The 108,535-nt window shown below is 68.1% G+C and carries 109 protein-coding genes and 3 tRNA genes (1 of these 112 running past the window's edge); 53 read left to right on the top strand and 59 right to left on the bottom strand.

Annotated features, from left to right (window positions below; genetic code table 11):
• The 7 genes from purF to Q0632_RS03545 form a co-directional block, all read left to right on the top strand.
• The coding region (gene purF, locus Q0632_RS03575) for an amidophosphoribosyltransferase (protein WP_298924409.1) at window positions 1-1,162 on the top strand (1,162 nt) is incomplete at its 5' end.
• Complete coding sequence (locus Q0632_RS03570; RefSeq protein ID WP_298924407.1) at window positions 1,159-2,370, top strand: O-succinylhomoserine sulfhydrylase; 1,212 nt, start codon at window positions 1,159-1,161, stop codon at window positions 2,368-2,370. The genes purF and Q0632_RS03570, both read left to right, overlap by 4 nt.
• Window positions 2,367-3,749, top strand: a complete 1,383-nt coding sequence (gene gltX, locus Q0632_RS03565) for a glutamate--tRNA ligase (protein WP_298924405.1) — start codon at window positions 2,367-2,369, stop codon at window positions 3,747-3,749. Before Q0632_RS03570 ends, gltX begins: the two co-directional genes overlap by 4 nt.
• A gap of 68 nt (window positions 3,750-3,817) precedes the next feature.
• A tRNA-Ala gene (locus Q0632_RS03560) sits at window positions 3,818-3,893 on the top strand.
• Window positions 3,894-3,914: 21 nt separating this feature from the next.
• Window positions 3,915-3,990, top strand: a tRNA-Glu gene (locus Q0632_RS03555).
• A 70-nt stretch (window positions 3,991-4,060) separates the two neighbouring features.
• Window positions 4,061-4,137, top strand: a tRNA-Asp gene (locus Q0632_RS03550).
• A gap of 254 nt (window positions 4,138-4,391) precedes the next feature.
• Window positions 4,392-5,168 carry a helix-turn-helix domain-containing protein gene (locus Q0632_RS03545; RefSeq protein WP_298924403.1) on the top strand — a complete coding sequence of 259 codons (777 nt, stop codon included), beginning with the start codon at window positions 4,392-4,394 and terminating at the stop codon, window positions 5,166-5,168.
• A 29-nt stretch (window positions 5,169-5,197) separates the two neighbouring features.
• On the opposite strand, the gene Q0632_RS03540 is transcribed toward Q0632_RS03545, so the two are convergent.
• The 10 genes from Q0632_RS03540 to Q0632_RS03495 form a co-directional block, all read right to left on the bottom strand.
• Complete coding sequence (locus Q0632_RS03540) at window positions 5,198-5,905, bottom strand: ABC transporter ATP-binding protein (RefSeq protein WP_298924401.1); 708 nt, start codon at window positions 5,903-5,905, stop codon at window positions 5,198-5,200.
• Window positions 5,892-6,677, bottom strand: a complete 786-nt coding sequence (locus Q0632_RS03535; RefSeq protein WP_298924399.1) for an ABC transporter ATP-binding protein — start codon at window positions 6,675-6,677, stop codon at window positions 5,892-5,894. Before Q0632_RS03535 ends, Q0632_RS03540 begins: the two co-directional genes overlap by 14 nt.
• Entirely contained in the window at window positions 6,670-7,626 is a 957-nt protein-coding gene (locus Q0632_RS03530) for a branched-chain amino acid ABC transporter permease (protein ID WP_298924395.1), read from the bottom strand. The genes Q0632_RS03535 and Q0632_RS03530 overlap by 8 nt, the downstream gene beginning before the upstream one ends.
• Window positions 7,627-7,632: 6 nt before the next feature.
• Window positions 7,633-8,508, bottom strand: coding sequence for a branched-chain amino acid ABC transporter permease (locus Q0632_RS03525; protein WP_298924393.1), 876 nt, complete (start codon window positions 8,506-8,508; stop codon window positions 7,633-7,635).
• A gap of 40 nt (window positions 8,509-8,548) precedes the next feature.
• Window positions 8,549-9,706, bottom strand: coding sequence for an ABC transporter substrate-binding protein (locus Q0632_RS03520; protein ID WP_298924391.1), 1,158 nt, complete (start codon window positions 9,704-9,706; stop codon window positions 8,549-8,551).
• A 101-nt stretch (window positions 9,707-9,807) separates the two neighbouring features.
• Window positions 9,808-10,593, bottom strand: a complete 786-nt coding sequence (locus tag Q0632_RS03515) for an enoyl-CoA hydratase/isomerase family protein (protein ID WP_298924389.1) — start codon at window positions 10,591-10,593, stop codon at window positions 9,808-9,810.
• A gap of 16 nt (window positions 10,594-10,609) precedes the next feature.
• The gene (locus Q0632_RS03510) at window positions 10,610-12,481 is read right to left on the bottom strand and encodes a hydantoinase B/oxoprolinase family protein (protein ID WP_298924387.1); all 1,872 of its coding nucleotides are present in this window, start codon (window positions 12,479-12,481) and stop codon (window positions 10,610-10,612) included.
• 11 nt (window positions 12,482-12,492) lie between these two features.
• A complete protein-coding gene (locus Q0632_RS03505; RefSeq protein ID WP_298924385.1) occupies window positions 12,493-14,544 on the bottom strand; it encodes a hydantoinase/oxoprolinase family protein in 2,052 nt (683 codons plus the stop codon).
• 49 nt (window positions 14,545-14,593) lie between these two features.
• Window positions 14,594-16,165 carry a class I adenylate-forming enzyme family protein gene (locus Q0632_RS03500; RefSeq protein ID WP_298924383.1) on the bottom strand — a complete coding sequence of 524 codons (1,572 nt, stop codon included), beginning with the start codon at window positions 16,163-16,165 and terminating at the stop codon, window positions 14,594-14,596.
• Entirely contained in the window at window positions 16,162-17,013 is an 852-nt protein-coding gene (locus tag Q0632_RS03495) for an amidohydrolase family protein (RefSeq protein WP_298924381.1), read from the bottom strand. Before Q0632_RS03495 ends, Q0632_RS03500 begins: the two co-directional genes overlap by 4 nt.
• A gap of 187 nt (window positions 17,014-17,200) precedes the next feature.
• On the opposite strand from Q0632_RS03495, the gene Q0632_RS03490 reads away from it, so the two are divergent.
• Both Q0632_RS03490 and Q0632_RS03485 read left to right on the top strand, forming a co-directional pair.
• Window positions 17,201-17,479, top strand: a complete 279-nt coding sequence (locus tag Q0632_RS03490; protein ID WP_298924380.1) for a hypothetical protein — start codon at window positions 17,201-17,203, stop codon at window positions 17,477-17,479.
• Between the two features lie 90 nt (window positions 17,480-17,569).
• Entirely contained in the window at window positions 17,570-17,833 is a 264-nt protein-coding gene (locus tag Q0632_RS03485; protein ID WP_298924377.1) for a hypothetical protein, read from the top strand.
• Window positions 17,834-18,006: 173 nt separating this feature from the next.
• Here Q0632_RS03485 and Q0632_RS03480 read toward each other — a convergent pair whose 3' ends face one another.
• Complete coding sequence (locus tag Q0632_RS03480) at window positions 18,007-18,753, bottom strand: hypothetical protein (RefSeq protein WP_298924375.1); 747 nt, start codon at window positions 18,751-18,753, stop codon at window positions 18,007-18,009.
• A gap of 107 nt (window positions 18,754-18,860) precedes the next feature.
• Here Q0632_RS03480 and Q0632_RS03475 point away from each other — a divergent pair, with 107 nt between their 5' ends.
• Window positions 18,861-19,169: a hypothetical protein gene (locus Q0632_RS03475; protein WP_298924373.1), complete on the top strand. Its 309-nt coding sequence runs from the start codon at window positions 18,861-18,863 to the stop codon at window positions 19,167-19,169.
• Window positions 19,170-19,175: 6 nt separating this feature from the next.
• On the opposite strand, the gene Q0632_RS03470 is transcribed toward Q0632_RS03475, so the two are convergent.
• The 3 genes from Q0632_RS03470 to Q0632_RS03460 form a co-directional block, all read right to left on the bottom strand.
• Window positions 19,176-20,078, bottom strand: coding sequence for a DMT family transporter (locus tag Q0632_RS03470; protein ID WP_298924371.1), 903 nt, complete (start codon window positions 20,076-20,078; stop codon window positions 19,176-19,178).
• A gap of 76 nt (window positions 20,079-20,154) precedes the next feature.
• Window positions 20,155-20,652 (bottom strand): methylated-DNA--[protein]-cysteine S-methyltransferase, encoded by a 498-nt coding sequence (locus Q0632_RS03465; RefSeq protein ID WP_298924369.1) that lies wholly within the window; start codon window positions 20,650-20,652, stop codon window positions 20,155-20,157.
• Window positions 20,653-20,658: 6 nt separating this feature from the next.
• Window positions 20,659-22,197, bottom strand: a complete 1,539-nt coding sequence (locus Q0632_RS03460) for a DNA-3-methyladenine glycosylase 2 family protein (RefSeq protein WP_298924367.1) — start codon at window positions 22,195-22,197, stop codon at window positions 20,659-20,661.
• 113 nt (window positions 22,198-22,310) lie between these two features.
• On the opposite strand from Q0632_RS03460, the gene Q0632_RS03455 reads away from it, so the two are divergent.
• The 3 genes from Q0632_RS03455 to Q0632_RS03445 are packed head-to-tail and all read left to right on the top strand — an operon-like array spanning window position 22,311 to window position 25,947.
• Window positions 22,311-23,693, top strand: a complete 1,383-nt coding sequence (locus tag Q0632_RS03455; RefSeq protein ID WP_298924365.1) for a phosphomannomutase/phosphoglucomutase — start codon at window positions 22,311-22,313, stop codon at window positions 23,691-23,693.
• The gene (gene waaC / locus Q0632_RS03450) at window positions 23,690-24,670 is read left to right on the top strand and encodes a lipopolysaccharide heptosyltransferase I (RefSeq protein WP_298924363.1); all 981 of its coding nucleotides are present in this window, start codon (window positions 23,690-23,692) and stop codon (window positions 24,668-24,670) included. The genes Q0632_RS03455 and waaC overlap by 4 nt, the downstream gene beginning before the upstream one ends.
• Window positions 24,671-24,693: 23 nt before the next feature.
• Window positions 24,694-25,947 (top strand): 3-deoxy-D-manno-octulosonic acid transferase, encoded by a 1,254-nt coding sequence (locus tag Q0632_RS03445; protein ID WP_298924432.1) that lies wholly within the window; start codon window positions 24,694-24,696, stop codon window positions 25,945-25,947.
• Here the strand turns inward: Q0632_RS03445 and Q0632_RS03440 are convergent.
• The 7 genes from Q0632_RS03440 to Q0632_RS03410 all read right to left on the bottom strand — a co-directional run bounded on the left by Q0632_RS03440 (window position 25,922) and on the right by Q0632_RS03410 (window position 34,267).
• Window positions 25,922-27,253 carry a TolC family outer membrane protein gene (locus Q0632_RS03440; RefSeq protein WP_298924360.1) on the bottom strand — a complete coding sequence of 444 codons (1,332 nt, stop codon included), beginning with the start codon at window positions 27,251-27,253 and terminating at the stop codon, window positions 25,922-25,924. The genes Q0632_RS03445 and Q0632_RS03440 overlap by 26 nt on opposite strands.
• 48 nt (window positions 27,254-27,301) lie before the next feature.
• Window positions 27,302-27,637: a rhodanese-like domain-containing protein gene (locus tag Q0632_RS03435; RefSeq protein ID WP_298924358.1), complete on the bottom strand. Its 336-nt coding sequence runs from the start codon at window positions 27,635-27,637 to the stop codon at window positions 27,302-27,304.
• A 19-nt stretch (window positions 27,638-27,656) separates the two neighbouring features.
• The gene (locus Q0632_RS03430; RefSeq protein ID WP_298924356.1) at window positions 27,657-28,346 is read right to left on the bottom strand and encodes a protein-L-isoaspartate O-methyltransferase; all 690 of its coding nucleotides are present in this window, start codon (window positions 28,344-28,346) and stop codon (window positions 27,657-27,659) included.
• A gap of 21 nt (window positions 28,347-28,367) precedes the next feature.
• Window positions 28,368-31,553 carry an efflux RND transporter permease subunit gene (locus Q0632_RS03425; RefSeq protein ID WP_298924354.1) on the bottom strand — a complete coding sequence of 1,062 codons (3,186 nt, stop codon included), beginning with the start codon at window positions 31,551-31,553 and terminating at the stop codon, window positions 28,368-28,370.
• Window positions 31,554-31,563: 10 nt separating this feature from the next.
• On the bottom strand, window positions 31,564-32,745 hold the full coding sequence (locus tag Q0632_RS03420) for an efflux RND transporter periplasmic adaptor subunit (RefSeq protein ID WP_298924352.1): 1,182 nt from the start codon (window positions 32,743-32,745) through the stop codon (window positions 31,564-31,566).
• On the bottom strand, window positions 32,742-33,431 hold the full coding sequence (locus Q0632_RS03415) for a TetR/AcrR family transcriptional regulator (RefSeq protein WP_298924350.1): 690 nt from the start codon (window positions 33,429-33,431) through the stop codon (window positions 32,742-32,744). Before Q0632_RS03415 ends, Q0632_RS03420 begins: the two co-directional genes overlap by 4 nt.
• A 65-nt stretch (window positions 33,432-33,496) precedes the next feature.
• Window positions 33,497-34,267, bottom strand: a complete 771-nt coding sequence (locus Q0632_RS03410) for a YdcF family protein (RefSeq protein ID WP_298924348.1) — start codon at window positions 34,265-34,267, stop codon at window positions 33,497-33,499.
• 76 nt (window positions 34,268-34,343) lie between these two features.
• On the opposite strand from Q0632_RS03410, the gene msrA reads away from it, so the two are divergent.
• The 6 genes from msrA to Q0632_RS03380 all read left to right on the top strand — a co-directional run bounded on the left by msrA (window position 34,344) and on the right by Q0632_RS03380 (window position 39,686).
• A complete protein-coding gene (gene msrA, locus Q0632_RS03405; RefSeq protein ID WP_298924345.1) occupies window positions 34,344-34,883 on the top strand; it encodes a peptide-methionine (S)-S-oxide reductase MsrA in 540 nt (179 codons plus the stop codon).
• Window positions 34,884-34,889: 6 nt separating this feature from the next.
• Window positions 34,890-35,558 carry an ABC transporter ATP-binding protein gene (locus Q0632_RS03400; RefSeq protein WP_298924343.1) on the top strand — a complete coding sequence of 223 codons (669 nt, stop codon included), beginning with the start codon at window positions 34,890-34,892 and terminating at the stop codon, window positions 35,556-35,558.
• Window positions 35,555-36,748, top strand: a complete 1,194-nt coding sequence (locus Q0632_RS03395) for an FtsX-like permease family protein (RefSeq protein ID WP_298924341.1) — start codon at window positions 35,555-35,557, stop codon at window positions 36,746-36,748. Before Q0632_RS03400 ends, Q0632_RS03395 begins: the two co-directional genes overlap by 4 nt.
• Before the next feature lie 3 nt (window positions 36,749-36,751).
• Window positions 36,752-37,243, top strand: coding sequence for a DUF3299 domain-containing protein (locus tag Q0632_RS03390; RefSeq protein WP_298924339.1), 492 nt, complete (start codon window positions 36,752-36,754; stop codon window positions 37,241-37,243).
• A gap of 6 nt (window positions 37,244-37,249) precedes the next feature.
• Window positions 37,250-37,606, top strand: coding sequence for a hypothetical protein (locus Q0632_RS03385; RefSeq protein ID WP_298924337.1), 357 nt, complete (start codon window positions 37,250-37,252; stop codon window positions 37,604-37,606).
• A gap of 76 nt (window positions 37,607-37,682) precedes the next feature.
• Window positions 37,683-39,686 (top strand): TonB-dependent receptor, encoded by a 2,004-nt coding sequence (locus Q0632_RS03380; protein ID WP_298924335.1) that lies wholly within the window; start codon window positions 37,683-37,685, stop codon window positions 39,684-39,686.
• Here Q0632_RS03380 and Q0632_RS03375 read toward each other — a convergent pair.
• A complete protein-coding gene (locus Q0632_RS03375; protein ID WP_298924333.1) occupies window positions 39,683-40,024 on the bottom strand; it encodes a hydroxyisourate hydrolase in 342 nt (113 codons plus the stop codon). The two genes, Q0632_RS03380 and Q0632_RS03375, sit on opposite strands and share 4 nt — an antisense overlap.
• Before the next feature lie 78 nt (window positions 40,025-40,102).
• Between Q0632_RS03375 and Q0632_RS03370 the strand changes: the two genes are divergently transcribed.
• Together Q0632_RS03370 and Q0632_RS03365 are read left to right on the top strand one after the other, a co-directional pair.
• Window positions 40,103-41,050, top strand: a complete 948-nt coding sequence (locus tag Q0632_RS03370; protein WP_298924331.1) for an AEC family transporter — start codon at window positions 40,103-40,105, stop codon at window positions 41,048-41,050.
• A gap of 187 nt (window positions 41,051-41,237) precedes the next feature.
• Entirely contained in the window at window positions 41,238-42,452 is a 1,215-nt protein-coding gene (locus Q0632_RS03365; RefSeq protein ID WP_298924329.1) for an alpha/beta fold hydrolase, read from the top strand.
• Window positions 42,453-42,468: 16 nt separating this feature from the next.
• Here Q0632_RS03365 and Q0632_RS03360 read toward each other — a convergent pair whose 3' ends face one another.
• A complete protein-coding gene (locus tag Q0632_RS03360) occupies window positions 42,469-44,049 on the bottom strand; it encodes a multicopper oxidase family protein (RefSeq protein ID WP_298924327.1) in 1,581 nt (526 codons plus the stop codon).
• Window positions 44,050-44,178: 129 nt separating this feature from the next.
• Window positions 44,179-44,547, bottom strand: a complete 369-nt coding sequence (locus tag Q0632_RS03355) for a DUF2917 domain-containing protein (RefSeq protein WP_298924324.1) — start codon at window positions 44,545-44,547, stop codon at window positions 44,179-44,181.
• 140 nt (window positions 44,548-44,687) lie between these two features.
• Between Q0632_RS03355 and Q0632_RS03350 the strand changes: the two genes are divergently transcribed.
• On the top strand, window positions 44,688-45,776 hold the full coding sequence (locus Q0632_RS03350) for an alpha/beta fold hydrolase (RefSeq protein ID WP_298924322.1): 1,089 nt from the start codon (window positions 44,688-44,690) through the stop codon (window positions 45,774-45,776).
• A 7-nt stretch (window positions 45,777-45,783) separates the two neighbouring features.
• On the opposite strand, the gene Q0632_RS03345 is transcribed toward Q0632_RS03350, so the two are convergent.
• The 3 genes from Q0632_RS03345 to pdxH all read right to left on the bottom strand — a co-directional run bounded on the left by Q0632_RS03345 (window position 45,784) and on the right by pdxH (window position 47,626).
• Window positions 45,784-46,251, bottom strand: a complete 468-nt coding sequence (locus tag Q0632_RS03345; protein ID WP_298924321.1) for a hypothetical protein — start codon at window positions 46,249-46,251, stop codon at window positions 45,784-45,786.
• Window positions 46,252-46,302: 51 nt separating this feature from the next.
• On the bottom strand, window positions 46,303-46,860 hold the full coding sequence (locus tag Q0632_RS03340; RefSeq protein ID WP_298924319.1) for a dihydrofolate reductase family protein: 558 nt from the start codon (window positions 46,858-46,860) through the stop codon (window positions 46,303-46,305).
• 121 nt (window positions 46,861-46,981) lie between these two features.
• The gene (gene pdxH, locus Q0632_RS03335) at window positions 46,982-47,626 is read right to left on the bottom strand and encodes a pyridoxamine 5'-phosphate oxidase (protein WP_298924317.1); all 645 of its coding nucleotides are present in this window, start codon (window positions 47,624-47,626) and stop codon (window positions 46,982-46,984) included.
• Between the two features lie 119 nt (window positions 47,627-47,745).
• On the opposite strand from pdxH, the gene Q0632_RS03330 reads away from it, so the two are divergent.
• Genes Q0632_RS03330 through Q0632_RS03320 form a run of 3 tightly spaced genes read left to right on the top strand, consistent with a single transcriptional unit; the run spans window position 47,746 to window position 50,931 of the window.
• Window positions 47,746-48,213, top strand: a complete 468-nt coding sequence (locus Q0632_RS03330; RefSeq protein WP_298924315.1) for a (2Fe-2S)-binding protein — start codon at window positions 47,746-47,748, stop codon at window positions 48,211-48,213.
• Window positions 48,214-48,226: 13 nt separating this feature from the next.
• The gene (locus Q0632_RS03325) at window positions 48,227-50,386 is read left to right on the top strand and encodes a xanthine dehydrogenase family protein molybdopterin-binding subunit (protein ID WP_298924313.1); all 2,160 of its coding nucleotides are present in this window, start codon (window positions 48,227-48,229) and stop codon (window positions 50,384-50,386) included.
• Window positions 50,383-50,931, top strand: a complete 549-nt coding sequence (locus Q0632_RS03320) for a nucleotidyltransferase family protein (RefSeq protein WP_298924310.1) — start codon at window positions 50,383-50,385, stop codon at window positions 50,929-50,931. The genes Q0632_RS03325 and Q0632_RS03320 overlap by 4 nt, the downstream gene beginning before the upstream one ends.
• Before the next feature lie 8 nt (window positions 50,932-50,939).
• Here Q0632_RS03320 and Q0632_RS03315 read toward each other — a convergent pair whose 3' ends face one another.
• Both Q0632_RS03315 and Q0632_RS03310 read right to left on the bottom strand, forming a co-directional pair.
• Window positions 50,940-51,464: a superoxide dismutase family protein gene (locus Q0632_RS03315; RefSeq protein ID WP_298924309.1), complete on the bottom strand. Its 525-nt coding sequence runs from the start codon at window positions 51,462-51,464 to the stop codon at window positions 50,940-50,942.
• A gap of 55 nt (window positions 51,465-51,519) precedes the next feature.
• A complete protein-coding gene (locus Q0632_RS03310; protein WP_298924307.1) occupies window positions 51,520-52,107 on the bottom strand; it encodes a gamma-glutamylcyclotransferase in 588 nt (195 codons plus the stop codon).
• Window positions 52,108-52,217: 110 nt separating this feature from the next.
• Here Q0632_RS03310 and edd point away from each other — a divergent pair, with 110 nt between their 5' ends.
• Complete coding sequence (gene edd / locus Q0632_RS03305; RefSeq protein WP_298924305.1) at window positions 52,218-54,035, top strand: phosphogluconate dehydratase; 1,818 nt, start codon at window positions 52,218-52,220, stop codon at window positions 54,033-54,035.
• Complete coding sequence (gene eda, locus Q0632_RS03300) at window positions 54,026-54,664, top strand: bifunctional 4-hydroxy-2-oxoglutarate aldolase/2-dehydro-3-deoxy-phosphogluconate aldolase (protein WP_298924303.1); 639 nt, start codon at window positions 54,026-54,028, stop codon at window positions 54,662-54,664. The genes edd and eda overlap by 10 nt, the downstream gene beginning before the upstream one ends.
• A 37-nt stretch (window positions 54,665-54,701) precedes the next feature.
• Here eda and Q0632_RS03295 read toward each other — a convergent pair whose 3' ends face one another.
• From Q0632_RS03295 to Q0632_RS03260, 8 genes are all read right to left on the bottom strand, one after another.
• Complete coding sequence (locus tag Q0632_RS03295; RefSeq protein ID WP_298924301.1) at window positions 54,702-55,040, bottom strand: hypothetical protein; 339 nt, start codon at window positions 55,038-55,040, stop codon at window positions 54,702-54,704.
• 135 nt (window positions 55,041-55,175) lie between these two features.
• On the bottom strand, window positions 55,176-57,017 hold the full coding sequence (locus tag Q0632_RS03290; protein ID WP_298924299.1) for an amidohydrolase: 1,842 nt from the start codon (window positions 57,015-57,017) through the stop codon (window positions 55,176-55,178).
• 91 nt (window positions 57,018-57,108) lie between these two features.
• On the bottom strand, window positions 57,109-58,701 hold the full coding sequence (locus Q0632_RS03285; protein WP_298924297.1) for an MFS transporter: 1,593 nt from the start codon (window positions 58,699-58,701) through the stop codon (window positions 57,109-57,111).
• 2 nt (window positions 58,702-58,703) lie between these two features.
• Complete coding sequence (locus Q0632_RS03280; protein ID WP_298924295.1) at window positions 58,704-58,985, bottom strand: DUF1427 family protein; 282 nt, start codon at window positions 58,983-58,985, stop codon at window positions 58,704-58,706.
• Window positions 58,982-59,635, bottom strand: coding sequence for a hydrolase (locus tag Q0632_RS03275; protein ID WP_298924293.1), 654 nt, complete (start codon window positions 59,633-59,635; stop codon window positions 58,982-58,984). Before Q0632_RS03275 ends, Q0632_RS03280 begins: the two co-directional genes overlap by 4 nt.
• A gap of 91 nt (window positions 59,636-59,726) precedes the next feature.
• On the bottom strand, window positions 59,727-61,289 hold the full coding sequence (locus tag Q0632_RS03270; RefSeq protein WP_298924290.1) for a phosphatidylserine/phosphatidylglycerophosphate/cardiolipin synthase family protein: 1,563 nt from the start codon (window positions 61,287-61,289) through the stop codon (window positions 59,727-59,729).
• 151 nt (window positions 61,290-61,440) lie between these two features.
• Complete coding sequence (locus tag Q0632_RS03265) at window positions 61,441-61,863, bottom strand: universal stress protein (RefSeq protein WP_298924289.1); 423 nt, start codon at window positions 61,861-61,863, stop codon at window positions 61,441-61,443.
• Between the two features lie 26 nt (window positions 61,864-61,889).
• The gene (locus Q0632_RS03260) at window positions 61,890-62,336 is read right to left on the bottom strand and encodes a universal stress protein (protein WP_298924287.1); all 447 of its coding nucleotides are present in this window, start codon (window positions 62,334-62,336) and stop codon (window positions 61,890-61,892) included.
• Between the two features lie 104 nt (window positions 62,337-62,440).
• Here Q0632_RS03260 and Q0632_RS03255 point away from each other — a divergent pair, with 104 nt between their 5' ends.
• The 11 genes from Q0632_RS03255 (at window position 62,441) to Q0632_RS03205 (ending at window position 72,141) form a co-directional block, all read left to right on the top strand.
• Window positions 62,441-64,726 (top strand): cation-translocating P-type ATPase, encoded by a 2,286-nt coding sequence (locus Q0632_RS03255; RefSeq protein ID WP_298924286.1) that lies wholly within the window; start codon window positions 62,441-62,443, stop codon window positions 64,724-64,726.
• A 5-nt stretch (window positions 64,727-64,731) separates the two neighbouring features.
• Window positions 64,732-64,869: a cbb3-type cytochrome oxidase assembly protein CcoS gene (ccoS, locus tag Q0632_RS03250; protein WP_298924285.1), complete on the top strand. Its 138-nt coding sequence runs from the start codon at window positions 64,732-64,734 to the stop codon at window positions 64,867-64,869.
• A 64-nt stretch (window positions 64,870-64,933) separates the two neighbouring features.
• On the top strand, window positions 64,934-66,367 hold the full coding sequence (gene ccoN, locus Q0632_RS03245) for a cytochrome-c oxidase, cbb3-type subunit I (protein ID WP_298924284.1): 1,434 nt from the start codon (window positions 64,934-64,936) through the stop codon (window positions 66,365-66,367).
• Between the two features lie 13 nt (window positions 66,368-66,380).
• Window positions 66,381-67,013, top strand: coding sequence for a cytochrome-c oxidase, cbb3-type subunit II (gene ccoO, locus Q0632_RS03240; RefSeq protein WP_298924281.1), 633 nt, complete (start codon window positions 66,381-66,383; stop codon window positions 67,011-67,013).
• A 22-nt stretch (window positions 67,014-67,035) separates the two neighbouring features.
• Window positions 67,036-67,173 carry a CcoQ/FixQ family Cbb3-type cytochrome c oxidase assembly chaperone gene (locus Q0632_RS03235; RefSeq protein WP_298924279.1) on the top strand — a complete coding sequence of 46 codons (138 nt, stop codon included), beginning with the start codon at window positions 67,036-67,038 and terminating at the stop codon, window positions 67,171-67,173.
• Between the two features lie 10 nt (window positions 67,174-67,183).
• Window positions 67,184-68,101, top strand: coding sequence for a cytochrome-c oxidase, cbb3-type subunit III (gene ccoP / locus Q0632_RS03230; RefSeq protein ID WP_298924277.1), 918 nt, complete (start codon window positions 67,184-67,186; stop codon window positions 68,099-68,101).
• A 23-nt stretch (window positions 68,102-68,124) separates the two neighbouring features.
• Window positions 68,125-69,531 (top strand): cytochrome c oxidase accessory protein CcoG, encoded by a 1,407-nt coding sequence (gene ccoG / locus Q0632_RS03225; protein WP_298924274.1) that lies wholly within the window; start codon window positions 68,125-68,127, stop codon window positions 69,529-69,531.
• An 11-nt stretch (window positions 69,532-69,542) separates the two neighbouring features.
• The gene (locus Q0632_RS03220) at window positions 69,543-69,788 is read left to right on the top strand and encodes a nitrogen fixation protein FixH (RefSeq protein ID WP_298924273.1); all 246 of its coding nucleotides are present in this window, start codon (window positions 69,543-69,545) and stop codon (window positions 69,786-69,788) included.
• Window positions 69,789-69,790: 2 nt separating this feature from the next.
• A complete protein-coding gene (locus Q0632_RS03215; protein ID WP_298924271.1) occupies window positions 69,791-70,045 on the top strand; it encodes a hypothetical protein in 255 nt (84 codons plus the stop codon).
• A 15-nt stretch (window positions 70,046-70,060) separates the two neighbouring features.
• Window positions 70,061-70,657, top strand: a complete 597-nt coding sequence (locus tag Q0632_RS03210) for a hemerythrin domain-containing protein (protein WP_298924269.1) — start codon at window positions 70,061-70,063, stop codon at window positions 70,655-70,657.
• Between the two features lie 74 nt (window positions 70,658-70,731).
• Entirely contained in the window at window positions 70,732-72,141 is a 1,410-nt protein-coding gene (locus tag Q0632_RS03205) for a DUF2130 domain-containing protein (protein ID WP_298924267.1), read from the top strand.
• Between the two features lie 33 nt (window positions 72,142-72,174).
• On the opposite strand, the gene Q0632_RS03200 is transcribed toward Q0632_RS03205, so the two are convergent.
• Both Q0632_RS03200 and fnr read right to left on the bottom strand, forming a co-directional pair.
• Window positions 72,175-73,266: a fatty acid desaturase gene (locus Q0632_RS03200; protein ID WP_298924265.1), complete on the bottom strand. Its 1,092-nt coding sequence runs from the start codon at window positions 73,264-73,266 to the stop codon at window positions 72,175-72,177.
• A 126-nt stretch (window positions 73,267-73,392) separates the two neighbouring features.
• Complete coding sequence (fnr, locus tag Q0632_RS03195; RefSeq protein ID WP_298924263.1) at window positions 73,393-74,100, bottom strand: fumarate/nitrate reduction transcriptional regulator Fnr; 708 nt, start codon at window positions 74,098-74,100, stop codon at window positions 73,393-73,395.
• Between the two features lie 204 nt (window positions 74,101-74,304).
• Here fnr and hemN point away from each other — a divergent pair, with 204 nt between their 5' ends.
• Both hemN and Q0632_RS03185 read left to right on the top strand, forming a co-directional pair.
• Window positions 74,305-75,687 carry an oxygen-independent coproporphyrinogen III oxidase gene (gene hemN / locus Q0632_RS03190; RefSeq protein WP_298924261.1) on the top strand — a complete coding sequence of 461 codons (1,383 nt, stop codon included), beginning with the start codon at window positions 74,305-74,307 and terminating at the stop codon, window positions 75,685-75,687.
• A gap of 12 nt (window positions 75,688-75,699) precedes the next feature.
• Entirely contained in the window at window positions 75,700-76,353 is a 654-nt protein-coding gene (locus Q0632_RS03185; protein ID WP_298924258.1) for a sulfite exporter TauE/SafE family protein, read from the top strand.
• 44 nt (window positions 76,354-76,397) lie between these two features.
• On the opposite strand, the gene gloA is transcribed toward Q0632_RS03185, so the two are convergent.
• Window positions 76,398-76,814, bottom strand: coding sequence for a lactoylglutathione lyase (gene gloA / locus Q0632_RS03180; RefSeq protein WP_298924256.1), 417 nt, complete (start codon window positions 76,812-76,814; stop codon window positions 76,398-76,400).
• Between the two features lie 66 nt (window positions 76,815-76,880).
• Here gloA and Q0632_RS03175 point away from each other — a divergent pair, with 66 nt between their 5' ends.
• The 4 genes from Q0632_RS03175 (at window position 76,881) to Q0632_RS03160 (ending at window position 80,570) form a co-directional block, all read left to right on the top strand.
• The gene (locus Q0632_RS03175; protein ID WP_298924254.1) at window positions 76,881-77,243 is read left to right on the top strand and encodes a DUF1304 domain-containing protein; all 363 of its coding nucleotides are present in this window, start codon (window positions 76,881-76,883) and stop codon (window positions 77,241-77,243) included.
• 68 nt (window positions 77,244-77,311) lie between these two features.
• Window positions 77,312-77,680 (top strand): chorismate mutase, encoded by a 369-nt coding sequence (locus Q0632_RS03170; protein ID WP_298924252.1) that lies wholly within the window; start codon window positions 77,312-77,314, stop codon window positions 77,678-77,680.
• A complete protein-coding gene (locus Q0632_RS03165) occupies window positions 77,677-78,651 on the top strand; it encodes a tripartite tricarboxylate transporter substrate binding protein (protein ID WP_298924250.1) in 975 nt (324 codons plus the stop codon). Before Q0632_RS03170 ends, Q0632_RS03165 begins: the two co-directional genes overlap by 4 nt.
• The gene (locus Q0632_RS03160) at window positions 78,648-80,570 is read left to right on the top strand and encodes a chorismate-binding protein (protein ID WP_298924248.1); all 1,923 of its coding nucleotides are present in this window, start codon (window positions 78,648-78,650) and stop codon (window positions 80,568-80,570) included. Before Q0632_RS03165 ends, Q0632_RS03160 begins: the two co-directional genes overlap by 4 nt.
• Here the strand turns inward: Q0632_RS03160 and Q0632_RS03155 are convergent.
• The 13 genes from Q0632_RS03155 to Q0632_RS03095 form a co-directional block, all read right to left on the bottom strand.
• The gene (locus Q0632_RS03155; protein ID WP_298924247.1) at window positions 80,567-81,985 is read right to left on the bottom strand and encodes an amidohydrolase family protein; all 1,419 of its coding nucleotides are present in this window, start codon (window positions 81,983-81,985) and stop codon (window positions 80,567-80,569) included. The genes Q0632_RS03160 and Q0632_RS03155 overlap by 4 nt on opposite strands.
• The gene (locus Q0632_RS03150; protein ID WP_298924245.1) at window positions 81,982-83,037 is read right to left on the bottom strand and encodes an aromatic ring-hydroxylating dioxygenase subunit alpha; all 1,056 of its coding nucleotides are present in this window, start codon (window positions 83,035-83,037) and stop codon (window positions 81,982-81,984) included. The genes Q0632_RS03155 and Q0632_RS03150 overlap by 4 nt, the downstream gene beginning before the upstream one ends.
• The gene (locus Q0632_RS03145) at window positions 83,031-84,083 is read right to left on the bottom strand and encodes a Rieske 2Fe-2S domain-containing protein (RefSeq protein ID WP_298924243.1); all 1,053 of its coding nucleotides are present in this window, start codon (window positions 84,081-84,083) and stop codon (window positions 83,031-83,033) included. The genes Q0632_RS03150 and Q0632_RS03145 overlap by 7 nt, the downstream gene beginning before the upstream one ends.
• 15 nt (window positions 84,084-84,098) lie before the next feature.
• Window positions 84,099-85,055, bottom strand: a complete 957-nt coding sequence (locus Q0632_RS03140) for an ABC transporter substrate-binding protein (RefSeq protein WP_298924241.1) — start codon at window positions 85,053-85,055, stop codon at window positions 84,099-84,101.
• Window positions 85,056-85,196: 141 nt separating this feature from the next.
• Window positions 85,197-85,655, bottom strand: a complete 459-nt coding sequence (locus tag Q0632_RS03135) for a RidA family protein (protein ID WP_298924239.1) — start codon at window positions 85,653-85,655, stop codon at window positions 85,197-85,199.
• The gene (locus tag Q0632_RS03130) at window positions 85,652-87,016 is read right to left on the bottom strand and encodes an FAD-binding oxidoreductase (protein WP_298924238.1); all 1,365 of its coding nucleotides are present in this window, start codon (window positions 87,014-87,016) and stop codon (window positions 85,652-85,654) included. Before Q0632_RS03130 ends, Q0632_RS03135 begins: the two co-directional genes overlap by 4 nt.
• Window positions 87,017-87,029: 13 nt before the next feature.
• Entirely contained in the window at window positions 87,030-87,833 is an 804-nt protein-coding gene (locus Q0632_RS03125) for an ABC transporter permease (protein WP_298924236.1), read from the bottom strand.
• Window positions 87,830-88,648 (bottom strand): ABC transporter ATP-binding protein, encoded by an 819-nt coding sequence (locus Q0632_RS03120; protein WP_298924234.1) that lies wholly within the window; start codon window positions 88,646-88,648, stop codon window positions 87,830-87,832. The genes Q0632_RS03125 and Q0632_RS03120 overlap by 4 nt, the downstream gene beginning before the upstream one ends.
• Window positions 88,648-89,634, bottom strand: a complete 987-nt coding sequence (locus Q0632_RS03115; RefSeq protein WP_298924232.1) for an ABC transporter substrate-binding protein — start codon at window positions 89,632-89,634, stop codon at window positions 88,648-88,650. Before Q0632_RS03115 ends, Q0632_RS03120 begins: the two co-directional genes overlap by 1 nt.
• A 60-nt stretch (window positions 89,635-89,694) precedes the next feature.
• Window positions 89,695-90,549, bottom strand: a complete 855-nt coding sequence (locus Q0632_RS03110) for a creatininase family protein (protein WP_298924230.1) — start codon at window positions 90,547-90,549, stop codon at window positions 89,695-89,697.
• A gap of 12 nt (window positions 90,550-90,561) precedes the next feature.
• The gene (locus Q0632_RS03105; RefSeq protein ID WP_298924228.1) at window positions 90,562-91,815 is read right to left on the bottom strand and encodes an amidohydrolase family protein; all 1,254 of its coding nucleotides are present in this window, start codon (window positions 91,813-91,815) and stop codon (window positions 90,562-90,564) included.
• A complete protein-coding gene (locus tag Q0632_RS03100; RefSeq protein WP_298924226.1) occupies window positions 91,812-92,399 on the bottom strand; it encodes an NAD(P)H-dependent oxidoreductase in 588 nt (195 codons plus the stop codon). The genes Q0632_RS03105 and Q0632_RS03100 overlap by 4 nt, the downstream gene beginning before the upstream one ends.
• Window positions 92,400-92,629: 230 nt before the next feature.
• Window positions 92,630-93,211 carry a TetR/AcrR family transcriptional regulator gene (locus Q0632_RS03095; protein WP_298924430.1) on the bottom strand — a complete coding sequence of 194 codons (582 nt, stop codon included), beginning with the start codon at window positions 93,209-93,211 and terminating at the stop codon, window positions 92,630-92,632.
• A gap of 130 nt (window positions 93,212-93,341) precedes the next feature.
• Between Q0632_RS03095 and Q0632_RS03090 the strand changes: the two genes are divergently transcribed.
• Together Q0632_RS03090 and fghA are read left to right on the top strand one after the other, a co-directional pair.
• Window positions 93,342-94,448 carry an S-(hydroxymethyl)glutathione dehydrogenase/class III alcohol dehydrogenase gene (locus tag Q0632_RS03090; RefSeq protein ID WP_298924224.1) on the top strand — a complete coding sequence of 369 codons (1,107 nt, stop codon included), beginning with the start codon at window positions 93,342-93,344 and terminating at the stop codon, window positions 94,446-94,448.
• 5 nt (window positions 94,449-94,453) lie between these two features.
• Window positions 94,454-95,320 (top strand): S-formylglutathione hydrolase, encoded by an 867-nt coding sequence (gene fghA, locus Q0632_RS03085; RefSeq protein ID WP_298924222.1) that lies wholly within the window; start codon window positions 94,454-94,456, stop codon window positions 95,318-95,320.
• Between the two features lies 1 nt (window position 95,321).
• Here the strand turns inward: fghA and Q0632_RS03080 are convergent, their stop codons facing one another.
• The gene (locus tag Q0632_RS03080; protein WP_298924220.1) at window positions 95,322-96,179 is read right to left on the bottom strand and encodes an SDR family oxidoreductase; all 858 of its coding nucleotides are present in this window, start codon (window positions 96,177-96,179) and stop codon (window positions 95,322-95,324) included.
• Window positions 96,180-96,288: 109 nt separating this feature from the next.
• Here Q0632_RS03080 and Q0632_RS03075 point away from each other — a divergent pair, with 109 nt between their 5' ends.
• Both Q0632_RS03075 and Q0632_RS03070 read left to right on the top strand, forming a co-directional pair.
• Window positions 96,289-97,236, top strand: coding sequence for an AraC family transcriptional regulator (locus tag Q0632_RS03075; protein WP_298924217.1), 948 nt, complete (start codon window positions 96,289-96,291; stop codon window positions 97,234-97,236).
• Between the two features lie 76 nt (window positions 97,237-97,312).
• Window positions 97,313-98,542, top strand: coding sequence for an MFS transporter (locus tag Q0632_RS03070; RefSeq protein WP_298924215.1), 1,230 nt, complete (start codon window positions 97,313-97,315; stop codon window positions 98,540-98,542).
• A gap of 128 nt (window positions 98,543-98,670) precedes the next feature.
• Here the strand turns inward: Q0632_RS03070 and Q0632_RS03065 are convergent, their stop codons facing one another.
• Window positions 98,671-98,976 (bottom strand): NIPSNAP family protein, encoded by a 306-nt coding sequence (locus Q0632_RS03065; RefSeq protein WP_298924213.1) that lies wholly within the window; start codon window positions 98,974-98,976, stop codon window positions 98,671-98,673.
• A gap of 147 nt (window positions 98,977-99,123) precedes the next feature.
• Entirely contained in the window at window positions 99,124-99,666 is a 543-nt protein-coding gene (locus tag Q0632_RS03060) for a PaaI family thioesterase (protein WP_298924210.1), read from the bottom strand.
• A gap of 51 nt (window positions 99,667-99,717) precedes the next feature.
• Between Q0632_RS03060 and Q0632_RS03055 the strand changes: the two genes are divergently transcribed.
• The 5 genes from Q0632_RS03055 (at window position 99,718) to Q0632_RS03035 (ending at window position 105,755) form a co-directional block, all read left to right on the top strand.
• Window positions 99,718-100,170 (top strand): MarR family winged helix-turn-helix transcriptional regulator, encoded by a 453-nt coding sequence (locus Q0632_RS03055; RefSeq protein ID WP_298924209.1) that lies wholly within the window; start codon window positions 99,718-99,720, stop codon window positions 100,168-100,170.
• Window positions 100,167-101,390: an MFS transporter gene (locus tag Q0632_RS03050; protein ID WP_298924206.1), complete on the top strand. Its 1,224-nt coding sequence runs from the start codon at window positions 100,167-100,169 to the stop codon at window positions 101,388-101,390. Before Q0632_RS03055 ends, Q0632_RS03050 begins: the two co-directional genes overlap by 4 nt.
• A complete protein-coding gene (locus Q0632_RS03045) occupies window positions 101,387-102,784 on the top strand; it encodes an MATE family efflux transporter (protein ID WP_298924204.1) in 1,398 nt (465 codons plus the stop codon). The genes Q0632_RS03050 and Q0632_RS03045 overlap by 4 nt, the downstream gene beginning before the upstream one ends.
• 89 nt (window positions 102,785-102,873) lie before the next feature.
• Window positions 102,874-104,313 (top strand): NAD-dependent succinate-semialdehyde dehydrogenase, encoded by a 1,440-nt coding sequence (locus Q0632_RS03040; RefSeq protein WP_298924201.1) that lies wholly within the window; start codon window positions 102,874-102,876, stop codon window positions 104,311-104,313.
• Window positions 104,314-105,479: 1,166 nt separating this feature from the next.
• Window positions 105,480-105,755, top strand: a complete 276-nt coding sequence (locus Q0632_RS03035; RefSeq protein ID WP_298924199.1) for a hypothetical protein — start codon at window positions 105,480-105,482, stop codon at window positions 105,753-105,755.
• Window positions 105,756-106,219: 464 nt separating this feature from the next.
• On the opposite strand, the gene Q0632_RS03030 is transcribed toward Q0632_RS03035, so the two are convergent.
• The 3 genes in view from Q0632_RS03030 to Q0632_RS03020 are tightly spaced (each overlapping or abutting the next) and all read right to left on the bottom strand, a layout consistent with a single transcriptional unit that may run on beyond the window.
• A complete protein-coding gene (locus Q0632_RS03030; RefSeq protein ID WP_298924197.1) occupies window positions 106,220-107,002 on the bottom strand; it encodes an SDR family NAD(P)-dependent oxidoreductase in 783 nt (260 codons plus the stop codon).
• On the bottom strand, window positions 106,999-107,637 hold the full coding sequence (locus Q0632_RS03025; RefSeq protein ID WP_298924196.1) for a 2-dehydro-3-deoxy-6-phosphogalactonate aldolase: 639 nt from the start codon (window positions 107,635-107,637) through the stop codon (window positions 106,999-107,001). Before Q0632_RS03025 ends, Q0632_RS03030 begins: the two co-directional genes overlap by 4 nt.
• Window positions 107,634-108,535, bottom strand: the 3' portion of a protein-coding gene (locus tag Q0632_RS03020; RefSeq protein ID WP_298924193.1) for a 2-dehydro-3-deoxygalactonokinase. 7 nt of this gene lie beyond the right edge of the window; the window shows 902 of its 909 coding nt (coding positions 8-909); the start codon falls outside the window, past its right edge; it ends in the stop codon at window positions 107,634-107,636. The genes Q0632_RS03025 and Q0632_RS03020 overlap by 4 nt, the downstream gene beginning before the upstream one ends.

Below are 108,535 nucleotides of genomic sequence, written 5' to 3'. Positions count from 1 at the left end.
CCGCAACGACCGGCGGCACATCAACACCGAGTCCGATTCCGAAGTGCTGCTCAACGTGTTTGCCCACGAACTGGAGAAGTCCACCCGCGGCCTGCAATTGCAGCCCGAGGACGTGTTCACCGCCGTCAAGCACGTGCATCGGCGCGTGCGCGGCTCCTACGCGGTGATCGCCATGATCGCCGGCCACGGCGTGCTGGCTTTCCGCGACCCCTATGGCATCCGCCCGCTGTCGGTTGGCCGCGGCAAGGACGGCACCTGGATGGTGGCCAGCGAGTCGGTCACGCTGGAAGGCACGGGCCACCAGTTCGAGCGCCACGTGGCGCCGGGCGAGGCGGTCTTCATCGACCTGCAGGGCCAACTGCATTCGCTGCAGTGCGCCGACAACCCCAAGCTCACCCCCTGCATCTTCGAATACGTCTACCTGGCCCGGCCCGACTCGGTTCTCGACGGCATCTCGGTCTACCAGGCCCGGCTGAACCTGGGCGAGACCCTGGCCAAGCGCGTGGTCTCCACCGTGCCGCCCAGCGAGATCGACGTCATCATCCCGATCCCGGAATCGAGCCGCCCCAGCGCCACGCAGCTGGCCCACCTGCTGGGCATTCCCTACCGCGAAGGCTTTGTCAAGAACCGCTATGTCGGCCGCACCTTCATCATGCCCGGCCAGGGCGTGCGCAAGAAGTCTGTGCGCCAGAAGCTCAACGTGATCGCCAGCGAGTTCAAGGGCCGCAACGTGATGCTGGTGGACGACTCCATAGTGCGCGGCACGACCAGCCGCGAGATCGTGCAGATGGCGCGTGACGCCGGCGCCAAGAAGGTCTATCTGGCCAGCGCCGCACCGCCGGTGCGCTACCCCAATGTCTACGGCATCGACATGCCGACCGCCAGCGAGCTGGTGGCCCATGGCCGCACGATCGAGGAGATCCGCCAGGTGATCGGCTGCGACGCCCTGATCTACCAGGACGTGGAAGGCATGAAGCGCGCCATCGGTTCGCTCAACCCCAATCTCGACGGCTTCGATGCCTCCTGCTTCGACGGCGTCTACGTCACCGGCGACATCAATGCCGAGGACATCGCCCGCATCAATGAGGCGCGCATCGGCCAGGAAGACCCGCTGGAGGAGGACACCTCCCGCCTGGCATTGCCCAACGCCCAGGAAGCATGATCAAGAAGCAACTCCCCCCGGGCCTGCACATCGACACGCTGGCCGTGCGCGCCGGCATTGATGCGAGCCAGTACGGCGAGAACTCCGAGGCGCTGTACCTGACCAGCGGCTTCCTGCAGCCCGATGCCGCCACCGCTGCCCGGCGTTTCGCCGGCGCTGAGGAAGGCTTCACCTACGGCCGCACTTCCAATCCCACGGTGACCGCCTTCGAGAACCGGCTGGCTGCGCTGGAAGGCACGGAGGCCGCCATCGGCGCTTCCAGCGGCATGGGCGCCATCCTGATGATGGGCATGGGCCTGCTCAAGGCCGGTGACCACGTGATCTGCTCGAACTCCATGTTCGGCTCCACCATCAACCTGTTCGCCAAGGAATTCGGCAAGTTCGGCGTCGAGACCAGCTTCGTCTCGCAGACCGACGCGGCGCAATGGAAGGCGGCGCTCAAACCCACGACCAAACTGCTGTTCGCCGAAACGCCGACCAACCCCTTGACCGACGTGTGCGACATCCAGGCCCTGGCCGACATCGCGCATAACGCCGGCGCCAGGCTGGCCGTGGACAACTGCTTTTGCTCGCCCGCGCTGCAGCGTCCGGCGCAGATGGGCGCCGACCTGATCATCCATTCGGGCACCAAGTACCTGGACGGCCAGGGCCGGGTGATGGCCGGCGCGATCTGCGGCCCCTCGTCGCTGATCGTCGACGTGTTCGGCCCCGTCGTGCGCACCGCCGGCATGGTGCTGTCGCCGTTCAACGCCTGGGTGGTGCTCAAGGGCATGGAAACCCTGCGCATCCGCATGCAGGCGCAAAGCGCCAATGCGCTGGCCGTGGCGCAATGGTTGCAAGAGCATCCCAAGGTGGCTCGCGTGTACTACCCGGGGCTGGCCTCGCACCCGCAGCACGAACTGGCCATGCGCCAGCAGTCGGGCCTGGGCGGCGCCGTACTGTCCTTCGACGTGCGCGGTGGCGATCCCGAAGCCTTGCGGGCCAACGCCTTTCGGGTGATCGACAGCGCCCAGGTGATCAGCATCGCCACCAACCTGGGCGACACCAAGTCCATCATCACCCATCCGGGCACCACCTCGCATGGCCGCCTGAGCGAGGCGCAGCGCCAGGCCGCCGGCATTGGCCAGGGCCTGATCCGCCTGGCCGTGGGCCTGGAACACACAGACGATATCAAAGCCGATCTTTCGCGCGGTCTGGAGATGCTATGAAGACACGAACACGATTCGCCCCATCGCCCACGGGCTTCATCCACCTGGGCAACATCCGCTCAGCGCTGTACCCCTGGGCCTTTGCCCGCGCCACCGGCGGCGACTTCGTCCTGCGCATCGAGGACACCGACGTCGAGCGTTCCTCGCAGGAGGCGGTGGACATCATCATCGAGAGCATGGCCTGGCTGGGCATGGGCCATGATGAGGGCCCGTTCTACCAGATGCAGCGCATGGACCGCTACAAGGTGGTGCTGGCGGAGATGAAGGCCGCCGGCCTGGTCTACCCCTGCTACGTGAGCGTGGCCGAACTCGATGCCCTGCGCGAAAAGCAGATGGCCAACAAGGAAAAGCCCCGGTACGACGGCACCTGGCGGCCCGAACCCGGCAAGACCCTGCCGCCCGTGCCCGAAGGCGTGCAGCCGGTGCTGCGCTTTCGCAATCCCATCGGCGGTTCGGTCGTGTGGGATGACAAGGTCAAGGGCCGCATCGAGTTCAGCAACGACGAACTCGATGACCTGGTGATCGCCCGGCCGGACGGCACGCCGACCTACAACTTCTGCGTGGTGGTCGACGACATCGACATGGGCATGACCCATGTGATCCGCGGCGATGACCATGTGAACAACACGCCGCGCCAGATCAACATCTTCCGCGCGCTGGGCAAGGAGCCGCCGGTCTTCGCCCACCTGCCCACGGTGCTCAACAACCTGGGCGAGAAGATGAGCAAGCGCCGCGGCGCCCAGCCCGTGACCTACTACCGCGACCAGGGCTACCTGCCCGACGCGGTGATCAATTACCTGGCGCGCCTGGGCTGGTCGCACGGCGACGACGAGATTTTCTCGCGTGAGCAGTTCCTGCAGTGGTTCAACCTGGACCACCTGGGCAAGAGCGCGGCGCAGTTCGACGAGGCCAAGATGCGCTGGGTCAATGCCCAGCACATGAAGACCACGGACGACGCGGCGCTGGCCGCTCTGGTGGAGCCGCAGCTCAAGGCCCGCGGGATCGCGGCCGACGCTCGCCTGCCGCGCATCTGCGCGCTGTTCAAGGACCGCAGCGACACCACCGTGGTGCTGGCCGACTGGGCTGCGAAGTTCTACACCCCGGTGCAGCCAGATGCGGCCGAGGTCGCCAAGCACGTCACCGATGGCGTGCGCCCCGCCGTGGCCATGCTGGCGACGATGCTGCAGGCCTGCCCCTGGGAGAAGGCCGCCATCAGCGAGGCCATCAAGGAAACCCTGCGCGCCACCGGCCTGAAGATGCCGCAACTGGCCATGCCAGTGCGCGTGCTGGTGCTGGGAACGGCCCAGACGCCGTCGCTGGATGCGGTGTTGGAATTGACGCCGCGAGAAGTTGTGATCGAGCGTTTGGCGAAGGCCTGATTTTTCTGGGTATAATTCGAGGCTCGGTAATTGACGAGTTCTCCGCAAGGCGAAAACGGCAATTAAGAGGGGGTATAGCTCAGCTGGGAGAGCGCTTGCATGGCATGCAAGAGGTCATCGGTTCGATCCCGTTTACCTCCACCACCGAAACAGTTCCAAGGTTTTGACCCTATCGTCTAGAGGCCTAGGACACCACCCTTTCACGGTGGCTACCGGGGTTCGAATCCCCGTAGGGTCGCCAGGATTCATCGCAAGATGATCTCGGCTCAAGCCGGCAACACTTGGCTCGCAAGAGCGGACGTTGTCTACCAGGAGTGGTAGTTCAGTTGGTTAGAATACCGGCCTGTCACGCCGGGGGTCGCGGGTTCGAGTCCCGTCCACTCCGCCAAGTATCGTTTTCAAGAGGTCCAATACGGACCGGCTTGATCCCCAGAAAGCCCCGCCAGCCGGGGCTTTTTGCTTTTCTGCGTCCAACAAATGCATTCGCAGCCGCTTGCGGTGGCGGCGCTCCTGGCCGGCCCTGCGCCTGTCGTATCCGCTGTGCGGATATATCCGAAAATGCGGGCTCGCGCCGGGGTTTTCCTGGTTCTGGGCACGAAGGCTGCTCAGTAGACTGCGCCCGCATAGCAGGAGTCTTGAAGTTTGGAAAAAGGTGTTCCCATCCGCGCAATCAGCCGCTGCCTGGCGCTGCTGCAGTTCATCAACCGCAATGGCCCGGCCTCGCTGATGGAGATCGCGCGTGCGATCGCGCTGCCGTACCCCACCACCGTGCGCATCGTGCAGACGCTCATGCACGAGGGCATGCTCGAGTGCGAGCCGGTGCGCAAGCTCTACCGGGCCACCAGCCTGGTGCAGACGCTGGCGGTCGGCACGCACGAAGTGGCCCACCTGCTGCAGGCCGCGCGCCCGCACCTTGTGGGGCTGACCCAGGCGTATGACTGGCCCACCTCCATTGCCTGCGGTGTGGGCGCCAGCATGATGCTGCGCGACTCCACTTACGGCATGACCTCGCGGGCTTTCAACAATTATTACCCGGGCTACACCTTCCCGATGCTGGAATGCGCGGCCGGCCACGCGCACCTGTCCTTCGTCGACGACGATGTGCGCGAGTGCCTGTTGCACGGGATGAGCGTGGACCACCGCACGTCGGTGGCCCTGGAGATGTTCCGCTCCGGCACGCTGACGCAGCGCATCCGCAGCGACGGCTACGCCACCCACGACCGCACCGAAAACAGCATGAACCCCGGCAAGGCCTCGTCGATCGCCGTTCCCATCCTGGATGGGGGCCAGGTGGCGGGCGTGCTGTCGCTGACCTATTTCTCGTCGGCGATGCCCATGAAGGACGCCGTGGCGCGTTACGCCGACGACCTGCTGGTGCGCGGCCGCGCCATCAGCGAGACGCTGGAAAGCCTGCGCTAACGCCCCAGCCCCGGCCCGGGGCCAAGCCGTCACGCGCCGAGGTAGGCCTCGCGGATGCGCGGGTGCTCCATCAGCTCGGCGGCCGCGCCGTGCAGCACCACGTCGCCATGCTCGATCACGTAGGCGCGCTTGGCCACCGACAGCGCCATCGCCGTGTTCTGCTCCACCACCAGCATGGTCAGGTTCATGCTGTTGATGGTGGCCAGCTGCGCGTAGACCTCTTCGGACAGCAGCGGCGCCAGGCCCAGCGAGGGCTCGTCCAGCAGCAGCAGCTTGGGCCGTGACATCAGCGCGCGGCCGATCGCCAGCATCTGCTGCTCGCCGCCCGACAGCGACCAGCCCAGCTGGCTGCGCCGCTCCTTGAGCCGCGGAAACAGCGCGAACACCCGGGCCAAATCGTCCTCGATCGACCCCTTCAGGCCGCGCCAGGCGGCGGTAGCGACCTCGAGGTTTTCCAGCACGCTCAGGCCGGGGAAGATGCGGCGGCGCTCGGGCGCGTGGGCGATACCCATGCGCACGCGCTGCTCGGGCGCGATGCCGGCCAGATCCCGCCCGGCCAGCGAAATGCTGCCCTGGCGCGGTTTTTCCAGGCCCGAGATGGCGCGCAGCAGGGTGGTTTTGCCGGCGCCATTGGCGCCCAGCAGCGCCACGCATTCGCCCTGGGCGATCTCGATGCTCACCGCATTGAGCGCCCGCACCGCACCGTAGTGCACGGACAGTTTGTCAACGCGCAGCATGGGAACCTTTCTTGCGGCCCAGATAGGCCTCGATCACCGCTTCGGTGTTGCGCACCTGTGCTGGCTCGCCGTCGGCGATCAGCTGGCCGAAGTTCAGCACCGCGATGCGGTCGGCCAGGCGCATCACCAGGCCCATGTTGTGTTCGATCAGCAGGATGCTCAGGCCCTTGGCGCGCAATGCCGACACGTAGGCGATCAGCTCTTCCACCTCGCCCGAGTTCAGGCCCGCGGCTGGCTCATCGAGCATCAGCACCTGGGGCTTGAGGATCAGCGCGCGGGCGATCTCGATCTTGCGTTGCTTGCCATAGGGCAGTTCGCCCACCTCGCGGCCGGCGTCGCCGGCCAGCCCCAGGCCATCCAGCAGTTCCAGCGCGAGCTCGCGCGTGGCGCGTTCCTCGGCACGGAACGCCGGCAGTCGCAGCACGGCCGACCAGAAGCCCGTGGTGTGGCGCGCATGGGCGCCGACCAGCACGTTCTCCAGCACCGACAGCCGCTTGAACAGGCGTCCGTTCTGGAAGGTGCGCACCAGGCCGGCGCCGGCCACCCGGTGGGCGGGCAGGCCGGTCAGGTCGCGGCCGTCCAGCGCGATGCTGCCCGCCGTGGGCTCGAGCACGCCGGCCAGCAGGTTGACGGTGGTGCTCTTGCCGGCGCCGTTGGGCCCGATCAGCGCCAGCAGCTTGCCGCGCGGCACTTCGAGGTTGACGCCGTTGACGGCCTGCAGGCCGCCGAAATGGCGCGACAGGCCGCGCACGGTGAGGATTGCTTCAGCCATGGGCGGCCGCCTTGTCGTCGCTGGTGTGGCGGGTCCACTTGCGCAGCAGGCCGGCGATGCCCTGGGGCATGAAGATCAGCACCAGCAGCACCGCCACGCCGAACACCGCCAGGTAGGCGTCGCCGACAAAGCGCAGCCACTCCGGCGCGAAGCCCAGGACGATGGCCCCGAACACCGCGCCGATGATAGACATCTCGCCGCCGACGATCACCATCACCAGGATGGAGATGGAGCGCCACATGTCGAAATCCGCCGGCGCGATGAAGTGGGCATAGTGCGCATACAGCGCGCCCGACAGACCGGCCAGCACGCTGGAAATCACGAAGGCCGCGACCTTGGTGCGCACCACCGGAACGCTGGAGGTGCCGGAGGCGATTTCGTCGTCGCGCACGGCGATCATGGCGCGGCCGAAGCGCGATTGCCGCAGCAGCGCAGCGAAGGCCACCACCACAGCCAGGAAGCCCAGCGACAGGAAGTAGTAGCCCGTGTCGGTCTGGATCTCGTGGCCGAACAGGCTGACGCCGGGGATGGCGCTGATGCCGTCGTAGCCGCCGGTCATCTGCTTCCAGTTCTTGGCGATGATCTCCAGCGTGACGTTGAAGCCCACGGTTGCCAGCGCCAGATAGTGGCCGCGCAGCCGCAGCATGGGCACGGCGATCAGCAGCGCCACCAGACCCGACAGCGCCATGGCCAGCGGCATGGCCAGCCAGAAGCTCAGGCCCAGCTGCATGGACGCGATGGCCGAGCCGTAGGCGCCCAGGCCGATGAAGGCCGCCTGGCCCAGCTGGATCAGCCCGGCCCAGCCGAAGGCCAGTGACAGGCCGACCACGGCGATGGCGGTCTGCAGCGCCAGCACCAGGATGCGCAGGTTGTAGTCGGAGATCAGGAACGGGGCGGCGGCAAAGCCGGCCAGCGCCATCGACCCCAGGATGCATTGTTTCAGCTTCATCGCGGTTCAGGCCCGGTCAGAGATGCGCTCGCCGAACAGCCCCTGGGGCCGCACCAGCAGGAACACGAACATCAGCGCGAAGACGATGGCCTCCTTGTAAGCCGACGAGATGTAAGCGGCGCCCAGGGTCTCGGTCAGCCCCACCAGAATGCCGCCGATGATGGCGCCGGGAATGCTGCCGAAGCCGCCGATGATGGCTGCGGCGAAGGCCTTCAGGCCCACGCCTTCGCCGATCGATGCCTCGATGAACCACATCGGTCCCAGCAGCAGTCCGGCCATGCCGGCCAGCGCGCACACCAGGATCCAGGTCAGGGCGTACAGGCGGTTGACCCGGATGCCCATCAGCCGCGCGGCCTCGGGATCCTGCGCGAGCGCGCGGAACTGGCTGCCCAGCGCGCTGCGGTACAAGAGGAGGTAGACGCCGAGGATGAGCAGCGCCGCCACGCCGATCACGTACAGCGTGTGCACGGAGACCATCACGCCGCCCAGAGCAAGAGTCTGCGATCCAACGGGCGACTTGGTGCTGACAGGCATGGAGCCCCAAACCAGCTGCGCCACGTTCTGCACTGCGATGCCGACGGCCACGGTGCCGACGATGATGGTCACGGCCGGCTGACGGCGCAGCGGCATGAACACCCCGACGAAGAACAGCAGACCGACCACGGCCATGCCCAGCATCACCAGCACATAGGCGCCGGCGAAGTTGGTGCCGGTCAGGACCAGCGAACTGGCCCCCAGCAGGGCGCCGATGGTCACGAGCTGGCCGGTCGCGAAATTCACCACGCCAGTGGATTCGTAGGCAATCTCGAAGGCCAGCGCCACGACGGCATAGATGCAGCCCAGGGCGATGGCATTGATGACAAGTTGGATGAATTGCGACATGGAGCGCTGCTTTGTGCGGGACTTGGGAGCTGCCGGATCTTTACTTGGGGTAGACCGCGATGCTCTTGAGCTCCTTGCTGCCAGCCCTGAACACTGCCATGTTCACGCTGTGGGCCATGTTACCGGTGGCGGCGTCGGTGGTGTAGGTACGGGCGACGCCCTTGAAGTTCTTCACGCCGGCCAGGTAGGCGCGCAGTTTCTCGGGATCAGGACCGACCTTGCGCAGGCCCTCGGCCAGCATCATGGCGCCATCGTAGTACGAGGCACCGAAGGAGTCCGGGCGCATCTTGTAGGTGATGACGTAGCGGCGCACGAACTCCACGCTGGCCGGGCTGACGTCCTCGCCCAGCACGGTGTCGGCAGCCACCAGCATCTTCGTCACGTCATCTGCTTCCACCAGGTCCAGCGTGCCGGGCGAGGCCATGCCCGTGCCGGAGACCAGCGGCAGGTCGATGCCCAGGCTCTTGCGCTGCTTGAGCAGCAAGGCGCCGTCGCGGTTGTAGTTGAAGGTGACCAGCACGTCGGCGCCCTTGTTCTTGGCGCTCAGCAGTTGGGCCGAGAAATCGTTGTCGCGCGGGTTGAAGGCTTCCTTGGCGACCACGGTCACGCCGGCCTTCTTCAGCAGCTCCTCCAGCGCATTGGCGGCGCCGGTGCCGTATTCGTCCTGCGTGTACAGGATGCCGGGCTTGCTCTTCTTGAGCGACTCGGTGATGCCCCAGGCCAGCGCGCCGGCGCCCAGGACGTCGGCCGGACGGGTGCGGAAGATGTAGGGGTTCTTGCGCGCCTCGATGGCCATGGCGCCACCGGCGGTCATGGTCGGAATCTTGGCCTTGGCGATCTCCGGCTCGGTCGCCAGCACCTGGGTCGACAGGCTGGAGGTGAAGATGAAGGGCGGGTTGTACTGTTTGACCAGCTTCACGTAGGCATTGACGGCGCCGCTGTTGCTCGCGGTGGTGTCCTCGAAGGCAATCCTCAGCTTCTTCCCGTTGATGCCGCCGGCCGCATTGATGTCGTCCTGCGCCAGTTTCAGGGCGTTGTAGCCGGGCAGGCCGATCGAGGCGAGCGGACCGGTGATGGGCACGACGGCGCCGACGACGATCTCGTTTTGCGCCAGCGCGTGCAGCGGCCAGGTCGATGCGGCAAGCAGGGCGGCCGCCACGCAGGACTTGGCGAATGTTCTCTTCGGGATCAGGTTCATGGGAAGTTCTCCGGTGAGGGTGACAGGATGTTAAGGAGCCGGCCGGCGGGCGCCGCACACGGGTTGCAGGTCTATCCGCTGTGCGAACAGTTGGCGCAGGTTCACGTCTTCCACGCCGGTTGGCGCCCCTCGCGAAAGGCCAGGTAGGCCTCGCGGCCGTAGGGCTCGCTGCCCATGTAGGCGACAAAGTTGCGCAGCTCGATTTCGGCGCCCTCGGCCAGGCCGGCGTCCACGCCTTGCTGGAAGACCCGCTTGTTCGCTGCAATGACGGCGCGCGGCTTGTCCGTGAGGCTGGCGGCGAAGGCCAGGGCGGTGGTCTGCAATTCGGCGCGCGGCACGCTGCGTAGGGCCAGGCCGGCAGCCACGGCCTCGGGGCCGTCATACCAGCGGGCGGTCCAGATCATCTCCTTGGCGCGCTGCTCGCCGATGCGGCGCTTGAGCCGCAGCGAGGCCGCGGCCGGCAGCACGCCGGAGTCGGTGTGCACATCGCCGTAGCGGGCCTCGTCGGCGATCAGCACGAAGTCGCAGCCCATGGTCAGCTCGAAGCCGCCGGCCCGCGTGATGCCGTTCACGGCGGCGATGGTGGGGATGGGCAGCGCCTCCAGCCGCGTGATGAGCATGTTCACCCGGCGCACCACGGTCTCGAAATAGATGATGTCGTCGAACGCCCGGTCCAGCAGGTCCAGGTCCAGGCCGACGCAGAAGGCCTTGCCTTCGCCGCCGGTGATGACCAGCGCGCCCAGGTCCTCGTCCGCTTCGATTTCGGTGAGTAACAGCTCCATCTCGCGCAGGCGCAATTCGGTGATCGCGTTCAGCGCAGCCGGCGTGTCGAAGACCATCACGCCGACACGGCCGGCTTTCGCATAGCGCAGGCTGGTGAATTCCATCGCCGGGCGCGTCCGCTCAGACCGCAACGTGGCCCGGCCACACCGGGGGCGTGGGGGCGGGCAGGCCGGTGTCGGCCAGGCAGCTTTCGCGCAGCGCAGCCAGGTCGGGGCCGCGGTTGAACACGGTCAATGCCGGCCGGCTGCTGCGCAGCGCTTCGCGTTGTGCCGTGGTGGCGGTCGCGTCCACTTCACCGGTGCCATCCAGCACGACGCCGTAGGCCTTCGCGCCTTCAGTGCTGACCAGGCCGCGGCGCACTTCCAGCGCCACCAGGGCCGCATCGCGTTCCAGCGGGTCGCCCCAGCCGCCCGCGCCCCAGGTCACGAAGTGCAGCAGGTCGCCCGGCGCCACGTCGATGTTGTCGCACTTGGCCGGCAACGGCGTGCGGCTGCCGTCTGCGCGCTCGAGCAGCTTGTGCGAACGGGCGGCCGGTGCGCCGCCGTTGACGCCCCAGGGCGGCACGAACCAGCGGTCGTCGTGGATGGAGATCTTGCCGTTCTCCAGGAAGCGGTAGCTCATGAGAATGCCGTTGCCGCCACGGAATTTGCCGGCGCCGCCCGAGTCCGGCACGGTCTCGTAGCGCTCGATGCGCATCGGGAAGTAGCGCTCCAGGAACTCGTTGGGCACGTTGGTGAAGCCTGGCCACAGAGAATGGCCGTCCGGACCGTCGCCGAAGGGACGGCCGGGAATGCCGCCGAAGCCGATCTGGAACAGCTGGAACCAGTCGCCCTGCTTGGTATTGCCCGAGAACATCAGGTGCGGCGACGACGAGAAGCCGGCGGCGCACAGGAAGTCGGGCGTCTTCTGGCCCAGCAGCGCGCCCAGCACGTCGAAGATGCGGCCCAGCGCGTGGGTGCGGCACGACAGCGCGGCGGGAAACTTCGGCTTGAGCAGCGAGCCTTCGGGGATGCGCACGTCGACCAGGTCGTAGAAGCCGTCGTTGAACAGCACCTGCGGGTCGAACACCATGATCATGTAGATGCCGAAGAACATCTTGAACATGTTCTCGTTCATATAGAAGTTGATCGATGAGCTGGACTGCGGGTCGGTTCCCTCGAAGTCCAGGATCACCCTCTCGCCTTCGCGCCACATCGTGCACTTGATCTTGAACGGGCCGGCGCCGCGGCCGTCGTCGCACAGGTAGTCCTCGAACGACACCTTGGCCTCGCCGATCTGGGTGCCGATCAGGTGCTTCATGGCGCGGTGGTTGCGCGCCAGCAGCTCGCCCACCGCGGCGTCGAACACCTCGTCGCCGAAACGCTGGCACATCTCCTCGACCCGGCGCGCGGCCACGCGACAGGACGCGACCAGGGCATGCAGGTCGGCCTTGTACCACTCGGGCATGCGCGACTGGTGGGCGGCGATCTTCAGGATGTCGGCCTGCAGCGCGCCCTTGCGGTATAGCTTGACCGGAGGCAGGCGAAAGCCCTCCTCGAAGATGGTGCTGGCGTCGGTGGGCAGCGAGCCCGGCACCTTGCCGCCGACGTCGGTCATGTGGCCGAACATCGCGGCCCAGGCCATCAGCCGGCCCTTGCGGAACACCGGCACGATGACCAGCTGGTCGTTGATGTGGCTGACGGCGCCCTCGCAGGAGTAGGGGTCGTTGAGCAGGATGACGTCGCCTTCCTCGATGTCGCCGTCGTAGTTGCGGAGGAAGCCGTCGATGAAGGAGCCGAACTGGCCCACCACCATGCGGCCCTTGCGGTCGGCGATCAGCGGAAAGGCGTCGCCCTGTTCGCGGATGCCGGGCGACAGCGCGGTGCGAAACAGCGTGGCGTCCATCTCGACGCGCGCGTTGCGCAGTGCGTTCTCCAGGATGTCCAACGTGATCGGGTCGACCGTGGCGGCCGCCAGCGGCGCCGTCTGGGTTTCGATGATGCGTGCGGGCATGGGGTGCTCCTTCAGACGGGGTTGATCAGGATGTTGCCGTGGGCGTCCACGGTGCCGGCCGCGTCCGCCAGGATCACGGTGGTCGAGTCCATTTCGCAGACCACGGCCGGGCCGGGGATGCGGTCGCCGGCGCGCAGTTTGGCGCGGTCGTAGATCACGGCCGGGCGGAAGCTGCCGTCCACCCACATCTGGTGGTCGCGCAGCCTGGCAGCGGCGGGGTTGCCATCGCCCTGCGGCAGTGCCAGCGCGGGCAGCTCGGGCGCCTTGCCCAGCGCGATGGCCCGCAGGTTGACCAGCTCGGTGTCGGTGTCCATGCTGAAGGTGAACAGCCGCTTGTGGGCTGCGTGGAAGGTCTCGGCCAGGGCCGCCAGGCCGCCGGGCTGCTCGAACTCAGCCAGCGTCACCGGCACCGGCACCTCGAAGGCCTGGCCGGCGTAGCGCAGGTCGGCCTCGAAGCGCAGCTCCAGCGTGGCGGCATCCTCGCCGTCGGCTACCAGGCTGTCGCGCACCTGGTCGCGCATCAGCTTGAGTACCTCCAACACCTCGGCTTCGGTGCTGCGTGAGATGACCCGCGAGAACGAACGCGCGGTCTCGCTGCGCGTGCGCGTGGTGGCGTCGCCCAGCGCGCACAGCACGCCCGGAGACACGGGCGACACAGCCGGCCAGGAACCCATCAGCTTGGCCACGGCGTTCACATGCAGCGGGCCGGCGCCGCCGAAGCCCATGAGCGCGAAGTCGCGCGGGTCGTAGCCTTGCTGCACCGAGATCATGCGCAGCGCGCCAAACATGTTTTCGTTGACGATGTCGATGATGCCGCGGGCGGCCTCGTACAGGTCGACGCCGAGGGCGTCGGCCGTGCGCTGCACGGCGGCGCGGGCAGCTTCCCGGTCCAGCTTGAAGCTGCCGCCCAGCAGGTTCTCGGGCAGGTAGCCCAGCACCACGTTGGCGTCGGTCACCGTGGCCTGGGTGCCGCCGCGGCCATAGCAGGCCGGGCCGGGAACGGCGCCGGCCGACTCGGGGCCGACGCGCAGCGCCTTGGTCAGTTCCGGGATCTTGGCGATGGAGCCGCCGCCGGCGCCCACCGTCTTCACGTCCAGCGCCGAGACGCGCACCGTCAGGTGGCCGACGTCGGTGGTGCGCACCAGGCGCGGCTCGCTGTTCTCGATCAGCGCCACGTCGGTGGAGGTTCCGCCCACGTCCAGCGTCAGGATGTTTTTCAGGCCAGCGTTGCGCGCCACCCAGAGCGCGCCTGTCACGCCGCCGGCCGGACCCGACATCAGCAGCGACACGGGCTGGGCTTCGGCCGCCTCGGACGACATCAGGCCGCCGTCCGAGCGCAGCAGCGAGATGCGGCCCTTCATGCCCAGGTCGCGCAGCTTGGTGCGCAGGTTGCGCACGTAGCGGCCCACCACGGGGCGCACGGCGGCATTGGCCACCGTGGTCAGGGTGCGCTCGTACTCCTGCATCTCGGGCAGAACCACGTGCGACAGCGACACCGGCACGCCGGGCAGCACTTCGGCAGCGATCTCGGCGACACGGCGCTCGTGCCGGCCGTCCACGTAGGCGTTGATCAGCGAGATCGTGAGCGCCTCGATGCCCTGGCCCTTGAGCACGGTCAGCTGGGCGCGGATGTCCGCATCGTCGAGCGGCCGCACTTCGGCGCCGCTGGCGTCCAGTCGGCCCTTGACCTGCACCGTGTCTTCCAGCCTGGCCATGGGTTCGGGCTTGGGCCAGATGATCCAGCCGGCCAGGCCGCCGGGCACCAGCGAGCGGGCGATCTGCATCATCTGCCGGTAGCCCTCGGTCACCACCAGGCCGACGCGCGCTCCCTTGCCTTCGAGCACGGCATTGGTGGCCACCGTGGTGCCGTGCAGGAACAGGTCGATCGCCGCCGGCTCGATGGTGGCCTGCGCGCAGATCGCCTGCACGCCGGCCAGCACGCCTTCGGACTGGTCGTGCGGGGTCGAGGGTGTCTTGTTGCGCCAGAAGCGCCCGTTCGCGTCATCGAAAAGCAGCAGGTCGGTGAAGGTGCCGCCCACGTCTACGCCCAAGCGATAAGCCATGATGAGTTCCTGGAGAGGTGTGGATAAAGGGTGTGGAGGAGTCGGGCGCTCAGTGCGCCGCAGCGTGTTGCGCGTACCAGGTCCGCAGCGAGGTCTTGAGCACCTTGCCGCTGGCGTTGCGGGGCAGCGCCTCGATCAGGAGGAACTGCTTGGGTTGCTTGTAGGCCGCCAGTTCGTTGCGGCACAGTGCGGTGAGCGCGGCGGCGTCCAGCGCGGCGCCGGGCTGGACGACCACGCAGGCCACCAGCTTCTCGCCCCACTGCGGATCCGGCGCGCCGATGACGGCGGACTCCAGCACGCTGTCGTGCTGGTCGATCACGGCCTCGACCTCGCGCGGATAGACGTTGATGCCGCCGGTGATGACCATGTCCTTCTTGCGGTCGACGATGTAGAGGAAGCCCTCGTCGTCGCGCCGCGCCATGTCGCCCACGCTGACCCAGCCGTCGCGGAAGGCCTCGGCCGTGGCCTCGGGCTTTTGCCAGTAGCCGTTGAACAGGGTGGTCGACAGGCTGAACAGCTCGCCGACCTCGTTGGCGCCGACTTCGCGGCCGGCCTCGTCCAGCAGGCGGATCAGGTTGTTGCCGAAGGGCTGGCCGACGCAGTTGACCTTGCGCAGCTGGTCCTTGGGCCGCAGGTTGCTGACCACGCCGGCCTCGGTGGAGCCGTAGGTTTCATGCAGCAGGCCGTCGCCGAAGTAGCCGACCACCAGTTCCTTCAGGCCTTGCGGCAGCGGCGCGGCATTGCAGACGATGCCGCGCAGCTTGTGGCCGCGCAGTTCGTCCAGCACGGCGGCAGGCAGGCTGAACATTGCGTGGTAGTGCGTGGGCACGGTGAACATGCCGGTGACGCGGCCCGAGTGCACGGCGCGCAGCACGGTCTCGGCGTCGAACTTTGCCAGGATTTCGACGCAGCCGCCGGTGAACACCGAGGTCATCGCATAGGCCAGGCCGGCGCCGTGGCACATGGGGGCGAAGGCCAGGAAATGGTCCTCGGGCGCGTAGATGCCGTACTCGCCGGCATAGCTCAGGAAGCACAGGGTGCGCGAGCGGTGCGAGAGCATCACGCCCTTGGGCTTGCCGGTGGTGCCCGAGGTGTAGGGGATGGCGAAGGTCGTCCACTCGGGCAGGAAGCCCGGCGTGAAGTCGGGCGATGCCGTGGCCAGCCATTGGGCGTAGGCGTCGCCCAGCACGACGACGTGGCGCAGCGTGGTGTACAGCGAGCGGTCGATGCTGGCCAGGCAGTCGGGGTGTACGAACAGGATCTGCGCCTGCGCGTCGTTGCAGATGTCGGCCAGCTCGCGCGGCGTCAGCCGCGGGTTGGGCGTGGCGGTGGCCGCGCCGATCTCGGAGACGCCGGCGACCACTTCGATGTACTCGATGCAGTTGGGCGCGACGATCGCCGCGTTCTGGCCGGCCTGCAGGCCCAGCGCGAGAACGCCGTTGGCCACGCGGTCGATGTGTTCGACCAGCTGGGTATAGCTGCGGCTTTGGGCGCCGCAGATCACGGCGGTCTTGCCGGGTTCGCGGCGGGCGGCGCTGCGGATGCCGCTGGCCACCGTGAGGTTGTGAAAGCCCGGGGGCAGGGCGCCCGGCGCTTCGCGGGTGTAGACCGGGGCGCTCACAGCTTGAACACCTTGATGGCCGTGTCGCGCATGATCTGGCGCATGGCCTCGGGGCGGAAGTCGTGGGCCACCATCTCGGCCACGGCGCGCTCGGGATCGATCACGGGCCAGTCGGTGCCGAACATCACCTTGTGCGAGCCGTAGCTGTTCATGTAGTGCTTGAGCGCCTGCGGCAGGTACTTGGGCGCATAGGCGTCGATGCCGATGTAGACGTTCTCGTGCTTCCAGGCCATGGCGATCATCTCGTCGGTCCATGGCACGCCGATGTGAATGCCCAGCAGCTTGAGCTCGGGGAAGTCGATCGCGATCTGGTCCAGCAGGATGGGTCGGGCCACGCTGGGCAGGCGCACGTCCTTCTGGTAGATCAGGTTCTGGCCGACCTGCATCATGATGGGCACGTCCAGCTCGCAGCACTTGGCGTAGTAGGGGTAGTACAGCGCCTCGTTGGGTGCCAGCCGGAACCAGTGCGGATAGACGTGGGCGCCGACGAAGCCCAGCTCCCTGACCGCGTGCTCCAGGTCACGCAGGCCCTGCATGCCGCGGTAGGGGTCGACGCCGGCCAGGCCGGAGAAGCGGTCGGGGTGCTTGCGGCACCACTGCGCCACCTGCTCATACGGGATCTCGAAAGAGCCCTTCATGCGCTGGTCGCCGGCGCGCACGGCGATCAGCAGCGAGCGCTCGATGCCGGCCGCATCCATCTTGCGAAGGTAGTCGTCGATGGAGACGCCCGTCTTCATGTGCTCGGGCATCCGGACCTGGGTGGTGAAGCTGGCGTCGAAGCCGGTCTGGCCGGCGGCTACCTCTTGCGGGGTGAAGAGGTTGACGACGATGTCGATCGCCCTGTGCATGTCGGTGTTCTCGCGAGATCAGTTGAAGTGGATGTGATCTTGCGCGGGGCGGACGCGGGCACCGCCATCGAAAGCAGGGCGTATCCGCTCTGCGGACATACCCTGCAACCGTTGTTGCATCCGTCCTACGTCGCGCGCCCGTCAGCCTGCCTACGATGCCATGCATGAGCACTGACCGAGTCCACTGATGCGTTACAGCCGTGCCGAATATGCCAAGCTCCTCGCTGCACAGGACCAGGTGGCACGCGCTGAAGCGGACTACCAGCGCTTACGCGCCGCCTACCTGGAGATCGCGCGCAAGGAGCCGGACCACGAACTCGCCCTGGCCATGGTGGGCCACGACATGGACAAGGCCCATGCGCATCTGCAATCCCTGATCGGCTTGCCGCTCCTACCATTCACCCACGAGCCCAGCACCGTGCTGCGGCGCGAGGCCGTGCGGTTGGCCGAGCGCGACGCCGCCTGAGGCGGCGTCGGCATCAGCCGACACGCGCCAGGCGTCCCCACTGATGGGCGGCGCCGCAACGCCGGCCCACCATGGCGCAAAGGACACGCCATGATTGCCTACGAGACCGACCCCAGCCTGCACGCCAGCGTGCCGCCGCCCGTGCAACTGGACGATGGCTTTTCGCCGCCGCACAATGCGCCCGAAGAGCCCGTTCCAGCCATGGCCACCCATCCCGTTGAACCCGAACCGCTGCCGCCTGGCCCCGAGCCCGAGGCGCCCAATCCGACCCGCCTCCCGGTGGAGCCTGAATTCGGCCCGGCCCTGCCACCGGCTTTGCCGGAGGATCCGGGCGTCACTTCGCCCAAGCTGTGAGGACATGAGCATGGCCAACGAGCCGGCAGCGCCGGCGCCGCTGCCGCCGGGCGACCCGCCCAAGCCGGCCAACCCCGAGCCGCGGCACGCGCCGACCGACCCGGAAAAAGGCAGCGTGCCACAGCCGCCGCCGGGCAAGTCCGACCATCCCGGCGCTTCTTGGTACGCGCTTGTCAGTGGGCCTCGCCCAGCAGGCCCTGGCCGTCTTCGTCCAGGCCGGTGACGGGCGTGGCCTTGGCCAGCGCCATCCAGACGCCAAAGGGCAGGCTGGCTCGGCTGTGGCGTGGGGCGGGCCGGGCGACGGCCAGCCGGCCCTGCTCGAGCACCATCACCCCGCATTCGGCCGGCACTTCGTCCGGCGCCCCAATGCAGCGGCCGCGGGCATCGCAGCCCAGCACGTACCAGCATTCGCCCAGGTTTAGGTAGGCTGCGCGCTTGGCGCCCTGGCGCAGGTCGCCCAGCAGGTCGGCGCGCCGCACCTTGATCTCATGGACGATGGGTTCGACATAGTCGGCCACCGTGGTGTTGCGAATGGAAAAGACATCCGGCTTGGCCATGCACCACTGCAAGGGCTTGTCCGCATCGCCCGTGGGCACCTGGGCACGCAGCGCCAGGCCACGCCAGGCAAGGCGGCCGGCGCGGCACATCTCCAGCGCCACCTGCTCCACCAGGGCCTCGTGAGCGGACAGGGCGGCGCGGTTGCGCGCCAGTGTGGCGGCCAGCAGCTGCAGGCCGGCCTCGGTCACACGCAGGGATTCGTGGCCCAGGGGCGAGCGCACGCGCTCGAGCAGACCGGCGGCCAGCAACTCGATCTCCAGCGGGTCCTGCGAGGGCCAGCCGGCCGAGCGGTAGATCTCGCGCAGGCGCCGGGCGTGCGGCTTGCCCAGGGCGGCGGCAACGGGGGGCTGGGGGGCTGTCATGGCGGCGGCAAAGGCGAAACCCAGTTTAGCTTCCGTAGGCACTCTCCGACGGACATTGGGGCGATTGCCTGTCCCGGCGCGGCAGGGGGCCCACCACAATGGCGCACATGGAAACCAAAGCCATCTATGGGATCACCGCCCTGCGTTACGCCGGGCCGGAAGTCATCGAGGCCATGATGGGCCTGATCGACAACGCGCGGGCGCGATGGGATTCGCTGCCCACGCCCACCCGCCTGACCGAAGTGGTCGACCGTCTGGTCGAGGGCGACACCATCATCACCCTGTTTCCCGACGACAGCGGCGGCCTGGAAGCCGGCCCCGAGGTCAAGGTCGGCGTGCCCGACGAGGGCACCGAGACCCTGGCCCTGGCCGAGGAAGCGCCGGGCCGCCAGCTCGACGACCTGCCCCGGTTCTAGCGGCCTTCAGGCGCTCCTGACGCGGTGCCTGCCCGGCAGCGTCAGCAGGCCTGTGGACAGCGCCGTTCCCGCCACGATGACAGCGGCGCACAGCAGCATCCAGCCTGTCACAGCCTCGCCCAGGAACAGCGCACCGTACAGCACGGCAAACACCGGCACCACGAAGGTCACCGCCAGAGCGCGCGCCGGCCCCACGGCTTCGATCAGGCGGAAATAGATGACGTAAGCCACGCCGGTGCACACGATTCCCACCGCAAGCACTGCCATCCAGGCCTTCAGGCCCGGCATCGCCGTGGGCCGCAGCCACAGGGCCGGCAGGGCCAGCACCACGGTGGCGCCGATCTGGCTGCCCCCAGCCGTGACCAGCGGCGGCAGGCCGCCCAGGTGGCGCTTGGTGAAGCTGGCGGCGATGCCGTAGCACAGGCAGGCCGCCAGGCAGGCCAGCACGGCCCAGGCCGGCGCGATGCCCGAAGCATCGGGCTTGAAGCTGGCCTTGTCCCAGGCCAGCAGGGCGACGCCGGCAAAGCCCACGGCCAGGCCCAGGATGCGCGAGGGCGTGGGCCGGTCGCGCAGCCAGAACCAGGCCACCAGGGCCCCGAACAGCGGCACCGTGGCGTTGAGGATGGCCGACAGGCCGGTGCTGATGGACAGCAAGGCGAAGCAGAACAGCGCGAACGGAATGCCCGAGTTGAGCGCGCCCACCACGAAGATTTTTTTCCAGTGCTGGCGCAGCTGCGGTAGCAGGCCGCGCAGCCACAGCAGCGGGAACAGGACCAGCGCCGCCACCGCCACCCGCAGGGCCGCCGTCGGCAGGGCGCCGAATTCAATGACCGCGATCCGCATGAAAAGAAAGGAGGCGCCCCAGAGGGCGGACAGCAGCAGGAATTCGATGGCGATGGCAGGGCTCATGGCAGGAGTGTGCGGGCTGAAACCGGGCCGGCGGCCGGCCCATCCATGCAATTTGTGGCGGTCTTTGATGCCGCAATCAGATCAATGCGCCTTCCAGCTGCAACAGGGCGCTCTTGCGCTCCAGTCCGCCGGCATAGCCGGTGAGCGAGCCATCCGCGCCCAGCACCCGGTGGCAGGGCACGACGATGCTGACCGGGTTGCGGCCCACGGCCGCGCCGACGGCCCGCACCGCGGCCGGCTTGCCGATGCGCTGGCCCAGCGCGCCATAGCTGGTCGTGTCGCCGGCGGGGATGGCCAGCAAGGCCTGCCAGACGCTGCGCTGGAAGGCCGTGCCGCCTTGCAGGTCCAGCGGCAACTCGAAGCTGCTGCGCCGGCCGGCGAAGTAGTCATCGAGCTGGGCGATGGCCTGGCGCAGCAGCGGGTGCTCCGGCTGCAGCGGCCAGCCTGACGTATCGGGCAGATGCCGCTGGCCCTCGAACCAGACGCCGGCCAGGCCGCGGGCGGTCGCGGCGACGATCATGGGACCCATGCGCCCGGCATAGCGGGCTTGCACGATGGAAGTGTCGAATTTCATGGTCAATCATCCTCCAGGCCCCGCCGAATGGGCGGAGTTTGCTACTGATTTAGGAGCTTTCGAGGGCCCCGCAGGCAGCTCGGCCCAGGCCCGCACGACGGCGTAGCTGCGCCAGGGCGCCCAGGCCAGAGAAGCTGCCAGTGCCTCGCGCGCCGGCTGCCTGCTTTGCTGCACGCCCAGCGCCTTTTGCAGGGCGACGTCGCCGGCCGGAAAGGCGTCGGGCCAGCGCAGCGCCCGCATGGCGATGTACTGCGCCGTCCAGTCGCCGATGCCGGGCAGTTCGCGCAGCGCCGCCATCGTGGCCTGCACGTCGGTGCCGCTGTGCAATTGCAGATGGCCCTGGTCCACCGCCCGGGCGATGGCGACGATGGCGGCCTGGCGCTGCTTGACGATGCCCAGCTGGCCCAGCGCGTCGCCGCTGGCCTGGGCCAGCACGGCCGGCTGCGGAAACAGCCTGCGCAGCTCGGGCAGAGGCGTTTCGATGGCCTCGCCGAAGCGGTCGACCATGCGCTGCGCCAGTGTGCGCGCCGCTGCCACCGTGATCTGCTGGCCCAACACGGCCCGCACGGCCAGCTCATAGCCGCTCAATGCGCCGGGCACGCGCAAGCCGTCACCTTCGGGAAAGCGCGCGTGCAGCACGCTGCCGATGGCGGCCGGGTCGGCGTCCAGGTCCAGCATGGCGCGCACGCGGCCGATCACGCGGGGCAGGGCGCCCGACAGCGAGTCGCTCGCGCGCAGCACCACCTGGTGGTTGGCCTGGTCGAACTCAGCGGCCAGCCAGCCGGTGTGCAGCCGCCCACCCGCTTCCATGGCCAGGGTGCGCGCCAGGCCGTTGTCGCTCACCTGTTCGATGCCGGCGATGCCGCGCTTGCGAAAAAAGCCCAGCATGGCGGCCACGTCATAGGGCGGCCGGTAACCCAGCCGCACGGTGATGCCGGCTTCGCCCCGGCTGGCGCCGGCGCGCCGCAGCTGGGTGGGATTCAGGCCGTAGTGCTCGGCGAAGGCGGCATTGAAGCGGCGCAAGCTGGCAAAGCCGCTGGCCAGCGCCACCTGGGTGATGGCCAGGTTGGTGTCGGCCAGCAGCTGCTTGGCCGCCAGCAGCCGGCGGGTCTGCAGGTACTGCACCGGCGAGACACCGAACTGGGCTTCGAAGATGCGCCGCACGTGGCGGTCGCTCACGCCCAGCCGGGCGGCCAGGCCCTCGACCGAGGGGGCTGCGTCGCCCCAGGCCTCGGGCTCATCGAGCAGGCGGGCCGCCTGCCGCGCCAGGATGCCGCTGGCGTCCTGGATCGACCAGTTCAGCGTGTGCGGCGCCAGTTCGGGCCGGCAACGCAGGCAGGGCCGGAAGCCCGCCTGCTCGGCCAGCGCCGCATGGCCGAAAAACAGGCAGTTCTCGCGCCGTGGCATGCGCACCTTGCACACCGGCCGGCAGTAGATGCCGGTGGAGGTGACACCGATGAAAAAGCGCCCGTCAAAGCGCGCGTCCCGGGCTTTCAGGGCCAGGTAGCAGGCGTCGGCTTGCAGGGCGTCGGTGGCGGATTCCATGGCCAGAATGGTACGCCGCGGCGCGCTCTGGACTGGCCGTTTCCGGACATCTCCCTCGCGGTGCCGAGGCCTACAATCCGGCCTTTGCCACGTCTCCAGGGAAGCACAATTTCATGCAAGTTTCACCCTCGATCTTCAAGGCCTATGACATCCGCGGCATCGTGCCGTCCACCCTGCACGAGGACCTGGCCGAGGCCTTGGGCCGGGCCTTCGGCTCCATCGCCCTGGCCGAGGGTGAAAAAACCGTGGCCGTCGGCCGCGACGGCCGCCTGTCTGGCCCCTCGCTGTCCGCCGCCCTGGTCCGTGGCCTGGTCGCCTCGGGCGTCGACGTCATCGACGTCGGCATGGTGACGACGCCCATGCTGTACTTCGCCGCCAACACCTTGTGCGCCAGCGGCATCCAGGTCACCGGCAGCCACAATCCCAAGGACTACAACGGCTTCAAGATGGTGATGGGCGGCCGTGCCATCTATGGCGACGAGATCCAGGCCCTGCGCGCCATGATGGAACAGGAAAGCTGGAACCAGGGCCGCTCGCCCGGCCAGGTCCGCAACATCAACATCTTCGCCCCTTACCGCGACCGCATCACCAGCGACATCAAGCTGGCGCGCAAGCTCAAGATCGTCATCGACTCGGGCAACGGCATCGCCGGCGCCTCGGCCCCGACCATCTTCCGGGCCCTGGGCTGCGAGGTCATCGAGCTGTTCAGCGAAGTCGACGGCAGCTTCCCCAACCACCACCCCGACCCCAGCAAGCCGGAGAACCTGCAGGACCTGATCAAGGCGCTGCAGACCAGCGGCGCCGAGCTGGGCCTGGCCTTTGACGGCGACGGCGACCGGCTGGGCATCGTCACCCGCGGCGGCAACACCATCTACCCGGACCGCCAGATGATGCTGTTTGCCCAGGACGTGCTCTCGCGCGTGCCCGGCGGCACCATCCTGTTCGACGTCAAGTGCACCCAGAGGCTGGCGCCGGCGATCCGCGCCGCCGGCGGCGTGCCCTTGATGTACAAGACCGGCCATTCCCTCATCAAGGCCAGGATGAAGGAGAACGGCGCGCCCCTGGGCGGCGAGATGAGCGGCCACATCTTCTTCAAGGAGCGCTGGTACGGCTTCGACGACGGCACTTATGCTGGCGCCCGCCTGCTGGAGATCCTCTCGAAGCACGCCGATCCCAGCGCCGTGCTCGACGGCCTGCCCACCAGTTTTTCCACCCCCGAACTGAACGTGGCCTGCAAGGAAGGCGAGCCGCACGGCATCGTCGACCAGCTGGTGGCCAAGGCCCGATTCGACGACGCCGAGATCTCCACCATCGACGGCCTGCGGGTCGACTGGCCGGACGGCTTCGGCCTGATCCGTGCCTCGAACACCACGCCGGTGCTGGTGCTGCGCTTCGAGGGCCACACGCCCGAGGCCTTGCACCGCATCGAGGAAGCGATGCTGGCCCTGCTGCGCAGCGTCAAGCCCGATGCCAAGGTCGGCGAGGCCGCGCATTGAACATTCTGATCGTCAAGCTGTCCTCGCTTGGCGACGTGGTCCACACCATGCCGGCGGTGCAGGACATGCGCGCCCAATTTCCGCAGGCGCGCATCGACTGGGTGGTGGAGCGCAGCTTTGCCGGCCTGGCGCAGCGCTGCCAGGGCGTTGACAAGGTCATCGTCTGCGACCTGCGGGGCTGGCGCAAGGCGCTGTTCGCGGCGCAAACGCGCAGTGAATGGCGCGCCTTCCGCGAAGACCTGCACAGCCAGGCCTATGAAGCGGTGATCGATCTGCAGGGCCTGACCAAGTCGGCCCTGGTCTCGCGCATGGCGCGGCTGGCGCCCGGCGGCAAGCGCTACGCCCTGGCAAACCAGACCGAAGACTCGGGCTACGAGGCGCCCACCCGCTGGGTGGCCGACGTGGCCTTCACCTTTCCCTCACGCACGCCCGTCATCGAGCGCTCGCGCGTCATGTGCGCCCGGGCGCTCGGCTACGCTGTCCCCGAAGATGAGCGTTTTGGGCTGGTATCCCCCGTGGATGCTGCCTCAGGTGCTATCGAAAGTGGAGCGAGCCGCTGCGTCGTCCTGGTCCACGGAACGGCCGGCGACGACAAGCGCTGGCCCGACGAGCACTGGATCGAGCTGGGACAGCGCCTGCTGGCCGGCGGCTGGACTGTGGGCCTGCCGCACGGCAGCGAGGAGGAGCGCCTGCGCAGCGAGCGCATCGCCGCGGCGCTGGGCGAGGGCGCGGCCGTCTGGCCGCGAACCAACCTGGGCACAGTGGCCGACCGGCTGGCCGGCTGCTTCGGCGTGGTCGGCGTGGACACCGGCCTGAGCCACATCGCGGTGGCGCTGGACCTGCCGCATGTGCAGATCTACATGCGCAACAACGCCTGGCGCACCGAGCCTGTGGGCCGGGCCCGCCAGCGCGCCGTCTGGAAGCCCGACGTCGACACGGTCTGGCAGCTCTGGCTGCAAGTGAGCGCGGCGCCGTGATCCGCGGCGTGTATTCGCTGCTGATGCGCTGTGTCCAGCCGCTGCTGCGGCGCAAGCTGCGTCGGCGGGGGGAGGCCGAGCCGGGCTACCTGGAAGCCATCGACGAGCGCTTCGGCCGCTACCAGGGCAGCGCCGCGCCGGGCCGCCTGTGGATCCATGCCGTCTCGCTGGGCGAGACGCGGGCTGCCGCCATCCTGATGCAGGCGCTGCGCCGCCAGCAGCCGGGTCTGCGCTTTCTGCTCACGCACGGCACGGCCACAGGCCGCGCCGAAGGCGCCAAGCTGCTGCGCAACGGCGACCTGCAATCCTGGCAGCCCTGGGACACGCCGCGCGCCGTTGCCGCCTTCCTCCACCACTTCGCGCCGGCCGCCGGCGTGCTGATGGAGACCGAACTGTGGCCCAACCTGGCGGCCGTCTGCCGTGAGCGCGGCATCCCGCTGGCCCTGGCCAATGCGCGCCTGTCGGACAAGTCCTTGCGCCAGAGCTTGCGGCTGGCGCCCCTGTCACGGCCGGCCTATGCCGCGCTGGCCGCCGTCTGGGCCCAGACCGAGGCCGATGCGCGCCGCCTGGCGCAGGCCGGCGCCACCGTCCAGGCTGTCTATGGCAACCTCAAGTTCGATGCCGCGCCCGATGCGGCGCAGCTCGAACGCGGCCGCGGCTGGCGCGCCAGTTCGACCTTGCCGGTCGTGCTGTTCGCCAGTTCGCGCGAAGGCGAGGAGGCGCAGTTGCTGCGCGTGCTGCAGGCGCATCCCGATTGGGCGCAGCAGGCGCAATGGCTGCTGGTGCCACGCCATCCGCAGCGTTTTGACGAGGTGGCGGCCCTGGCCGTGCAGGCCGGCTTGACCGTCTCGCGCCGCAGCGGCTGGAGCGGCGAACCCGTGGCGGCATCGCTGTGGATCGGGGACTCACTGGGCGAGATGGCGCTGTACTACGGCCTGGCCGGCGTGGCCCTGCTGGGTGGCAGCTTCGAGCCCCTGGGTGGGCAGAACCTGATCGAGGCCGCGGCCTGCGGCTGCCCGGTGGTGATGGGCCCCCACACTTTCAATTTCGCCGAAGCGGCGCAGCTGTCCGAGGGCGCGGGTGCTGCGCTGCGCGTGGCGACACTGGAGGAGGGGGTGCAGCAGGCGCTGGCGCTGGCCACCAGCGAGCGGCGCGAGGCCATGGCCGGCGCCGCCCTGCGCTTTGCCGCCAGCCACCGCGGCGCGGCCGACAAGACCGCCACCGCCGTGCTGGCGCTGGCGGCCGGACGTCTCAGCGTGCCTGCAGCAGCTGGTTGAGGCGGGCCAGGTCTTCAACGGCCAACGTGCCGTTGGCCTGGCGCAGCCGCAGCGTCCCCAACAGCACGTTGTAGCGGGCCACGGCCAGGTCGCGCTTGGTCTGGTACAGCTGGGTCTGCGAGTTCAGCACGTCGATGTTGATGCGGATGCCCACCTGGTAGCCCACACGGTTGGCGTCCAGCGCGCTCTGGCTGGAGGCTTCAGCGGCTTCCAGCGCGCGCACCTGGCCCTGGCCCGAGACCACGCCCAGGTAGGCGGTGCGGGTGGCCTGCGCCATGCTGCGGCGCGCGGCTTCCAGGTCGGACTGGGCTCTTTCTTCCAGCGACAGAGTCTCGCGGATGCGGTTCTGGGTGGAGAAGCCGGCAAACAGCGGCAGGTTGAAGGCCACGCCTACCTGGCCGGTGTTCAGGCGCTGGCGCAAGATGCTGGTGGCGCTGCCGTCCGGGTTGCGCAGGACGTTGTAGCTGGCCGTCAGGTCCAGGGTGGGCTTATGGCCGGCCTTGGCCTTCTCGGTTTCCAGCTGGGCGATCTCCAGGTTGCTGCGCGCCTGCAAGATGGCGGGGCTGCGCAGCTCGCCCATCTGCACCCAGGCGTTCATGTCGGCCGGCTCGGGCATGGGCAGGGCCAGCGGCAGGGCCAGCTGGCGCGGCGTGGCGTTGGTGATGCCCACCACGTTGTCCAGCGTCAGGCGCTTGACCTGCAGGTCGTTCAGGGCGGCGATCTCCTGCGCGTCGGTCAGGTCGTAGCGGGCCTGGGCTTCGCGGGTGTCGGTGATGGTGGCCGTGCCGACCTCGAAGTTGCGCTTGGCCGAGGCCAGCTGTTCGGCCGTCGCGGCCTTGAGCGCGCGCACGAAGGTCAGGGTGTCGTAGGCGGCCAGCACGTCGAAATAGGCCTGGCTGACGCGCACGGCCAGGTCCTGGCTGGCGGTCGTCAGCTGCGCCAGCGCCAGCTCGACCTGCCGCTTGCCCTGTTCATAGGTGGCGAAATTGGCCGGGCGGTACAGCGGCTGGGATGCGGACAGCGTGGCCGTCTGCGCGTCGAAGCCGCGGTCGGTGACGGGGTTGGTGTTCTCGAACTGCGTGCGCGAGACGCCGGCCGCCAGGTTGGCGCTGGGCAGGATGCCGGCCTTGGCCTGCTCGGCGCGAAACAGGTTGGCGTCGTACTGGGCCTTGGCCGACTGCCAGCTGGCGTCGTAGGCGCGGGCGGCCTCATAGAGGTCCACCAGGCTTTGCGCGTGCACGGGCGCGGCAAGCACCAGCACCACAGCCAGGGGCAACAGCCGCAAGCGGGGCCGCAACGATTTCATGGGTCCGTCCTTAGAGTCAAGAGTGTTGGCGTTCACAGGTCCTGGCGCTCAGTAGCGCGGCACGGCGCTGTCGCGTTCCAGCGACCAGGCGTCGATGCCGCCGGCGATGTTGGCAAGCTCGCCGAAGCCGTTGCCGGCCAGGAACATGGCCACGCGCTGGCTGCGTGCACCGTGGTGGCACAGGCAGGCGATGGGACGGCCGGCGTCCAGCTCGCCCAGCCGTGCCGGGATCTCGTTCATCGGGATGGTGACCAGTTCGAAGCCCTCGGCCCGCACGCTCGCAGTGCGCAGCTCCGAGGGCTCACGCACGTCCAGCACGACGGCCGGCTGGCTTTGCTGCTGCAGCCAGGCCGCGAGCTCGGAAGGGCGTACTTGGACGATCATGGTTGGGGTCCGTGGTGACTCAGAAGCTGAAGCGCGAGGGCTCGGGGAAGTTCGCCAGGCGCGGCGCCGCCGTGTCCCAGGGCTGGGTGGTGGTGTAGCTGGCCTCGCCGCTGCGCGTGACAAAGGTGGCGCGCATCACCGGCTCACTGCCGACGATGGCGGCCAGCCGGCCACCGGGCTTGAGCTGGGCCAGCAGGGCCTGCGGCACCTCGGCCACCGAGCCGCTGAGCACGATGATGTCGAACGGGCCCTGCGCCGCCAGGCCCTTGGCGCCGTCGGCCTCGAGCACCTGCGCGTTGCTGATGCCGGCCTTGCGCAGGTTGGCCGCGGCCAGGCGCGCCAGTTCGGGGTGGATTTCCAGCGAGATGACCTGGCCGGCGCGGTGCGCCAGCAGGGCCGCCATGTGGCCGGAACCGGCGCCGATCTCCAGCACCTTTTCATGGGGCTGCGGGTCGACCGCCTGCAGCAGGCGGGCCTCGACGCGCGGCGCCAGCATGCAGTGGCCGCTCTTCATGGCCTCGTCCTCGGAGCCCAGCAGCGGGATCTCCATGTCGACGAAGGCCAGGGCCTTGTGCGCCAGCGGCACGAAATCCTCGCGCTTGACCAGGGTCAGCAGGTCCAGCACCTTGGGATCGAGCACGTCCCAGGGACGGATCTGCTGCTCGATCATGTTGAAGCGGGCTTGTTCGAGATTGGCGGGGGCGGTCATGGATGGCTTTCGGTCGTGGATTCAGGACAAACCGTCAATTTTAGAGGCCGGCACAGGCTGGGCTCCGCTGCCGCCGGTGGTCCTGGCGGGCTTGCGGCGCAGCCAGCGGGCGAAGTCGTCCAGGTAGCAGTAGACGACAGGCACGACCACCAGGGTCAGCAGGGAGGAGGTGATGACGCCGCCGATCACGGCCTGGCCCATGGGAGCGCGCTGCTCCGAGCCCTCGGTCAGGGCAAAAGCCAGCGGCACCATGCCGAAGATCATGGCCAGGGTGGTCATCAGGATGGGGCGCAGCCGGACCTTGGCGGCCAGCAGCAGGGCCTCGGTACGCTCCATGCCCTCGTCGCGCATCCGGATCGCGAAGTCCACCAGCAAGATGGCGTTCTTGGTCACCAGGCCCATCAGCATGACCACGCCGATGACGGAGAACATCGACAAGGTGGAGCGGAACATCAGCAGCGCCAGCACCACGCCGATCAGGGTCAACGGCAGCGCGGTCATCAGCGCCAGCGGCTGCAGGAAGCTCTTGAACTGGCTGGCCAGGATCATGTAGATGAAGATCACCGCCATCACCAGGGCCGAGACCGCATAGCCGAAGGACTCGGCCATATTCTTGGTCGAGCCGCTGAAGGCGTAGCGGTAGCCCGGCGGGAAGGCGATGCCGTCCAGCCTGGCGCGGATGTCGGTGGAGACCTCGCCGGCCGAGCGCAGGTAGGCATTGGCGTTGATCGCCACCTCGCGCGTCAGGTCGCGCCGGTTGATCTGGTTGGGGCCGGTGGCTTCCTTGACCGTGGCCAGCTGGTTGAGCCGCACGATGCGCGAGCTGCCATCGGCATTGGTGCCAGTGGCAAAGGGCAGGCGTTCCAGCTGGTTGGGCGCGACGCGGGCGTCCGGCGCCAGCCGCACATTGACGTCATAGGTCTGGTCGTCCGGCGCACGCCAGTTGCCCACGGTCTGGCCAGCCACCAGCACGCGCAGCGAGGCAGCGATCTGCGCCACCGACAGGCCCAGGTCGGAGGCGGCATCGCGATGCACCTCGACGTCGATCACAGGCTTGTCGGGCTTGACGCTGGAGTCCAGGTCGACCAGGCCCGGGATGGGGCGGATGGCCTCGCTGACCAGTTGCGACAGGCGCTCCAGCTCCTTGAGGTCGGGGCCCTGCAGCGAGAACTCGATCTGCTTGTTGCCGCCCACCGCGTCGACCAGGCCGGCATGGGTGACGGTGATGCCCGGCACCTGGCGCAAGCGCTCGCGCAGCGCGCCGGAGATCTCGTCGACGTTGCGCGAGCGCAGCTTGCGGTCGACCAGCCGCACATAGACCGCCGCGTAGATCTTGCCCTGGGCGTTGCCGGTGTTGATGGTCGCCAACGTGTACTTGACCTCCGGGTAGCTGCGCACGATGGCCTCGACCTGGCGCGCCTTGGCCTCGGTCGCTTCCAGCGATGAGCCCACCGGCGTGTAAAAACTGATGTTGGTCTCGGAGAAGTCGGCCTTGGGCACGAACTCCGTGCCCAGCAGCGGCACCATCACCAGGCTGGTGATGAAGATGCCGGTGGCCAGCAGCACGGTGGCCAGCTTGTGGGCCAGCGACCAGCGCAGCAGGCCCTGGTAGCCATCGGCCATGGAATCGGTGGCGCGGTCGAACCAGCCGGTGACGCGGCCTATGGTCTTGTCGTAGAGCGAAAGCTTGGCCTTGGGTTTGCCGTGGGCTTCGATCTCGGGGTCGTGCCAGATCGACGACAGCATGGGGTCGAGCGTGAAGCTGACGAACATCGAGATCATCACCGCCGCCACAATGGTCACGCCGAACTCGTGGAAGAACTTGCCGATGATGCCGCCCATGAAGCCGATCGGCAGGAACACCGCGACGATGGAAAAGGTGGTGGCCAGCACCGCCATGCCGATTTCCTGCGTGCCTTCCAGCGAGGCCTGGTAGGGGCTCTTACCCATCAGCACATGGCGCACGATGTTCTCGCGCACCACGATGGCGTCGTCGATCAGCAGGCCCACGCACAGCGACAGCGCCATCAGCGTGATCATGTTGATGGAAAAGCCGAACATGTGCATGAACAGGAAGGTGCCGATCAGCGCGATCGGCAGCGTCAGGCCGGTGATCACCGTTGAGCGCCAGGAGTTCAGGAACAGAAAGACGATCAGGACTGTCAGCAAGGCGCCTTCGATCAGGGTGCGCCGCACGTTCTCCACCGCCACCCGGATCGGCCGTGAGCCGTCCAGGATGGGCTCGAGCCGCACGCCCGGCGGCAGCTGGGCGCCCATCTCGTCGACAGTGCGCTTGAGGCCGTCGACCACCTCGATGGTGTTCTCGTCCTGGGCCTTTTGCACCGTCAGCAGCAGGGTGCGGCCGCCGTTGTACAGCGCCAGGCTGTCGACTTCCTGGGCGCCGTCGGCCACGCGGGCGACCTGCTCGACCCGCACCGGCGTGCCATTCTTGCGCGTGACGATGATCTTGCCGAAGTCCTCCGGGCGCTGCATGCGCGCGTCGATCTGCACCACGCGCTCTTGCGCCAGCGAGCGGATCGCGCCGACCGGCAGGTCCTGGTTTTCGCTGCGCACCGCGGCGGCCACCTGGTCGGCCGTGATGCCCAGGGACTCCATGGCCTGCGGGTTCAGGTAGATGTTGATCTCGCGCTTGGTGCCGCCCACCAGGGTGACCGAGCCAACGCCGCGCACGTTTTCCAGGCGCTTTTTCAGGACCTGGTCGGACCAGTTGGTCAGCTCCACGGCCGACATGGCGCGGCCCCTGGAGGGATCGGGCAGCACGGCCAGCGACCAGATGGCGCGGCTGGCCGGGTCGAAGCGCAGCACGCGCGGCTCCTTGACCTCGGTGCGGAAGGTCGGCCGCACGGCGGCGATCTTCTCGCGCACGTCCTCGGCTGCCTTGCGGCCGTCGATGTGCAACTGGAACTCGATCACCACGACCGACTGGCCCTCGTAGCTGCGCGAGGTCAGGGCGTTGATACCGGCGATGGCATTGACGCCTTCCTCGATCTTCTTGCTGACCTCGCTCTCGACGATCTCGGGCGAGGCACCGGGGTATTCGGCGGTCACCACCACCACCGGGAAGTCGATGTTGGGGAACTGGTCGACCTTCAGGCGTTGCAGGGAGAACAGTCCCAGCACGACGATGGCCAGCATGACCATGGTCGCGAAGACCGGGTTTTGCAGGCTGACGCGGGTGAACCACATGGCGGGCGGCTCAGGGGCTGGGCGAGCGAACGGGCGCAGCCGGAGTGACTGGCACGACGGGAACGGCCATGGGCGTGAACTTCACCGCCGTGCCTTCGCGCAGCGACCCCAGGTTGCCGCGCACCACCAGGGCGCCGGGCGCCAGGCCCTTGACGGCCACCAGGGCTTCCTTGCCGGACTCGCCCTGGGCGCCGGTTTGCACCGGCTTGTGAACGATGCGGCTGTTCTCCACCACCTGCACATAAGGTGCGGGCTTGTCGGTGCGCACCGCTGTCAGCGGCACGGCCAGTTCCGCGCCGTGGCCGATGGCCAGCGTGCCCTGGGCATACAGGCCCTGGCGCAGGCCGCTGGCATCGGCGATGGCCAGGTAGGCCAGCACGCTGCGGCTGCCGGCCTGGGCGCTGGGGTTGATGCGCGCCACGGTGGCGGCCACCGGCCTGGCGCTGCCCTCGATCTGCAGCGTGGCGGACTGGCCGACCCGCACCTGCATGGAGTCGGCGGCCGACAGCGTGGCCTCCATTTCCAGCCGCGACAGGTCGACGATCTCTACCACGCGGGCGTCCAGGGCCATGCGCTCGCCGGGCTGGGCCAGGCGCTGGGCGACCACGCCAGAGATGGGTGTGCGCATCACCGTGTCGTCGAGCATCTTGCGCGCCAGGTCGACCGCGGCCAGTGCCGCCTTGTGGGTGGACTGGGCGCCGGCCAGGTTGTTCTGCGAGGTGTCCAGTGCGGCCTTGGAGATGAAGCCCTGGTCGACCAGGGCCTGGTTGTTGGTCCACTGGCGCTGGGCGATGTCGATCTGCACGCGGGCGGCGTCGGCCTGCTCCTGGGCCTGGCGGACGCGGTGCTGGTATTCCGTGGGGTCGATGCGCGCGATCACCTGGCCGGCCTGGACCCGGTCGCCCTCGCGCACCGTCAGGCCTTGCAGTTCACCGACGGCGCGGGCCTTGACCAGGGCCGAATTGACGGCCCGCAGCGCGCCCGACAGCGGCAGGCCGCGCACCAGGTCGACCACGGCGGCCGGCACCACGTCGGTGGCGGCCAGTTCAATCACCGACTCGGTCTTGGCCAGGCTGGCGGCAGCCACCGCCTCGCGCTGGTCCTTGCGCACCGACAGGGCGCGCAGCACGCCGCCGGCCAGCAGCACCAGCACCACGCCGGCCACCAGCCATTTCAGGGCGGGGCGCTTCATGCCTTGCCTCCGCGCACGACCAGGCCGTTGAGGATGGCGTCGGCCTGGGCCGCGATGTAGCGCTGCGGGTCGAGCTCGGTGCCGACGGGCACGCAGGCGCCCATGGAGTGTTTGGACATGATGAGAAAAATCAGGGGGGCGATGATCAGGAAGATCGCGTAATCCAGGTCCAACGGGCCGAATTCGCCGCTGTCCACGCCGCGTTGGAGGATCTTGCGGATCAGGGCCTGGCCCGGGACGATCACCTCCTGCTGGTAGAAGGCGGCAATCTCGGGGAAGTTGCTCGCCTCGCTCATCATCAGCTTGGTGATGCCCGAGGCCTTGGTCGCGCCCACGCGCTGCCACCAGACGTTCATGCAGTAGCGCACCATGTCGGCGCTGCTGCCTTCAAAGTGGTCGAATTCCTCGTTCCATTCGGCAAAGCGGCCGGCGATGTTCTCGCGCACCACGGCCTTGAGCAGTTCTTCCTTGCTCGGGAAGTACAGGAACAGCGTGCCCTTGGAGACGCCGGCGCGGGCCGCGACCTCTTCGGCCCGGGTGGCGGCAAAGCCCTTCTCGACGAATAGGTCGAGCGCGGCATCCAGCAGCTCGCCCGGACGGGCTTGCTTGCGGCGCTCGCGCTTGGCGGCCTGGACCTCGTCGCTCGCGTTGCCGGCGCGGCCACCGATGAGCTTGGACAGGGACATGAAGAATTAATGACTGACTGGTTAGTAATATAGCGGTCCCGGGCCCAGGCAGTCAATGCGCAACGTCACTGGCGCGACCCGGCCACCCGCAGTGCCAGCCATTCGCGCAACACTTCGCGCGAGAGCGCCAGCCCATCGGCTGAGGGCAGCCATTGCAGCAGCGGCCGTTCGCTGGGCAGGATGAAGCCGGTGGGCGCGGGCGTCACCGTGAAACCGGCGCGCTCGAACTCCAGTCGGGACCGCGGCATGTGGCTGGCGCTGGTGACCAGGACGATGCGCTGCACGCCATCGGCTTGCAGCAAACGGCGCATCTGCTGGGCGTTTTCCTGGGTGTCGCGCGAGGCGCTGTCCAGCCAGCGCGCCTGCAGGCCCCATTCGGCCAGCACCCGCCGCGCGATCTCGCCCTCGGGGTCGGTGTCCATCCCCGAGGCGGCCCAGCCGATACCGCCGGCAAAGGCCAGGGGCAGGCCGCTGGCCTTTGCCAGCCGCGCGCCGTAGCGCAGCCGGGCCAGGGTGGCGGAGGAGGGCTGGGATTGGCCGTACTCGGGCGCCTGCGGCAACAGGCCTCCGCCCAGCACGACCAGCGCCTGCGGCCGGGCCGCGGCCAGCTGGCTCGCCTCTAGGGGCTGCGCCCGTGGCAGGGCCCAGCCGGCCAAGGCCACGGCCACGCCGCTGCAGGCCAGCAGCCAGAGCAGGGCCAGGGCGGCCAGCAGCAGGGCCGCGCCGCTGCGCCGGTGACGCCGGGCCAGCAACCACCCTAGAAAGGCCAGCAGCAGCGGGCCGGCCGGCGGCAGCACCAGGGCGGCCGCAAGGGGTTTCAATTCACCAATGTCCATGGGGCGCATCGTAAGGCCCGCGCAATCCGGGGCCGGGCCCAGGCGGCTACAGTTCAGGCATTCCAAGGAAACGCATATGAGCAACTCGCAAACCATCGTCCTGGGCGGCGGCTGTTTCTGGTGCACCGAGGCGGTCTACGTCAAGGTGCGCGGCGTCACCGACGTCGAGTCCGGCTACAGCAACGGCCAGGGCGAACGCCCCAGCTACGAGCAGGTCTGCACTGGCCGCACAGGCCACAACGAGGTGGTCAAGCTGGAGTTCGACCCCCAGCAGATCAGCCTGCGCCAGATCCTGGAGATCTTCTTCGTCATCCACGATGCGACCACGCTGAACCAGCAGGGCAACGACGTGGGCACCCAGTACCGCAGCGGCATCTACACCACGACGCCCGGGCAAAAGGAGGAGGCCGAGGCCTTCGTGCTGCAGCTGAACCAGGACAAGATCTTCGGCCGCCCGGTGGTGACCGAGGTCCTGCCCTTGCAGAACTACTGGCCCGCCGAGGACTACCACCAGGACTTCTTCGAGAAGAACCCCCACCAGGGCTATTGCATGGCCGTGGCCGGCCCCAAGGTGGCGAAGTTTCGCAAGACCTTCGCCGCGCTGTCCAAGGACTGAGCTCCCGTGGTCGAGACCCGAGCGCTGCGCTACCGCTACGCAGCCGGCCCCGAACTGTTCTTTGCCGACATCCAGCTGCCCCAGGGCGCAACCCTGCTGCTGCGCGGCAACTCCGGCGCCGGCAAATCCACCTGGCTGGCGTTGGCCGCCGGCCTGCGCACGCCCACAGGCGGCACGGTGACTGTGGCGGGCCAGGCCCTGGGCGGTTTGTCGCGCGCCCAGTGCGACCGCTGGCGTGGCCGCCAGTTGGGCTTTCTGCCGCAGCGTCTGCACTTGAGCGAGGCGCTCAGCGTGCAAAGCAATCTGGAGCTGGCCTACTTCGCTGCTGGCCTGACGGTGGACAGGCCCGGCATCGCTCGCGCGCTGGAGACTCTGGATGTGGCCCAGCTGGCCCAACGCCGGCCCAGCCAGCTGTCGGGCGGCCAGGCCCAGCGCGTGGCCCTGGCCCGTGCCATCCTGATGGCGCCCAAGCTGATCCTGGCCGACGAGCCCACGGCCAGCCTGGACGACGCGGCGGCAGCCACCAGCCTGGGCCTGTTGCGTGACTGCGCCCGGCAGTGCAACGCCAGCCTGGTGATCGCCACCCATGACCACCGCGTGCAGCATGCCTTCGCCGACGCGCTGGTGTATGAAATCGGCGCGCAGCCCGCGTGGATTGGGCCTGAGAAGCTATGAAAACAGTAGCGCTTGCCTTCCGCTACCTGTGGTCGCGGCCGCTGGCCGCGGTGCTCAACCTGCTGCTGCTGACCCTGGGCCTGGCCTCCATCACCTTTGTCGTGCTGGCCAGCGAACAGGTCAGCCGCTCCTTCCAGCGCAACCTGGCCGGCATCGACCTGGTGGTGGGCGCCAAGGGCAGCCCGCTGCAGCTGATCCTGGCTGGCGTGTTCCAGATCGACGTGGCGCCGGGCAATGTGCCGCTGGCCGAGATCCAGGCCCTGCAAAAGCACCCGCAGGTGGCCAGCCTGGTGCCGCTGGCCATGGGCGACAGCTTCGGCGGTTTCCGCATCCTTGGCACGACCCAGGACTATCTGGCGCAGTACGGGCTGCGGCCGGTGCAGGGGCGCAGCTGGGAGCAGCCCATGGAAGCCGTGCTGGGCGCCCAGGTGGCGGCCGCCAGCGGCCTCAAGAGCGGCGGCAGCTTCAGCGGCAACCACGGCCTGGGCGGCGGCGGCCACGCGCACGGCGACGCGCCCTACCGCGTGGCCGGCGTGCTGGCGCCCTGCGGCTGCGTGGCCGACCGCCTCATCCTGACCGGCCTGGAATCGGTCTGGCAGCTGCACGAGAAGGCCGGCCATGGCGACGGCAAGGCGCATGAGGACGAGCGCGAAGTGACCATGGCCCTGATCCGCTACACCACGCCGCTGGCAGCGGTCAGCTTCCCGCGCATGGTCAACACCGGCACCAGCATGCAGGCGGCGGCGCCGGCGGTGGAGGTCACGCGCCTGCTGCGCATGCTGGGCGTGGGCTCCGAGGCCCTGCAAGGCCTGGGCGTGGTGCTGTTGGTGACGGCGGCGCTGAGCGTCTTCATCGCGCTGTGGAACGCGGTGCGCGAGCGCCGCGAGGATCTGGCCATGCTGCGCATGCTGGGCGCCACGCCGCTGCGGGTGGCGCTGCTGATGCTGTGCGAGGCGCTCTGGCTGGCCCTGCTGGCCTCGCTGCTGGGCCTGGGCCTTGGCCATGGCTTGACAGCTCTGGTAGGCTCTTTGTTGGCGGCCCAGCAATCGCTGCCACTGAGCGGCTGGACCTGGGTGGCCCAGGAGATCTGGATCCCGGTCGCGGCCCTGGGCGTGGCCTTCGTGGCCGCCCTGATCCCGGCCCTGAGCGCCGCCCGCGTCGATGTGGCGCAACTGCTCAATGCGAGGTAAGCCATGCACAAACTGATTGCAAGCGCGCTGCTGGCCCTGGCCGGCGCCGCACACGCGCAGCTGAGCGCTCCTTTGCCGGCCGGCAGCGGCGCCGGCGTGCACAGCCCCGACAGCCCCTTCGCACCCTTGCCGGTGCGATCCGATGTCGTGCCCTGGTCGCTGCTGACCGACGTCAAGACCAGGACCGAGAAGAACCGCATCCTGCCGGCCTTCGGAGCGCGCCAGGCCGCGCTGGACCAGAAGACCCAGCGCGTCCAGGGTTTCATGATGCCGCTGGAGCCGGGCGAAAAGCAGAGCCACTTTCTGCTCAGCTCGGTGCCGCTGACCTGCTCGTTCTGCCTGCCCGGCGGCCCCGAGAGCATGGTCGAGGTCAAGACCAGGACGCCGCTGAAGTACACGCTGGACCCGGTGACGGTGGAAGGCAAGTTCGCCGTGCTGGCCGACGACCCGTACGGCCTGTACTACCGCGTGACCGACGCGGTCGGTGTGAAGTAAACACCCATGGTCTTGTCCCGGCGCATCGCTGTCTGGCTGCTTGTGTCCGCGCTGGTCGCGGCGCAGGCGCTCGGCCTGATGCACCGCATCGTCCATGCGCCGCATGCCGGCTCCGTGCCTGTTGTGGCCGTGGCTGCCGGCCAGGGCCATCACGGCGCCGGCTGGGTCGCCGACCTGTTTGCCGGCCATGACGAGTCCAGCTGCCGCCTGTTCGACCCGCTCACCCACGACGGCCCGCCCTCGGTGCCGGCCCTGGTGCTGCCGCTGCTTCTGAGTTCGTATTTCCTCGATGTCTTCCAGGGCGAGTTCCTCGTCCGCTGGGCCGCGCTGTACGACGCGCGCGGCCCGCCCCCGCTTCGCTGATCCCCGCCCTTGAGCGCTGACCAGGCCCCCAGGCCTGGCGGCGCTCTGTTCGCGTCCGCATCAACGAAGCATTTTCATGACCACTGTTTTCCATCGCAGCGCCTTGTGCGCCGCGCTCTTTCCCCTGGCTGGCCTGGCCCAGTCTCCCGCCAACCCCGAGCTGTCCGAAGTCACCGTCACCGGCAATCCCCTGGGCGCTACAGAGTTGATAGCGCCTGCGGTGCAGCTGACGGGCTCTGAGCTGCTGTTGCGCTCCAAAACCACGGTGGGCGAAACGCTGGGCAACCTGCCCGGTGTGAGCAGCACCGGCTTCGGCCCCAACGCCAGCCGGCCCATCATCCGCGGCCTGGACGGCGACCGCGTGCGCATCCTGAGCAACGGCGGCGCCAGCGTCGATGCCTCCAGCCTGAGCTACGACCACGCCGTCAGCGCCGATCCGCTGAGCGTGGAGCGCATCGAGGTGCTGCGCGGCCCGGCGGCCCTGCTGTATGGCGGCAACGCCATCGGCGGCGTGGTCAACCTGATCGACAACCGCATCCCGCGCGAAGCCATGGAAGGCGCGACCGGCAAGGCCGACCTGGGCTTTGCCAGCGGCAACCGCGAGAAGGGCGGGGGCTTGCTGGTCGAGGGCGGCAACAGCCGCATCGGCCTGCATGCCGACGTCTTCAGCCGCAGCACGGCCGACGTGCAGGTGCCTGTGTCGCTGGTCTGCAGCAAGGACGGCGCCATCGGTTCGGCCAAGCGCATCTGCAACTCCGCCAGCGAGGTGCGCGGCGGCGCGGCCGGTGGCTCGCTGTTCTTCGACCAGGGCTACCTGGGCGCCTCGGTCAGCGAGTACCGCAACGACTACGGCACGGTGGCCGAGGATGATGTGACCATTGGCATGCGCTCGACCCGCTATGCGCTGGAGGGTGAGCTGCGCAATCCGGTGCGCTGGCTGCAGGGTCTCAAGCTCCAGGCCAGCCACACCGACTACCGCCACACCGAGTTCGAGGCCGGCGCGCCCGGCACGGTGTTCGGCAACCAGGGCAGCGATCTGCGGCTCGAAGCCCGCCACCAGAAGATCGGCCCACTGGAAGGCGTGGTCGGCCTGCAGACCGAGAGCACGCGTTTTTCGGCCGACGGCGCGGAGGCCTTCGCGCCCTACAGCAAGACGCAGCAGGCCGCGCTGTTTGCGTATGAAGAGCTGGCCATGCCCTGGGGCAAGTTCAGCTTTGGCGCGCGCGGCGAATCGGTGACCGTGCAATCGCTGGGCAATCCGCAGCTGGCACGCTTTGCCCCGGCCAGTCGCGACTTCCATCCGGCGAGCGTGTCGCTGGGCGCGCTGTGGAAGCTGGCGCCGGCCTGGCAGCTCACCGGCAACCTGGCCAGGAGCGAACGCGCGCCCAAGGACTACGAGCTGTTCGCCGACGGAGCCCACATCGCCACCGGCGCCTACGAGGTGGGCGACGCCAACCTGGGCAAGGAGAAGTCGACCAACACCGAGGTCGGCCTGCAGTGGAAGAGCGGCCACAACGAACTCAAGCTCAATGCCTTCAATGCGCGCTTTGCCAACTACATCGCGTTGGGGGCCACCGGCGCGCAGCGCGAGGTGGACGAGGAGTTGCTGCCCGAGTACGCCTACCGCCAGGTGCGTGCCACATTCCGCGGGCTGGAGGCCAGTGGCACCTTGCGCCTGCTGGATGCGGCATCGACCCTGGACCTGGAGTTGCGCGGCGACATGGTGCGGGCCAAGAACGAGAGCGACGGCCAGCCGCTGCCGCGCATCGCGCCACTGCGCGCCGGCGCAACCCTGGTCTGGGGCCAGGGACCCTGGGGCGCGCGCCTCGGCTTTGACCATGCGATGCGGCAGGACCGCGTGCCCGTCGGTGAGCTGCCCACCGACGCCTACACCTTGTGGAGCGCGGCCCTGAGCTACCGCATGCAGGCCGGGCCGGCCAGCATGCTCTGGTACGCCAGGCTGGACAACGCGGGAGACGCCCTGGCCTATAGCGCCAGCTCCATCCTGACCCAGACCGCACCGGGCAAGTCACCGCTGGCCGGGCGCAGCCTGAAGGTCGGCCTGCAGGCGGCCTTCTAGGAGCCGCGGAACAGGCTCATGCCCCAGGGCGTGAGCTTGACCGGCAGGTGGTAGTGCTGGGCCGTGTCGGCGATGCCGAAGCGAAAGACCAGCACGTCGACAAAGGGCGGCTCGGGCAGCACCGTGCCGCGCGCACGGTAATAGGCCGCCACGTGCAGGCGCAGCTCGTAAGGGCCGGGCGTGAACAGGTCCTCGTGGTGCTTGTCGGCGACCACGCCGTTGCTGCCGACAACGCCTTCGAACACCGTGTCGCCGCCGACCCGGGCGATCTGCACGTGCATGCCGCGCGCCACCACGCCGTTGGCGATGTCGACCACGTGAACGGATACGGCTTTCATGGGCGTCCTTGCTGCTGTGAGGCAGCCATTCTGCCGTGAGGCGGGAATTTTCGGGAACAGGGCGGCTATGCTTGCTGCTTGTCTTCGCCCGTCATCTCTTCCCTGCTGCCCGTGGTGCTGCTGATCGCCCTGGGCTTTCTGGCCGGCCGGCGCCAATGGGTGGGCGCCAATGCGGTCAAGGACCTGTCCAACCTGGTCTTCATCGTGCTGACGCCGGCCCTGCTGTTTCGCACCATGAGCAAGGTGCGGCCCGAGCAGCTGGACTTCGCGCCGGTGCTGGCCTACTTCATCGGCGTAGGTGTTCTGTTTGCCGGCACCCTGCTGGTCTGCGGCTTCAACCGCCGCGCCGCCGTGCTGGCCCTGGCCACCACCTTCAGCAATACCGTGATGATCGGCATCCCGCTGGTGGGACTGGCCTTCGGCGAGGCCGGCCTGGTGAGCCTGCTGACCCTGTACACCGTCCACACCCTGGTGCTGCTGACCAGCGCCACCGTGGTGCTGGAGCTGGCCGTGGCGCGCGAGGAAGCCGCAGCCGGCAGCCCGCAAGGCCGCTCGATGGCGCGCACCGTGATGACGGCGGTGCGCAACGCCATCCTCCACCCCGTTCCCTTGCCCATCATCGCCGGCCTGCTGTTCGCGCAGACCGGCCTGACCGTGCCGGAAGTGATCGACAAGCCCTTGCAGTTGCTGGGCCAGGCCTTCGGCCCCATTGCCCTGCTGCTGGTGGGCACAACGCTGGCCTATACCAAGATCGGCGAGCAGCTGCGCGGCGCATTGGTGCTGGCCACGGTGAAGAATCTGCTGCACCCGGCCCTGGTCGCAGCCGCCGGCTGGCTGCTGGGCCTGCACGGCCTGCCCCTGGCCGTGATGGTCGTGACCGCCGCCTTGCCCATCGGCGCCAACGTCTTCATGTTCTCGCAGCGCTATGGCGTGGCCGAGGAACTGATCACCGCCAGCGTGGGCGTCTCGACGCTGCTGGCGCTGCTGAGTATTTCGCTGGTGTTGTGGGCGGTGCAGTTGCTCTGACGCTTCTGTCGCCCGACTCTGTCTTGTCATCCCCGACTTGAGGGGCCTGAAACGCCCGGGATGTCGTGCAGGCCGCTTGGACGGCTCGCACGCAGGGGATTGACACCTCGCCGCCGGGCGCGCAAGGTTGGCGCGATTGCACGGTCAGAGGTCTTGATCAATCAACCCCCACCACATGGAGCCACTCATGGTCAATCTCATTGCCAGGTTCGCGCTTGTCGGCGCGTTGCTTGCAGCTTTTCTGCCGCCCGCCGTGGCACAGGGAAGTGCGGCGACGCAGGTCGGACCCGGGGTGAGCTATCAGTTCCTGGAACGTTGGGACGTCGACCGGCTCAACCGGATCCTCCAGGTCGACACCCCCGCGTTCGCGGGGATCCCCGTCAGCTACAGCCCGGCGCGCAACGCGGTCCGCCTGTACCGGGTCACCTACAACTCGGTCGCGCCGGAACGGGGAAACAAACAGGTCGTCGCGTCCGGCCTGCTCGCCGTCCCGGACACGCAGGAGACCAGCTTCCCGATGGTCTCCTATCAGCATGGGACCGTGTACCTGCGCGAGCAGGTTCCCTCCATGGCCGTGAACTCGCCCGAGACGCAGCTGATGATCGCGCAGTTCGCAGGGCAGGGCTATGCGGTGATCGGGGCCGACTACTTCGGCATGGGCACGTCCACGGAGCCGGAGGGCTACATGGTCATGGCAAGCCACCAGCAAGCCTGCCACGACCTGCTCCTGGCCAGCCGTGCCGTGCTCGGCCACCTCAAGCTGTCGGCCAGCAAGCTGTTCCTGGGCGGTTGGTCGCAAGGTGGCGCCGTGACGATGGCCTTCCTGCAGAAGCTCGAACGAGCGGGGGAAAAGCCCCTGGCCGCCGCCACAGCCGCCGGTCCGCTGGACCTGTTCGCCATGCTCAACGGCATCCTGAGCTTTCCGCGCCCGGAGAATGCCCCGTGGCTGACCACCATTGTCATCCTCTCGGCGTTTTCCTACGAGACCTACTATGGCGCATCCGGCCTGGCGCGGTCGGTCATCAACGACGCGGCCTATGACATCTCGCGCAAGGCATACGAGCGGCAAAAGTACGACCCCGCCGATGTTCCGATGGACATGCGCAAGTTGATGCGCCCCGAGTATTTCGATCCCCAGTTTTTCGCGGCCTCGAGCTACGGCAAGCTCCTCAAGGCAAACGAAACCTACGGCTGGTTGTACCGCACGCCAGTGCGCAACTACTACGGCGAGAAGGACGAAGCCATCCCGGTGGGTGTCGCGCGGCTGGGAATGACCTACGCGCAATCCATGGGCACCGGCAATCCCAGCGTACAGGCCATCTCCACCGGAGCGACGACGCACCGGGGAACATTCGCGACCGCCGTCCCCCAGTGGAAGACCTGGTTCGACGCGGCCCGGTGACGACGGCCTGCACCAGCTAGGGCGAGACGCGGCAGACGTTGGCCTCCTGCAGAGCGGCCATGGCATCACCATCGAGCGGGCGGGGCTGCTGCGCGAACCGGCCCAGCAGGCTCTTGAACATGGCGCTCATGCCGCCGGATGCGCCGGGGGCCTGCGAGGAGCGGCGGGCCGCGAGTTGCGCCGGGCCGGGCACGACCTGGGCCACGCCCATCATGCCGCCGTCCTCGTGCTCCAGGATGTGACAGTGGTACGCAAATTTGCCGATCATCAGCGGGTTGCGAAAGTCGATCAGCAGCTTGACCTGCCCTGGCGGCGAGCTGCCGTCCGTCTGGAAGGCCACGTTCACATTGTCCTGGTGGCCGATGAAAGGCTGGGGCACTCCGTCGACCTCCACAACCTGGAAGTCGGTCTGGTGGATGTGGAACACGTGCCACTCCCCGGTCGGATTGAGCACGGTCCATTCTTCCACCGTACCGGAAACGATGGTGGTGTCGACCCGGTTGTGGTCGAACTGCACCGGTCCATTTCCGTTGCCGGAATCGATGAAGAAGGTGTTGCCATCCGCCGATTCGCTGAAGGTGATGGTGCGTTTGCGTGCGATCGGCAGAGTGCGGAAGTCCTCGACCGGCGGCAACAGGACCGTCGAAAGCGCCAGCGGCTCGCGCGCTTCGCCCTGTGACACCACGGTGGCCAGGATGGTCTCGGTGGCGGTGTCGCCTTGCGGCCCGGTATCGATGTCCAGCGTCTTGAGCGCATAGATTCCCGGCGCAGCGCCCTGAATCAGTACTTCGGAGCGTGAGCCCGGGGCCAGCAGGATCTCGTCGGAAGCCACCAGCTGCGTGTGCCGATTGCCGTCGCGCGCCAGTTCGTACAGGGTATGACCCCCCAACTGGAGGCGGTAGTACAGATTGGCGCTGAGATTGCCGATGCGCAGCAATTGCGTCTCTCCTGGTGCAATGACCAGGGTGGGATTGGTCTGCCCGTTGACGGTGCGGTTGGTTGGCGCACTGCTGTCGATGTCGGCTGGCACCCGGCCGTCCGGCGTGATCTGAATGTCCTTGAGCAGCATCACCCGTTCGGTGATGCCGGCGAGCCGTTGGAGCGGTTCGGTGAGGCCCTCCACCAGCAGGCCGCCTGACAAGCCTCCCATCACCTGCTGCTCGGCACTGCCATGCTGGTGGCTGTGGTACCAATACAAACCGGCATTGTGGGTCGAAGGGATCGCCACCTTGTAGTTGATCTTTGTGCCCGGCGCGGCGTGAACGAAGATGTCGTCTGACGCTGTGCCGTCCGCATTGATGCGAGGCGACACGTTCATGCCGTGGTAGTGCTCGTTCGTGGGGGCGTTGGAGCGATTGTCCAACTCCAGATGGAGCGTGTCGCCGGGACGAACGCGCAGCAACGGAGGCGTGTACGAACGGTTGTAAACCGTCGTGGTGACCCATTGGCCGGCCACCTCCACCGTGCTTTCGGCCACCGTGAGCTTGACGCGGAGTTCGCCGTCGCTGCTGCTGATCTCCGGCGGGTTTCGGAAGGTCTCGATCGCTCCCTTGGACCCATCGCTACAGCCGCTACCCGCGCCGACTAGGGCCAGCATCCCCCAGGCCGCCAGGCGGGATGGACTCAGACCACAATTTTTTGAGAGGCTAAGACAACGCATGAGATGCTCCGCGCCGAGTGGAGTCCCATCATAGTTCTGAACAGCTTCCTGCTGTCGATCTCTCTGTCATGCCGGACCCGGCCCGGCATCCATGCCTGCCGATCTGGGGCGAACACGGGTGCATGCATCTGCCAGGGCGTGGACCAGGACCGGCGTTGGACGGTCCACCAACAGGCTTTGGCCCGCGCGCAGCACCACGTCGCGGCAATCGCCGTCCAGGGTGACCCAGACATTGCCCTCCAGGCACTCAATGCGGGCGCCCATCAGATTGGGGTAGCGGAGCGTGGCTTGCTTGCTGATGCGTTGCACCGGCACAGGCACAGGCATGGGCTGTGTGGCTGACCGGCCACGCCTGAGCGCCGCGAGCATCCGCAGCAAGGCTGTGGGACGGCAGAAACCTGCCTGGAAGTCCGGCGCATTGAGTGTGTTGTCCATGCTTTGCTCCTTGTGTTGTCGATGGAGCGAGTCTGGTTGGGCACCGGCGGCCGTGGTAGTGTGCGCACTACGGTAGGCGCCCCACCTGGCTACGGTAGCGGCTACCGTAGCCAGGAGGCGTGAAGCCACCCATCACAAGCATGCCGATCCGCCTAGCGCCACCCGAAGTGAAGTTCTGCAGCAGTGCCGACGGCACGCGCATCGCCTATGCCAGTTGGGGCGCAGGCCGCACCATCGTGCTGACGGGCTTGCACATGGGCGATGACCTGGATGCGCCCGGCCCGGTCACGGGACACTGGATTGCCGCGCTGTCCAGGGACGCGCGTGTGGTCTGTTTTGATGCGCGTGGCTGCGGCCTGTCGGAACGCCATGTCACGCGCAATTCGCTGGACGCCTGGGTCGAAGATCTGCATGCGGTGGTTCAAGCCGCAGGCCCAGGCCCCGTGGCACTGCTTGCATTGCTGCATGGCGCCACGGCCGCCATCGGCTACACCGTGACGCACCCCGAACGCGTGCAGCGCCTGGTGATCGTCGGCGGCTATGCCAGAGGCCGGTTGCGGCGCAACCCGGATGCAGCTCAACTCAAGGAAACCCACGCGCAGCTGGAAATGGTGGAGGTTGCCTGGGGCAGCAACCTGCCCTACAGCGCGGCCTACCGGCTGGCGTTCATCTCACGGCTGATGCCGCAAGCCGGCGAAGCCATCTGGGCGCAGTTGAGCGAGCTCACCGTGCGGCGCTGGTCCGGGCAGGTCGTGTTGGACTACCTGCATGCGATGTGGGCCATCGACCTGTCGGATGAACTTGCCCGCATCACCTGCCCTGCGCTGGTGATGCACATGCGCCAGGGCCAGGCTGTCCCTTACGAAGAGGGCCGCCGCATTGCGGCCTCCTTGGTGGGTGCCCGCTTTGTCACCTTGGACGGTGAAAACGAAGTGCCGCTGGAGACAGATGCTGCCTGGCCCGTCATGCGCGACGAGATAAGGACCTTCCTGGAACTTGGAGACACCAACGCGGCGGCTGGGCGGGTCGACGGTCCGGGGCTGACCGCGCGTCAGCTGGAGGTGCTGCGTGCCATCAGCCGGGGGCACACCGACAAGGAAATTGCCCGTACCCTCGGCCTGAGCCCGCGGACCGTGGAAATGCATGTTGCGCGCATCCTGGCTGCGCTGGATTGCCCCTCACGCAGCGCCGCTGTGCGCAAGGCGGTGGAGCGGCGACTGCTTGGTTGAGCAACGCTCAGGGATTGCCCTCTGGAACCAGGAGCACCGCCCCGGCGAGCTTGCGCACGGGGCTCTTGCGCATGTCGCAAGGCAGATCCCGGGCCTGCTTGGCGCCGGGCATCAGCACCGAAACGCCGTTGAAGTCGCTGCCGCCCTCGATTTGCATCACGGAGTACTCCGTGCCACTTTGCGCGAACATCAGAAACTCGCCCGCAACGCCGGCAGCTCTGTGGACGCGGGAAGCACCCGTGAACTGTTGCAGCGAGCCTGCCTTTTCGGCGGGAAAGCCCAACTCAATGTTGCCCGCCGTCCCGAACCGGTACTGCAGCCAGTCTGTCCCGCCGCAGACTGCAACGCTCTTCTTGCTGCCACGGATCTCGCAGGCGAAGTAGGTCTGTTCGCCGCTCAGGCACAGGCCCTGCGCAAAGACCTGGGTGCAGCCGAACAGGGCGGCGGCGATGGTGATGGTGAAACGGTGCTTCATGCGGGCTGAGGTGATGGATCGGTCGACATAGGCAGATCCCAGGTTTTGTGTTCATTTCGCACGCCGGTAGTGCATGGCGACCGCGCCGCAGCGCAGCGGCTTGGCCGAGATCAACTCCAGCCGCCGCGTGCTGGGCAGCCCGCCCTGGTACAGGGTCGGGCCGTGGCCGGCGATCCTGGGGTGGACGAGCAACTTGTACTCGTCGATCAGATCCAGCCGGTCCAGCTCGGTTGCGAGCTTGCCGCTGCCCAGGAGCACGCCGTTCGGGGTCGCGTCCTTGAGCTTTTGCACGCCCGCGCGCAGGTCGCCGGTGATGTGGCGGCTGTTGGTCCAGGGGAAGTCTTTTCGCGTCGAGGACACCACGTACTTGGGCTTGGCCTCCAGCTTGAGCGCCCACTCGCGCATCGCCGGCGGTGCGTCCACATCGCCGCGGGCGACCGCTGGCCAGTAGCTCTCCATCATCTCGTAGGTGACGCGGCCCCACAGCATCGCCCCGCCCTCGTCCATGAGTTGGGTGAAGAAAGCGTGTGTCTCGTCGTCGACGATCCCTTCCTGGTGGTCGACGCAGCCGTCCAGGGTGAGGTTGATGCTGAAGGTCAAGAGTCCCATGCTGTCCTCCGTTCGAGAGACGCGAACGAATCACTGCCGCCACAAAGCCCGCAGTCTAGCGAAGCAAGAGGCGAGCGAAGTGGAGGCCCTGAGTCCCCGGCTGCGCGGGGATGACAAGCTCTCAGGGAGCCAGCCGCTCCCGCAACCACCCATCACCGTCAGTCGTGTAGCGCAACCTGTCATGCAGCCGGCTCTTGCGGCCCTGCCAGAACTGCCACTCGGTGGGGACCAGGCGGTAGCCGCCCCAGTGCGGGGGACGCGGCGGCTTGAGAAGGAACTGGGCGCCGTACTTGGCCGCGTTGGCCACCAGCACCGAACGGCCGGAGATGACCTGGCTTTGCGGGCTGGCCCAGGCGCCGATGCGCGAGTCGAGCGGGCGGCTGGCGAAGTAGGCGTCGCTCTCCTCGGCACTGACTTTCTCCACCCGGCCCTCGATGCGCACCACCCGCTCGAGCTCCACCCAGTGGAACTGCAGGGCGGCAAAGGGATTGCCGGCCAGTTCGCGGCCCTTGCGGCTGTCGTAGTTGGTGTACCAGACGATGCCGTTGGCGTCGTAGCCCTTGATCAGAACGATGCGGGTGCTGGGGCGCAGGTCGCTGCCCACCGTGGCCAGGGTCATGGCGTTGGGCTCAGGCACCTGGGCGGCGATGGCCTCGTCCAGCCATTGGCCGAACTGGGCCAATGGATCGGCATGCGAGGCGTCCTCGCTCAGTTCGGCTTTCTCGTAGCTTTTGCGCAGCTGCGCCAGGTCGGTGGTGTCGCTCATGCGGCCAATGTATCAATTTGCGAATGCTGCGCTGCATCCAGGGTTAACCCGATGAACTTTTCAAGCCATCGGCATAGGCTGCCTCTGCAGATATCGAACAACACACAAGGAGACCCACGATGAGCGTCAGTTTCAATCTCAACGGCAAAGCCGTCACATCGCGAGCCGAACCCGACACGCCTCTTTTGTGGGTGGTGCGCGACGAGCTTGGCCTGACCGGCACGAAGTTCGGCTGCGGCGCGGCGCTGTGCGGCGCCTGCACCGTGCACCTGAACGGCCAGCCCGTGCGCTCCTGCCAGACCCCTGTGTCTTCTGTGGCCGGCAAGCGCGTGGCCACGGTGGAGGGCCTCTCGGGCACGCGCAACACGCACCCGCTGCAGGTCGCCTGGATCAAGCACGACGTGCCGCAATGCGGCTACTGCCAGTCGGGCCAGCTGATGAGCGCGGCCGCGCTGCTGCAGGCCAACAAGAACCCCAGTGATGCCGACATCGACGCCGCCATGAGCGGCAACATCTGCCGCTGCGGCACCTACCCCCGCGTGCGCGCCGCCATCAAGGATGCGGCCGCTTCCATGCGCAAGGCATAAAGGAACACGCACCATGAACACCACCACCAAGGCCGAACACAAGGCCGTTGCCGGCAGCTCGCGCCGCACTTTCCTCAAGGCTTCGGCCCTCGCTTCGGGCGGCCTGCTGATGGGCGTCTCCCTGCCCGCCGGCTTGCAAGCCGCGGGGACGCTGCACACGCCCAATGCCTGGGTCCACATCGCCGACGACAACACCATCACTTTGATTTCCGCGCGCTCGGAGATGGGCCAGGGGGTCTACACCTCCATGCCCATGCTGATCGCCGAAGAGCTCAACGTCGACATCCGCAAGATCAAGGTCGCCATCGCGCCGCCCAACAACAAGCTGTACGGCAACCCGCTGCTGGGTGGGCCGCAGCTCACGGGCGGCTCGACCTCGGTGCGCGACGGCTGGGAAAAGCTGCGCATCGCCGGCGCCCAGGTGCGCGAGATGCTGGTCAGCGCCGCCGCCAGCAAGTGGAACATCGACCGCTCTCAGCTCAAGGCCGAGAACGGCATGGTCACCGGCCCCGGCGGGCGCAAGGCCACCTATGGCCAGCTGGCCGAGGCGGCATCCAAGCTGCCTGTGCCCGAGAAGGTGGCGATCAAGGAGCCCAAGGACTTCCGCATCGTCGGCAAGCGCACGCCGCGCCTGGACACACCGGCCAAGACCAATGGCACGGCGGAGTTCGGCATCGACGTCAAGCTGCCGGGCATGACCTATGCCGCGCTGGAGCAGTGCCCCGTCATCGGCGGCACGGTCAAGAGCTTCGATGCCGCCAAGGCCAAGGCCATGCCGGGTGTGCTGCACGTGGTGCAGATCCCCGACGGCGTGGCCGTGGTGGCCGACAGCTGGTGGCGCGCCAACCAGGCCCGCAAGCAGCTGGCCATCCAGTGGGACGAGGGCGCGGGCGCCAAGCTGAACAACGCCATGATGCTGGACGGCATCCGAGCCGCGTCCAAGACCGGCAAGCCCTTGCCGGTCAAGGCCGTGGGCGATGCGGAGGCCGTGATCGCCGCCTCGCAGCGCGTGGTGCGGCGCGAGTATGTGTCGCAGCTGCTGTCGCACTCGCCGCTGGAGCCGATGAACTTCACTGCGTCCTATGCCAACGGCAAGATGCTGCTGATCGGGCCCACGCAATGGCAGGACGGCGCCCAGGGCGCGGTGGCCAAGGCCATCGAGATGAAGCCCGAAGACGTGGCGGTGCAGACCACCTTCCTGGGCGGCGGCTTTGGCCGGCGCATCGACCTGGACTTCATCGTGCAGGCAGCGCAGATCTCCAAGGCCATCGGCAAGCCGGTCAAGCTGCTGTGGACGCGCGAGGACGACATGACGCACGACTTCTACCGTCCGCAGTCGCTGCACCAGATGGCGGCGGCCCTGGGGCAGGACGGCAAGCCCACGGCCATGACCTTCCGCATGACCTCGCAGTCGGTCACCGGCCGCGTCTTCGGCCTGCCCGGCGAGGTGCAGGACCCGCTGATGACGGAAGCGGCGCTGGCGGCCTACGAGATCCCGGCCATCAAGCACGACATCGTCAAGCACGACGCCGGCCTGCGCGTGGGCTACTGGCGCTCGGTCAGCCATTTGCTCAACGCCTTTGCCAACGAGAGCTTCATCGACGAGCTGGCCAAGGAAGCAGGGCAGGATCCCTATGCCTACCGCATGTCCATGCTCAAGAACCAGCCGCGCTTTGCCAACGTGCTCAAGCTGGCGGCCGACAAGGCCGGCTGGGGCATGCCGCTGCCGGCGGGCCGGGCGCGCGGCATCGCGCTGATGGAGGGCTACGATACCTACATGGCACAGGTGGCGGAAATCAGCATGGAGGGCGGCAGCGTGAAGGTCCACAAGGTGACTGTGGCGGCCGACCTGGGCCGCATGGTCAACCCCGACACGGTCGAGGCGCAGATCCAGTCCAGCGTGGTGTTCGGCATGGGCGCGGCCCTGATGCAGGAGATCACCCTGGTCAACGGCCGGGTGCAGCAGACCAACTACCACCAGTTCCCGGTGGTGCGCATGAACGAGTCGCCTGCCATCGACATCATCCTCGTCGACAGCACCGAAAAGCCCGGCGGCATCGGTGAACCGGCCACCGCCGTGGTGGTGCCGGCGATCGCCAATGCGGTCGCCACCCTCACCGGCAAGCGCGTGCGCACGCTGCCGATGACGGCGGACGCCATCAAGGCAGCGTGACAGGAAGAGCGCTGCAACCGGTGGTGCTGGTGCTTGCCTCGGGAAGAGGCGAGCGCTTCCAGGCCTCCGGCGGCAGCGGCTCCAAGCTGCAGGCCTTGCTGGCCGGCAAGCCGGTCCTGGAACACACGCTGGACGCCGTGCGCGCCAGCGGCCTGCCTTTCCATCTGGAAGACGCCGGCCATGCCGGCATGGGCGACAGCATCGCCGCCGCCATGCGGGCCACCCGCGATGCGCCCGGCTGGCTGATTCTGCCGGGCGACCTGCCCCTGGTGCGGCCCGAGACCTTGCGCGCGGTGGCGGCCGCGTTGCAAAGCCACGCCGTGGTCGTCCCCGTCTACCGCGGCCAGCGCGGCCACCCGGTGGGCTTTGCCATCGCCTGCGGACCCCAGCTTTCCGTTTTAGAGGGAAATCAGGGCGCAGCCCCCGTCCTTCGGACCTGGGGTGCTATGGAATTGGAAGCGGACGATGCCGGCACCGTGACCGACATCGACACGCTGGACGACCTGGCTGCGGCTGAGCGTCTGCTGGCCCAGCGTGCCCGCTGAAGCGACCCTCAGGACTTGACGATCACCGCGCAGGCCAGCCGCGGCCCGGCGTTGCCGGTGGGCTGGGTCTTGTAGTCGTCGGGGTCGCGGTGGACGATCAGGCCCTTGCCGCTGATGTCGGTGACGCTGGCGCCCACGCTGATGCTTGTGGACTCGAAATTCACCGTGGCCACGCCGTTGGCGTCGGCCTTCAGGCTGGGCAGGTCGCCCGCGTGGTGCATGGCGGCCGAATGGGCGGCATGGGGCATCGCCGTGGGATTGAAGTGGCCGCCCGCGCTCATGCCGTCGCCGCTGCTGCAGTCGCCCTTTTCATGGATGTGGAAGCCGTGTTCCGCGTTGGGCTTGAGGCCGCGGACTTCGCCGTTGACCAGCACCTTGCCCTCCTTTTGCACGAACTGCAGCGAACCGGTCACGGCGCTGCCGGTGGTGGGTGAGAGCTTGGCGCTGGCGCGCGGGCCGGGGCTGAAGACGGCGCAGCCGGCCAGGGTGGCCGCAGCCAGGAACAGGGATGACAGGGTGATGCTTGTCTTCACGGGATGCCTCCTTGGATGGGAAGCCTCCACTGTAGGGCGAATCACGCGTGTGCGGTCAGCGCCTGGACAGTTTCAGCAGGCGCTCCAGGGCGCGGTCGCGGATGTTGTGCCGCTGCAGTTCCTCGAAGGTGCGGGCCGCGTAGTCCAGCGTCGTGCCGTAGATGCCGGTGGCGGCGGCGAAGATCTGGCGGTACTCCTCTTCGCTGAGCACACCGGTGTGGCTGGGGCTGCGGCGCGACAAGGTGAAGGCCAGGGCCTTGACGCTGCCATGCGGCGTCTGGCAGGGCAGCCAGCGCGGGTCGTACACGCCCATGGCCATCTCGCGCTGCCACAGCCGCTCCAGCACGGCCGGAGCCTCGTGCGCCGGGATGCGAAAGACCACGCCCTGGCAGCAGCCGCCCGAGAGCATGCCGAACACCAGGCCGGGCCGCTCGGGCGTGCCGCGGTTGATGCGGCTCCACATCTTCAGGGCCCGGTGCCAGCCATGGACCTTGGCCGGCCGGCGTTCGGCGTATTCGAAATCGGGCTTCCAGATGAGAGAGCCATAGCCGAAGACCCACAGGTCCTGGTGGCCGCCCCAGGCGTGCAGCACCTGCGCCAGCATGGGGGCGGGGTCGCGCAGGGGTTGGGGCAGGGTGCTCATGAATGCAAACTTTAACGCGGCGCGGCGGGACGCCGCCGCTCGTAACCGGTACGTCCCTCAGAGCGGGTGTTCCGGGGTAGGATGACTGTAATTTAGTTACCTGTCCCACGATGCCTCTTCATCCTGTTGTAGCCCGCGTCACAGAACGCATCCGCGAACGCAGCGCGCCGCAGCGCAGCGCCTACCTGGCCCGGCTGGACATTGCGGCCAACCGCGACCGCGGCGCCGACCGCCTGGGCTGCGCCAATGTCGCCCATGCCTTTGCCGGCGTTCCCGACAACGACCGCTTTCGCATCGTTGCCGAGCGCGCCCCCAACATCGCCATCGTCAATTCGTACAACGACATGCTCTCGGCCCACGCGCCGCTGGGCAGCTATCCGGCCATCCTCAAGGACGAGGCACGGCGTCACGGCGCCACGGCCCAGGTGGCCGGTGGCGTGCCCGCCATGTGCGACGGCGTGACCCAGGGAACGCCGGCCATGGAGCTGAGCCTGTTCTCGCGCGATGCCATTGCCATGGCCACGGCCGTCTCGCTCAGCCACGATGTCTTCGACGCCGCCCTGATGCTGGGCATCTGCGACAAGATCGTGCCGGGCCTGCTGATCGGTGCTTTGCACTTCGGCCACCTGCCCACGGTCTTCGTGCCCGGCGGCCCCATGCCCAGCGGGCTGTCCAACAGCGACAAGGCCAAGGTGCGCGAGCAGGCGGCGCAAGGCCTGGTCGGCCGCGCCGAGCTGATGGCCGCCGAGCAGGCGGCCTACCACGCGCCTGGCACCTGCACCTTCTACGGCACGGCCAACAGCAACCAGATGCTGCTCGAAGCCATGGGCCTGCACGTGCCGGGCACGGCCTTCGTCAATCCCGGCGACGGCCTGCGCGAGCACCTGACGCGCGAAGCCGCACGCACCGTGCTGGGCATCGTCAAGGCCAGGCGCTTCGCACCCATAGGCCGCATCGTCGACGAGCGCTGCATCGTCAACGCGATGGCGGCGCTGCTGGCCACCGGCGGCTCGACCAACCACCTGATCCACTGGGTGGCGGTGGCGCGCTCGGCCGGCATCTCCATCGACTGGGACGACTTCGCCGAGCTGTCCACCGTCGTGCCCCTGCTGTCGCGGGTCTATCCCAACGGCAGCGCCGACGTCAACCAGTTCCAGGCGGCGGGTGGGCCGGGTTACGTGATCCGCGAGCTGCTCGACGCCGGCCTGATGCACGAAGACGTGCTGACCGTGCGTGAAGGCGGCATCCGCGAGTACACCCGCGAGCCGGTGCAAGAGGGCGCCGGCCTGGCCTGGAGCGCCATCGGCGCCTCGCGCGACGAGGCCGTCGTGCGGCCGGCTGCCGCGCCCTTCAGCGCCACCGGCGGCCTCAAGCTGCTGACCGGCAACCTGGGACGCTCGGTGATCAAGGTCTCGGCCGTGCCGCAGGACCGGCATCTGATCGAGGCGCCGGTGCGCATCTTCGACGGCCAGGAGGAACTGCAGGCCGCCTTCAAGGCCGGCGAGCTGGACCGGGACCTCATCTGCGTGGTGCGCTGGCAGGGGCCGCAGGCCAATGGCATGCCCGAGCTGCACAAGCTGACGCCGCCACTGGCCGTGCTGCAAGGTCGCGGCTTCAAGGTGGCCTTGGTGACCGATGGCCGCATGAGCGGCGCCTCGGGCAAGGTGCCGGCGGCCATCCATGTCTCGCCCGAGGCGGCGGCCGGCGGCCCGCTGGCCAGGCTGCGTGACGGCGATGTGGTGCGGCTGGACGCCGATGCCGGCAGCCTGCAGGCCCTGGTGCCGCAAGCTGAGTGGGACGCGCGGGAGAACGCGCTGATGCCGCAGGCCCTGCGCGACGCCAATGGCCTGGGCATGGGCCGCGAGCTGTTTGCCGGTTTCCGGCGCGGCGCTTTGGAAGCCGAACAAGGAGCCTGCACATGGCTGTGACCCTGACCTCTCTGGATGTGATGCGCGATGCGCCGGTGATCCCGGTGATCGTGCTGACCGATGTGGCCCAGGCCGTGCCGCTGGCCCGCGCCCTGGTGGCCGGTGGCATCCGCATGCTGGAAGTGACGCTGCGCACGCCGGTGGCCCTGGCCTGCATCGAGGCCATCGCCAAGGAAGTGGAAGGCGCCCAGGTCGGCGCCGGCACGGTGCGCAGCGCCGCCGACGCGCAGGCCGCGGCCATGGCCGGCGCGCGCTTTGCCGTCAGCCCGGGCTACACCCAGGCCGTCGGCAAGGCCTGCCACGACCTGGGCCTGCCCTTGCTGCCCGGTGTGGCCACCGGCAGCGAGATCATGGCTGCGCAGGAAGACGGCTACACGGCGCTGAAGTTCTTCCCCGCGCTGCAGGCCGGCGGCACGGCCATGCTCAAGGCCTGGGGCGGGCCGTTTGGCGACGTGCGCTTCTGTCCCACCGGCGGTGTCAGCGTGGCCAATGCGCACGAGTTCCTGGCGCTGTCCAACGTCGAATGCGTGGGCGGCTCCTGGCTGACCCCGGCCGATGCGGTGGCGCAGGGCGACTGGGCCCGCATCACCCAGCTGGCGCGCGAAGCCGTGGCCCTGGCACGCAGCTGACGCAAGGGGCCGGGCCTGGCGGCCCGCCCGGCTTGATTTACTTCTCGCCCTTGGCGGTGATCTCGCCGGCCTTGTTGGCACGGGTGGTCTCGGTCTTGCGCGCGGCGCGTGCGGCCTGCTTCTCGTCCTTGGGGACCTTGGCCTTGGCATCGGGCACGGGGTTGCCTTCGGCCGGCGTGCCGTCCTTGGCGGCAACCGCGCCCTCGCTCTTGCGGGCGGTCTTGCCCTCGGCCTTTTCGGCGGCGGTGGCCTTGGCCTTGGGGGCGGGCAGCTTGGTGCCCGGCGGCACGGCTTCGGCCGTGGCGGGTTGGGCGAAGGCGGCGGTGGCCAGCAACTGGGCCAGCGCGAACGACAGGATCAGGGTGGTCTTTTTCATGGCAGTGTCCATTTCAGCTTGGGGTGTCTTGCCCGTCAGCCAATCTGACGGGTCCGGTCATGTTCGCCGCGCCGGCACAGACCGGAAACTGCCGCAAGGCCAGGAAACGCCCCACTCTTTGGAGGGAGTCGGGCCCTAGAAGGCGCAGCCGCAGCCCAGTGCGCCCCAGAACGCATCGCCGTCGCGTGCCGGTGCCGGCGCCGTTGCCGTGAACAGGTGGCGATGGCCGTGCACGCCGCAAGGGGCCGCACAGCAGGCTGCCGACGATGCGGCCGCCATGTTCGAGAAAGGCTTGTAGCGGCCCACGGGTGACCAGTCGGGGCTGGCCCGCGGCAGCGGCGGCGCCAGTGGGCCGAATTCGCCGTCACCGTGCACGGGCTTGCCGCCGACCACGGTGAGCACGGCGCTCAGCGCCTTGATGCGCGCTTCGGGGATGTGGAAATAATCCTCCGACAAGGCGATGAAGTCGGCGTACTGGCCGGGCTTGAGCGCGCCTTTGCGGCCGTTCTCGGTGGAGAACCAGGCGCTGCCCTCGGTGTACAGGCGCAGGGCCGTCATGCGGTCCAGCAGCCAGGGCTGCGGATACAGCGGTGTGCCGCCCACGGTCTGGCCGGTGACCAGCCAGTGCAGGCCGACCCAGGGGTTGTAGCTGGCCACGCGGGTGGCGTCCGTGCCCATGCCGACGGGCACGCCCATCTCCAGCATCTTGCGCACCGGCGGCGTGCGCTGGGCGGCGGCCACGCCGTAGCGCTCGATGAAGGCCTCGCCCTGGTAGGCCATGCGGTGCTGCACGGCGATGCCGCCGCCGAGCTCGCGGATGCGCTCGATGTTGCGTTCGCTGATGGTCTCGGCGTGGTCGATGATCCAGTGCAGGCCGGTCAGGGGAATCTCGGCGTGGACCCTTTCGAACACATCGAGGATGCGGGTGATGGACTCGTCGTAGGTGGCATGGATGCGGAAAGGCCAGCGGTTGGCGGCCAGGGTGCGAGTCACCTCCAGCAGTTCGTCCTCCATGCTCTCGGGCAGGTCGGGCCGCGGCTCGCGGAAGTCCTCGAAGTCGGCCGCCGAGAACACCAGCATCTCGCCGGCGCCGTTGTGCCGCAGAAAGGCATCTCCGTCGCCCGGCTTGACCAGCTTGGCCCAGCGCACGAAGTCGTCTTTCTCTGCCTTGGGCTTCTGGGTGAACAGGTTGTAGGCGATGCGCAGCGTGAGCTCGCCGGCCGCCGCCAGCTTTTGCACGATCTGGTAGTCGTCGGGGTAGTTCTGGAAGCCGCCGCCTGCGTCGATCACCGAGGTGATGCCCAGGCGGTTGAGCTCGCGCATGTACAGGCGGGTGGAGTTCTCCTGGTCTTCGGGCGAGAGCTTGGGGCCCTTGGCCAGCGTCGCATAGAGGATGCTGGCGTTGGGCCGCGCCAGCAGCAGGCCGCTGGGTTCGCCGCGGCTGTCGCGCACGATCTCGCCGCCCGGCGGGTTGGGCGTGTCGCGGGTGTAGCCGCAGGCGCGCAGAGCGGCGCCATTGAGCAGGGCGCGGTCGTACAGGTGCAGGATGAAGACCGGCGTCTCGGGCGCGGCGGCATTGATCTCGGCCAGTGTCGGCAGGCGCTTTTCGGCAAACTGGAACTCGGCAAAGCCGCCCACCACACGCACCCACTGCGGCGCCGGCGTGCGCTGCACCTGCTCGCGCAGCATGGCCATGGCGTCGGTCAGGCTGGGCACGCCGTCCCAGCGCAGCTCCATGTTGTAGTTCAGGCCGGCGCGGATCAGGTGGGTGTGGCTGTCGTTCAGGCCGGGCACCACGCGCCGGCCCTGCAGGTCGATGCGCCGTGTGGCCGGGCCTTGCAGCCGGGCCAGTTGGGCTGGTGTGCCCACGGCCTGCACCAGGCCGTCTTTCACCGCGATGGCCTCGACCTCGGGCTGGGCCGGGTCCAGTGTGGTGATGCGGCCGTTGAAGAAGACGATGTCGGCTGTTTGTGTCATGTTGCTATCTTGCCGTGCCGCTGCGCGCCAGCCTCGCCCGAAAGAGGGAGCGCGCTTCAGGCCAGGTGGCATTGGAGAACCCCGGCACTGTTCAGCCTGCGTCCTGCGCCGGCAGCAGGTGGCGCACGCGTGGCGGCTCCGTGCCTGTGTGCCAGCGCAGCACCTCGTGCTGCAGCTGCGCGTCGGCGTGCGAGACGCGTTGGTGCTGGCGCAGGTGCTCCTCCCAGGATTCCAGCACAAACCATTCGACCAGGGTGCCAGGCTGCTGAGCGTCCTGCGCCAGGCCCCAGGTGGATGCGCCGCCCTGGCGCCGCATGCGTGCCAGGGCCTGCATGGTCTGGATGAACTGCGGCCGCTGTCCGGCCTGCACCTGGTAGTCGATCTGGACCAGCACCGGGCCAAGGCCGCCCGCCGTGCCGTGCGCAAGGGGCGGCTGCGGCCAATGCCCGGACGGCGTGAGGTCGTCCTCGCCCGCGGGCAGCGGCGTGCGCTTTGCCCACGCAGCGGCGCCGGCCAGGCCCACTGCGGCAAGCGCCAGCGTGGCCGGGATACCCAGGCCCTGCGCCACGGCGCCCCAGGCCAGACTGCCAGCCGTCATGGCGCCGTTGAAGACCGTGAGGTAGACGGCGAGCGCGCGGCCGCGCACCCAGTCGGGCAGGATGGACTGGGTGGCGCCGTTGAACGTCGTCAGCGCGATGATCCAGCCGGCGCCCATCAGCAGCATCAGGGCCAGGGCCAGCCACTGCGGTGGTGCGAAGGCCAGGCCCGCCATGGCGGCGGCCACCAGGCCCGCCGCGAGCAACACCAGGCCGTCTGCGCCCAGCAGGACGCGCAGTCGGGGCAGGGCGACAGCGCCCACGATGGCGCCCATGCCGATGGCGCCCAGCAACAGGCCGTAGAAGCCCGGTGTGCCGTGCAGCATCTGGCGCGCGACCAGGGGCAGCAGGGCCCAGACGGCGCTGGCAAAGACGAAGAAGACGGCGCTGCGTCCCAGCAACTGGTGCAGCTGCGGGCTGGCCCGCGTGAAACGGTAACCAGCGCGCAAGGCGCCGAAGAACTGTTCGCCGCCGGCTGCGGACGCGGCTGGCGGCCGCTTCCACCACAGCAGGGCAGCGACCACCGCGACGTAGGTCAGCACGTCGGCGCCATAGGTCAGGGCCGCGCCGGCCAGGCCCAGCACCAGGCCGCCCAGCGCCGGGCCGATGGCACGCGCGACGTTGATGCCCAACGAGTTCAAGGCCACCGCGCTGCGCAGGCTGGCACGGTCCACAAGCTCGGGCACGATGGACTGCCAGGCAGGTCCCATCAACGCGGCGCCTGCGCCGCCCAGGAAGGTGAGCCCGACCAGCCAGGGCAGGGTCAGCGCCGACTGCTGCGCCAGCAGCATCAGGGTGGCGCTGACGGCGCCGAGCAGGAGCTGGATGGCGATCAGCAGGCGTCGCCGGTCGATGGTGTCGGCCAGCACGCCGGCGGGGATGGCCAGCAGGAAGATCGGCAGCGTCGCGGCCGCCTGGATCAGTGCGACGGCGGCCGGCGTAGGCGAGAGCTCGGTGATGGTCCAGGCGCTGGCGACGTCGCGCATGAAGCTGCCGACGTTGCCGACGATGGCTGCCAGCCAGAGCACGGCGAACGCCGGCTGGCGCAGCGGCGCGAAGCCCGTTTGCGACGCCTTGCCATCGGCCATCCTCAGGCCTGGCGCGAGCTGGGCCTGGCCGGCTTGCCGGCCGGCGGCGTGGCGCAGGGCAGGGCGCCGAACATGTGGGGCTTGACCTGGTGGGCCAGCCAGGAGACGGCGGTGGACTCCCTGGCCAGGGCCTGGCGCAGCAGCGGCGGGATCTGCTCGCCCAGCAGGATGCCCAGCAGGCCGACCAGGGCGATCACCGGCGGCGCCGGCGAGCGCACCTGGAAGGCGCCGTAGATGGCGCCCACCAGCAGGCCCAGCGCCAGGGTCACGAGGTAGGCTTTCATCCCTCGTGGCCGCCGAACATGGTGCCGGCGTAGATGATGCCCAGGCCGTAGGCACCGCCCAGGCGTGCCGCGATGCCGGTGGTCAGACCATAGGTCTCGCCGCGCGCCCAGTCGCGCTGCAGCTCCAGCAGGTACTGCAGCGCCGTCATGGGGACGGCGCCGGCCTGCACCATGCGCGTGATGGCGCGCTCATGGGCTTCGGCCGAGACATCGCCGCAGGCGTCGGTGATGACGTAGACCTCGTAGCCCTGTTCCAGCGCCGACAGCACCGGGCCGACGATGCACACCGAGGTCCACAGGCCGGACAGCACGACGCGCGGTTTTCCAATGGCATTGACGGTGTTGATGACGGCGCTGTCCTCCCAGCAGTTCATCGAGGTGCGGTCCAGCATCTCCTGGCCGGGGAAGGCGGCCGTGACTTCGTCGAACATGGGGCCGGAAAAACTCTTCTCGGCCACCGTGGTCAGAATGGTGGGCACCTTGAAACCGGCCGCCGCATGGGCGACGAGGGCGGCGTTGGTGCGCAGCTGGACGACGTCGATGGACTTGGTGGCGAAAGCCATCTGCGACTGGAAGTCGATCATCAGCAAGGCGTGGTTGGCCGGCGTGAGCAGGCCGGCTGCGGGCGTGGTGGTGGCGGTCAGGGCCATGGCAGATCCTTGGAATGGGGTTGCGGGAACCCGAGTCTGGCGCCGCCGGCGCCGCAGTTCATCTACCCTTTGGCCAGGGTCGTCCTCTGCCCTAGAGCCACTCCTCCTGCACGAACAGCGAGGCCAGCCAGGTGCGCAGGGCCACCATCCAGTCGCCGTCGGGCTCCTCCAGGTGGCTGGTCTGCAGGCCGTCCTCGGCCTGCTCCACCCACTCGGTGCCGCCGTCCGCGCCGCGGCGCACCAAGTAGGCGCTGCGGAAGCGGTCGGTGTCCAGCAGGAATTTGAACTGCCCGGCCAGCTGCGTGCTCTCGATCAGCAGGCCTGCCTCGGTGTTCAGGCTGGCTGAGCGGCCGTCCAGGTTCATGGAGCCCACGTAGACGCGCTGGCCGTCGATGACGGCCAGCTTGGAGTGCAGGCGGCCGGTGGTCTGGCCAAAGCGGCCCAGCGTGCCGGCGCGTTGTGACAGGGTCGGGCTCATCTCGTAGACCATGATGCCCAGGTCCAGCATCTGGCCGCGGTAGCGCGCATAGCGGGCATAGACCAGGGGCTCGTCGGTGGCGCCCAGCGAGTTGGTCACCACGGTGGTCAGCACGCCGCGCGCGGCGGCGTCGCGCATCACTTCCATGCCGGGCTCGCCCGGCACGAAGTAGGGCGAGCTGATGAACACCCGCGTGCGCGCCGCACGGATGGCGGCCAGCACGCTCTGGCTGACGCTGCCGGCAAAGCGGCTGTCGAAGTCGGGCCGGCTGATCTTGTCGGGGTCGTCGGCGAACAGCCGCACCGGCGCCCAGGTCAGGGCCAGGGCGCCGGCCTGCAGTTGCTGGGTCAGGGAGGTCTGGCCGAAGATGTCCTGCGCCGCCGGCACGGTGTCGACGTCGTTGTAGTGCGGCTTGCGCGGCTGCGGCTCGGTGCCCCCGCCCAGGATCGCCAGTTGCTGCACCGGGTAGGCGTAGGGGCTGTTCCAGTAGGCGTCGAAGGCAGCCGCCTGCTGTCCCACCACCGGCCCGGCCGCGAGCACGTCCATGTCGATGAAGTTGGTCGCCGAAGCGCGCATGAAGTACTCGGCCGCGATGTTGCGCCCGCCCGAGACCGACAGCACGCCGTCGGCCACCAGCAGCTTGTTGTGCATGCGGTGGTTGATGCGGCCGAACTCGTGCAGCGAGCGCACCAGCCGCGAAGCCACGCCACCGCTGCGCGCAGGCAGCGGATTGAACAGGCGCACCTCGATGCCCGGCTGCGCCGCCATGGCGCACAGCAGTTCGATGTTGGGACCGGCATGCAGGTCATCGATCAGCAGGCGCACGCGCACGCCGCGCGCGGCCGCGTCACGCAGCGCGTGCAGGAAGTGGCCGCCGACCTCGTCGTTGTCCAGAACGTAGTACTGCACGTCTAGCGAAACGCTGGCGTTGTCGGCCAGGGCGATGCGGGCATCGAAGGCGTGGCCTGCGTCGTGCAGCAGGCGAAAGCCCGAGTCCTGCGCGGCCGTGCTGGCCGGCCGGCTGGCCTCGGCGATGCTGCGCAAGGGTGTGCCCTGCGGTGCCGCCAGCGCCTGGCTGGGCGTGACCGGCGCACGCGACGGCAGGCCGGCGCAGGCGGCCAGTTGCAGCAGGACCAGGACGGCCAGCGCCCGGCGCAGCCAGGCAGCGGTGGGCATGGGAGGCTCCTTTGGGGTTGCTGCGCCAGAGTGTGCGCGGCACGCGGCAACGCGCCTTCCCCATGAAGGGGCGCGCGCCGCTCCCCCAAAGGAGAGGGTCGCTATCGATTCAATAGCTGCTCAGGTCCAGCAGACGGCGCTGGAGCTGGGTTTACTTGACCAGCAGCACGGGGATGTCGCACTGGGCGATCACGCGCTGGGCGACGCTGCCCATGACGGCGCGGCCGAGCAGGCCATGGCCGTGCGTGCCCATCACGATCATGTGGGCCTTGGCCTTCTTGGCGCCCGCCAGGATCTCCTCCGAGCTGTTGCCGGTGCGCCATTCGGCCTTGTAGCTGATGCCCTTGCGGTCGAGAAACTTGCGGATCGGGTCCAGCACCTTGGCCGCTTCTTCCTCGTGGTAGCTCTTGACCGCGGCCGCGCCGACCATGCCCTTGACGCGCGGCGGGATGACGGGCTGGACGTGCAGGACCACGACCTCGTTGTCGGGGCCGCTCAGGCTGTCCTGGTTGACCAGGAAGGCCAGGGCCTTCTTCGTGTACTTGCTACCGTCAGCGGCGAGCAGGATCTTCATTCATGTCTCCTCGGGTTTGAAAAAATTCAGCGCAGGACCATCACCGGCGCTTGCGCATGGGCGAGCACGTATTGTGTCTCGCTTCCCAGCAGCACCCGCTGCAGGCCCTTGCGGCCATGCGAAGCCATGACGATGAGGTCGCACTGGTGCTTGCGCGCCGTCGCCACCACGGTCTCGCCGACCCGGTCGGCGCGCAGCACGATGCCGCGCGCCTGCACGCCCTTGGCGGCTGCGGCCGCGCAGATCGCGTCGACCGTGGCCTGGCCCTGTTCGGTCCAGCTGCGCTCGATGCGCTCGAGGTCGACCGCGGCGATCGCGACCGAGCCTTCGATGAAATAGCTCATGGGGTAGTCGGGCACCACATGGAGCGCCAGCAGTGCGGCGCCGGTGGCGGCGGCCAGGCCGATGGCGTGCGAGACGGCCTTGTCCGACAGGTCCGAGCCGTCGGTGGCAACGAGGATGCTTTGGTACATGGCTTTGGATCCAGGCTGGAAAAGGCTGCAGTCTGGCCATGCTGGGGGCCGACGTCATTGATCCACGTCAAGGCAAGAGGCCTTGACAGTGCTACGCTGTGGGAATGGATGCTGCCACCCTGATGGAAGGTGCTGCCGGTGTTGCCCCCCACCCTGAGAGCCGGGCGGCCACCGCCGCGGCCTGGGCTGCGCTTGACACGCCGCAGGAGTGGCAGGTCTTCAGCCATCAGCTGCCCGACGGCTTGTGGGAGTCGCACCTGAGCGTCAACGGCCTGCGCTGCGGCACCTGCGTGCTGGCGGTCGAGGCGGCACTGGCGCGCCTGCCGGGCGTGCAGCAGGTCCAGCTCAATGGCGCCAGCGGCACGGTGCGGCTGCGCTGGTCTGCGCCGCAGGGCCGGCCGTCGCAGTGGTGCGAGGCCGTGCAGCGTGCCGGCTACAGCCTGCTGCCCGCTGGTGACCTGCGCGCGCAGCAGGTGCGCCAACGCAGCCAGCGCATGCTGTTGTGGCGCTGGCTGGTCGCTGGCTTTTGCATGATGCAGGTCATGATGTACGCCGCGCCCGCCTACTGGGCGACGCCAGGCGACATCACGCCCCAGGACATCGCGCTGCTGCGCTGGGCTTCCTGGGTGCTGACCCTGCCGGTGGTGCTCTTTTGCTGCCAGCCCTTTTTCACCTCGGCCTGGCGCGACCTGCGCCATGGCCGCATCGGCATGGACGTGCCGGTGGCGCTGGGCATCGTGGTGGCCTTCGGCGCCAGCTCCGCCGCCACCTTCGAGCCGGCCGGCCCGCTGGGTGCCGAAGTCTGGTTCGACTCGGTCACCATGTTTGTTTTCTTCCTCTTGTCTGGCCGCCTGCTGGAGGAGCGCCTGCGCGCGCGCAGCACCGGCGCGCTGGAGGCGCTGCTGCACCAGTTGCCGGCCACGGTGGAGCGCCAGCGCCCCGACGGCAGCTTTGAGCGGGTGGCGGTGCGCCGGCTGGTGGCCGGCGACGTGGTGCGGGTGCTGCCGGGCGAGGTCATTCCGGCCGACGGCCGCGTGCTGGCCGGCGAGAGCCGCGTCGACGAGGCGCTGCTCACCGGCGAATCGCGTCCCCTGCTGCGCCGCGCCGGCGATGCCGTGGTCGCCGGCAGTCACTGCCTCAACGGCAGCCTGCAGCTGCGGGTGGAGCGCATTGGCGCGGACACGCGCTTTGCCGCCATCGCCCAGCTGATGGAAGAGGCGGCCGGCCACAAGCCGCGCCTGGCCCGTGCCGCCGACCGGATCGCCGGCCCCTTCCTGCTGCTGGTCTTGGTGGCGGCTGCGGCCGCCGCGCTCTGGTGGTGGCCGCAGGGCCCGGCCCAGGCCATCGGTGTGGCGGTGGCGGTGCTGATCGTCACCTGTCCCTGCGCCTTGTCGCTGGCGACGCCGGCGGCCAGCCTGGCGGCCGCGGCTGCGCTGGCGCGCCGCGGCGTGCTGGTGCGCCGGCTCGATGCGTTCGAGCGTGGCGCCTGCATCGACACGGTGGTGTTCGACAAGACCGGCACCCTGACCGAGGACCGGCAGCAGGCGCAGTTGCAGGCCTGGCGTGCGGGCAGCGAGAGCGCCGGCGTGCTGGCGCTGGCTGGCGGCCTGGCCGCGCAGTCCCTGCACCCGGCTGCCAGGGCCGTCGCCAGCCTCGCCGGCCCGGGCGCGTGGCCGGCGCAAGACGTGACGGAAGTGCCTGGCCAGGGCGTGCAGGGCAGAGTGCATGGGCCCGATGGCAGCGTCCAGGCGCTGCGGCTGGGTTCGGCAGCTTTCTGCGGCGCCCCGGACAGCGGCGCTTCGCAGGTCCACCTGGCCGACGGCCAGGGCTGGCTGGCCAGCTTCAGCCTGGACGAGGCGCTGCGCTTCGATGCGCAGGCGGCGGTGGCGGCGTTGCGCGGCCAGGGCGTGGATGTGCAGATGCTCTCCGGTGACCGGCAACTGCCCGTGGCGCAACTGGCGCAGCGCGCCGGCATTGCCCAGGCCGACGGCGCGCAGTCGCCCGAGGCCAAGCTGGAGCACCTGCGCGGATTGCAGGCGCGCGGCCGGCGTGTCGCCATGGTGGGGGACGGCCTGAACGACGGCCCGGTGCTGGCCTGTGCCGATCTGTCGATCGCCATGGGCAGCGCCGTGCCGCTGGCCCAGCTGCGTTGCGATGTGGTGGTGCAGGGCAACCAGCTGGCCCTGGTGCCGGCCCTGCTGCGCCAGGCGCGCCGCACCCGCGCGGTGGTGCGGCAGAACCTGGCCTGGGCCGGCCTGTACAACGCGGTCTGCGTACCGCTGGCCCTGATCGGGGCGATGCCGCCCTGGCTGGCCGGCCTGGGCATGGCGGCCAGCTCGCTGCTGGTGGTGGCGAACTCGGCGCGGCTGGCCCGCCTGAAAGAAGGCTGAGCGCCATGGACATCCTGTTTCTGCTGATCCCGCTGTCGGTCGTGCTGGCCTTGCTCATCGTCGGCGCGCTGGCCTGGGCCGTGTGGCGTGGCCAATTTGACGCACTCGAGGCCGAGGGCGAGCGGATTTTGCATTCCGATTGACATGCATCAAAGTCTGACCCTGGTGCCAGCCGGACACTGGCTTCAAACCGATCACAGGTGAACCATGAACGACCCATTGCACTCTCCCGCCCAATACGACGACACCGCCGTGCGGCAGCTTTCCCTGATGGCGGTGGTCTGGGGGGTGGTCGGCATGGCGGTGGGGGTGTTCATCGCCGCCCAGCTGGCCTGGCCGGAGCTCAATTTCGGCGTGTCCTGGCTCAGTTATGGCCGCTTGCGCCCGCTGCACACCAACGCCGTGATCTTTGCCTTCGGCGGCTGCGCCCTGATGGCCAGCAGCTTCTACGTGGTGCAGCGCACCTGCCACGTGCCGCTGTTCATGCCCAAGCTGGCCTCCTTTGTCTTCTGGGGCTGGCAGGCGGTGATCCTGGCCGCGGCCATCAGCCTGCCCATGGGCTACACCACGGGCAAGGAGTACGCCGAGCTCGAGTGGCCGATCGACATCCTGATCACCCTGGTCTGGGTGGCCTATGCGGTGGTCTTCTTCGGAACCATCGGCAAGCGCCGGGTGCGCCACATCTACGTGGCCAACTGGTTCTACGGCTCCTTCATCCTGGCCGTCGCCATCCTGCACCTGGTCAATAGCGCGGAAGTTCCGGCCGGCTGGATGAAGAGCTACTCGGCCTACGCCGGCGTGCAGGACGCGATGGTCCAGTGGTGGTACGGCCACAACGCGGTCGGCTTCTTCCTGACCGCCGGCTTCCTGGGGATGATGTATTACTTCATTCCCAAGCAGGCCGAACGGCCCGTCTATAGCTACCGGCTGTCCATCGTCCACTTCTGGGCGCTGATCTTCACCTACATGTGGGCCGGCCCGCACCACCTGCACTACACCGCGCTGCCGGACTGGACCCAGTCGATCGGCATGGTCTTCTCGCTGATCCTGCTGGCGCCCAGCTGGGGCGGCATGATCAACGGCGTGATGACGCTGTCGGGCGCCTGGCACAAGCTGCGCGACGACCCGATCCTGCGCTTCCTGATCGTCGCGCTGTCGTTCTACGGCATGGCGACCCTGGAGGGTCCGCTGATGTCCATCAAGACGGTCAACGCCCTGTCCCACTACACCGACTGGACCGTGGGCCACGTGCATGCCGGCGCTCTGGGCTGGGTCGGGCTGATCACCATGGGCACGCTTTACTACATGATCCCGCGCCTGTTCGGCCAGAAGAAGATGTACTCGGTGCCGGCCATCGAGCTGCACTTCTGGGTGTCCACCATCGGCATCGTCCTGTACATCGCCGCCATGTGGATCGCCGGCGTGATGCAGGGGCTGATGTGGCGCGCCGTCAACGCCGACGGCACGCTCACCTACACCTTTGTCGAAGGCGTCAAGGCGACCTATCCCTTCTACGTGGTGCGGCTGGCCGGTGGCCTGCTGTACCTGGGGGGCATGCTGGTGATGGCCTGGAACACATGGATGACGGTCAGCCGGGGCCATTCCGTGCAAGTCGCCGTGCCGCACCCGCAGGCCGCCTGAAGGAGCCCACACCATGAGCGACAAACACACTCCCGCGTCCACCGGCTTCTCGCATGAGAAGGTCGAGACCAACAACTTCCTGATGATCGTGCTGATCCTGCTGGTGATCGCCATCGGCGGCGCCGTCGAGATCGTGCCGCTGTTCTTCCAGCGCTCGACCACCCAGCCGCTGCCCGGCGTGGTGCCCTACACGGCGCTGCAGCTGGCCGGCCGCGACGTCTATCTGCGCGAGGGCTGCTACAACTGCCATTCGCAGATGATCCGGCCGTTCCGCGCCGAGACCCTGCGCTACGGCCACTACTCGGTGGCCGGCGAATTCATCTACGACCACCCCTTCCAGTGGGGCAGCAAGCGCACCGGCCCCGACCTGCACCGCGTGGGCGGCAAGTACAGCGACGAATGGCACCGCGTCCACCTGCTCAATCCGCGCGACGTCGTGCCCGAGTCCAACATGCCGGCCTATGTCTGGCTGGACACCGCGCAGGTGGATGCCGCGGGCATGGCGCCGCGCATGAAGGCGCTGCGCTCGGTCGGCGTGCCCTACACCGATGCCGAGATCGCCAAGGCCGCTGCGGACGTCAAGGGCAAGACCGAGATGGACGCCCTGGTGGCCTACCTGCAGGGCATGGGCCGGGCCCTGAAATAGCACATACGCGAGGAGCATTCCCATGGACATCACCACCATGCGCATCTTGGCCACCCTGCTGAGCTTCGCCACCTTCATCGGCATCGCCTGCTGGGCCTTCTCCCGCCGCAACAGCGCGCGCTTTGAAGAGGCGGCGCAGCTGCCCTTCGACGGCGAGTGAAAGTACAGCCATGAGCGATTTCACCGACGGTTTCTGGTCGGCCTATGTGGCCGTTCTGACCTTGGTCAGCATCCTGGCCTGCGTGCTGCTGCTGTGGATCACGGCGCGCAAGAAAGTCCGTTCCGACGGCGACAACACCACAGGCCATGTCTGGGACGTGGACCTGCGCGAGATGAACAACCCCATGCCGCGCTGGTGGATGTGGCTGTTCGTCATCACCATCGTGTTCGGCCTGGGCTACCTGGCGGTCTTCCCCGGCCTGGGCACCTTTGCCGGCACCCTGGGCTGGAGCACACGCGCCGAGTACCAGGAGGAGGTGGACAAGGCCGGCCGCGAACTCGCGCCCCTGTACGCCCGCTTTGCCGGCAAGACGCCCGAAGCGCTGGCCGCCGACGCCGAGGCCATGGGCATCGGCGAGCGCCTGTTCATGAACAACTGCGCCCAGTGCCACGGCTCGGACGCGCGCGGCAGCAAGGGCTTTCCCAACCTGACCGACAGCGACTGGCTGTACGGCGGCACGCCGGCCAAGATCGCCGAGACCATCACCCAGGGACGGCATGGCGCCATGCCGCCGATGGCCGCGGCCGTGGGTTCGTCCGACGATGTGCGCAACGTCGCGCACTATGTGCTGAGCCTGTCGGCCAGCCCGCACGATTCGCTGCGCGCGCAGATGGGCAAGTCCAAATTCACCGCCTGCGCCGCCTGCCATGGCGTCGACGGCAAGGGCAACCAGGCCGTGGGCGCGCCCAACCTGGCCGACGACACCTGGCTGCACGGCTGGGGCGAGCAGGCCATCGTCGCCATCGTCAACAACGGCAAGAGCAGCGAGATGCCGGCCCAGACCGGCAGGCTCAGCGAGGCCCAGATCCAGGTGCTGGCCTCCTACGTGTGGGGCCTGTCGAACAAGACCGCCCAGCGCCGGCCCTGAGCCGGCCGCCGGGCGTCCCCGCCATGCGCAAGACCATCCCCATCGCCCCCGCCCCGCAGGATGGTTCGCTGTACGAGGCCCAGCGCAAGCTGTACCCGAGGCAGGCGTCGGGCCGTTTTGCCAATTGGCGCTGGATCTTCGTCGCGCTGACCCAGCTGGTCTTTTATGGTCTGCCCTGGCTGGAATGGGGCCAGCGCCAGGCCGTGCTGTTCGACCTGGGCGCGCGCCGCTTCTACATCTTCGGCTGGGTGCTGTATCCGCAGGACTTCATCTACCTGACCGGCCTGCTGGTGGTCAGCGCGCTGTCGCTGTTTCTGTTCACGGCGCTGGCCGGCCGCCTGTGGTGCGGCTTTTCCTGCCCGCAGACGGTCTACACCGAGATCTTCCTGTGGATCGAACGCAAGGTGGAGGGCGAGCGCACTGCCCGCATGAAGCTCGACGGCGGCTCCATGTCGCTGGAAAAGCTGGTCAAGAAGTGGTTCAAACACCTGCTCTGGATCGGTGTGGCGATGTGGACGGGCTTTACCTTCGTGGGCTACTTCACGCCCATCCACGAGCTGGGCATGGAATTCCTGCAGACCCGCATGGGCTCGTGGGAGATCTTCTGGGTGTTCTTCTATGCCCTGGCGACCTATGGCAACGCCGGCTTCCTGCGCGAGCAGGTCTGCAAGTACATGTGCCCCTATGCGCGCTTCCAGAGCGCCATGTTCGACAAGGACACCCTGGTGGTGAGCTACGACGAGCGGCGCGGCGAGCCGCGCGGCCCGCGCGCCCGCGGCGCCGACCTGTCCGCGCTGGCGCTGGGCTCCTGCGTGGACTGCACGCTGTGCGTGCAGGTCTGTCCCACCGGCATCGACATCCGCGAGGGCCTGCAGTACGAGTGCATAGGCTGCGCCGCCTGCATCGACGTCTGCGACGGTGTGATGGACAAGCTGGACTACCCGCGCGGCCTGATCCGCTTCACCACGCCCAATGCCATGGCCGGCGGCTGGACCCGGGCCCAGGCCTGGCGGCGCGTGCTGCGCCCGCGGATTCTGGTCTACGGCCTGGTCCTGGCGCTGCTGTGCGCGGCCTTGCTGGCCAGCCTGGTGGCGCGCGAGCCGCTGAAGGTGGACGTGGTGCGCGACCGCGCCGCGCTCTCGCGCATCGTGGCCGGCGGCAAGCTGGAGAACGTCTACCGCCTGCAGGTGATGAACGCCACCGAGGTGGCGCAGCGCTACCGCATCAGCGCCCAGGGGCTGGACGGCCTGGTCCTGGCTTCCGAGCCCGAGGTGGAGGTCGGCCCCGCCGAGTCGCGCTGGGTGGCCGTGCGCCTGCAGATCGCCTATGGCTCGGCCACGCCGGGTTCGCACCCCATCCATTTCGAGGTTGGCAGCATCGCGGGCGATGGCCATGTCAGCGAGAAGTCGGTTTTTCTTGTCCCCCGCTAGGAGACAGCAACATGAGTGATGCCCCCGAAGTTCCCGGTGCGCCCTGGTGGCGCCATGGCCTGGTCTGGATGGTGATCGCCGGGCCCGCCAGCGTGGCGCTCGCCGGCGCCGTCACCGTCTGGCTGGCGGTCAGCTTCCCCGACCCGGTGCTGCCCCAGCGCGTGGGCACCCAGTCCATGGGCGCACAGGCCGACAAGTCCTTGCTGCCGGCGCTGCAGGGGCGCAACCATGCGGCCACGCCGCCGGCCGGGCGCTAGCCATGGACCTGCGCAGCCTTCTGATGCGCGCGGCCTGGCCGGCCTTCCTGGCAGCCTGCGTGCTGGAGCTGATGGTGTTTGCGGTGGTCGACCCGCAGGACCTGCGCGACTTCGGCCCGCTGGCGCAGATGTCGCGCCAGGGCGTCTACACCCTGGCCTTCTTTGCCTTCTGGCTGATCAGCCTGGGCGCCTGCGGCCTGACCCTCTGGCTGGACGCCACGCCTTCGCGGCCGCCGCCACGCCCCTCCAACGATTGATTTCCGGGAACAGACATGCGCCGTTTCGCCATCCAGGCCATTTGCGAGGAGCACTCCGCCGTCGCAGCCGTCCTGCGTTCACTGCTGCTGATGATCGAACGCGGGCCGGACCACGCGCCGGAGCGCTTCTTCGACGTGCTGCGGGCCATGCTGTTCTACATCGATGAATTCCCCGAGAAGCTGCACCACCCCAAGGAATCCGACCTGCTGTTCCCCAAGCTCGCGCGTGCCGATGCCGGCCTGATGCCCGTCATCCGCCGGCTGGAGTCGGACCACATGCAGGGCGAGGGCAAGGTGCGCGAGTTGCAGCACATGCTGCTGGCCTGGGAACTGCTGGGCGAGCCCCGGCGTGCCGCGTTCTGCGAGGCCGCGCAGGCCTATGTGGGCTTCTACCTGGAGCACATGCGCCTGGAAGAAACCCAGATCCTGCCGGCCGCGCAGCGGGTGCTGTCCGAGCGCGACTGGGAGGAGCTCGATGCCGCCTTCCGCCGCGACCGCGACCCGCTGGCCAGCGGCGAACGTCCCGCCGGCTACGACAGGCTGTTCACCCGCATCGTGATGGCGGCGCCGGCGCCGATCGGGCTGGGCGAGCCGCTGGCGGCCACGGCGTAGACATCCAGCCTGCAGCCCCAAGGGGCTCGTTTATATTGGTTCCCCTCTGCTGACGCAGGCGGGAGGAACACAACATGAACGAAATCATCTGCCCGCACTGCGGGAAGGCATTCAAGATCGACGAAGCCGGGTACGCGGACATCGTCAAGCAGGTTCGCGATGGCGAGTTCGAACAGCAGTTGCACGAGCGGCTTGAGCTCGCCGAGCAAGACAAACGAAACGCCGTCGAGCTCGCACAGGCGCAAGTCGCCAACGAAATGCAGAGGCTTGCCGGGACAAAGGACGCCGAGATTCAGGAGCTCAAGGCCAGGCTGGATGCCGGTGACGTCGCGCGCAAGCTCGCCGTGGCCGAAGCCCTGGGCGCTGTGGAAAAACAGCGGGATGCGCTCGCCAACGAGCTTGAGCAGGCCAGGCGTGACAAACAGGCGACTTCCGAGCTGGCCGCAGCGAGGCTGCTCAATGAACTGCAGAAGACCGCCGCCACCAAGGATGCCGAGATCCAGGGACTGAAGGCCCAATTCGACGCCATAGCGCTCGCACAGAAACTCGCGATCACTCAGGCGGTTGGCGCGGTCGAGAAGGAGCGCGACGAATTCAAAAGTGGCCTCCAGCGAGCGGAGCTTGAGAAGCAGCTTGCCGAGGCGGCGCTCAAGGACAAGTACGAGACACAGATCAAGGACCGCGATGATGCGATCGAGCGCCTGCGTGACATGAAGGCTCGCCTGTCGACCAAGATGGTTGGGGAGACCCTAGAGCAGCACTGCGAAACCGAGTTCAACCGCATTCGGGCGACGGCGTTTCCAAGGGCGTATTTCGACAAGGACAACGACGCGCGCACGGGAAGCAAGGGCGACTACATCTTCCGCGACGCGGACGAGGCGGGCACCGAAATCGTCTCCATCATGTTCGAGATGAAGAACGAAGCCGACCGGACCTCGACGAAGAACAGGAACGAGGACTTTCTGAAGGAACTCGACAAAGATCGTGCCGAGAAGGGGTGCGAGTACGCGGTGCTGGTCTCCCTGCTGGAGCCCGACAGTGAGCTCTACAACGGTGGCATCGTTGATGTGTTCCATCGTTTCCCGAAGATGTACGTCATCCGGCCGCAGTTCTTCATTCCCATCATCACGCTGCTTCGGAACGCAGCGATGAACTCACTCAAGTACAAGTCGGAACTGGCGCTCGTCAAGGCGCAGAACATCGACATCACGAAGTTCGAAACCGAGCTGGAGACCTTCAAGGCAGCATTCGCAAGAAATTACGAGCTGGCATCCGGGCATTTCCAGAAAGCCATCGCGGAAATCGACAAGTCGATCGATCACTTGCAGAAAACAAAGGATGCCTTGCTCGGGACGGACCGGAACCTTCGGCTGGCCAATGACAAGGCTCAGGATGTGACGATCAAGAAGTTGACCCGGGGCAACCCGACGATGGCGGCCAAGTTTTCCGAACTCAAGAACGAAAACCCCTCCAATGCCGGCTAGGTCAGCGCAACGGCAGTCAAGAGCTGTCGGTTCTCAGGACGGCTGCCCCGCATAGTCGGTCCAGCAGCCCTTTTCAAAGTCATACAGCTTGCACCTGCGCGCGGTGCTGAAGTACCAGCGCCAGGAAAACGGCTGGATGATGATGCGGCCGGGCAGCATGTGTTCGAGCATGGCCTGGGCCTTCTTCAGCCTGTACAGCGGCACGCCCATGTCCACGTGGTGCGCCGTGTGCTCCATGATGTGGTGCAGGGCGGCGCCGATGCCCTTGCGAAAGCGCAGGTGCACCGTGGTCGAGACAAAGGGCTGGGCACGCGACCAGGCCTGGCGCTCCTGGTGCCATTCCACCTCGATGTGGGTGTGGTGCACGTAGACGACGAAGCCGATGAGCGCGAACCAGACGGCCAGGGGCAATGCAAAGGCGGCCAGCGCCAGCCAGGCGAAGGACTGGCCCGTGGCCTGCGCCGCCCAGCCCAGGCCGGCCAGCCAGGCCAGCGCGAAGCCGCTGACCAGCAGGTTGTCCCAGACGAAGACCGCGCGCCGCGTCGGCATGGCGCTGCGCGAGGGCCAGAACATGCGCTTGCCCCAGATCTCCAGCATGTAGTACAGGCCGGGCGCCCAGCCGCTGCGGTAGATGCGTTCCAGCACGCGGCGCGCCGGCGGCAGGGCGGCGAATTCGGCCAGGGTGCTGGGCGCCCAGACGAAATCGAAGCCCTTGAGGTTGGTGTAGCCGTGGTGCACGACGTTGTGCCCAACGTCCCAGAGGCTGTAGGGCGTCAGCGAGGGCAGAAAGGCGATGCGGCCCAGCCAGCGGTTCAGGCGCCTGTGCGGTGTCAGGCTCTGGTGGCAGGCGTCATGGCCCAGGATGAACAGCCGCCCGATCACCAGGCCGGCCAGCAGGCCGCTGGCCAGTTGCAGCCAGGCATTGGGCGCCAGCACGGCCCCGGCCAGGGTCGCGGCCAGCAGCGCATAGTCGAAGGCCAGCAGCAGCAGCGGCCAGGCCGTGGTCTTGCCCGACAGCGGCGCCAGCCAGGCGCGCAGGACCTTGCGGTGCGGCAGTGGCGCGCCGGCGGCGATGGGCGCGTTGCTGCCGGCAATGAGATCGTGCAGTGCAAGGGAAGAGGACATGAGGCTATTGTCGAATCCCGCGCTCCGCTGCCGCTTGATCTCGGTCAAACCTCGTCGTGCTCCTGATTTGAGAGCGCCTCAGGCCCATTCCACGGGGGATGGAGGCCTGTTTCCCCAAGAAATTGGCTAGTGGACCAGGGCCCGCAAGGCCTCGGTGTCGAGGATGCGCACATGGCGCTGGCGCACCTCGATCACGCCATCTTCGGCGAACTTGCTGAAGGTGCGGCTGATGGTCTCGAGTTTGAGGCCCAGGTAGCTGCCGATCTCCTCGCGGGTCATGCGCAGCAGCAGTTCGGACTGCGAGAAGCCTCGCGCGTGCAGGCGCTGCACCAGGTTGAGCAGGAAGGCGGCCAGGCGCTCCTCGGCGCGCATGCTGCCCAGCAGCAGCATGACGCCATGCTCGCGCACGATCTCGCGGCTCATGACCTTGTGCATGTGGTGCTGCAGCTTGCCGAACTCGCGCGACAGTTCCTCGATGCGCTCGAAGGGCATGACGCAGACCTCGGCGTCTTCGAGCGCGACGGCGTCGCAGGTGTGGTGGTCGTTGACGATGCCGTCCAGGCCCATGATCTCGCCGGCCATCTGGAAGCCCGTGACCTGGTCGCGGCCGTCGGTCGTGGTGACGCGGGTCTTGAAGTAGCCGGTGCGGATGGCGTACAGGGCGCTGAACTTCTGGCCCGCCGAGAACAGGGCGGCGCCCCGGCGCACCTTGACGCGGCTGGACACAACCTCGTCGAAGCGGGCCATCTCGCTGTCGTTCAGGCCGACCGGCATGCACAGCTCGCGCAGGTTGCAGCCGGAACAGGCGACCTTCAGGGGGGTTTGCGGGCTCATGCGGTGGCTGGAATTTGCGGCAGGAGCCGAAATGGCTCCTGTTTGGTGCAAGCTTAACCTGCCCGGACAGCCGACGCCAGCAGCGCGCCTGACGGTCCTGGCACTCACCCATTCATGCTCCATGGCCCATTGTCGGCAGGGCGCCGGCAGCGGGGTTTGACATGGATCAAGGAGGGCCCGCCCGGGCCGGGGCACAGTCGGCCCATGCATGCCATTCCGCCCGAACTGCTGCGCCGGCACGACGTCAGCGGCCCGCGCTACACCTCCTACCCGACGGCCGACCGCTTTGTCGAGGCCTACGGCGCCGACGACCATGCCCAGGCCCTGGCCCAGCGGCGCGCCGGCCCTGCCGCCCTGTCCCTGCCGCTGTCGGTCTACGTGCACATCCCGTTTTGCGAATCGCTGTGCTACTACTGCGCCTGCAACAAGATCATCACCCGCCACCCCGAGCGCGGCGACGCCTACCTGGACACGCTGGCGCGCGAGATGGCGTTGCACACCGACGTGCTGGGCCGCGGCCAGGCCGTGAGCCAGTTGCACCTGGGCGGCGGCACGCCCACCTTCCTGTCCGACGATGGGCTGCGCCGGCTGATGGAACTGCTGCGCAGCCATTTCACGCTGGCGCCGGGCGCCGAATGCTCGATCGAGGTCGACCCGCGCACGGTGGATGGTCAGCGCCTGCAGGTGCTGGCCGATCTGGGTTTCAACCGGCTGAGCTTTGGCGTGCAGGACTTCGACCCGCAGGTGCAGCAGGCGGTGCACCGGGTGCAGCCGGCGCAGCAGGTGTTCGAGCTGGTCAACGCGGCGCGGGCCATCGGCTTCGATTCGATCAACATCGATCTGATCTACGGCCTGCCGCGGCAGACGCCGGAGTCGTTCGCGCGCACCCTGGCCCAGGTGCAGCAGCTGCGGCCCGACCGGATCGCGCTCTATGCCTATGCCCACCTGCCCGAGCGCTTCAAGCCGCAGCGGCGCATCGACCCCGCCGCGCTGCCGGCAGGCGCCGCCAAGCTGGCCATGCTGGAGCAGGCGCTGACGGCCTTCCTGGCCGCCGGCTATGTCCACGTGGGCATGGACCACTTCGCGCTGCCGGAGGACGCGCTGGCGGTGGCCAAGCGCCAGGGCCGGCTGCACCGCAATTTCCAGGGCTACAGCACCCAGCCTGAGTGCGACCTGATCGGCCTGGGCGTGTCGGCCATCGGCCGGGTCGGCGCCACCTACAGCCAGAACGCCAAGACCTTGGACGAGTACAACGACCTGGTCAACCGCGGCCAGCTGCCTGTGGTGCGCGGCCTGGCGCTCGAGCGCGACGACATGGTGCGGCGCGCCGTCATCATGGCCTTGATGTGCCAGGGCGAGCTGGCTTACGAGTCGATCGAGCTGGCCTGGCTGATCGACTTCCGCCGCTATTTCGCCGCCGAGATCGTCCAACTGGCCGAACTGCAGGAGCAGGGCCTGGTGGAGCTCGACGGCAGCGGTATCCATGTCACGGCCACGGGCTGGTTCCTGGTGCGCGCGGTGGCCATGGTGTTCGACCGTCACCTGCAGGCCGACCGCCAGCGCGCGCGCTTCTCACGCATCCTCTGATAGGCTGCAGCCATGTCTGCTGCCCTCGCCCTGCCCGCCTTGCTGATGGGACTGGCCGGCGGCCCGCATTGCGCTGCCATGTGCGGCGCGCCCTGCGCCGGCCTGACCGGCGGCCGGCCGCGTGCGCTGCTGGGCTTCCATGCCGGCCGCCTGGCCGGCTATGCGCTGGCCGGCGCCCTGGCCGCCATCGCCGTCCACGCCCTGGCCTGGCTGGGCGCGCAGGCGGCCATGCTGCGCCCGGCCTGGATGGCCTTGCACCTGGCCGTGCTGGCCTGGGGCCTGGTGCTGCTGGTGCAGGCGCGCCCGCCGGTCTGGGTGCAGGCGGCTGGCGGCGGCATCTGGGCGCGAGTGCGCGCAGTGGCGCGCAAGACCAGCGGAGCCTTCGGTGTGGGCATGCTGTGGGCCTTCATGCCCTGCGGCCTGTTGTATTCGGCGCTGCTGCTGGCGGCGCTGGCCGGCGGGCCGCTGGAAGGCGCGCTGACCATGGCCTTGTTCGCCCTGGGCAGCGCCGTGCCGCTGGCGCTGGCGCCGCGCCTGCTGGCCCGTGTGCGCGAAGCCTGGAGCGCGCGCGCGGCCGGCGGCCTGCTGGTGCTGGCCTCCGTCTGGGCCTTGTGGGGCGGCATGGCCGGGCGCATCGCTGACTGGTGCGGCATTCCTCTGAACTGAGGGAGATTGCGCTGTAGAGCGCGCCAATGCAGCCTGGTTTGCTATCAGGAACGTAGCGAGTTGCCGGCGGCGTGGTCGTCCTTGCGCTCGATCAGTTCGATCTTGTAGCCGTCCGGGTCGGTGACAAAGGCGATCACCGTGCTGCCGCCCTTGACCGGTCCTGCCTCGCGCGTGACGTTGCCGCCGTTGGCGCGGATCTTCTCGCAGGCCGCTGCCGCGTCGGGCACGCCCAGCGCGATGTGGCCGTAGGCCGTGCCCAGCTCGTAGCTGCTCGTGCCCCAGTTGTAGGTCAGCTCGATCTCGGCCTGGTCGGGATTGCCGCCGTAGCCGACAAAGGCCAGCGAGTACTTGTACTCGGGGTTTTCCGAGCGGCGCAGCAACTGCATGCCCAGAACTCCGGTGTAGAAGGCGATCGAGCGATCCAGGTCGCCCACGCGCAGCATGGTGTGGAGGAGTCTCATGCGCCAATGATAGGCGCGGCTACGATAGGCGCCAGGACACACCGTCCGGACGGAGCCCCCATGTTGATGACGACTGCTTTTGTGCTCAGCGCCCTGGTCGCGCTCCTGCACCTGTACTTCCTGGTGCTGGAGATGTTCCTGTGGGACAAGCCGGCCGGCCGCAAGGTTTTCAAGACCACGCCGGAATTCGCCACCGCCTCCAAGGTGCTGGCCGCCAACCAGGGCCTGTACAACGGCTTCCTGGCAGCGGGATTGGTCTGGGGCCTGCTGGGCGGCGGGGCCGCCGTGCTGGTGTTCTTCCTGGGCTGCGTCATCGTCGCCGGCGTGTTCGGCGCCGCCACAGTCAACAAGCGCATCTTCTTCGTCCAGGCCTTGCCGGCCCTGCTGGCGCTTGCCTTGCTGCTTTTGGCTTGGCAGCTCCCGGTCTGACCGCAGGCTGACGCGCTGGGCAAACCCCGGCTGGCTTTGTATCGGTTTATTGGTAGGCTGGCGGCACCATGCAGGAACCCACCACCACCACGCCACCGGTGCGCCGCTTCAAGGACGCCGCCTACCAGCCCGTCGCTGGCACTCTGGCCGAATTGCGCGAGCGCATTGACACGCTCGACCGCCAGATCGTCGAGCTGATGGCGCAGCGCGCACTGTGCGTGCGCGACGCCACCCGCTTCAAGCGCGACGCCTTCCAGGTCGCTGCGCCCGCGCGCCAGGCCCAGGTCTTCGAAGAGGTCAGGGCCCTGGCCACTGCCCACGAAACCGCGTTCCCCGGCCTGCCCGACATCGTCGAGGCCGCTTACCGGACCCTGGTCGCCGGCTTCATCGCCAGTGAGGGACGCTTCTTCCATGACACGGAGCTGATCGAACCATGAACAAGATGTCCGCCTTGCCCCGTTTTGCCGCCGCCGTGCTGGCCCTTGCTGCCGGCGCCGCCTTCGCGCAGGCCTGGCCGAACAAGCCGATCCGCATCGTCGTGCCCTATGGCGCGGGCTCCTCGCCCGACGTCATTGCCCGGATCGTCGGCGAGGAACTGGGCCCGCGCCTGGGCCAGCCAGTGGTGATCGAGAACCGGCCCGGCGCCGGCGGCAACAACGGCACCGGCCTGGTGGCCAAGGCGGCCGGCGACGGCTACAGCTACGTCATCAGCACCAATGGGCCCCTGGTCTACAACACCGTGCTGTACAAGAAGCTGCCCTACGATCCCTTCACCGAGCTGCGGCCCGTGGTGCTGGCCGGCGGCCAGGCCAATGTCTGCGCCGTGCGCACCGACTCGGGCATCACCAGCCTGAAGGAGCTGGTCGACGCCATGAAGAAGAACCCCGGCAAGTTCAACTTCTCGTCCACCGGCGTGGGCAGCCTGTCGCAGCTGGGCGTGGAACTGCTCAAGGTCAAGACCGATACTTTCGCCGTGCACATCCCCTATGCCTCCAGCCCGCTGGCCATCCTGGCCATCCTGCAAGGCGACGTGCAGTTCGCCTGCGTGCCGGCGGTGGCGGTGATCCCGCAGGTCAAGGCCGGCAAGCTGCGCACCCTGGCCGTGTCCACCGCCAAGCGCAGCCAGCTCACGCCCGACATCCCGACCATGAAGGAAGCCGGCCTGTCCGAGATCGAGAACCTGGCCTGGATGGCGCTGATGGCGCCGGCCAGCACGCCCAACGACATCGTCCAGCGCATGAACACCGAGATCAACGCGGTGCTGGCCATGCCCAAGGTCAAGGACAAGCTGCACGCGCAGTACATGGAGCCCATCGGCGGCTCGGTGCAGGACCTGCAGCGCTTCATGCAGCAGGAGCTCAAAGTGATGACGCCGGTGATCAAGCGCACCGGCGTGACCATGGAGTGAGCGAGGGCACGATCGACCTGGCCGTCGCGCGCAGCGACGCCAGCGCGCAGCAGGCGCAAGAAGCCCTGGCCCGCCTGGGCCAGGCACCCGGCGCCTACTTCGGCGTCGACGCCGGCATCGCCGGCCTGCATCCCTTGCAGGCCACGCTCATCGAGCAGCCCGCCCTGGCCCTGCGCCTGTTTGGCGACGGTCTGCAGGCGCAGGTGCTCAGTCCCTTCGGCGCGACGCTGCTGGCGCAGCCGGCGTTGGCCGCCTGGCGCTCCGGCTTGCAGCGCGGCCCCGGCACCGACACCCTGCAGGCACTGCGTGGCTTCCTGGCCTGCTTCACACCCTCGGCCGATGTGCTGCTGCTAGGAGCCTTGCCCTTCGCTGCCCACAAGCTGGCCCGGCCCGGCAGTTCGGGTGAGCCGCTGGGCGTACTGTTCTTCGGCGAGAAGCTGCTGCGGCGCGACGCCCGTGGGCAGTGGCACAGCCTGCATTTGAGTTTGCCGGGCGCTGCGGCAGCCGCAATGCCGCCGCCCTTGGCGCACACGCCGCAAACAGCAACCGAACCGGGCGACGACCATGCACCCGGCGGCTATGCCGCCATGGTGGGGCGGGCGCTGGGCTGGCTGCGCGAGCAGCCCCTGGTCTCGCTGACCCTGAGCCAGAGCTACCGGCGACGCGTCGAGATGGCGCCGGCCCAGGCCTTTGCCCGCCTGCGCGCCGCCAACCCGGCGCCGGCCAGCTTCTTTCTGGACGATGGCCAGGGCTTGCAGCTGTTGGGCGCTTCGCCCGACCTGCAGTTGGTGGTGAGCGGCCGTGCGGTCCAGGCCCTGCCGGTCTGCGGCACGGTGCGGCGCCGGCCCGGCGCCGTGGGCGAAGCCGAATCGCTGCGCGAGCTGATGAACGAGGATGTCGACGCGGCCTCGCTGGCCGTGTGCACCGACGCCCTGCGCAACGATCTGGCGCCTTTGTGTGTGCCGGGCAGTCTGGTGCTCAGCGAGCGGCGACGGACCATGTCGCTGGCCACCGTGGTCCACGCGGTGGACCGGCTGCAGGGGCGCCTGCGCGATGGTGCCGATGCCTGGGATGCCATCGCTGCGACGGCCGCGCCGGTGATGGTGACGGGCACGCCGCGCGCCCATGCCCTGGCCGCCATCAGCGCGCTGGAGGCCAGCCCGCGCGGCTGGTACGGCGGCCTGTTCGTGCAGGTGGCGTCCAACGGCGATGCGCTGGCCGGCACCATCTTGCGTGCAGCCGCGGTGCGCGGCGGCGTGGCCGAAGTGCGCACCGGCGGTGACCTGATGGCCGATTCCTCGCCCGAGCGCGAAGAGCAGGAGTCGCGGCTCAAGACCCTGTCGCTCTGGCGTGCCTTCGGCCTGGAGGCGGCCATGGGCGCGGTGCCGGACGGCCAGCAGGCAGCTGCGGCACTGCCGCAGGCGGTGCGCTTGCTGGATGCGCAGGACCCATTCGGCAACGCGGCGCGCGACTGCCTGCTGGGGCTGGGCTTGGTTTTGAACGACGCAGCGGCCGTGACGGTCGTGGCCGGCGCGCCGGCCACCGCCGCCTGGCCGCCGCGCAGCGTGGTGGCGATCGGCGATGCGGCCTACCAGCTGCTTGCCTTGCATGGTGGGCAGGTGCAGCGCATCGCGCCCGAGCATGGCCGCCTGTTGCTGTGCAAGCTGCAGGCCGATGCGCCCTGGCGCAGCGACAATGCCTTCATCGCGGCCCGCTATGCCAGCTTCCAGCTGGAGGGCGTGCCGGTGGGCTGGCAGGTCTGGGCCACGGACGCGCACGACAGGCCGGTGGCCTTGGCGCAGCCGCAGCACAGCCTGGTGGCCCTGCTGTTCCGCCCCGACTCCCTGCTGTCCGAGCCGCAGGCGCTGGCGGCCTTGCGCGCGGCCCTGGCCTTCGCGGCCGCGCGCGGCGCGGCCTAGGCCACAGCAGCCAGCCGCGCCACGGCTTCGCGCGCCTGTCGGCCCAGGGCCTGCAGGTCGACGCCGGCCAGGCTGCTGTCGCGGACCACCTCGCGGCCTGCCACCAGCAGGCTCTTGAGATGGGCGGCGCCGCCGCTGGCCACCGGGCCGATGGCGGGGTCGTGCAGGCCGAAGTAGCGCGGGTCGTCCTTGAGCGAGTAGATGGCGATGTCGGCGGCCTGGCCCGGCGCCAGCGTGCCCACCGCATCCAGGCCCAGCACCTTGGCGCCGCCGGCCGTGCCCCAGCGCACCACGTCTTCCACCGTTGCCGCCGCGGCCGCGTTGTTCTCGCCCTGGCCGCCGCGGTGCAAGGCCACAGCCGCCTCGCCGGCCCGGGCACGCGCCATCAGCCAGGCCGCATGGGTTTCCGACAGCATGTCGGCCGCCTCGTTGGAGGCCGCGCCGTCGACGCCGATGGACACGGTGGCGCCGGCGTCCTCCAGCGCGCGCACCGGGGCGATGCCGCTGCCCAGACGGCCATTGCTTTGCGGGCAGTGGGCGATGCCGGTACGGGTGCTGCCCAGCAGGGCGATCTCGTCGGCATCGAGCTTGACCAGGTGGGCGAACCAGACATCCGGCCCCAGCCAGTCGATGCTCTCGGCGAAGTGGATGGGCTTGATGCCGTGCTGCGCATGGACGCTGTCGTGGTAGGCCACCGTCTCCGACAGATGGGAGTGCAGGCGCAGGCCGAGCTTGCGCGCCACGGCCGCGCATTCGCGCATCTGCTGCGGCTGCATGGAGTGCGGCGGCGTGGTCGGCGCCACCACCACGCGGCGCATCGCATCGGGTGCTGCGTCATGGAAGCGCGTCGCGAGGCGCTCGATGTCGGCCAGGTAGCCGTCCAGGGTCTCGGGCCGCAGCGAAGGCGGCAGGTCCTCGGTCTTCATGCGCGACAGGGTGCCGCCGCCGCGGCACAGGGCGAAGCGCAGGCCCAGGGCCTGGGCCTCCTCGAACAGGATGGCCGAGCCGTCGTACGGCATGTCCGGCCAGTAGGCGTAGTTGTGGTCGGCCACCGTGCCGCAGCCGGACAGGGCGAGCTCCACCAGGCCGATGCGCGCTGCCAGGCGGAACATGGCCTCGTCCATGCCGGGCCGCAGCCGCCAGGGCGTGGCCGTCAGCCAGGGTGTGAGCGTGGCGTTGATGCCCTGCGGATCGCCCTTGAGCAGGGACTGGAACAGGTGGTGGTGGGTGTTGACCCAGGCCGGATAGACCACGCAATCCCTGGCGTCGATTTGCTGCTCGCCTGGCAGCGGCGTGAGCGCGCCCATGGCGGCGATCTTGCTGCCCTCGATGCGGATGTCGGGGCCTGCATGGCGCGCACCATCACCGCGCAGGCCGGTGAGGATGGCCGTGGCGTTGCGGATCAGAACACTCATGCCACCGCCTTGATGGCGGGCGGGTTGGCAACATTGCCGCGGTGGATCTCTTCCTCGCCGTGGGCATGGAGCAGGTCCAGCAACTGCTTGCGGATCACCAGGCCGGGCTTGTCCGACGGCATGTGGAATTCCACCTTGCGCCGCGTGTCCACGCAGGCATCGGCGTCCGTGGCTTCCAGGATGTCGCGGTCTTCCGCCGTGATGGCGGCATCCCAGTCAATCAGCTTTTGCGTGCTGCAGGCCTCTTCGCTGTCGTTGCGGTACAGCCATTGCACCAGCATCATGCGTTCATCGTCGATGGGCGTGGCGCAGTTGTAGATGATGTGGTCGATGCCGCTGGCCGGGTAGGTGCAGCCGAAGCGCCGTGCGAACGGCAGGTAGTAGCGGTTGATCAGGTGCCGCTCGGTGATGGGCTCGGTCGTGCCCGTGACGCTGTGTCCCGCCTCGATGTTGCGGATGGGCACATGGGTCTCGGCCTCGAAGCCGTAGTCGGTCTCACGGAACTCATACGGCGCGGGCTTGGGGTTCTCCAGGATGCCGAAGTTGGCCTTGTGCACGTAGGAGAAGTGCGAGTTGTCGAAGGAGTTCTCCATCATGCGCAGCGGGCTGGTCTTCCATTCCTCGTAGAACTGGAAGATGCGGCGGTAGCCGGGCGCGCCGTCTTCCGGGAAATGCGGGATGGGCTTGAGCGGCTCGTCCAGCGCCACCCAGACATAGCCGTACTTTTCCTGTGCACGGAAGGCCGGCACCTTGGCGCTGGCCGGGATCTGCATGTCGGGGGCCTGCGGAATCTTCACGCAGCTGCCTGTGCAGTCGTAGGTCCAGCCGTGGTAGCCGCAGACGATGTTGCCGTTCTCGACGAAGCCCTTGGAGAGTTTGGCCGTGCGGTGGCAGCAGCGGTCGCGCACCGCGGCTGGCGTGCCGTCGGCCTGCTTCCACAGAACGATGTCCTCGCCCATCAGGGTGAAGGGCTTGGGGCCATCGTCCAGGAAGGACATGGGCATGAGTGCGTACCAGAAGCGGCGCAGCACCTTTTGTTGAGTGGTCAGCATTCTTGCAACTCCTGCGTGACGGGATGAATACGGGTCCAGCCGTGGACCTCGGTCTCGCCATGCTCCTTGAGCAGGGCGAGCAGGCGTTTGCGCATCAGCATGCCGGGCCGGTCGCTGGCCATGCTCTGCTCGTCGCGGCGGCCCACGTCCACTGGCGCGTCGGCGTCGACGGATTCCAGGATGACCTTGTCTTCCAGAACCACCTTGGTGTCCCACTCATTGAGCAGGGCGGCCGGGCAATCCTCTTCGGTGTCGTTGCGGTAGAGCCACTGGATCAGCTGCACATGGTGGTCGTCGATGGGCGTGGCGCAGGTGAAGATGGTGTGCTTGATGCCGCTGGGGTAGTTCAGGCCCAGCTTGCGCAGAAAGGGCAGGTGCCACTGGTTGGTGAAGCTGCGCGTGGTGGTCGGATCGGTCGTGCCTGTGATGCGGTGCGATTCAGGAGGGTTGTTGATCTTGACCACCACCTGCGCCTCGAAGCCGTACTCCGTTTCGTTCAGCGCGAAGTGCTCGGGCTTGGGCTGCCCACCCTGGCCGAAGGTGCCGGCGTGGACGAAGGCGAAGTGCGCCGTGTCGAAGGAGTTCTCCATCAGCCGCAGCGCGCCTGTGGCCCAGGTTTCGTCGAACTGGTGGATGCGGCGGTAGCCGGCGGCTTCTTCCTCGGTCTCCAGCAGCGGCAGCAGCGGGTCGTCCAGCGCGACCCAGGCGTAGCCGAATTTCTCGGCGCAGTGGTAGGCCGGTACGCGCGCGCCGGCAGGCACCTGCATGTCGGGCGCCTGCGGAATCTTCACGCAGGCACCGCTGCAGTCGTAGGTCCAGCCGTGGTAGCCGCAGACGATGTTGTCGCCCTCGACGAAGCCCTTGGAGAGCTTGGCCGTGCGGTGGCAGCAGCGGTCGCGCACGGCGGCCGGTGTGCCGTCGGCTTTTTTCCAGAGAACGATGTTTTCGCCCAGCAGGGTGAAGGGCTGGGGCCCGGCATCGAGCTTGTCCATGGGCATGACGGCGTACCAGAAACGCCGCAGCACAGCTTGTTGGGTGACGAGCATGGCTGGCCTCCCTTCTTACTTCTTCAGGTCTTTGAGGAACTGCAGGGTGTAGGCCTGCTGCCAGTTCGGGTTGGGCTTGAGCTGGCCGCTGGTGACCATGAGGTCGTAGGTCTGTTTCCAGCGCGCGTCTGTCATCACGCCCGCGCCCAGTTTGGCAGCATCGCCGCCGTCCATGAACTTCATCTCCTTCATGGTCTTGACGGAATAGGCGATCAGCTCGTCTTCCATCTTGGGGTTGTCCTGCTTGATCAGCGCGTTGCCGGGCGCCGGGTTGGCCAGGTAGCTCTTCCAGCCTTCCAGCGTGGCCTTGACGAAGCGCTGCACCAGTTCGGGCTTGTCCTTGACCATCTGGCGCGTGGTGACGATGGTGTTGCCATACGGCGGATAGCCTTCGTCGGCGAACAGGAAGAACTTGACCTTCTGGCCGGCCTTCTCGGCGATGAAGGGCTCGGAGCCGGGGTAGCCCTGCTGTGCCATGTTCGGGTCGGCGAAGAAGGGCGCCATGCTGAAGGTGTAGGGACGGGTCTGGTCGTCTTTCAGGCCGTGCTTGATCTTCAGCCAGGGCCACCAGCTGGTGCGGCCGCTGGTGGCCAGCAGGATGGTCTTGCCCTTGAGGTCGGCCAGGCCCTTGACGTCGGTGTGCGTCACCATGCCCTGGGGCTCCATCTGGAACACAGCCGCCACCGTGGTCAGGGGCACGCCGTTCTCGATGGCCGACAGGGTCTGGAAGTCCTTGCCCATGATGAAGTCGGCCTGGCCGGCGGCGATGATCTGGATCGCATTGACCTGGGGGCCGCCCATCTTGACGGTGACGTCGAGGCCGTATTTTTTGTAGATGCCGGTGGCGATGGCCTGGTAGTAGCCGCCGTGTTCGGCCTGGGCGTACCAGGAGGTGAGGAAGGTGACTTTGTCCTGCGCCTGGGAGGCGAGGGCGGTTGCGGCAAGGGCAAAGGATGCGAGGACGCGTTTCATGCAGTTTCTCCGGTCATGTCGTGGAACACAAAGCGCCAGATCGGCGCACGGTGGAGCTCTTCCACCGCCAGAGCAATGACCCACGGCGCTGGCGCCGTTGACTGCTTCTACTCCGTCAAATTTGATGCAAGTGGCGTGCCACTACTTGGGCAGGTACAGCGTTGCCTCCACTTCGATCAACGCACCATCGCCGGGCATGAAGCGCGCCACTTCGACCACCGTGCTCACCGGTGGTTCACCGGGGTAGAACAGGCCGCGCACGCGGTTGTAGAACGGGTAGTGGCGCAGGTCGCGGAAGTACTGGACCAGCTTGACCGCGTCCTTCATCTCGCCGCCATGCTCTCTGGCGATCTGGCGGATGCGGTCGAGCACGAACCAGCTCTGCGCGACGGCCGGCGCCTCGTAGATGTCCACCGTCATCTGGCCCGTGACGTAGCCCAGGCTCTTCAATTGCTCCATGGCTTCGGCCGGCAGTTCTTCGTAGCTCTGCACCACGGCCTTGCGCATGGGATCGACGGCCACCACGCCGCTGAGGAAGACGAAGTCGCCCACGCGCTTTGCGGCTGCGTAGTTGGCCATCGGCTTGCCCATCGTGCTCATTGGGGGATGCCCCGCGCCCAGGTCCGGACCTTGCCGGGGTTGAGCAGATTGTGTGGATCGAAGCGGCGCTTGGTGGCCAGCACGGCGGCGGGCAGCTCGCCGTTGGCTCGGCCGTCTTCCACGATGAAGACGTGTGGGTCGTTGATGCGCACACCGTTGTCGCGGTGGATCTGCATGATCTCGTTCAATCGTTCCTCGGTGCTGAACTTCACCAGTTGCAAGGCGGTGCAGGTCATCAGGCCATCCATGTTGCGGATGAACTCGGTGTGCATCATCACCTCGCCGCCCAGCAGCTTTTCCATGGTGCGCACCTGCTCCAGGTGCTGGCCGGCGGTGAAGGCGCTTTGCAGATAGGTCAGGTTCTTGTCGACCCGCATGGCGTGCAGCGTCGTGTGGTTCCAGGTGTATTCCAGCAAGGTGCGGTTGCTGGCCGCCACTTCGGCCGCGGTCTTGCGGTAGCTGACAGTGCCGCCGAACTGGGTCACCAGCTCCAGGAAGGCGGCTTCGCTTTCTTCAGCCACCAGCACGATGCTGGCGTGGCAGCCGGTGGGCAGGTAGTCGGCCAGCTGCTTGATGTGGTCGGGGATGGGCGCGGCCAGCATGGCCACTTCTTTCTTGAGGATGCCGGCCGAGCGCGACAGCGCATCGCAAAAGTCCAGCGCCGTATCGAAGCTGCCGAAGGTGACGATGGCCTCCATCCAGTCGTGCACCGGCGCCATGGCGAACTCCAGCTCCAGCACCAGGCCGTTCGTGCCCCAGACATGGTGCATGGCCAGGGCGTCGGGGCCGCGCAGCTCCACGATCTGGGGTTCTTCCTCGATGCTCATGGCACGGATGCCCAGCACGTTGCCGCGCGAACCCAGCGGGCCGTAGTTGATCGAGCCGACACCGCCGAAGCCGCCGCCGAACAGGCCGCCCAGGGTGGCGCTGCGGTAGGTGGACGGCATGCAGCGCAGCTCCAGGCCGTGGGGCTTGCATTCCTTTTCCAGGTCCCACAGACGGATCCCGGCCTGGGCCCGGGCGATGCCGCCTTTGGCCCACAGAAAGGCGTTGTAGCCGCTCATGTCCAGCAGCACGCCGCCTTGCAAGGGCACGGCTTGGCCGTAGTTGCCCGTGCCGCTGCCGCGCACCGTGATGGGCACGCGCAGGCGGGCGCAGAGGCTGACCAGGCGCTTGATTTCGTCCTCGTTGCGCGGGCGCACGGCGGCGGCGGCGCGCTTGCCTTCGAGCTGGCGCTTGAGCACCGGGCTGTACCAGTTGAAGTCCTGCGACAGGCGGCCGACACGGCCCTCGTCGGTGATCCAGTCCAGGTCCGCCAGTTCGGCGGTCAGTTGTTCGATGGGGTGGGCGGGTGCGTTCACTTCATTTACCTTGTCAATCTCTGGACAGTTCGCTGGCGTGCCAGTTGCCGAGAGCGAGTTTGCTCAGCCAGGCCATCAGCACGAACAGGCCTACGCCGGCCAGCGAGATCAGCAGCAGGGCGGCGAACATGCGCGGGATGTTCAGCTGGTAGCCGGCCATCAGGATCTGGTAGGCCAGGCCGGTGGCCGCGCCGCCGGTGCCGGCGACGAACTCCGCCACCACGGCACCGATCAGGGCCAGGCCGCTGGAGATGCGCAGGCCACCGAAGAAGTAGGGCAGCGCACTCGGAATGCGCAGGCGCACCAGGGTCTGCAGGCGGCTGGCGCGGTTCATCGCGAAATAGCTTTGCAGGTCGGGGTCGATGCTGCGCAGGCCCAGCGTGGTGTTGGAGATGATGGGAAACAGCGCCACCAGGGAGGCGCAGGCCACCAGGGAGGCCGTGGGGTTCTTCACCCAGATGATGATCAGCGGCGCCACGGCGACGATGGGCGTGACCTGCAGCAGCACGGCGTAGGGGAACAAGGCCGTCTCGATCCGCCGGCTTTGGACGAAGAGGAAGGAGATCAGCACGCCGACGATGGTGGCGACGGCAAACGACAGCAGGGTGATCTTCAGCGTCACCAGCAGCGAGCCGCCCAGCGACTGCCATTCGGTGGCCAGGGTCTGGAACATCAGGATGGGCGAGGGCACGAGGTAGGGCGGCAGCTTCAGGCCGCTGACCAGGGCCTGCCAGGCGCCCAGCAGCACGACGGCGACGATGGACGGATACAGCACGCGCTGCACGCGCGGCGAGGCAAGCAGGGGGGCGGCTTTCATGCGGTGGCGTCCTCGTCGGTGTCGTGGCTGGCGCGCAGCAGGCTGTCCTGCAGGCGCTTGGCATATTCGGCAAAGCGCGCGCTGACCATGAAGTCGGACGTGCGCGGGTAGGGCTCGTCGATCACCACCTCTTCGACGATGCGGCCCGGGCGGGCCGCCATCATCACCACGCGGTTGGACAGGAAGACCGCTTCGTGGATGGAGTGGGTGACGAAGATGACGGTGAGCTTCTTCTCGGCCCACAGGCGCAAGAGGTCGGCATCGAGCTTGTGGCGCGTGATCTCGTCCAGCGCGCCGAAGGGCTCGTCCATCAGCAGCAGGTTGGGTTGCACCACCAGGCTGCGGGCGATGGACACGCGCATCTGCATGCCGCCCGAGAGGTTGCGCGGCAAGGCGGTGGCGAACTTGGTCAAGCCCACCAGGGCCAGGGCGTCGGCCACGCGGGCCTCCGCCTCGGCGCGCGGCAAGCCGGCCAGGTCCAGCGGCAGGCGCACGTTGCTGGCCACGCTGGACCAGGGCATGAGGGTGGGCGCCTGGAAGACGAAGGCCAGCTTGCGCTGCGACGCCTCCAGCTGGTCCACCGGCTTGCGCCACAGCAGCAGGCGGCCATCGGTGGGGTCGAGCAGGCCGGCCACCATCTTGAGCAGGGTGCTCTTGCCGCAGCCCGAGGGGCCCAGGAGGGTGATGAACTCACCCTCCTGGACCGTCAGTTCCACAGGCTGCAGCGCGACCGTCCCGTTGGGGTAGGTCTTGTGCGCCGACAGCACTTCGACGGCGGGGACGGCCGCGTCCAGGGCGGCAGGGGGCTCTCGCATCACGGCATCACCTTCAGGTCTTTGATGTACGTGAAGTTGTAGGACGCGGTCGCCGACGGCACCTTGGCCGGGTCGATCAGCTTGTTGCTCACCAGGAAGTCGTAGTTGGCCTTGAGGCGCGACTCTTCCATGCTGCCGATGCCGCTCTTGGCCGCGCCGCCGCCGGTGACGATGCCCATTTCCTTGAGCTTGGCCACGCTGTACGCGAGCTGCTCGTCGGTCATGTTGGGGTTGTCCTTCTTGATCAGGGCCGAGGCGGGCGCCGGGTCGGCCAGGAAGCTCTTCCAGCCTTCCATCGTGCCCTTGACGAAGGCTTCCATGGCCTTGGGCTTGGCCTTGATGGTGTCTTCCAGGCAGGAGATGGTGGTGGAGTAGGCCGGCCAGCCCTGGTCGGCAAACAGGAAGGAGTTGGCCTTGACGCCAGCCTTTTGCACCGCGAAGGGCTCGCTGGTCAGGTAGCCCTGCTGCACCGTGTTCTTGTCGGCGACAAAGGGCTGGATGTTGAAGGTGTAGGGCTTGGTCTGGTCGTCGGAGAAACCGTACTTGTTCTTCAGCCAAAGCCAGTAGCCCTCGCGCGCCGACGAGGCGATGAGGATGGTCTTGCCCTTCATGTCCTCGAACTTCTTCACGTCCTCGTGGGCGATCAGGACCTGCGGGTCTTTCTGGAAGCTGGCGGCCAGGGTCACGATGGGCAGGCCGTTGCTGCGCGCCCGGATGATCTGCAGGTCGCTCGAACCCATGATGCAGTCTGCCTGTCCCGCGCCCAGCATCTGCATGATGTTGACCTGCGGGCCGCCCATCTTGATGGTCACGTCCAGGCCGTACTTCTTGTAGATGCCGGTGGCCACCGCCTGGTAGAAGCCGCCGTGCTCGGCCTGGGCATACCAGTTGGTCATGTAGGTGAGCTTTTCCTGGGCCTGGGCGCCGGCGGCAAAGGCCAGACCGAGCGAGGCGGCCAGGAGGGTGCGTGCGGAGAAAGCTTTCATGGTGACCTCTTGAAGTGAAGTGGGGGTGAAAAGGAAAGCGGGTCGATGCAAGGAGTGCGCCTACAGGGCGGCCTGGATATGGCCGGTCTGGTGGCCGTAGCCCCAGCTCTGTTCTTCGCGCACCAGCCACTGCATGCGGAAGATGTCGGTGATGGCCGTGACCCAGCTGTCGGACAAGGTGTCCAGGATGTGCAGGCCCTGCTCGCGGGTGGCGCCCAAGGGGTCGCCGATGATGCCGCTGGGGCCGAAGTCGCGCGCCGTCCAGGCGCAGGCCGGCCGGCCGTCGGCTGACAGGATCTTGGAGGGGAAGGGCGGCGGGATGTTGGCCACCGCGCGCTCCATGTGCACCGTGTCGGGCGCCAGCGCCATCATCAACGCCGTTTCCGAATGGCCGGCGTGCATGGCCAGGCGCTTTTCCTCGTCCGACACGTACTTGCCCGAGGCATTGGGCAGGCGCGACACATGGTAGGGAATGACCAGGAAGTCGCCATGGCGCAGGCGCATCTCGCGCGCCGCCATCTCCAGCACCTGGGGCTGGCCGCCGTGGCCATTGGGCATGAGGAACTTGCGAAAGCCCGCGCGGTAGACCGACTCGCCCAGCTCGATGATGGTGGCCAGCAGGGTGGGGCCGGTCAGCGTCATGGTGCCGGGGAAGTGCAGGTGCTCGTCCGACTTGCCGTAGGTGATGGGGGCCATGCCGAAGGCGCGGATCTCGGCGGGCAGCTTTTCCAGCGCCTTGCCGATCACGCCGGAGGAGATGACGCTGTCGACCGAGCAGGGCAGGTGCGGCCCATGCTGCTCGATGGCGCCGACAGGCAGCACGACGACGGTGTTCTCGCGGTCGGGCAGGGCACTGATTTCGGTCCAGCTCAGGTAGGGCAGGAAGCGGTGCGGGGGGATGTAGCCGTGGATCATGGCGTGGACCTTTCAGGCGAAAGAGGCGACAGGGGTGAGCGGGATGCCGTTGCGCAGCACGGTGCGGCGCGCGGCGCGCGAGGGCCAGCCCCAGGCGTCGGCGTCATGGAAGACAACCAGGTCGGCGGATGCGCCAACGAGGGACGGTGTGGCCAGCGGCTTGCGCTCCAGCCAGTCGCTGCGGCACAGGCTTTCGGACCAGGTGTCGAACGGCTCGGGCAGCTGCGCCGCCAGAGCGCCTGCGGCCAGGGCCTCGACCGGGTCGTAGCTGCCGACGCGGCAGAAGGGGTCTTGCACGTTGTCGCTGGCGATCAGCAGCGGGATGCCGCGCTCGCGCGCTTCCTTGACCAGGGTCAGGCCGCGCTGGCGCGGCGTGCGGCCGGTCTGCGCGTCCTGCAGCAAGAGGTTGGTGATGGGCAGCGAGACCAGGGTGATGGGCGCCTGCGCCACTGCGTCCAGCGTGGCCAGGGCCTGCGTTTCAGGCTGGGCCGCCAGCGAACAGGTGTGGCCGCAAACCACCCGGCCGTTGAAACCGGTCTCGCGCAGGATGCGGGCCGTCGCGGCCAGGCCCTTGGCGTCGGCGTTGAGTTCTTCATCGACGTGCAGGTCCACGTCCAGGCCGGCCTCGCCAGCGGCGGTGAAGAGGTTGCGCAGCGCGCCCTCGTCCCAGTTGACCGAGTGCACGAAGCCGCCCAGCAAGGCGTGGGGGCCGGTGGCCTTGACCTGCTGCGCGAATTTGCGGGCCTGGGCCAGTTCCTGGAACAGGGTGAGCTTGATCAGGCCGACCTGCTGCAGGCGAATGCGGCCCTGCCATTCATCGGCCAGCGAGGCAAGCACATTCCAGGCGAGCGGCGTGCCCTCGGGCTCCCACCAGTCCACATGGCTGCGCAGATGAACGCAGCCGGCTTCGTAAGCCCATTGCAGCGCCTTGCCGGCGCGCTCGCGCACATCGGCCTCGGTCCAGTCCAGCCTGTCCGTCATCATGGCGTCGATGGCGCCCAGCAGGCCGGGCTGCACATGGCGCATGCGCGGCAGGGTGAAGGTCTTGTCCAGATGGGTGTGGGCGTCAACGAAGCCCGGCAGCACAGGGGCGCCCTTCACATCCCAGGCGCCAGCCACGGCTGCACCCATGGGCGTGACCGATGTCACCTTGCCCTCCGCGATCGTCAGTGCAGCCAGCGCCGGCTGGCCGGCCTGCGAGGGCCAGGCATCGCCCAGCAGCCAGCGCGGCAAGCGGGCGTTGGCGATGGCGGTGATAGAGTTCATGCGAACTTCGCCATCGCTTCGCCGACCCGGCGCTTGAACGCGGCCAGCCGGGGCTCGGTCGCAATGTTCATGTGGTAGTAAGCGTGGAAGTCGACCTTGGCCGTGTCGCCGGTCAGGCGCTTCATGTAGCGGGTGATGATCTTGCGCGGGGGGTCGCCCATGTACCAGGCCACCCAGCGCGGCCGGCCATAGGTGACGACGGCGGAGATGCGCTTGATGTGGGTGAGCATGGGCTTGACATTGGCCGGGTCGCTGATGTCGAAGGCCACGCCGGGCATGAAGAGCCTGTCGAAGTAGCCCTTGAGCATGGCCGGCAGGCCGAAGCACCAGGTGGGGAAACAAAAGACGATGGCCTCGGCCTTGCGCAGGCGCTGCACATAGGGCGCCAGCGGCAGCTGGTTGGCCGGCACGTCGTGGTAGCCCAGGCGCTCCTCGCGCGAGAGAACCGGGTTGAAACCCTCGGCATACAGGTCCAGGTCATCGACCGTGTGGCCGGCGGCCTGGAGATTGGCAACCACTTCCTGGTGCAGTGCAGCAGCGAAACTGGTTTCGACGGGGTGGCAGTAGACGACCAGGACGTGCATGGTGGGCCTAGGCGGAATGCACCGCAAATGGGAGGAATGCACCCGCGCCGTGCGTTGCGGCGGCGGGCAGGAGGCTGGCGTGAGAGGCGGGCTGCATTTCTTGACCGTTTAATCTGATCGATTGGTCAAACTTACGCATAGAGCGTGCCAGAACCCGGTTGGCCTGTCATCCGGGGCTTGCTCGGGATCCCTCTGGACGCGCTGGATTCCCGCCGACGCGGGAATGACGGTCAGGCGGTGGGAATCCCGCAGCCGCGCAACACCAGCGCGGTGAGTTCTTTCACCAGGGCTTCGCGGTCGGGCTGGAAGCCGGGCTGGCCCGGGTTGACCAGCTGCTGGACCTGGACGGCCGAGTCGGCGTAGAACTGGGTCATGGACCAGATGCTCATGAGCAGCACATAGGGGTCGACCGGCTGCATCAGGCCGCGGGCGATCCAGCTGTTGATGATGTTGGCCTTCTCGCGGGTGCGGGCGCGCGAATCGGGCCAGAACTTGGCCAGGTTCTTGCCGCCATCGAGCACCTCGCGGGTGAAGATGCGCGAGATCTCGGGCTTGTCGAAAGCCTGGTCGAGCTTGGAGCGGATGTAGTCGCCCAACACCTTGCCTGGGTCGGTGGAGCCGGCGTCGAACATGCCCTTCCAGTCGGACATCACCGACATCAAGAGCTCTTCGTAGAGTTCTTCCTTGCCCTTGATGTAGTAGTGCAGCTGGGGCTTGGTCAGGCCGGCGCGGGCGGCGATGGCCTGGGTGGACGTGCCCTTGAGGCCGTTCTCGCTGAATTCGGCGATGGCTGCTTCGCGGATGGCGGCCATGATGCGCTCGCGGTTCTCACGCGGCTTGCGGACGGGGGTGGTGTTCAAGGGAAGGGAATGCTAGCAGAAGGTTCCCAAACCCCGTGCTCGCACACAATAGCTGCCTGATCGTACGACCCGAGGACATCCCATGAAGACCCAAGCCGCCGTCGCCTGGCAAGCAGGCCAGCCCCTTTCCATCGAAACCGTGGACCTGGACGGCCCGCGCGCCGGCGAGGTGCTGGTGGAGATCAAGGCCACGGGCATCTGCCACACGGACGACTTCACGTTGTCGGGCGCCGACCCCGAAGGCATCTTCCCGGCCATCCTGGGCCACGAGGGCGCGGGCATCGTCGTCGATGTGGGCCCGGGCGTGACCACGCTGAAAAAGGGCGACCACGTCATTCCCCTGTACACGCCGGAATGCCGTCAGTGCAAGTTCTGCCTGTCGCGCAAGACCAATCTGTGCCAGCTGATTCGCGGCACCCAGGGCAAAGGCCTGATGCCCGATGCCACCAGCCGATTTTCCATTGGCGGCAAGCCCATCTTCCATTACATGGGCACCTCCACCTTCAGCAACTACACGGTGGCGCCGGAGATCTCGCTGGCCAAGATCCGCGAGGACGCGCCCTTCGACAAGGTCTGCTACATCGGCTGCGGCGTCACCACCGGCATCGGTGCCGTGCTGTTCACCGCCAAGGTGGAGGCGGGCGCCAACGTGGTGGTCTTCGGCCTGGGCGGCATCGGCCTGAACGTGATCCAGGGCGCCAAGATGGTGGGCGCCGGCAAGATCATCGGCGTGGACCTCAACCCGGCCCGCGAAGCCATGGCGCGCCAGTTCGGCATGACCGACTTCATCAACCCGAAGGATGTGCCCAACGTGGTCGATGCCATCGTGCAACTGACCGACGGCGGTGCCGACTACAGCTTCGAGTGCATTGGCAACACCCAGGTGATGCGCCAGGCCCTGGAGTGCACGCACAAGGGCTGGGGTCGCAGCATCATCATCGGCGTGGCCCCGGCCGGCGCTGAGATCAGCACGCGGCCCTTTCAGCTGGTGACGGGCCGCAAGTGGGAAGGCTCGGCCTTTGGCGGCGCGCGCGGCCGCACCGACGTGCCCAAAATCGTCGACTGGTACATGGAAGGCAAGATCACGATCGATCCGCTGATCACCCACACCATGCCGCTGGCCGACATCAACAAGGGTTTCGAGCTGATGCGCAAGGGCGAGTCCATCCGTTCGGTGGTGCTGTACTGATGGCGATGGAACTCCTCAGCGCCCACGCCTGCTTTGGCGGCGAGCAGCGCTTCTACAGCCATGCCTCGAACGAGGTGGGCTTGCCGATGCGCTTCTCGGTTTTCCTGCCGCCCCAGCCGCGCATCAAGGCCCTGGGCAAGGTGCCGGCCCTGGTCTACCTGGCCGGCCTGACTTGCACCGAAGAAACCTTTGCGATGAAGGCCGGCGCGCAGCGGCTGGCGGTCGATGCCGGCATCATCCTCATCGCGCCTGACACCAGCCCGCGCGGCGCCAACGCACCCGGTGAGTCCGCCGACTGGGACTTCGGCGTCGGCGCCGGCTTCTACCTCGATGCCACGCAGCAGCCCTGGGCCAAACACTGGCGCATGGAAAGCTGGATCGTGCGCGAGCTGCTGCCGCTGCTGGTCAAGGAGTTGCCCATCGCCGATGACCGCATCGGCATCAGCGGCCATTCCATGGGCGGCCACGGCGCGCTGACCTTGGCCCTGCGCCATCCGGATGTCTTCCGTTCGGTCTCGGCCTTCGCGCCGATTGCATCGCCGACGCGCTGCCCCTGGGGCGTCAAGGCCTTCAGCGGCTACCTCGGTGAGGACAAGAACGAATGGGCCAAGCACGATGCCAGCCTCTTGATGGCGGCAAGCAGCAGTGCGCCGTATCCCGAGGGCATCCTCATCGACCAGGGGCTGAACGACAAATTTTTGGACGAGCAGCTCAAGCCCGAATTCTTCGAGCAGGCCTGCGCCCAGGTAGGCCAGCCGCTGGAGCTGCGCCGCCACGCCGGCTACGACCACGGCTACTACTTCGTCCAGAGCTTCCTGGCCGACCACATCGCCCACCACGCCCGCATCCTGGCGGGCCTGGGCTTCAAGTAGCTCAAACCGCCAGGGCTTGCTGGAGCGCCTCGGCCAAGGGCGTGGTCGGCCGGCCGATCAGCGCGCCGAGCGTGCCGCTGCCGTCGAACAGCGCGCCCTGGGCCGCGCCCGCATCGGAATCCGCCAGCAGGCCGGCGAAGGCGGGCGGCAGGCCTGCGCCTTCCAATGCGGCGGCGAAGTCCTTCTGCGGCAAGTCCTGGTAGCGCACGCTGGCGCCGGTCTGGCGGTTCAGCTCCACCACCAGTTCGCTCAAGGTGTAGGCCGTGTCGCCCGCCAGCTCCAGCACGCGCTTGGCGGCGATGGGCTGGGTCAGCACGGCGGCTGCGGCAGCGGCGTAGTCAGCGCGCGTGGCCGAGGCGATGCGGCCCTCGCCGGCCGCGCCGATGAAGACGCCGTGCTGGCGCGCGGCCGGTACGCTGGCCAGGTAGTTCTCTGTGTACCAGCCGTTGCGCAGCAAGGCGTGCGGCAGGCCGGAAGCGGCGATCAGCGCCTCGGTCTCGCGGTGCTCCTGCGCCAGGCCCAGGGGCGAGCTGTCGGCGCGCAGGATGCTGGTGTAGACGAGCTGGGCCACGCCGGCGGCGCGGGCGGCATCGATCACGGCGCGGTGCTGCGGCAGGCGCTGGCCGACCTCGCTGGACGAGATGAGCAGCACACGTTCAGCACCGGCGAAGGCCGGGCCCAGCGTGTCCGGCCGCGTGTAGTCGGCTTCGCGCACCGTGATGCCCTGGGCGGCCAGGGCGCTGGCCTTGGCGGGCTTGCGCACGGCGGCGACGATGGCCGCGGGCGGCACCCCGCGCGCCAGCAGTTGGGAAATGACGAGCTGGCCGAGCTGGCCTGTGGCACCGGTGACGACGATCATGTTCTTGCTTTCGAATGGGTGAAGCGTCCATGGTGCGTCCGAATGGCTGGACGTAAAATGGATAAAAGTCCAAAATCCATGTCTGATCGTCCCTGAAATCCAGATTCCCATGGCCACCGACCTGCTCAGCTCCGTCCTCGGCGACGCCGGCCTGTCGCGGCGCCTGCTCGACCTGAGCGAGCTGACGGACAGGCGCGCCCTGCGTTTCCCCTGCGAGCGCAGCATCGGCCTGCACCTGGTGCTGCGCGGGCCGGTTTATCTGCACGCGCCGCAGCTGCCCGAACCGCTGGAACTGCAAAGCGGCGACATCGCGGTGATGGCGCGCGGCTGCGACCACGTGCTGAGCACGCGCCCCAGCCTGGCCGGCCAGAAGCTCGAGACCATCCGGGTCTACGAGCCGGCGGCCGATGCCGCGCTGCCGCCCCAGGCCCGCGTGCTCAGCGGCGCCTACCAACTCTGGCACACGCCCCTGCACCCCTTCTTTGCCGAGATGCCGGCCTGGTCGGTGCTGCGCGCCGCCGAGATGCCGCGCCTGGGCCCGACGGCCCTGGTGGCCAGTCTGCTGGCCGAAGAGGTCCGCGATGGGGCGCCGGGCGCCGACATCGTCACCCATGGCCTGTTCGACGTGGTCTTCACCTATGCGCTGCGCCAGGTCATGACGGGCTGCGCCCAGGCCCAGGCGGGCTGGAGCCAGGCGGTGCGCGACCCGCAGGTGGGGCGGGCCGTGGCCCTGATGCACGGGGACCCGGCCCATGCCTGGACGCTGGACGAACTGGCCAAGAGCGCCGGCCTGTCGCGCACGGCGCTGGCGGAGCGCTTCCGCGCGGCCATGGGCGACACGCCGCTGAACCACCTGCGCACGCTGCGCATGCAGCGCGCCGTCAAGCTGCTGGCCGAGAGCAGCCGCAACCTGGAGGCGGTGGCCGCGGCCGTGGGTTACCAGGACGCCTTCAGTTTTTCCAAGGTGTTCAAGCGCACCGTGGGCCTGTCGCCCAAGGCATTCCGCCAGCTGGACGTGGACCAGCGGCAGAACCCCTGGCGCTTCCAGACGGCGTGAGCCGGAGGCGACCGGTGCGTGGAATGCAGGTCCGGAAACGGCCAGCCGCTGCAGGCGCGCAGGCGATGATGCAGCCATGACGACAACAACAACAGCCTTGCCCCGCTCCTTTGCCGGCCTGGCCTGGGCCAATCTGGCGGCGCAGTCGGCCGAGCAACTGAGCCTGGCCGCCGTTCCCATCGTCGCTGTGCTGGCCCTGGGCGCCGGCCCCGGCCAGATCGGCTTCCTGGGCGTGGCCCAGACCTTGCCGTTTCTCTTGCTGTCCATCCCCATCGGCCTGCTGGCCGACCGCAGCTCGCGCAAGCGCCTGCTTGTGTTGTCGGAAGTGGTGCGGGCGATCACCTTGCTGGCGCTGCTGGCGGCCACGGCCCTGGGTGCTTTGTCGGTGCCGTTGCTGGCGGTGCTGGGCTTCCTCGGCGCGGTGGGCACGGTGGGCTTCACGGTGACGGCGCCGGCCCTCGTGCCCTCCCTGGTGCCGCGCGAGGCCCTGGCCCAGGCCAATGGGCGGCTGGAACTGGCGCGCAGCGCCGCCTTTGCCGGTGGCCCAGCCCTGGCGGGCGCACTGGTCGCCTGGGCCGGCGGCGCAAGCGCCTTCGTGCTGGCGGCCATGCTGTCGGTGGCAGCCGTCGTGCTGCTCTGGCGCATCGCCGAGCCCCAGCGCGCGCAGCCGGCGGCGCGTCATCCGCTGGCGGACCTGAAAGAGGGCGCCGGCTTCGTCTGGCGCAATACCATGCTGCGGCCCATGCTGTTGACGGGCGTGGCCTGGAACATCGCCTGGTTCGTGCTGCAGGCCGCCTATGTGTCCTACGCGGTGCGCGCCCTCGGCCTGAGCGCCAGCGCCATCGGCTTCACCCTGGCCTGCTACGGCGGCGGCATGGTGGTGGGCGCGCTGCTGGCGCCGCGTCTGGTGGCGGCGATGCCCTTCGGCCGCGCCATCCAGTTCGGCCCCGCCGTGTCGGTGGTGGCGATGTCCACCATGGTCGCCACACTGGCGGTCCCGCACGGCGCCCTGGCCGGCCTGGCATTCTTCTTCTTCGGCGCCGGCCCCATCATCTGGACCATCACCTCCACCACCTTGCGCCAGACATTGACCCCCGGCGCCATGCTGGGCCGCGTGTCGGCGATCTTCCTCACGGTGAATGCCGGCTCGCGGCCTGTGGGCGCCGCGATCGGTGGTGTGGTTGGCGCGAGCCTCGGTGAGGCAGCGTGCTTGTGGCTGGCCTTGCTCGGCTTCATCATCCAGGCCGCGATCATCTTTGCGTCGCGGCTGCGGGAGTTAAGAACGTTGCCGATGGCTGCGGCCTGACCGGCCTGTCATCCCGGGCTTGACCCGCAATCCATCGCCGCACGCCAACTTCCGTTCGGGCTGAGCGTGTCCGAACCCCTTCATGCGCCGCGCTTTTTCCTGCTTGAAGCAAGAGCGAGGATCATCCTTCAATCGAATACGGGCCGGAAGAAACTTCGTTCCGACGAGACAAAGCACCGTGTCGCTTCAGCGTACTTGACTGCGGCTTGGCAGCCTGCATCCTCTTTCGACGCCGTCCGGTAGGCCTCGTACGCAGTCAGGCTCGGGAAGCTGAACAGGCACAGTGCGATGTTGTTTGCCCCTTCCGACGGGAGAAAGTAGCCATGGTGCTTGCCACCGAGGCGTTCGACCAACGGAATCCAGAGCTTGGCGTAGTGCTCGAATTGCGCAAGCTTGTACGGATCAATGACGTATCTGACGTGGCACGTGATCATGAAAGTCAGGGAAAGTGGTTTCCGGAGTTTGCCAGAGCGATGCATCCGGATGCCGGCCGGCGCAGGCCAGTGCGCATGCAGGGGGCTTCGACAGGTTCAGCCCGAACGGGGAGGGGCCTGGATCCCGGATCAAGTCCGGGATGACAACTACTTGGGCAGCTCGAACACCAGACAAGTCGTCGTCGCATGCGCGTACAGCGTGCCGTCGGGGCCGTAGAGGCGCGCCTCGGCGGTGGCGAGCTGGCGGCCGCAGTGGATGATCTTGCCTTCGGCGCGCACGCGCGTGGTCTTGGCGATGTTGATGGCCTTGACCAGGTTCACGCCCAGTTCGGCCGTGGTGTAGCCGCGGCCCGGCGGCATCATGGTGTGGACGGCGCAGCCCAGGGCGGAGTCGAGCAGGGTGGCGTACCAGCCGCCGTGCACGCCGCCCATGGGGTTCAGGTGCGCCGGGCCGGGAATGCCCTGGAACAGCGCGCGGCCTTCGTCCACTTCCAGCAGCTGGAAGTCCAATGTCTTGGCGATCGGCGGGTAGGGCAGCTCGCCGCGCAGCATGGCCTGCATGGTCTCCATGCCGCTCTTGCCGGCCACCATCTGCGGCGTGGCCACGCCTGCGCCCACGCCTGCATGGATGCGGGCCACCACCTCGCTTTCCTGCGCCAGCCAGGCTTCCAGTTGATTGTCCTGCGCCATCTGAATCCTCCTACACTTGCATATGCAACAGTTGCATGTACAATAATCGAGATGGACACCACCGTCAAGCCCCAGGGCTGCACCAACATCAAGCTGCGCCAGCTGACGCGGCGGGTGGCGCGCTATTACGAGGCCGAGGTCGGCAAGACCGGGCTGAAGAACACGCAGTACTCGCTGCTGTCCCATGTCTTCAAGCTGGGCCCCATCCGCCCCGTCGACCTGGCCCGTGCGATGAAGATCGAGGCCTCCACCCTCACGCGCAACCTCAAGCCCCTGATCGCCGCCGGCTGGCTGACGCTGGACGCCGGTGCCGATGGCCGCAGCCGCCTGGTCAATATCACCGATGCGGGCCGTGAAAAACGTCAGGAGGCGCAACGCCGCTGGCGGGTCGCGCAAGAACAGATCAATACCGTCCTGGAGCCGCAGCGCGTGGTGCAACTGCACGCGCTGATCGACGAATGCATGGGGCTGCTCTCGCCCGTTGATGAGGAAGAATTTGAATGACTGACGCCAACAAGAAAACCACGGCCTTGTGGCTGGTCCTGCTGGCCGCAGCCGGCACCTTCGCCCTGACCATGGGCACGCGCCAGACCATGGGCCTGTTCCTGTCGCCACTGAACACGGCCACCGGCCTGGGGCTGGGCAGCATCAGCCTGGCCTTTGCCTTTGGCCAGCTCTGGTGGGGCCTCACGCAGCCGTTCGCCGGCGCCATGGCCGACAAGATCGGCGCCGGCCGCGTGCTGTTTGCCGGTGTCGTTCTGATCGTCATCGGCACGGTCATCACGCCGCTGATGACCACCACCCTGGGCCTGATCCTGGCCATCGGCGTGTTGTCGGCCGGCGGCGCCGGCATGGCGGGACCGGCCGTGCTGATGGCGGCGACCACGCGCCTGGTGCCGGCGCACAAGCGCGGCCTGGCCACCGGCATCGTCAACGCGGGCGGATCCTTCGGCCAGTTCATCATGGCGCCGATCGCCGCCGCGCTGATGGTGGGCATAGGCTGGGCCAGCGCCATGCAGGTCATGGGCCTGCTGGTGCTGTTGGCCTTGCCGGCAGCCTTCCTGCTCAAGGGCAACTCGCTGCAGTCGGCGCCCGCCGGCCAGAAGGTGGTGGGCACGCGCGAAGCCATCCGCACCGCGCTGCGCAACCCCAGCTACCTGATGCTGGGCGCGGGCTTTTTCGTCTGCGGCTTCCACGTGGCGTTTCTGGCCACGCACCTGCCGGGCGTGATCGCCTCCTGCGGCCTGCCCACGCAATGGGCGGGCTGGTCGCTGGCCATGATCGGCCTGTTCAACATCATCGGCAGCGTCGCCATGGGCTGGGCCGTGGGCCGCTGGCGCATGAAGACCCTGCTGTCCCTGGTCTATGCCGTGCGCGCCATCGCCATCACCGTCTTCCTGTTCGCGCCCAAGACCGGGCCGGTGGTGCTGGTCTTCGCGGCCGTGATGGGCCTGAGCTTCCTGTCCACCGTGCCGCCCACGGCAGGCCTGGTCGCCAAGTTCTTCGGCCCGGCCAACATGGCGACGCTGTTCGGCATCGTCATGCTCACCCACCAGCTGGGCGGTTTCCTGGGCGCGTACCTGGGCGGCAAGGTCTTCGAGGCCACAGGCAACTACGACTGGGTCTGGTACATCGACATCGTGTTGGCTGTGGGCGCCGCCCTGGTGCATCTGCCGATCCGCGAGGCGGCCTTGCCGCCACGGGCCGCAGCGGCGGTCGCGTGAACGCTGCCGCTGTCGACCCGCGCACGCGCGCGCTGCTGGAGGCGCCGATCGCGCCCACCTTGCTGCGCATGGCCGTGCCCAATGTGCTGGTGATGGTGGCCCAGGCCAGTGCCGGCCTGATCGAGACCTGGTTCATCGGCAAGCTGGGCACGGATGCGCTGGCCGGCGTGGCCCTGGTCTTTCCGGTGCTGATGATGATGCAGATGATGTCGGCCGGCGCCATGGGCGGCGGCATCGCCTCGGCCATCGCGCGGGCCCTGGGCGCGCGCAAGCGCGAGGACGCCAACGCGCTGGCCGTGCACGCCATCGTGCTGGCGCTGGGCTTTGCGGCCCTGTTCACCCTGGGCCTGCTGTGGTGGGGCGCGCCGCTGTACCGGCAGATGGGCGGCGAGGGCGCTTCGCTGCAGGCGGCGCTGGTGTATTCCAACTGGGTCTTCGCCGGCGCTGCCGTGGTCTGGCTGTTCAACTCGCTGGCGGCCGTGGTGCGCGGCACCGGCAACATGGCGCTGCCCGCCTACGTGACTTGCGGCGGCCTGCTGGTGTTGCTGCCGCTGTCGCCGCTGCTGATCTTCGGCTGGGGCCCTGTGCCGGCCTTGGGCATCGCCGGCGGCGCCGTCGCCCTGCTGGTGTACTACGCGCTGGGCACGCTGGCCCTGGCCGCCTACCTGCGCTCGCCCAGGAGTTTGCTGCGGCCGGTGCTGGGTGGCCTGGGCCTGCGCTGGCCGCTGTTTCGCGACATCCTGCGCGTGGGCCTGGTGGCCACGGTCTCGGCCCTGGCCACCAACCTGACCATCGGCATCTGCACCGCCCTGGTCGGCCACCTGGGGCCGGCTGCCATTGCCGGCTACGGCACGGCATCGCGTCTGGAGTACCTGCTGGTGCCCATGGTCTTCGGCCTGGGCGCGCCCCTGGTGGCCATGGTGGGCACCAGCATTGGCGCGGGGCAGAAGGAAAGAGCGCTTCGCGCCACCTGGATCGGCGCCGCCATCGCCGGTCTGCTGTGCGAGGCAGTGGGCCTGGCGGCTGCCCTGTTCCCGCAGGCCTGGCTGCGCCTGTTCGGCGCCGACCCGGCCATGCTGGATGCGGGTGTTCGCTATCTGCAGATCGTCGGCCCGGCCTATGGTTTTTTCGGCTTCGGCCTGGCCCTGTACTTTGCCTCGCAGGGCGCGGGCAAGCTGGCCTGGCCGTTGCTGGGCAACGTGGTGCGGCTGGCAGTGGGGGCGGGCGGCGGTTGGCTGGCCCTGCGCTTTGGCGGCGGTCTGGACTGGATTTTTGCGGCCCAGGCCGCGGCCCTGGTGCTGTACGGGCTCATCAACGCCTGGGCCGTGGCCGGTGGCGCCTGGTTCGGCCCGCTGGGATGGCCGCGTGGGCCGGCGGCCCTTGCCGCCCGCTGAAATAGCCTAGTCGTCAATTTGTCGGACAATAGCGGGCTGGGCCCCGAACAACGCATCGAAACACGCATTGCACTGAAGGAAGACCGACCATGAGCTACCCCAACACCCAACTTTTCATCAACGGCGAATGGCAAGACGCTGCCGACGGCAAGAGCCTGGCCGTCTTCAATCCGGCCACCGGCAAGGAAATCGGCCGCGTGGCCCACGCCAGCACGGTGGACCTGGACCGCGCCCTGGAAGCAGCGCAAAAGGGTTTTGAAAAATGGCGCGACATGACGGCCATCGAGCGCAACAAGATCATGCGCAAGGCCGCCGGCCTGATGCGTGAGCGCGCCGGTGCCATCGGCGCCCTGCTGACGCAAGAGCAGGGCAAGCCCCTGGTCGAAGCCAAGGGCGAAGCCTTGGCCGCCGCCGACATCATCGAATGGTTTGCCGATGAAGGCCTGCGCGTCTATGGCCGCATCGTGCCCTCGCGCTTCAGCCTGTCCGTGCGCCAGATGGTTCTGAAGGACCCGGTCGGCCCGGTGGCGGCTTTCACGCCCTGGAACTTCCCGATCAACCAGGTGGTGCGCAAGATGGCCGCGGCCCTGTCGGCCGGCTGCTCGATGATCGTCAAGGCGCCGGAAGAAACCCCGGCATCGCCGGCTGAACTGATCCGCGCCTTTGCCGACGCAGGCCTGCCCGCCGGCGTGCTGGGCCTGGTGTACGGCAACCCCGCCGACATCTCCAACTACCTGATCCCGCACCCTGTGATCCGCAAGGTGACCTTCACCGGCTCGACCCCGGTGGGCAAGCAGCTGGCGGCCCTGGCCGGCAAGTACATGAAGCGCGTGACCATGGAGCTGGGCGGCCACGCACCGGTGATCGTCGCCGAAGACGCCGACATCGCCCTGGCCGTCAAGTCGGCCGGCGCCGCCAAGTTCCGCAATGCCGGCCAGGTCTGCATCTCGCCCACGCGCTTCCTGGTGCACGAGAGCATCAAGAAGGACTTCGCCGCCGCCCTGGTCAAGTACACCGAAGGCCTGAAGGTCGGCGCCGGCGATGTCGATGGCACGACCATGGGCCCGCTGGCCAACCCGCGCCGCGTGACCGCGATGGCGGAGTTCACCGAAGACGCCGTCAAGCATGGCGCCACTGTGGCCGCCGGCGGTAACCGCATCGGCAGCGAAGGCAACTTCTGGCAGCCCACCATCCTGACGGACGTGCCGCTGGACGCCAAGGTCTTCAACGACGAGCCCTTCGGCCCCATGGCCGCCATCCGCGGCTTCAACACCATCGAGGACGCGATCGCCGAAGCCAACCGCCTGCCCTTCGGCCTGGCCGGCTACGCATTCACCAGCTCGCTCAAGAACGCCGACTTGCTGGCGCGCAAGGTGGAAGTGGGCATGCTGTGGGTCAACATGCCCGCCATGCCCTCGGCCGAAATGCCCTTCGGCGGCGTCAAGGATTCCGGCTACGGCTCGGAAGGCGGCCCGGAAGCCATGGACGCCTACCTGAACGCCCGCGCCGTGAGCATCATGAACGTCTGATCTTCAGCTGCTCCTGCAAGAGCCGCTGGCCGTGAGGTCGGCGGCTTTTTTTGGGCCTGCCCACACACCCGTTCGGGCTGAGCCTGTCGAAGCCCTTGCATGCACCCTGGCCCGCGCCGGCCGGCATCCGGGCTACGGCCTGACGGTCATCGTGCCGCCTGATCGGCGGCATTCCCTGTGACGCCCGGGAAACATTCCTCGCGCTCCGGATCCACCGGTGCCGGTCGCCGGCGCATGCCCAACAGGCCGCAGCCCGGATGCCGGCCGGCGCGGGATGGACGCTGTTGGCGTGCATGCAGTGGTCGGTCTACTGGCGTCATTGATTGCGCAAGCCGTCTTCGGCGCAAAGTTTCAGCAGCCAGGCTTTTGCGTGAGGAGAACGGTGTCTGACTTGGCGATGGATAGGGTGAGCCCCATGCCGTCACGCAGACCCCATGCGGCTTGCAGGCCAAAAACGGCCTGCAAGCCGCATCGAATGTGCGTAGACCCGACGCTCGCTTCCGGCCAGCAGCAGTCACCAACGGCTTGCCCGCTGCCACCATGGCTGGCAGACTCATGGCCGAGCGAACGCAGCCAAAGCAGCGGCTTGATCGGGTGATTTGTCCCGCAGGCTGTCAGCTTCGGAATTGCGGGGTTTCAAGTCCAGATTTATTGGACCTGGTTTTTGGAGGGGAGGAAAAAAATGCAAATGCGACAACCAGTTAGGCCAAGCAGGCTCCCAGTTTTATCCCGCAGTTGCGGGGTTTCAGGTCTTGGGCTGCGGTCTACATTACGTTAGGTGTCAGCTGTGAAGACCAGTGCGCGCAAAGATCTCGCCTTCGTTCTGCCGCTGGCCGCCGGACTTGTCGGAGCGGTTGCGGTCTTCCTTGCCAGCTCTGTCTCGTGGTGGATCGTAGTTTCGCTATCGGGGCTCGCCGTAGTTCTCCTCCTCGCCGGCGGTTTCGCCATGCCCCCCTTTTGGTGGGGAAATCATCACTTCACCACCGCCGTCTCAGGCCCTTCACACGAGGCCAAACGTGAGCAAGACACCTAACAGGTCCGTCAACGCGGACGCCCAAAGCCGTTCCGCGGCTGCGCCGCGCCTTTCCTTGGTCGCCGGTTACGTCCGACGTTAGACCGTGTACCTCCGAGCCTCTCAACTTCCGCAGCTCTCGTCAGTGAGCTATTTGGCGCGCGTTCGCATTCTTCTGGCGGCCGCGCGTGCCCACAATCCTTGGATTTTCGTGCGCATCGGCATGGTCTTTGTCCTGATGCTCGCGTCGACTGCTGTGGTGAACTTCCTGCCTGTATCTCTTGGGTTGCCGACATGGTCTGGGAGCGCAGTTGCGCTGCTGTATGGCGGCGTGTTCTATGTGCTTATGGTTTGGGAGCTCAATGGCCCCCTCGGCGCTGCCGTGGCCAAATACCTGTGTGGGAGCCAGCAACGTGCCAACCCGGTCTAACAGGTCAATCGACACGGACGTGGAGCTTGCATCGCTTTCGTTGACATGTTCACCCGGCAGACTGATCGCTTCCAAATCCATAGCGTGATGCGTCCATTCCACGGGGGCTAGAGGCCGATTTCGCACTGAAATTGAGTCTTGAACCTCGAGCAAGACCAACAGAGCTTGCAAATCACCGCAAGCCTGCCGCCAGCATCAATGTCGCGCCGGCCGGCATCCGGGCTGCGGCCTGTTGGGCATGCGCCGGCGACCGGCACCGGGTCATCCAGAGAATGAAAACGCGTTTCCCGGGCGTCACAGGGAATGCCGCCGATCAGGCGGCACGATGACCGTCAGGCCGCAGCCCGGATGCCGGCCGGCGCGGGCCAGGGCAAGGACACGTAGGGGCTCGACAGGCTCAGCCCGAACGGGGATGTGGGCAGGGCGCCATGGATTGCGGGTCAAGCCCGCAATGACAAGCGTTTTTAAACCGGAACGGTGTAATTCAGCGTCATGCGCCCGCCATCGACCACCACGATCTCGCCGGTGATGTAGCTGGCGGCGTCGCTGGCCAGGTAGGCGACGGCGTCGGCGATCTCGGAGGGCTCGCCCAGGCGCTTCATGGGGGTGCGCATCATGATGCGCTGCTTGGCTTCCTCGCTGGTGAGCACGGCCTTGGCGGCCAGCTCGGTGGCGATGGTGCCGGGCGCCACGGCGTTGACGCGGATGCCCTTGTCGGCCAGGGACAGGGCCATCACCCGCGTCAGCTGGTTGATGCCGCCCTTGCTGACGTTGTAGCTGGCGATGGTGGGGATGGTCAGCGTGCCGTTGACCGAGCTCATGTTGACGATGCTGCCCTTGCCTGCCTTGGCCATCTCGCGCGCCACGGCCTGGCCCACCAGGAACGAGCCCTTGAGGTTGACGCGCAGCACGGCGTCGAAATCTTCCTCGCTCACTTCCAGGAAATCCGCCGCCTTGAAGATGCCGGCGTTGTTCACCAGCACGTCGATGCGGCCGTGCGTGGCGATGGTCTTGGCGACCAGGGCATCGACCTGGGCCTTGTCGCCCACGTCGCAGCGCACATAGAGCGCGCCCAGTTCGCTGGCCAGGGCCTGGCCGCGCGTGTCGTCCAGGTCGGCGATCACGGTCTTGGCGCCTTCGCCCGCAAAGCGGCGGGCGCAGGCTTCGCCTATGCCTTGCGCGCCGCCGGTGACGATGCAGACGCGGCCGCCCAGGCCGAAGGAAATGCTGGTGTTGCTGCTGTTCATACGCGCATCGTACCCGCGTGGGCAGAGCGGAATGCTGCTGCCGCTTCGCCCACCTGCGCCGCCGTCATGCCCGGCTTGAACAGGGCCGAGCCTATGCCGAAACCATTGGCGCCGGCGGCCGTGTAGGCAGCCATGTTGGCCGTGCTGATGCCGCCAACAGGCAGCACCAGGGCCTCGGGCGGCAGCACGGCGCGCAAGGCCTTCACAACGGCCGGCGAGGCCATCTCGGCCGGGAAGATCTTCAGGCCGCTGGCGCCGGCTTCCAATGCGCCAAAGGCCTCGCTGGCCGTCATCACGCCGGGCAGGCTTGCCATGCCCAGCTTCACACTTTCGCGAACCACCTCGGCGTTGAAGTTGGGCGAGACCACCATGCGGCCGCCGGCGGCATGCACCTCGCGCACCTGCTGCACCGTCAGCACCGTGCCGGCGCCTACCAGGGCCTGGGGAAAGGCCTTGGCCAGGGCGGCGATGCTGGCCAGCGGATCGGGTGAGTTCAGCGGCACCTCGATCAGGCTCCAACACTGGTCGACCAGGGCCTGGCCCACGGGCAGGGCCTCGTCCGGGCGCAGGCCGCGCAGGATGGCGACCAGCGGGCAGCTGGCCATGGCCGTGTGGAGTTGTTCGATGGGGCTCATGCTTGTTCCAATGTTTGGGCGATGGACCACAGGCCCCGCCAGGTGGCTTGCGGGCCCACGGTCTGCGCGCGCACGCCCAGGCACTGCAAGGCCAGTTCGTAGCGCGCCGTCAATGCGTCGGAGCCGATCACCACCACCGGGCCCTGGGCTGCGTCCAGCGATTGAGAGCGCAGCTCTTCGCCGATCACCAGGCCCGACAGGTAGCTGGGCAGGGCGGCCTCCTGGATGCGGCCGAACAGCGACAGGGTGCGTGCGCTGAAGGCGGCGTGCAGCAGGTTGCCGGCCGCGCGCGCATGCTCCACGCCGCGGGTGAAGGCCTGCGTGTCCAGCGCGCCGTCGGCCTGCGCCATGGTGCGCGCCAGGATGGAGTGCTTGCGCAGCAGCGCATAGACCTCGCCGGTCATGAAGGTGGCGAAGTGCGCGATGCGGCGGCCTTGCACCCGCACCCATTTGCTGTGCGTGCCGGGCAGGACGAAGAGGCCGCCGTCCAGGCCCAGCAGGTCCAGCGCGCCGAAGACCTGCACTTCTTCACCGCGCATCACGTCGGGCACGCCGTCTTGTTCGCAGCTCAGGCCCGGAGCTATGGCCACCCGCAAGCTTGGCGGCGCGTCCTGCACCCAGGCCAGCTGCGCTGCCACTTCGGCAAAGCCGGCGGGGCAGGGGCAGTAGGGCGCCTCCTGCCAGCCCTGGCGGCTGCCCACCATCCCCGACATCAGGACCAACTGGCCTGCAGGGCGCTCCCACTGTGCGCAGGCTGCTGCCAAAACAGAAGCAAACTGGCCGGGCGGCACGGCCAGGATGCCTTGCGCCGAAGCGTGTTCGGCCAGCACGCGGCCATCGCCATCCAGCAGCGCGGCGCGCAGCGAGGTCGTGCCCCAGTCAACGGCGACCAGCGGCT

The sequence above is a fragment of the uncultured Ramlibacter sp. genome (assembly GCF_936925435.1).
GTDB lineage: Bacteria > Pseudomonadota > Gammaproteobacteria > Burkholderiales > Burkholderiaceae_C > Ramlibacter.
This window is presented reverse-complemented; position numbering and strand designations above follow the sequence as displayed.

What these genes read in the sequence shown, in the direction of transcription:
- Q0632_RS03260 (WP_298924287.1), bottom strand. Translation starts at nt 62,336, where the DNA reads ATGTACCAAAGCATCCTCGTTGCCACCGACGGCTCGGACCTGTCGGAC.
- Q0632_RS03090 (WP_298924224.1), top strand. Translation starts at nt 93,342, where the DNA reads ATGAAGACCCAAGCCGCCGTCGCCTGGCAAGCAGGCCAGCCCCTTTCC.
- Q0632_RS03330 (WP_298924315.1), top strand. Translation starts at nt 47,746, where the DNA reads ATGAGCGTCAGTTTCAATCTCAACGGCAAAGCCGTCACATCGCGAGCC.
- Q0632_RS03050 (WP_298924206.1), top strand. Translation starts at nt 100,167, where the DNA reads ATGACTGACGCCAACAAGAAAACCACGGCCTTGTGGCTGGTCCTGCTG.
- Q0632_RS03215 (WP_298924271.1), top strand. Translation starts at nt 69,791, where the DNA reads ATGGACCTGCGCAGCCTTCTGATGCGCGCGGCCTGGCCGGCCTTCCTG.
- Q0632_RS03265 (WP_298924289.1), bottom strand. Translation starts at nt 61,863, where the DNA reads ATGAAGATCCTGCTCGCCGCTGACGGTAGCAAGTACACGAAGAAGGCC.
- Q0632_RS03350 (WP_298924322.1), top strand. Translation starts at nt 44,688, where the DNA reads ATGCCGATCCGCCTAGCGCCACCCGAAGTGAAGTTCTGCAGCAGTGCC.
- Q0632_RS03535 (WP_298924399.1), bottom strand. Translation starts at nt 6,677, where the DNA reads ATGGCTGAAGCAATCCTCACCGTGCGCGGCCTGTCGCGCCATTTCGGC.
- ccoO (WP_298924281.1), top strand. Translation starts at nt 66,381, where the DNA reads ATGAGCGACAAACACACTCCCGCGTCCACCGGCTTCTCGCATGAGAAG.
- Q0632_RS03055 (WP_298924209.1), top strand. Translation starts at nt 99,718, where the DNA reads ATGGACACCACCGTCAAGCCCCAGGGCTGCACCAACATCAAGCTGCGC.
- Q0632_RS03060 (WP_298924210.1), bottom strand. Translation starts at nt 99,666, where the DNA reads ATGGCGCAGGACAATCAACTGGAAGCCTGGCTGGCGCAGGAAAGCGAG.
- Q0632_RS03485 (WP_298924377.1), top strand. Translation starts at nt 17,570, where the DNA reads ATGATTGCCTACGAGACCGACCCCAGCCTGCACGCCAGCGTGCCGCCG.
- Q0632_RS03525 (WP_298924393.1), bottom strand. Translation starts at nt 8,508, where the DNA reads ATGTCGCAATTCATCCAACTTGTCATCAATGCCATCGCCCTGGGCTGC.
- Q0632_RS03540 (WP_298924401.1), bottom strand. Translation starts at nt 5,905, where the DNA reads ATGCTGCGCGTTGACAAACTGTCCGTGCACTACGGTGCGGTGCGGGCG.
- fghA (WP_298924222.1), top strand. Translation starts at nt 94,454, where the DNA reads ATGGAACTCCTCAGCGCCCACGCCTGCTTTGGCGGCGAGCAGCGCTTC.
- Q0632_RS03515 (WP_298924389.1), bottom strand. Translation starts at nt 10,593, where the DNA reads ATGGAATTCACCAGCCTGCGCTATGCGAAAGCCGGCCGTGTCGGCGTG.
- Q0632_RS03135 (WP_298924239.1), bottom strand. Translation starts at nt 85,655, where the DNA reads ATGAGCACGATGGGCAAGCCGATGGCCAACTACGCAGCCGCAAAGCGC.
- Q0632_RS03080 (WP_298924220.1), bottom strand. Translation starts at nt 96,179, where the DNA reads ATGATCGTCGTCACCGGTGCCACAGGCCAGCTCGGCCAGCTCGTCATT.
- msrA (WP_298924345.1), top strand. Translation starts at nt 34,344, where the DNA reads ATGAGCAACTCGCAAACCATCGTCCTGGGCGGCGGCTGTTTCTGGTGC.
- Q0632_RS03395 (WP_298924341.1), top strand. Translation starts at nt 35,555, where the DNA reads ATGAAAACAGTAGCGCTTGCCTTCCGCTACCTGTGGTCGCGGCCGCTG.
- Q0632_RS03075 (WP_298924217.1), top strand. Translation starts at nt 96,289, where the DNA reads ATGGCCACCGACCTGCTCAGCTCCGTCCTCGGCGACGCCGGCCTGTCG.
- Q0632_RS03120 (WP_298924234.1), bottom strand. Translation starts at nt 88,648, where the DNA reads ATGCGAGAGCCCCCTGCCGCCCTGGACGCGGCCGTCCCCGCCGTCGAA.
- Q0632_RS03175 (WP_298924254.1), top strand. Translation starts at nt 76,881, where the DNA reads ATGACGACTGCTTTTGTGCTCAGCGCCCTGGTCGCGCTCCTGCACCTG.
- Q0632_RS03440 (WP_298924360.1), bottom strand. Translation starts at nt 27,253, where the DNA reads ATGAAATCGTTGCGGCCCCGCTTGCGGCTGTTGCCCCTGGCTGTGGTG.
- Q0632_RS03410 (WP_298924348.1), bottom strand. Translation starts at nt 34,267, where the DNA reads ATGGACATTGGTGAATTGAAACCCCTTGCGGCCGCCCTGGTGCTGCCG.
- Q0632_RS03125 (WP_298924236.1), bottom strand. Translation starts at nt 87,833, where the DNA reads ATGAAAGCCGCCCCCCTGCTTGCCTCGCCGCGCGTGCAGCGCGTGCTG.
- Q0632_RS03455 (WP_298924365.1), top strand. Translation starts at nt 22,311, where the DNA reads ATGCAAGTTTCACCCTCGATCTTCAAGGCCTATGACATCCGCGGCATC.
- Q0632_RS03205 (WP_298924267.1), top strand. Translation starts at nt 70,732, where the DNA reads ATGAACGAAATCATCTGCCCGCACTGCGGGAAGGCATTCAAGATCGAC.
- Q0632_RS03475 (WP_298924373.1), top strand. Translation starts at nt 18,861, where the DNA reads ATGGAAACCAAAGCCATCTATGGGATCACCGCCCTGCGTTACGCCGGG.
- fnr (WP_298924263.1), bottom strand. Translation starts at nt 74,100, where the DNA reads ATGAGCCCGCAAACCCCCCTGAAGGTCGCCTGTTCCGGCTGCAACCTG.
- Q0632_RS03155 (WP_298924247.1), bottom strand. Translation starts at nt 81,985, where the DNA reads ATGAGTGTTCTGATCCGCAACGCCACGGCCATCCTCACCGGCCTGCGC.
- gloA (WP_298924256.1), bottom strand. Translation starts at nt 76,814, where the DNA reads ATGAGACTCCTCCACACCATGCTGCGCGTGGGCGACCTGGATCGCTCG.
- Q0632_RS03345 (WP_298924321.1), bottom strand. Translation starts at nt 46,251, where the DNA reads ATGAAGCACCGTTTCACCATCACCATCGCCGCCGCCCTGTTCGGCTGC.
- Q0632_RS03375 (WP_298924333.1), bottom strand. Translation starts at nt 40,024, where the DNA reads ATGAAAGCCGTATCCGTTCACGTGGTCGACATCGCCAACGGCGTGGTG.
- Q0632_RS03270 (WP_298924290.1), bottom strand. Translation starts at nt 61,289, where the DNA reads ATGCCCACCGCTGCCTGGCTGCGCCGGGCGCTGGCCGTCCTGGTCCTG.
- Q0632_RS03295 (WP_298924301.1), bottom strand. Translation starts at nt 55,040, where the DNA reads ATGAAAAAGACCACCCTGATCCTGTCGTTCGCGCTGGCCCAGTTGCTG.
- Q0632_RS03095 (WP_298924430.1), bottom strand. Translation starts at nt 93,211, where the DNA reads ATGGCCGCCATCCGCGAAGCAGCCATCGCCGAATTCAGCGAGAACGGC.
- Q0632_RS03435 (WP_298924358.1), bottom strand. Translation starts at nt 27,637, where the DNA reads ATGATCGTCCAAGTACGCCCTTCCGAGCTCGCGGCCTGGCTGCAGCAG.
- Q0632_RS03490 (WP_298924380.1), top strand. Translation starts at nt 17,201, where the DNA reads ATGCGTTACAGCCGTGCCGAATATGCCAAGCTCCTCGCTGCACAGGAC.
- pdxH (WP_298924317.1), bottom strand. Translation starts at nt 47,626, where the DNA reads ATGAGCGACACCACCGACCTGGCGCAGCTGCGCAAAAGCTACGAGAAA.
- Q0632_RS03150 (WP_298924245.1), bottom strand. Translation starts at nt 83,037, where the DNA reads ATGCTGACCACTCAACAAAAGGTGCTGCGCCGCTTCTGGTACGCACTC.
- Q0632_RS03280 (WP_298924295.1), bottom strand. Translation starts at nt 58,985, where the DNA reads ATGAAAGCCTACCTCGTGACCCTGGCGCTGGGCCTGCTGGTGGGCGCC.
- Q0632_RS03110 (WP_298924230.1), bottom strand. Translation starts at nt 90,549, where the DNA reads ATGATCCACGGCTACATCCCCCCGCACCGCTTCCTGCCCTACCTGAGC.
- hemN (WP_298924261.1), top strand. Translation starts at nt 74,305, where the DNA reads ATGCATGCCATTCCGCCCGAACTGCTGCGCCGGCACGACGTCAGCGGC.
- Q0632_RS03220 (WP_298924273.1), top strand. Translation starts at nt 69,543, where the DNA reads ATGAGTGATGCCCCCGAAGTTCCCGGTGCGCCCTGGTGGCGCCATGGC.
- Q0632_RS03425 (WP_298924354.1), bottom strand. Translation starts at nt 31,553, where the DNA reads ATGTGGTTCACCCGCGTCAGCCTGCAAAACCCGGTCTTCGCGACCATG.
- ccoS (WP_298924285.1), top strand. Translation starts at nt 64,732, where the DNA reads ATGGACATCCTGTTTCTGCTGATCCCGCTGTCGGTCGTGCTGGCCTTG.
- Q0632_RS03380 (WP_298924335.1), top strand. Translation starts at nt 37,683, where the DNA reads ATGACCACTGTTTTCCATCGCAGCGCCTTGTGCGCCGCGCTCTTTCCC.
- Q0632_RS03025 (WP_298924196.1), bottom strand. Translation starts at nt 107,637, where the DNA reads ATGAGCCCCATCGAACAACTCCACACGGCCATGGCCAGCTGCCCGCTG.
- Q0632_RS03275 (WP_298924293.1), bottom strand. Translation starts at nt 59,635, where the DNA reads ATGGCCCTGACCGCCACCACCACGCCCGCAGCCGGCCTGCTCACGCCG.
- Q0632_RS03255 (WP_298924286.1), top strand. Translation starts at nt 62,441, where the DNA reads ATGGATGCTGCCACCCTGATGGAAGGTGCTGCCGGTGTTGCCCCCCAC.
- Q0632_RS03365 (WP_298924329.1), top strand. Translation starts at nt 41,238, where the DNA reads ATGGTCAATCTCATTGCCAGGTTCGCGCTTGTCGGCGCGTTGCTTGCA.
- Q0632_RS03385 (WP_298924337.1), top strand. Translation starts at nt 37,250, where the DNA reads ATGGTCTTGTCCCGGCGCATCGCTGTCTGGCTGCTTGTGTCCGCGCTG.
- Q0632_RS03480 (WP_298924375.1), bottom strand. Translation starts at nt 18,753, where the DNA reads ATGACAGCCCCCCAGCCCCCCGTTGCCGCCGCCCTGGGCAAGCCGCAC.
- Q0632_RS03415 (WP_298924350.1), bottom strand. Translation starts at nt 33,431, where the DNA reads ATGTCCCTGTCCAAGCTCATCGGTGGCCGCGCCGGCAACGCGAGCGAC.
- Q0632_RS03235 (WP_298924279.1), top strand. Translation starts at nt 67,036, where the DNA reads ATGGACATCACCACCATGCGCATCTTGGCCACCCTGCTGAGCTTCGCC.
- Q0632_RS03200 (WP_298924265.1), bottom strand. Translation starts at nt 73,266, where the DNA reads ATGTCCTCTTCCCTTGCACTGCACGATCTCATTGCCGGCAGCAACGCG.
- Q0632_RS03145 (WP_298924243.1), bottom strand. Translation starts at nt 84,083, where the DNA reads ATGCTCGTCACCCAACAAGCTGTGCTGCGGCGTTTCTGGTACGCCGTC.
- Q0632_RS03340 (WP_298924319.1), bottom strand. Translation starts at nt 46,860, where the DNA reads ATGGGACTCTTGACCTTCAGCATCAACCTCACCCTGGACGGCTGCGTC.
- Q0632_RS03105 (WP_298924228.1), bottom strand. Translation starts at nt 91,815, where the DNA reads ATGAACTCTATCACCGCCATCGCCAACGCCCGCTTGCCGCGCTGGCTG.
- ccoG (WP_298924274.1), top strand. Translation starts at nt 68,125, where the DNA reads ATGCGCAAGACCATCCCCATCGCCCCCGCCCCGCAGGATGGTTCGCTG.
- Q0632_RS03310 (WP_298924307.1), bottom strand. Translation starts at nt 52,107, where the DNA reads ATGAGCACCCTGCCCCAACCCCTGCGCGACCCCGCCCCCATGCTGGCG.
- Q0632_RS03570 (WP_298924407.1), top strand. Translation starts at nt 1,159, where the DNA reads ATGATCAAGAAGCAACTCCCCCCGGGCCTGCACATCGACACGCTGGCC.
- Q0632_RS03030 (WP_298924197.1), bottom strand. Translation starts at nt 107,002, where the DNA reads ATGAACAGCAGCAACACCAGCATTTCCTTCGGCCTGGGCGGCCGCGTC.
- Q0632_RS03065 (WP_298924213.1), bottom strand. Translation starts at nt 98,976, where the DNA reads ATGATCACGTGCCACGTCAGATACGTCATTGATCCGTACAAGCTTGCG.
- Q0632_RS03445 (WP_298924432.1), top strand. Translation starts at nt 24,694, where the DNA reads ATGCGCTGTGTCCAGCCGCTGCTGCGGCGCAAGCTGCGTCGGCGGGGG.
- Q0632_RS03140 (WP_298924241.1), bottom strand. Translation starts at nt 85,055, where the DNA reads ATGAAACGCGTCCTCGCATCCTTTGCCCTTGCCGCAACCGCCCTCGCC.
- Q0632_RS03170 (WP_298924252.1), top strand. Translation starts at nt 77,312, where the DNA reads ATGCAGGAACCCACCACCACCACGCCACCGGTGCGCCGCTTCAAGGAC.
- Q0632_RS03100 (WP_298924226.1), bottom strand. Translation starts at nt 92,399, where the DNA reads ATGCACGTCCTGGTCGTCTACTGCCACCCCGTCGAAACCAGTTTCGCT.
- ccoN (WP_298924284.1), top strand. Translation starts at nt 64,934, where the DNA reads ATGAACGACCCATTGCACTCTCCCGCCCAATACGACGACACCGCCGTG.
- Q0632_RS03420 (WP_298924352.1), bottom strand. Translation starts at nt 32,745, where the DNA reads ATGAAGCGCCCCGCCCTGAAATGGCTGGTGGCCGGCGTGGTGCTGGTG.
- Q0632_RS03070 (WP_298924215.1), top strand. Translation starts at nt 97,313, where the DNA reads ATGACGACAACAACAACAGCCTTGCCCCGCTCCTTTGCCGGCCTGGCC.
- gltX (WP_298924405.1), top strand. Translation starts at nt 2,367, where the DNA reads ATGAAGACACGAACACGATTCGCCCCATCGCCCACGGGCTTCATCCAC.
- Q0632_RS03460 (WP_298924367.1), bottom strand. Translation starts at nt 22,197, where the DNA reads ATGGAATCCGCCACCGACGCCCTGCAAGCCGACGCCTGCTACCTGGCC.
- Q0632_RS03505 (WP_298924385.1), bottom strand. Translation starts at nt 14,544, where the DNA reads ATGGCTTATCGCTTGGGCGTAGACGTGGGCGGCACCTTCACCGACCTG.
- Q0632_RS03360 (WP_298924327.1), bottom strand. Translation starts at nt 44,049, where the DNA reads ATGCTGGCCCTAGTCGGCGCGGGTAGCGGCTGTAGCGATGGGTCCAAG.
- Q0632_RS03325 (WP_298924313.1), top strand. Translation starts at nt 48,227, where the DNA reads ATGAACACCACCACCAAGGCCGAACACAAGGCCGTTGCCGGCAGCTCG.
- Q0632_RS03495 (WP_298924381.1), bottom strand. Translation starts at nt 17,013, where the DNA reads ATGCACAGGGCGATCGACATCGTCGTCAACCTCTTCACCCCGCAAGAG.
- Q0632_RS03210 (WP_298924269.1), top strand. Translation starts at nt 70,061, where the DNA reads ATGCGCCGTTTCGCCATCCAGGCCATTTGCGAGGAGCACTCCGCCGTC.
- Q0632_RS03470 (WP_298924371.1), bottom strand. Translation starts at nt 20,078, where the DNA reads ATGAGCCCTGCCATCGCCATCGAATTCCTGCTGCTGTCCGCCCTCTGG.
- Q0632_RS03530 (WP_298924395.1), bottom strand. Translation starts at nt 7,626, where the DNA reads ATGAAGCTGAAACAATGCATCCTGGGGTCGATGGCGCTGGCCGGCTTT.
- Q0632_RS03520 (WP_298924391.1), bottom strand. Translation starts at nt 9,706, where the DNA reads ATGAACCTGATCCCGAAGAGAACATTCGCCAAGTCCTGCGTGGCGGCC.
- Q0632_RS03040 (WP_298924201.1), top strand. Translation starts at nt 102,874, where the DNA reads ATGAGCTACCCCAACACCCAACTTTTCATCAACGGCGAATGGCAAGAC.
- Q0632_RS03285 (WP_298924297.1), bottom strand. Translation starts at nt 58,701, where the DNA reads ATGGCCGATGGCAAGGCGTCGCAAACGGGCTTCGCGCCGCTGCGCCAG.
- Q0632_RS03115 (WP_298924232.1), bottom strand. Translation starts at nt 89,634, where the DNA reads ATGAAAGCTTTCTCCGCACGCACCCTCCTGGCCGCCTCGCTCGGTCTG.
- Q0632_RS03290 (WP_298924299.1), bottom strand. Translation starts at nt 57,017, where the DNA reads ATGACACAAACAGCCGACATCGTCTTCTTCAACGGCCGCATCACCACA.
- Q0632_RS03165 (WP_298924250.1), top strand. Translation starts at nt 77,677, where the DNA reads ATGAACAAGATGTCCGCCTTGCCCCGTTTTGCCGCCGCCGTGCTGGCC.
- Q0632_RS03510 (WP_298924387.1), bottom strand. Translation starts at nt 12,481, where the DNA reads ATGCCCGCACGCATCATCGAAACCCAGACGGCGCCGCTGGCGGCCGCC.
- Q0632_RS03355 (WP_298924324.1), bottom strand. Translation starts at nt 44,547, where the DNA reads ATGGACAACACACTCAATGCGCCGGACTTCCAGGCAGGTTTCTGCCGT.
- Q0632_RS03185 (WP_298924258.1), top strand. Translation starts at nt 75,700, where the DNA reads ATGTCTGCTGCCCTCGCCCTGCCCGCCTTGCTGATGGGACTGGCCGGC.
- Q0632_RS03390 (WP_298924339.1), top strand. Translation starts at nt 36,752, where the DNA reads ATGCACAAACTGATTGCAAGCGCGCTGCTGGCCCTGGCCGGCGCCGCA.
- eda (WP_298924303.1), top strand. Translation starts at nt 54,026, where the DNA reads ATGGCTGTGACCCTGACCTCTCTGGATGTGATGCGCGATGCGCCGGTG.
- Q0632_RS03430 (WP_298924356.1), bottom strand. Translation starts at nt 28,346, where the DNA reads ATGACCGCCCCCGCCAATCTCGAACAAGCCCGCTTCAACATGATCGAG.
- Q0632_RS03465 (WP_298924369.1), bottom strand. Translation starts at nt 20,652, where the DNA reads ATGAAATTCGACACTTCCATCGTGCAAGCCCGCTATGCCGGGCGCATG.
- edd (WP_298924305.1), top strand. Translation starts at nt 52,218, where the DNA reads ATGCCTCTTCATCCTGTTGTAGCCCGCGTCACAGAACGCATCCGCGAA.
- ccoP (WP_298924277.1), top strand. Translation starts at nt 67,184, where the DNA reads ATGAGCGATTTCACCGACGGTTTCTGGTCGGCCTATGTGGCCGTTCTG.